Source organism: Streptomyces sp. NPDC048603, assembly GCF_043199475.1.
GTDB lineage: Bacteria > Actinomycetota > Actinomycetes > Streptomycetales > Streptomycetaceae > Streptomyces.
The window spans coordinates 57,488-168,991 of sequence record NZ_JBICVY010000015.1 but is presented as its reverse complement, the minus strand read 5'-3'; the positions used below and the strand labels follow the sequence as shown (position 1 = coordinate 168,991).

The 111,504-nt window shown below is 72.9% G+C and carries 107 protein-coding genes, 1 pseudogene and 1 riboswitch (2 of these 109 only partly in view); of the genes and pseudogenes, 36 read left to right on the top strand and 72 right to left on the bottom strand.

What is annotated here, in order from left to right; translation table 11 throughout:
• Positions 1 to 888, bottom strand: partial view of a HEAT repeat domain-containing protein gene (locus ACGFQ9_RS32020; RefSeq protein WP_393578700.1) — the 5' portion only. It extends 534 nt beyond the left edge of the window; the window shows 888 of its 1,422 coding nt (coding positions 1-888); the start codon lies at positions 886 to 888; the stop codon falls past the left edge of the window.
• Between the two features lie 324 nt (positions 889 to 1,212).
• Positions 1,213 to 1,626, bottom strand: coding sequence for an ankyrin repeat domain-containing protein (locus ACGFQ9_RS32015; RefSeq protein WP_393578699.1), 414 nt, complete (start codon positions 1,624 to 1,626; stop codon positions 1,213 to 1,215).
• Between the two features lie 230 nt (positions 1,627 to 1,856).
• Here ACGFQ9_RS32015 and ACGFQ9_RS32010 point away from each other — a divergent pair, with 230 nt between their 5' ends.
• Together ACGFQ9_RS32010 and ACGFQ9_RS32005 are read left to right on the top strand one after the other, a co-directional pair.
• Positions 1,857 to 2,051, top strand: coding sequence for a hypothetical protein (locus ACGFQ9_RS32010; RefSeq protein WP_030031218.1), 195 nt, complete (start codon positions 1,857 to 1,859; stop codon positions 2,049 to 2,051).
• 29 nt (positions 2,052 to 2,080) lie between these two features.
• A complete protein-coding gene (locus tag ACGFQ9_RS32005) occupies positions 2,081 to 3,691 on the top strand; it encodes a hypothetical protein (RefSeq protein ID WP_393578698.1) in 1,611 nt (536 codons plus the stop codon).
• A 536-nt stretch (positions 3,692 to 4,227) separates the two neighbouring features.
• On the opposite strand, the gene ACGFQ9_RS32000 is transcribed toward ACGFQ9_RS32005, so the two are convergent.
• Complete coding sequence (locus ACGFQ9_RS32000) at positions 4,228 to 5,730, bottom strand: PLP-dependent aminotransferase family protein (protein ID WP_393578697.1); 1,503 nt, start codon at positions 5,728 to 5,730, stop codon at positions 4,228 to 4,230.
• A gap of 303 nt (positions 5,731 to 6,033) precedes the next feature.
• Here ACGFQ9_RS32000 and ACGFQ9_RS31995 point away from each other — a divergent pair, with 303 nt between their 5' ends.
• The 3 genes from ACGFQ9_RS31995 to ACGFQ9_RS31985 all read left to right on the top strand — a co-directional run bounded on the left by ACGFQ9_RS31995 (position 6,034) and on the right by ACGFQ9_RS31985 (position 8,835).
• Positions 6,034 to 6,804 carry a glycerophosphodiester phosphodiesterase gene (locus ACGFQ9_RS31995; protein ID WP_393578695.1) on the top strand — a complete coding sequence of 257 codons (771 nt, stop codon included), beginning with the start codon at positions 6,034 to 6,036 and terminating at the stop codon, positions 6,802 to 6,804.
• Positions 6,805 to 6,833: 29 nt separating this feature from the next.
• A complete protein-coding gene (locus ACGFQ9_RS31990) occupies positions 6,834 to 8,192 on the top strand; it encodes an MFS transporter (protein WP_393578693.1) in 1,359 nt (452 codons plus the stop codon).
• A gap of 268 nt (positions 8,193 to 8,460) precedes the next feature.
• Entirely contained in the window at positions 8,461 to 8,835 is a 375-nt protein-coding gene (locus ACGFQ9_RS31985; RefSeq protein ID WP_003959706.1) for an RNA polymerase-binding protein RbpA, read from the top strand.
• Between the two features lie 80 nt (positions 8,836 to 8,915).
• Here ACGFQ9_RS31985 and fxsA read toward each other — a convergent pair whose 3' ends face one another.
• The 3 genes from fxsA to ACGFQ9_RS31970 all read right to left on the bottom strand — a co-directional run bounded on the left by fxsA (position 8,916) and on the right by ACGFQ9_RS31970 (position 12,112).
• A complete protein-coding gene (gene fxsA / locus ACGFQ9_RS31980) occupies positions 8,916 to 9,488 on the bottom strand; it encodes an FxsA family membrane protein (protein WP_393578691.1) in 573 nt (190 codons plus the stop codon).
• 87 nt (positions 9,489 to 9,575) lie between these two features.
• Positions 9,576 to 10,361 (bottom strand): polyprenol monophosphomannose synthase, encoded by a 786-nt coding sequence (locus ACGFQ9_RS31975; RefSeq protein ID WP_393578689.1) that lies wholly within the window; start codon positions 10,359 to 10,361, stop codon positions 9,576 to 9,578.
• 95 nt (positions 10,362 to 10,456) lie between these two features.
• Positions 10,457 to 12,112 (bottom strand): amidohydrolase, encoded by a 1,656-nt coding sequence (locus tag ACGFQ9_RS31970; protein WP_393578687.1) that lies wholly within the window; start codon positions 12,110 to 12,112, stop codon positions 10,457 to 10,459.
• Between the two features lie 343 nt (positions 12,113 to 12,455).
• Between ACGFQ9_RS31970 and ACGFQ9_RS31965 the strand changes: the two genes are divergently transcribed.
• Complete coding sequence (locus tag ACGFQ9_RS31965) at positions 12,456 to 12,620, top strand: hypothetical protein (protein WP_393578685.1); 165 nt, start codon at positions 12,456 to 12,458, stop codon at positions 12,618 to 12,620.
• Positions 12,621 to 12,628: 8 nt separating this feature from the next.
• Here the strand turns inward: ACGFQ9_RS31965 and ACGFQ9_RS31960 are convergent, their stop codons facing one another.
• Positions 12,629 to 13,069, bottom strand: coding sequence for an Lrp/AsnC family transcriptional regulator (locus tag ACGFQ9_RS31960; protein ID WP_393578742.1), 441 nt, complete (start codon positions 13,067 to 13,069; stop codon positions 12,629 to 12,631).
• Between the two features lie 213 nt (positions 13,070 to 13,282).
• Here ACGFQ9_RS31960 and ACGFQ9_RS31955 point away from each other — a divergent pair, with 213 nt between their 5' ends.
• A complete protein-coding gene (locus tag ACGFQ9_RS31955) occupies positions 13,283 to 13,714 on the top strand; it encodes a hypothetical protein (RefSeq protein ID WP_393578684.1) in 432 nt (143 codons plus the stop codon).
• A gap of 118 nt (positions 13,715 to 13,832) precedes the next feature.
• On the opposite strand, the gene ACGFQ9_RS31950 is transcribed toward ACGFQ9_RS31955, so the two are convergent.
• Both ACGFQ9_RS31950 and ACGFQ9_RS31945 read right to left on the bottom strand, forming a co-directional pair.
• Complete coding sequence (locus ACGFQ9_RS31950; protein WP_393578682.1) at positions 13,833 to 14,930, bottom strand: phosphotransferase family protein; 1,098 nt, start codon at positions 14,928 to 14,930, stop codon at positions 13,833 to 13,835.
• A 45-nt stretch (positions 14,931 to 14,975) separates the two neighbouring features.
• Entirely contained in the window at positions 14,976 to 16,112 is a 1,137-nt protein-coding gene (locus ACGFQ9_RS31945; protein ID WP_393578680.1) for a hypothetical protein, read from the bottom strand.
• 367 nt (positions 16,113 to 16,479) lie between these two features.
• On the opposite strand from ACGFQ9_RS31945, the gene ACGFQ9_RS31940 reads away from it, so the two are divergent.
• On the top strand, positions 16,480 to 16,695 hold the full coding sequence (locus ACGFQ9_RS31940; protein WP_393578678.1) for a hypothetical protein: 216 nt from the start codon (positions 16,480 to 16,482) through the stop codon (positions 16,693 to 16,695).
• Between the two features lie 158 nt (positions 16,696 to 16,853).
• Here ACGFQ9_RS31940 and ACGFQ9_RS31935 read toward each other — a convergent pair whose 3' ends face one another.
• Positions 16,854 to 17,102 carry a hypothetical protein gene (locus ACGFQ9_RS31935; RefSeq protein WP_393578676.1) on the bottom strand — a complete coding sequence of 83 codons (249 nt, stop codon included), beginning with the start codon at positions 17,100 to 17,102 and terminating at the stop codon, positions 16,854 to 16,856.
• Between the two features lie 212 nt (positions 17,103 to 17,314).
• Here ACGFQ9_RS31935 and ACGFQ9_RS31930 point away from each other — a divergent pair, with 212 nt between their 5' ends.
• The 3 genes and pseudogenes from ACGFQ9_RS31930 (at position 17,315) to ACGFQ9_RS31920 (ending at position 18,750) form a co-directional block, all read left to right on the top strand.
• Complete coding sequence (locus ACGFQ9_RS31930) at positions 17,315 to 18,070, top strand: hypothetical protein (protein WP_393578675.1); 756 nt, start codon at positions 17,315 to 17,317, stop codon at positions 18,068 to 18,070.
• A gap of 67 nt (positions 18,071 to 18,137) precedes the next feature.
• A pseudogene (locus tag ACGFQ9_RS31925) lies at positions 18,138 to 18,536 on the top strand (RICIN domain-containing protein); the annotation flags it as partial.
• 58 nt (positions 18,537 to 18,594) lie between these two features.
• On the top strand, positions 18,595 to 18,750 hold the full coding sequence (locus tag ACGFQ9_RS31920; protein ID WP_393578673.1) for a hypothetical protein: 156 nt from the start codon (positions 18,595 to 18,597) through the stop codon (positions 18,748 to 18,750).
• Positions 18,751 to 18,779: 29 nt separating this feature from the next.
• Here ACGFQ9_RS31920 and ACGFQ9_RS31915 read toward each other — a convergent pair whose 3' ends face one another.
• The 5 genes from ACGFQ9_RS31915 to ACGFQ9_RS31895 form a co-directional block, all read right to left on the bottom strand.
• The gene (locus tag ACGFQ9_RS31915) at positions 18,780 to 19,952 is read right to left on the bottom strand and encodes an acyl-CoA dehydrogenase family protein (RefSeq protein ID WP_393578671.1); all 1,173 of its coding nucleotides are present in this window, start codon (positions 19,950 to 19,952) and stop codon (positions 18,780 to 18,782) included.
• A gap of 254 nt (positions 19,953 to 20,206) precedes the next feature.
• On the bottom strand, positions 20,207 to 20,971 hold the full coding sequence (locus ACGFQ9_RS31910; protein ID WP_393578669.1) for a TetR/AcrR family transcriptional regulator: 765 nt from the start codon (positions 20,969 to 20,971) through the stop codon (positions 20,207 to 20,209).
• Positions 20,972 to 21,093: 122 nt separating this feature from the next.
• Positions 21,094 to 21,243 (bottom strand): SCO1431 family membrane protein, encoded by a 150-nt coding sequence (locus ACGFQ9_RS31905; RefSeq protein ID WP_393578668.1) that lies wholly within the window; start codon positions 21,241 to 21,243, stop codon positions 21,094 to 21,096.
• 199 nt (positions 21,244 to 21,442) lie between these two features.
• Complete coding sequence (locus ACGFQ9_RS31900) at positions 21,443 to 21,868, bottom strand: SPW repeat protein (RefSeq protein ID WP_393578667.1); 426 nt, start codon at positions 21,866 to 21,868, stop codon at positions 21,443 to 21,445.
• 113 nt (positions 21,869 to 21,981) lie between these two features.
• On the bottom strand, positions 21,982 to 23,376 hold the full coding sequence (locus tag ACGFQ9_RS31895; protein WP_393578665.1) for a peptidase C39 family protein: 1,395 nt from the start codon (positions 23,374 to 23,376) through the stop codon (positions 21,982 to 21,984).
• Between the two features lie 291 nt (positions 23,377 to 23,667).
• On the opposite strand from ACGFQ9_RS31895, the gene ACGFQ9_RS31890 reads away from it, so the two are divergent.
• On the top strand, positions 23,668 to 24,306 hold the full coding sequence (locus ACGFQ9_RS31890; RefSeq protein ID WP_393578663.1) for a uridine kinase: 639 nt from the start codon (positions 23,668 to 23,670) through the stop codon (positions 24,304 to 24,306).
• 346 nt (positions 24,307 to 24,652) lie between these two features.
• The gene (locus ACGFQ9_RS31885; RefSeq protein WP_393578661.1) at positions 24,653 to 26,584 is read left to right on the top strand and encodes an AAA family ATPase; all 1,932 of its coding nucleotides are present in this window, start codon (positions 24,653 to 24,655) and stop codon (positions 26,582 to 26,584) included.
• A gap of 309 nt (positions 26,585 to 26,893) precedes the next feature.
• Here ACGFQ9_RS31885 and ACGFQ9_RS31880 read toward each other — a convergent pair whose 3' ends face one another.
• Entirely contained in the window at positions 26,894 to 29,272 is a 2,379-nt protein-coding gene (locus ACGFQ9_RS31880; RefSeq protein WP_393578660.1) for an ABC transporter permease, read from the bottom strand.
• The gene (locus ACGFQ9_RS31875) at positions 29,269 to 29,973 is read right to left on the bottom strand and encodes an ABC transporter ATP-binding protein (protein ID WP_393578658.1); all 705 of its coding nucleotides are present in this window, start codon (positions 29,971 to 29,973) and stop codon (positions 29,269 to 29,271) included. Before ACGFQ9_RS31875 ends, ACGFQ9_RS31880 begins: the two co-directional genes overlap by 4 nt.
• 200 nt (positions 29,974 to 30,173) lie before the next feature.
• Between ACGFQ9_RS31875 and ACGFQ9_RS31870 the strand changes: the two genes are divergently transcribed.
• From ACGFQ9_RS31870 to ACGFQ9_RS31860, 3 genes are all read left to right on the top strand, one after another.
• Positions 30,174 to 31,499: a sensor histidine kinase gene (locus tag ACGFQ9_RS31870; RefSeq protein WP_393578657.1), complete on the top strand. Its 1,326-nt coding sequence runs from the start codon at positions 30,174 to 30,176 to the stop codon at positions 31,497 to 31,499.
• Positions 31,496 to 32,206: a response regulator gene (locus ACGFQ9_RS31865; protein WP_393578655.1), complete on the top strand. Its 711-nt coding sequence runs from the start codon at positions 31,496 to 31,498 to the stop codon at positions 32,204 to 32,206. The genes ACGFQ9_RS31870 and ACGFQ9_RS31865 overlap by 4 nt, the downstream gene beginning before the upstream one ends.
• Before the next feature lie 168 nt (positions 32,207 to 32,374).
• Positions 32,375 to 32,596 (top strand): hypothetical protein, encoded by a 222-nt coding sequence (locus tag ACGFQ9_RS31860; RefSeq protein WP_393578653.1) that lies wholly within the window; start codon positions 32,375 to 32,377, stop codon positions 32,594 to 32,596.
• A gap of 86 nt (positions 32,597 to 32,682) precedes the next feature.
• Here the strand turns inward: ACGFQ9_RS31860 and ACGFQ9_RS31855 are convergent, their stop codons facing one another.
• From ACGFQ9_RS31855 to ribD, 10 genes are all read right to left on the bottom strand, one after another.
• Positions 32,683 to 33,735, bottom strand: a complete 1,053-nt coding sequence (locus ACGFQ9_RS31855) for a hemolysin family protein (protein ID WP_393578652.1) — start codon at positions 33,733 to 33,735, stop codon at positions 32,683 to 32,685.
• On the bottom strand, positions 33,732 to 35,207 hold the full coding sequence (locus tag ACGFQ9_RS31850) for a hemolysin family protein (protein ID WP_393578650.1): 1,476 nt from the start codon (positions 35,205 to 35,207) through the stop codon (positions 33,732 to 33,734). The genes ACGFQ9_RS31855 and ACGFQ9_RS31850 overlap by 4 nt, the downstream gene beginning before the upstream one ends.
• Before the next feature lie 252 nt (positions 35,208 to 35,459).
• Positions 35,460 to 35,933 (bottom strand): PH domain-containing protein, encoded by a 474-nt coding sequence (locus ACGFQ9_RS31845; protein ID WP_393578649.1) that lies wholly within the window; start codon positions 35,931 to 35,933, stop codon positions 35,460 to 35,462.
• Positions 35,933 to 36,781, bottom strand: coding sequence for an ATP phosphoribosyltransferase (gene hisG / locus ACGFQ9_RS31840; RefSeq protein WP_393578647.1), 849 nt, complete (start codon positions 36,779 to 36,781; stop codon positions 35,933 to 35,935). Before hisG ends, ACGFQ9_RS31845 begins: the two co-directional genes overlap by 1 nt.
• An 81-nt stretch (positions 36,782 to 36,862) precedes the next feature.
• Positions 36,863 to 37,132, bottom strand: a complete 270-nt coding sequence (locus tag ACGFQ9_RS31835) for a phosphoribosyl-ATP diphosphatase (RefSeq protein WP_393578645.1) — start codon at positions 37,130 to 37,132, stop codon at positions 36,863 to 36,865.
• Positions 37,133 to 37,167: 35 nt separating this feature from the next.
• Positions 37,168 to 37,653: a 6,7-dimethyl-8-ribityllumazine synthase gene (ribH, locus tag ACGFQ9_RS31830; protein ID WP_365113712.1), complete on the bottom strand. Its 486-nt coding sequence runs from the start codon at positions 37,651 to 37,653 to the stop codon at positions 37,168 to 37,170.
• A gap of 77 nt (positions 37,654 to 37,730) precedes the next feature.
• Positions 37,731 to 39,008, bottom strand: coding sequence for a bifunctional 3,4-dihydroxy-2-butanone-4-phosphate synthase/GTP cyclohydrolase II (locus ACGFQ9_RS31825; protein WP_393578643.1), 1,278 nt, complete (start codon positions 39,006 to 39,008; stop codon positions 37,731 to 37,733).
• Entirely contained in the window at positions 39,005 to 39,658 is a 654-nt protein-coding gene (locus tag ACGFQ9_RS31820; RefSeq protein WP_393578641.1) for a nicotinamide riboside transporter PnuC, read from the bottom strand. Before ACGFQ9_RS31820 ends, ACGFQ9_RS31825 begins: the two co-directional genes overlap by 4 nt.
• On the bottom strand, positions 39,655 to 40,266 hold the full coding sequence (locus tag ACGFQ9_RS31815) for a riboflavin synthase (RefSeq protein WP_393578639.1): 612 nt from the start codon (positions 40,264 to 40,266) through the stop codon (positions 39,655 to 39,657). Before ACGFQ9_RS31815 ends, ACGFQ9_RS31820 begins: the two co-directional genes overlap by 4 nt.
• Position 40,267: 1 nt before the next feature.
• Positions 40,268 to 41,416 carry a bifunctional diaminohydroxyphosphoribosylaminopyrimidine deaminase/5-amino-6-(5-phosphoribosylamino)uracil reductase RibD gene (gene ribD / locus ACGFQ9_RS31810; RefSeq protein WP_393578637.1) on the bottom strand — a complete coding sequence of 383 codons (1,149 nt, stop codon included), beginning with the start codon at positions 41,414 to 41,416 and terminating at the stop codon, positions 40,268 to 40,270.
• Positions 41,417 to 41,594: 178 nt separating this feature from the next.
• A riboswitch (FMN riboswitch) is annotated at positions 41,595 to 41,724 on the bottom strand.
• A 724-nt stretch (positions 41,725 to 42,448) separates the two neighbouring features.
• Between ribD and ACGFQ9_RS31805 the strand changes: the two genes are divergently transcribed.
• From ACGFQ9_RS31805 to ACGFQ9_RS31795, 3 genes are read left to right on the top strand one after another with little or no spacing between them, the layout of a single operon-like run.
• A complete protein-coding gene (locus ACGFQ9_RS31805; RefSeq protein WP_393578636.1) occupies positions 42,449 to 44,797 on the top strand; it encodes a chitinase C-terminal domain-containing protein in 2,349 nt (782 codons plus the stop codon).
• Positions 44,798 to 44,818: 21 nt separating this feature from the next.
• Positions 44,819 to 45,775, top strand: coding sequence for an RNA polymerase sigma-70 factor (locus tag ACGFQ9_RS31800; RefSeq protein ID WP_393578634.1), 957 nt, complete (start codon positions 44,819 to 44,821; stop codon positions 45,773 to 45,775).
• A 34-nt stretch (positions 45,776 to 45,809) separates the two neighbouring features.
• Complete coding sequence (locus tag ACGFQ9_RS31795; RefSeq protein ID WP_393578632.1) at positions 45,810 to 46,556, top strand: SDR family oxidoreductase; 747 nt, start codon at positions 45,810 to 45,812, stop codon at positions 46,554 to 46,556.
• Between the two features lie 174 nt (positions 46,557 to 46,730).
• Here the strand turns inward: ACGFQ9_RS31795 and ACGFQ9_RS31790 are convergent, their stop codons facing one another.
• On the bottom strand, positions 46,731 to 47,375 hold the full coding sequence (locus ACGFQ9_RS31790; protein WP_393578630.1) for a hypothetical protein: 645 nt from the start codon (positions 47,373 to 47,375) through the stop codon (positions 46,731 to 46,733).
• 145 nt (positions 47,376 to 47,520) lie between these two features.
• A complete protein-coding gene (locus tag ACGFQ9_RS31785) occupies positions 47,521 to 48,696 on the bottom strand; it encodes an ROK family transcriptional regulator (protein WP_393578628.1) in 1,176 nt (391 codons plus the stop codon).
• A gap of 64 nt (positions 48,697 to 48,760) precedes the next feature.
• On the opposite strand from ACGFQ9_RS31785, the gene ACGFQ9_RS31780 reads away from it, so the two are divergent.
• Positions 48,761 to 49,984: an MFS transporter gene (locus ACGFQ9_RS31780; protein WP_393578626.1), complete on the top strand. Its 1,224-nt coding sequence runs from the start codon at positions 48,761 to 48,763 to the stop codon at positions 49,982 to 49,984.
• Positions 49,985 to 50,086: 102 nt separating this feature from the next.
• On the top strand, positions 50,087 to 51,475 hold the full coding sequence (locus ACGFQ9_RS31775) for a uracil-xanthine permease family protein (protein ID WP_393578624.1): 1,389 nt from the start codon (positions 50,087 to 50,089) through the stop codon (positions 51,473 to 51,475).
• A gap of 239 nt (positions 51,476 to 51,714) precedes the next feature.
• Here ACGFQ9_RS31775 and ACGFQ9_RS31770 read toward each other — a convergent pair whose 3' ends face one another.
• Entirely contained in the window at positions 51,715 to 52,614 is a 900-nt protein-coding gene (locus ACGFQ9_RS31770; protein WP_393578623.1) for an aminoglycoside phosphotransferase family protein, read from the bottom strand.
• A 264-nt stretch (positions 52,615 to 52,878) separates the two neighbouring features.
• Here ACGFQ9_RS31770 and ACGFQ9_RS31765 point away from each other — a divergent pair, with 264 nt between their 5' ends.
• A complete protein-coding gene (locus ACGFQ9_RS31765) occupies positions 52,879 to 53,580 on the top strand; it encodes a DUF5995 family protein (RefSeq protein ID WP_393578621.1) in 702 nt (233 codons plus the stop codon).
• A gap of 174 nt (positions 53,581 to 53,754) precedes the next feature.
• On the opposite strand, the gene ACGFQ9_RS31760 is transcribed toward ACGFQ9_RS31765, so the two are convergent.
• The 4 genes from ACGFQ9_RS31760 to ACGFQ9_RS31745 all read right to left on the bottom strand — a co-directional run bounded on the left by ACGFQ9_RS31760 (position 53,755) and on the right by ACGFQ9_RS31745 (position 59,313).
• Positions 53,755 to 55,461, bottom strand: coding sequence for a flavin monoamine oxidase family protein (locus ACGFQ9_RS31760; RefSeq protein WP_393578619.1), 1,707 nt, complete (start codon positions 55,459 to 55,461; stop codon positions 53,755 to 53,757).
• Positions 55,462 to 55,562: 101 nt separating this feature from the next.
• Entirely contained in the window at positions 55,563 to 56,369 is an 807-nt protein-coding gene (locus ACGFQ9_RS31755) for a carbon-nitrogen hydrolase family protein (RefSeq protein WP_393578617.1), read from the bottom strand.
• 1,014 nt (positions 56,370 to 57,383) lie between these two features.
• Positions 57,384 to 57,839 (bottom strand): Lrp/AsnC family transcriptional regulator, encoded by a 456-nt coding sequence (locus tag ACGFQ9_RS31750; RefSeq protein ID WP_030027017.1) that lies wholly within the window; start codon positions 57,837 to 57,839, stop codon positions 57,384 to 57,386.
• Between the two features lie 10 nt (positions 57,840 to 57,849).
• On the bottom strand, positions 57,850 to 59,313 hold the full coding sequence (locus ACGFQ9_RS31745; RefSeq protein ID WP_393578616.1) for an amino acid permease: 1,464 nt from the start codon (positions 59,311 to 59,313) through the stop codon (positions 57,850 to 57,852).
• Positions 59,314 to 59,793: 480 nt separating this feature from the next.
• On the opposite strand from ACGFQ9_RS31745, the gene ACGFQ9_RS31740 reads away from it, so the two are divergent.
• The 8 genes from ACGFQ9_RS31740 to ACGFQ9_RS31705 all read left to right on the top strand — a co-directional run bounded on the left by ACGFQ9_RS31740 (position 59,794) and on the right by ACGFQ9_RS31705 (position 69,706).
• Complete coding sequence (locus ACGFQ9_RS31740; protein ID WP_393578615.1) at positions 59,794 to 59,979, top strand: SDR family oxidoreductase; 186 nt, start codon at positions 59,794 to 59,796, stop codon at positions 59,977 to 59,979.
• Positions 59,976 to 60,980: a GDSL-type esterase/lipase family protein gene (locus tag ACGFQ9_RS31735; RefSeq protein WP_393578614.1), complete on the top strand. Its 1,005-nt coding sequence runs from the start codon at positions 59,976 to 59,978 to the stop codon at positions 60,978 to 60,980. The genes ACGFQ9_RS31740 and ACGFQ9_RS31735 overlap by 4 nt, the downstream gene beginning before the upstream one ends.
• A 113-nt stretch (positions 60,981 to 61,093) precedes the next feature.
• Positions 61,094 to 62,020, top strand: a complete 927-nt coding sequence (locus tag ACGFQ9_RS31730; protein WP_393578613.1) for an SCO0930 family lipoprotein — start codon at positions 61,094 to 61,096, stop codon at positions 62,018 to 62,020.
• A 66-nt stretch (positions 62,021 to 62,086) separates the two neighbouring features.
• Positions 62,087 to 63,025: a LytR/AlgR family response regulator transcription factor gene (locus ACGFQ9_RS31725; RefSeq protein ID WP_393578612.1), complete on the top strand. Its 939-nt coding sequence runs from the start codon at positions 62,087 to 62,089 to the stop codon at positions 63,023 to 63,025.
• A gap of 330 nt (positions 63,026 to 63,355) precedes the next feature.
• Positions 63,356 to 63,631: a hypothetical protein gene (locus ACGFQ9_RS31720; RefSeq protein WP_393578610.1), complete on the top strand. Its 276-nt coding sequence runs from the start codon at positions 63,356 to 63,358 to the stop codon at positions 63,629 to 63,631.
• A 108-nt stretch (positions 63,632 to 63,739) separates the two neighbouring features.
• Positions 63,740 to 65,551, top strand: coding sequence for a cation acetate symporter (locus ACGFQ9_RS31715; RefSeq protein WP_393578608.1), 1,812 nt, complete (start codon positions 63,740 to 63,742; stop codon positions 65,549 to 65,551).
• Entirely contained in the window at positions 65,548 to 66,753 is a 1,206-nt protein-coding gene (locus tag ACGFQ9_RS31710; protein WP_393578607.1) for a histidine kinase, read from the top strand. The genes ACGFQ9_RS31715 and ACGFQ9_RS31710 overlap by 4 nt, the downstream gene beginning before the upstream one ends.
• 187 nt (positions 66,754 to 66,940) lie before the next feature.
• On the top strand, positions 66,941 to 69,706 hold the full coding sequence (locus ACGFQ9_RS31705; RefSeq protein ID WP_393578605.1) for an ATP-binding protein: 2,766 nt from the start codon (positions 66,941 to 66,943) through the stop codon (positions 69,704 to 69,706).
• On the opposite strand, the gene ACGFQ9_RS31700 is transcribed toward ACGFQ9_RS31705, so the two are convergent.
• From ACGFQ9_RS31700 to ACGFQ9_RS31560, 29 genes are all read right to left on the bottom strand, one after another.
• Complete coding sequence (locus ACGFQ9_RS31700) at positions 69,631 to 70,221, bottom strand: sigma-70 family RNA polymerase sigma factor (RefSeq protein ID WP_393578603.1); 591 nt, start codon at positions 70,219 to 70,221, stop codon at positions 69,631 to 69,633. The genes ACGFQ9_RS31705 and ACGFQ9_RS31700 overlap by 76 nt on opposite strands.
• 442 nt (positions 70,222 to 70,663) lie before the next feature.
• A complete protein-coding gene (locus ACGFQ9_RS31695) occupies positions 70,664 to 72,115 on the bottom strand; it encodes a GuaB1 family IMP dehydrogenase-related protein (RefSeq protein ID WP_393578740.1) in 1,452 nt (483 codons plus the stop codon).
• Between the two features lie 152 nt (positions 72,116 to 72,267).
• A complete protein-coding gene (locus tag ACGFQ9_RS31690; RefSeq protein ID WP_393578602.1) occupies positions 72,268 to 73,431 on the bottom strand; it encodes an XdhC family protein in 1,164 nt (387 codons plus the stop codon).
• A gap of 22 nt (positions 73,432 to 73,453) precedes the next feature.
• On the bottom strand, positions 73,454 to 74,761 hold the full coding sequence (locus tag ACGFQ9_RS31685) for an IS701 family transposase (RefSeq protein WP_393578601.1): 1,308 nt from the start codon (positions 74,759 to 74,761) through the stop codon (positions 73,454 to 73,456).
• Between the two features lie 74 nt (positions 74,762 to 74,835).
• Complete coding sequence (locus tag ACGFQ9_RS31680; RefSeq protein WP_393578600.1) at positions 74,836 to 75,480, bottom strand: TMEM175 family protein; 645 nt, start codon at positions 75,478 to 75,480, stop codon at positions 74,836 to 74,838.
• An 84-nt stretch (positions 75,481 to 75,564) separates the two neighbouring features.
• Entirely contained in the window at positions 75,565 to 75,903 is a 339-nt protein-coding gene (locus tag ACGFQ9_RS31675) for a nuclear transport factor 2 family protein (protein WP_393578598.1), read from the bottom strand.
• 100 nt (positions 75,904 to 76,003) lie between these two features.
• Positions 76,004 to 77,449 carry an ATP-binding protein gene (locus tag ACGFQ9_RS31670; RefSeq protein ID WP_393578597.1) on the bottom strand — a complete coding sequence of 482 codons (1,446 nt, stop codon included), beginning with the start codon at positions 77,447 to 77,449 and terminating at the stop codon, positions 76,004 to 76,006.
• Entirely contained in the window at positions 77,446 to 78,684 is a 1,239-nt protein-coding gene (locus ACGFQ9_RS31665; protein ID WP_393578596.1) for an MFS transporter, read from the bottom strand. The genes ACGFQ9_RS31670 and ACGFQ9_RS31665 overlap by 4 nt, the downstream gene beginning before the upstream one ends.
• A gap of 95 nt (positions 78,685 to 78,779) precedes the next feature.
• A complete protein-coding gene (locus tag ACGFQ9_RS31660; RefSeq protein ID WP_393578595.1) occupies positions 78,780 to 79,607 on the bottom strand; it encodes an FAD binding domain-containing protein in 828 nt (275 codons plus the stop codon).
• A complete protein-coding gene (locus ACGFQ9_RS31655) occupies positions 79,604 to 82,006 on the bottom strand; it encodes a xanthine dehydrogenase family protein molybdopterin-binding subunit (RefSeq protein WP_393578594.1) in 2,403 nt (800 codons plus the stop codon). Before ACGFQ9_RS31655 ends, ACGFQ9_RS31660 begins: the two co-directional genes overlap by 4 nt.
• Before the next feature lie 3 nt (positions 82,007 to 82,009).
• Complete coding sequence (locus ACGFQ9_RS31650) at positions 82,010 to 82,507, bottom strand: (2Fe-2S)-binding protein (RefSeq protein WP_393578592.1); 498 nt, start codon at positions 82,505 to 82,507, stop codon at positions 82,010 to 82,012.
• Complete coding sequence (locus tag ACGFQ9_RS31645; RefSeq protein WP_393578591.1) at positions 82,492 to 83,106, bottom strand: NADPH-dependent F420 reductase; 615 nt, start codon at positions 83,104 to 83,106, stop codon at positions 82,492 to 82,494. Before ACGFQ9_RS31645 ends, ACGFQ9_RS31650 begins: the two co-directional genes overlap by 16 nt.
• A gap of 24 nt (positions 83,107 to 83,130) precedes the next feature.
• Complete coding sequence (locus ACGFQ9_RS31640) at positions 83,131 to 84,615, bottom strand: aldehyde dehydrogenase family protein (RefSeq protein ID WP_393578589.1); 1,485 nt, start codon at positions 84,613 to 84,615, stop codon at positions 83,131 to 83,133.
• Positions 84,616 to 84,665: 50 nt separating this feature from the next.
• Entirely contained in the window at positions 84,666 to 85,406 is a 741-nt protein-coding gene (locus ACGFQ9_RS31635) for a type 1 glutamine amidotransferase domain-containing protein (RefSeq protein WP_393578587.1), read from the bottom strand.
• Positions 85,407 to 85,480: 74 nt separating this feature from the next.
• Complete coding sequence (locus ACGFQ9_RS31630; protein WP_393578586.1) at positions 85,481 to 86,239, bottom strand: AAA family ATPase; 759 nt, start codon at positions 86,237 to 86,239, stop codon at positions 85,481 to 85,483.
• Positions 86,239 to 87,504: a PP2C family protein-serine/threonine phosphatase gene (locus tag ACGFQ9_RS31625; RefSeq protein WP_393578584.1), complete on the bottom strand. Its 1,266-nt coding sequence runs from the start codon at positions 87,502 to 87,504 to the stop codon at positions 86,239 to 86,241. The genes ACGFQ9_RS31630 and ACGFQ9_RS31625 overlap by 1 nt, the downstream gene beginning before the upstream one ends.
• Positions 87,486 to 87,971 carry an ATP-binding protein gene (locus tag ACGFQ9_RS31620; protein ID WP_393578583.1) on the bottom strand — a complete coding sequence of 162 codons (486 nt, stop codon included), beginning with the start codon at positions 87,969 to 87,971 and terminating at the stop codon, positions 87,486 to 87,488. Before ACGFQ9_RS31620 ends, ACGFQ9_RS31625 begins: the two co-directional genes overlap by 19 nt.
• A complete protein-coding gene (locus ACGFQ9_RS31615) occupies positions 87,964 to 88,275 on the bottom strand; it encodes an STAS domain-containing protein (RefSeq protein ID WP_393578581.1) in 312 nt (103 codons plus the stop codon). Before ACGFQ9_RS31615 ends, ACGFQ9_RS31620 begins: the two co-directional genes overlap by 8 nt.
• Position 88,276: 1 nt before the next feature.
• Complete coding sequence (gene glgX / locus ACGFQ9_RS31610) at positions 88,277 to 90,409, bottom strand: glycogen debranching protein GlgX (RefSeq protein WP_393578580.1); 2,133 nt, start codon at positions 90,407 to 90,409, stop codon at positions 88,277 to 88,279.
• Positions 90,406 to 90,777 (bottom strand): STAS domain-containing protein, encoded by a 372-nt coding sequence (locus ACGFQ9_RS31605; protein ID WP_393578579.1) that lies wholly within the window; start codon positions 90,775 to 90,777, stop codon positions 90,406 to 90,408. Before ACGFQ9_RS31605 ends, glgX begins: the two co-directional genes overlap by 4 nt.
• A 34-nt stretch (positions 90,778 to 90,811) precedes the next feature.
• Positions 90,812 to 92,626, bottom strand: coding sequence for an AGE family epimerase/isomerase (locus ACGFQ9_RS31600; protein WP_393578577.1), 1,815 nt, complete (start codon positions 92,624 to 92,626; stop codon positions 90,812 to 90,814).
• Positions 92,619 to 93,053 (bottom strand): VOC family protein, encoded by a 435-nt coding sequence (locus ACGFQ9_RS31595; protein ID WP_393578575.1) that lies wholly within the window; start codon positions 93,051 to 93,053, stop codon positions 92,619 to 92,621. Before ACGFQ9_RS31595 ends, ACGFQ9_RS31600 begins: the two co-directional genes overlap by 8 nt.
• A complete protein-coding gene (locus ACGFQ9_RS31590) occupies positions 93,053 to 93,667 on the bottom strand; it encodes a DJ-1/PfpI family protein (protein ID WP_393578574.1) in 615 nt (204 codons plus the stop codon). The genes ACGFQ9_RS31595 and ACGFQ9_RS31590 overlap by 1 nt, the downstream gene beginning before the upstream one ends.
• Positions 93,660 to 95,264: a GMC family oxidoreductase gene (locus ACGFQ9_RS31585; RefSeq protein ID WP_393578572.1), complete on the bottom strand. Its 1,605-nt coding sequence runs from the start codon at positions 95,262 to 95,264 to the stop codon at positions 93,660 to 93,662. Before ACGFQ9_RS31585 ends, ACGFQ9_RS31590 begins: the two co-directional genes overlap by 8 nt.
• A 12-nt stretch (positions 95,265 to 95,276) precedes the next feature.
• On the bottom strand, positions 95,277 to 95,678 hold the full coding sequence (locus tag ACGFQ9_RS31580; RefSeq protein ID WP_393578570.1) for a nuclear transport factor 2 family protein: 402 nt from the start codon (positions 95,676 to 95,678) through the stop codon (positions 95,277 to 95,279).
• A 10-nt stretch (positions 95,679 to 95,688) separates the two neighbouring features.
• The gene (locus ACGFQ9_RS31575; RefSeq protein WP_393578568.1) at positions 95,689 to 96,144 is read right to left on the bottom strand and encodes a nuclear transport factor 2 family protein; all 456 of its coding nucleotides are present in this window, start codon (positions 96,142 to 96,144) and stop codon (positions 95,689 to 95,691) included.
• 14 nt (positions 96,145 to 96,158) lie between these two features.
• The gene (locus ACGFQ9_RS31570; protein ID WP_393578566.1) at positions 96,159 to 96,596 is read right to left on the bottom strand and encodes a nuclear transport factor 2 family protein; all 438 of its coding nucleotides are present in this window, start codon (positions 96,594 to 96,596) and stop codon (positions 96,159 to 96,161) included.
• Between the two features lie 25 nt (positions 96,597 to 96,621).
• The gene (locus ACGFQ9_RS31565; protein ID WP_393578565.1) at positions 96,622 to 98,277 is read right to left on the bottom strand and encodes a thiamine pyrophosphate-binding protein; all 1,656 of its coding nucleotides are present in this window, start codon (positions 98,275 to 98,277) and stop codon (positions 96,622 to 96,624) included.
• Positions 98,278 to 98,296: 19 nt separating this feature from the next.
• Positions 98,297 to 99,121 carry a type 1 glutamine amidotransferase domain-containing protein gene (locus tag ACGFQ9_RS31560; RefSeq protein WP_393578563.1) on the bottom strand — a complete coding sequence of 275 codons (825 nt, stop codon included), beginning with the start codon at positions 99,119 to 99,121 and terminating at the stop codon, positions 98,297 to 98,299.
• Positions 99,122 to 99,344: 223 nt separating this feature from the next.
• Between ACGFQ9_RS31560 and ACGFQ9_RS31555 the strand changes: the two genes are divergently transcribed.
• From ACGFQ9_RS31555 to ACGFQ9_RS31535, 5 genes are all read left to right on the top strand, one after another.
• Positions 99,345 to 99,635 (top strand): UBP-type zinc finger domain-containing protein, encoded by a 291-nt coding sequence (locus ACGFQ9_RS31555; protein ID WP_393578561.1) that lies wholly within the window; start codon positions 99,345 to 99,347, stop codon positions 99,633 to 99,635.
• A 155-nt stretch (positions 99,636 to 99,790) separates the two neighbouring features.
• Entirely contained in the window at positions 99,791 to 101,425 is a 1,635-nt protein-coding gene (locus ACGFQ9_RS31550; RefSeq protein ID WP_393578738.1) for an FAD-dependent oxidoreductase, read from the top strand.
• A gap of 70 nt (positions 101,426 to 101,495) precedes the next feature.
• Entirely contained in the window at positions 101,496 to 102,038 is a 543-nt protein-coding gene (locus tag ACGFQ9_RS31545; protein ID WP_393578559.1) for a hypothetical protein, read from the top strand.
• Positions 102,039 to 102,125: 87 nt separating this feature from the next.
• On the top strand, positions 102,126 to 102,455 hold the full coding sequence (locus ACGFQ9_RS31540) for a putative quinol monooxygenase (protein ID WP_393578557.1): 330 nt from the start codon (positions 102,126 to 102,128) through the stop codon (positions 102,453 to 102,455).
• A complete protein-coding gene (locus ACGFQ9_RS31535) occupies positions 102,452 to 102,922 on the top strand; it encodes a group II truncated hemoglobin (RefSeq protein ID WP_393578555.1) in 471 nt (156 codons plus the stop codon). Before ACGFQ9_RS31540 ends, ACGFQ9_RS31535 begins: the two co-directional genes overlap by 4 nt.
• Positions 102,923 to 103,001: 79 nt before the next feature.
• Here the strand turns inward: ACGFQ9_RS31535 and ACGFQ9_RS31530 are convergent, their stop codons facing one another.
• The 7 genes from ACGFQ9_RS31530 to fmt form a co-directional block, all read right to left on the bottom strand.
• On the bottom strand, positions 103,002 to 104,321 hold the full coding sequence (locus tag ACGFQ9_RS31530; RefSeq protein WP_393578554.1) for a PQQ-binding-like beta-propeller repeat protein: 1,320 nt from the start codon (positions 104,319 to 104,321) through the stop codon (positions 103,002 to 103,004).
• Between the two features lie 96 nt (positions 104,322 to 104,417).
• Positions 104,418 to 104,792, bottom strand: a complete 375-nt coding sequence (locus ACGFQ9_RS31525; RefSeq protein WP_393578553.1) for a barstar family protein — start codon at positions 104,790 to 104,792, stop codon at positions 104,418 to 104,420.
• On the bottom strand, positions 104,789 to 105,229 hold the full coding sequence (locus tag ACGFQ9_RS31520) for a ribonuclease domain-containing protein (protein ID WP_393578552.1): 441 nt from the start codon (positions 105,227 to 105,229) through the stop codon (positions 104,789 to 104,791). Before ACGFQ9_RS31520 ends, ACGFQ9_RS31525 begins: the two co-directional genes overlap by 4 nt.
• A 115-nt stretch (positions 105,230 to 105,344) precedes the next feature.
• Positions 105,345 to 106,391: a sugar-binding transcriptional regulator gene (locus ACGFQ9_RS31515; protein ID WP_393578551.1), complete on the bottom strand. Its 1,047-nt coding sequence runs from the start codon at positions 106,389 to 106,391 to the stop codon at positions 105,345 to 105,347.
• Positions 106,392 to 106,502: 111 nt separating this feature from the next.
• The gene (gene rpe / locus ACGFQ9_RS31510) at positions 106,503 to 107,189 is read right to left on the bottom strand and encodes a ribulose-phosphate 3-epimerase (RefSeq protein ID WP_393578549.1); all 687 of its coding nucleotides are present in this window, start codon (positions 107,187 to 107,189) and stop codon (positions 106,503 to 106,505) included.
• 129 nt (positions 107,190 to 107,318) lie between these two features.
• Complete coding sequence (locus ACGFQ9_RS31505) at positions 107,319 to 108,764, bottom strand: RsmB/NOP family class I SAM-dependent RNA methyltransferase (RefSeq protein WP_393578547.1); 1,446 nt, start codon at positions 108,762 to 108,764, stop codon at positions 107,319 to 107,321.
• 92 nt (positions 108,765 to 108,856) lie between these two features.
• Positions 108,857 to 109,786 carry a methionyl-tRNA formyltransferase gene (gene fmt / locus ACGFQ9_RS31500; RefSeq protein WP_393578545.1) on the bottom strand — a complete coding sequence of 310 codons (930 nt, stop codon included), beginning with the start codon at positions 109,784 to 109,786 and terminating at the stop codon, positions 108,857 to 108,859.
• Between the two features lie 359 nt (positions 109,787 to 110,145).
• On the opposite strand from fmt, the gene ACGFQ9_RS31495 reads away from it, so the two are divergent.
• On the top strand, positions 110,146 to 110,670 hold the full coding sequence (locus tag ACGFQ9_RS31495; protein WP_393578544.1) for a hypothetical protein: 525 nt from the start codon (positions 110,146 to 110,148) through the stop codon (positions 110,668 to 110,670).
• Between the two features lie 370 nt (positions 110,671 to 111,040).
• On the opposite strand, the gene ACGFQ9_RS31490 is transcribed toward ACGFQ9_RS31495, so the two are convergent.
• Together ACGFQ9_RS31490 and ACGFQ9_RS31485 are read right to left on the bottom strand one after the other, a co-directional pair.
• Positions 111,041 to 111,412 (bottom strand): CU044_2847 family protein, encoded by a 372-nt coding sequence (locus ACGFQ9_RS31490; RefSeq protein ID WP_393578542.1) that lies wholly within the window; start codon positions 111,410 to 111,412, stop codon positions 111,041 to 111,043.
• Positions 111,405 to 111,504: the final stretch of a trypsin-like peptidase domain-containing protein gene (locus ACGFQ9_RS31485; RefSeq protein WP_393578540.1), read on the bottom strand. Its footprint extends 3,503 nt past the window's final position; 100 of the gene's 3,603 nt are visible here — the last part of the coding sequence; its start codon lies off the right edge, out of view; its stop codon occupies positions 111,405 to 111,407. Before ACGFQ9_RS31485 ends, ACGFQ9_RS31490 begins: the two co-directional genes overlap by 8 nt.

Genomic DNA, 111,504 nt, shown 5'->3' with positions numbered 1-111,504 from the left:
GTCGTCGGCGGCTTCGATGAGGTCGAGGACGGCCGGGTTCTCCGGCTCGGCCAGGACCAGGTGGTGCAGGGCGGTGGCCCGGGCGGCTTCGCCGGCTGCGCCGGCGGCCGCGGCGAGGATGCGGGGGCGGTCCTCGGGGGTGGCCACGGCGGCCAGGCAGCGCGCGGCCGGTACGTGCAGGGGGGTGCCGCGGCGCAGGCCGTCGGCGGCCCAGTCGAACACGGCCTGCACGCTCCAGCCGGGGCGCGGGCCGTTCGCGGTCATCTGGCGCTGCCAGCGGGAGAAGGAGCCCTGCTCGCGGGCGGCGCGCAGCCGGGCACGGTGCTCGGGCAGCGCTTCCCACAGGCTCCACGGGCGCGGTTCGTACGCGTCGCGGACGGCGGCGGCCAGCCGCGCCTCGCCCTCGGGCGTGGCGGGGAAACGGGACAGCACCGGTCCGGCGAGGGTGCGCAGGCCGGCGTCGTCGTCGCGCAGGGCGAGCTCGTCCAGGGCCCAGGCCCAGTTCGCCCCGTGGGCGGCGTAGCGGCGCAGCAGCATCAGCGCGTCGTCGCGGCCGTACGAGGCGAGGTGGCCCAGGACGGAGAGGGCGAGCCCGGTGCGGGCCTCCGTCTGGTCCTGCGGCAGGTCCTCGGCGAAGAGGTCGTCGGTGCAGAAGAGGTGGCTCTCGATCTCGCCGAGCGGGCCGTCGAGGTCCAGGTAGAGCCTGGCGTAGTACAGCGAGCGGTTCTCGACCTGCCAGTCCTGGCGCGGGTCGTGCAGCACACACTGGTTCAGCGCCGCGAGGGCTTCCGCCCGGGGGGCGGCGAGTGCGTGCAGCGTGCCGTCGCCACGGCCCCGCTGGAGGAGCCCGAGCAGGGTACCGCTCGGAGCTATGACTGGTTCGAACATGGGAATGGCCTCAAATCAAGCTGGGGACGCAACCGGGAATCGGGATTCACAGAGCCGCGTAACAGCATGTGAGGGCGTCCGCCGTCTTGTTCCGCTCGATGTAGACCATTGTCTTCTCTCTTTCGTCGGTGACCGGAGCTCCCCCCGTACCCCGTATCTCGGGGCTCTCTCCTGATCCGACGCCATGATGGCCCAGCCGGTTTGTGTGCCGCGACCACATTTACGGCCGCCGTGACCAACCCGGGATCAAGTCGCGATCAGGTCCGAGCCCGGAACGGGCCATCAGCGGGCCGTTACCGGCCCGTCACCCCCCGAAAAAGCGGACTACTCGGCTCCGAAGAGCTTGAGCAGGTCGGCCTTGCCGAACATGCGGGCCGTGTCGACGGCGGAAGGGGTGCCGGCGGCCGGGTCCGCTCCGGCGTCGAGCAGGGCCCTGATGACGGCTTCCTGGCCCTTGAACACGGCTCCGGCGAGCGGGGTCTGGCCGCGGTCGTTGGCCCGGTCGGCCTCGGCGCCGCGCTCCAGGAGGGCCGCGACGGTATCGGCGTGGCCGTGGTAGGCGGCGAGCATGACGAGGGTGTCGCCGCGGTCGTTGGTCAGGTTCGCCGGGGCGCCCGCGTCGAGGTAGGCGACCAGGGTGGCGGTGTCGCCCTGCCGGGCCATGTCGAAGATCTTGGTCGCCAGCTCGATGACGTCCTCGTCCGGGGCGCCCGGGACGTTTTCGGGGGTCTCGCTCATGCTGCCGTACCGCCTTTCACCTGCGTCGTCCGTTCGGATGATGCGCCAGCTTACTGGCCGTAACCACCCGTGCGGGGGCCCGGGTCCGATGCGCCGCTCCGGTTCGTCCGGGCAAGTGAAAAATCCGGCAATTCACCCGGATGCACCTGTTGTCGCATTGATACTTCCTGTGAGGTAGGGGGAACTGATGGTGACTGTCCCCACCGTCCACTCCACCGGGAGAACCTGCCATGGTCCTTTCCATCTCGGGCGTCGTCCTGCTCGGCATCATCTGCTTCCTCTTCTTCAAGAAGGACGGGATGAAGCTGACCCACGCCTTCGTCTGCTCCCTCTTCGGCTTCTTCCTCGCGGGCTCCGCGATCGCGCCGAGCATCACCGCGAGTACGGCGAGCCTCGCCAGCCTGCTCGGCGGCATCAAGCTCTGACCGGCCCCGCCCCACTCCAGGAGACGCCCGTGGCCAGGCGCCCACTTCCCCGCATCCTCCAGCACGGCAACGCGTCGCTGGCCCGGGGCCGCGATCTCGCGAGAACCGCTGCCGACAACGCCACGGACGTCCTCCATCCGCTCCTCGTCATCGGGCGCGGGCTGCGCGTACTGGCCGCCACCGGGCGGCGCAAGTGGTCCGACACCCCCAAGGACAAGCGCGGTCCCGCGCTGTTCTTCGGCGCGGCCTGCGTGCTGGTGCTGGCGCTGATGCCGTACGGACCACTGCTCTCGCTGATCGCGCTGATGGGGGCGGCCGCCTGGCAGGGGCGCGACCGCACCCCGGCCGGCACCGGGCCGGGCGAGGCCGAGGCGGAGCGGCTCGGTTCGCTGTACGAGGCCCTGGTCCCGTACTTCTCCATCCCTGAGGACCCCGCTCCGCTGTTCGCCCACGGCAGCGGCTGGGACAAGGTCTTCAGCGGGTACGAGTTCGATGCCGCGGGCCGGCTCACCCGGCTCCGGATCCGCTACCCCGCGTACTTCACCGACGGCGAGTCCGACTCCCGGGCCCGGATCGAGGCCCTGCTGCACGCGAAGTCCGGTCGGGGCCGCGAGTACCTCTTCGACTGGGACGAGGAGGGCAACACCCTCGACCTCAGCGTGCTCCCGCCGCTGCCGGCCGGCATCGCCGCGCAGCGGTTCGTCACCTCCCCCGGGGAGACCGTGCTCGGCTTCACCGACGCCGGCGGCGTGCAGCGGACGCTGCCGGTGCTGGACGGGGCGGAGATGCGGGACGTGCCGCCGGTGATCTGGCGCACGGGTCCGCGGGCGACCGAACCGCACCTGCTGGCCGTGGGCCAGCCGGGCAGCGGTACGTCGACCCTGCTGCGGTCGATCGCGCTGCAGGCGCTGCACCACGGGGCGGGCGTGCTGATCGTGGAGGGCGGGGGAAGCGGGGAGTACACCTGTCTGACCGGCCGGGCCGGCGTGCTGGCGGTGGAGTGCGGGCCGGGCGGGGCCCGGGCGACCCTGGAGTGGGTCGCGCACGAGACCGAGCGGCGGCTGATCGCCACGAACCGGGCGCGGCAGGCGGGGCGGCCGGCGCCGGAGGACACCCGGCGGCCGCTGTGGCTGCTGCTGGACCGGCCGAGCGTGCTGGGGCACCTGGCGGCTGCCTCTGCGGCGGAGGGCGACGGGCGGGGTGATCCGTTCGCGCTGCTGCAGGTGCCGTTGCGGCACGGGCGGTCGGTGAACGTCACGGTGGTGGTGGCCGAGCACTTCGACCAGCTGGAGCTGCTGAGTGAGGCCGTGTGGGCGCACACCCGGGCCCGGGTGGTGCTGGGGGCGGCCTCGATCCCGCAGATCACGGGAGTGCTGGGGCTGCCGCCGCACACGACGCCGACGGTGGAGGTGCCGGCCGGGCGCGGGTACGCGCGGCTGGGGGCGGGGCCGGTGCACCGGCTCCAGGTGCCGGTGACGCCGGACCCGTACGACGACGGGGTGGCGGGGGCGGCGCGGGACGCGGTGCTGGGGCTGCTCCCGGAGCGGTGCCCCGGCGGGGGCGGCACCGTCACGAAGTCCCTGGCGGGTCCGCCGGCTCAGGCGCCGGCCCCCGCCGACGCCGCGGCCGAAGCGCCGTAGCCCTCCCGGGCGGGGCGACCACCCCGCAGCCGACGCGGCTCCGCCGAGGCCTGGGCGCCGCCTCCGCCGAAGGTGCGGGCGCGGCCCCGCCGAAGGTGTGGGCGCGGCTCCGCGAAAGGTGTGGGCAGGCGTTCCGCAGGGCGATGGGGGTCCCCCCTGCTCGAGCGAAGCCGAGAGCTTGGGGGAGGGTGGGCACACCGGAACGCCGCTCCGCAGGCAACGCTCCTGCCCCGCCGAAGCCTTGGCCCGGCTCGGCCGTAGCCGCTGCCCCCGGGCCCGGGCGGTGGCTTGGCCGCCCCCGGCTCCGCCCGGATGGGGGGCCGACCCCGTGTGCGGGGTCGGGGTGCGGGGACACGCTGCGCGTCCGGCGCGGGCCGGTGTGCCGTGTGCCCACCCGTGCCGCCCTGCGGCACGCCTGCCCACACGGCGCGGTACGGCCCGCCTGCCCACACGGCGGTGGCTGCGTGGCCGTCCCGCCGGCCACGGCCGGGGCAACGGCACGCCCGCCCACACGGCGGCGTGGGCGGAGCGGGGGGTCAGGCGACGAAGGCGCGGGAGGGTTCGAATGTGCCCGTGGGAGCTCCGGTGGCGACCAGACGGGCGGCGGCCGCGAGACGGACGGCCGCTTCTTCGGCCACCGGGCCGCCCACGGTGAAGGGCAGCCGGACATAGCCCTCGAAGGCGCCGTCCACGCCGAAGCGCGGCCCGGAAGGGACCCGGACGCCGACGCGTTCGCCCGCCTCGGCCAGCCGGGAGCCGGACAGGCCGCCCGCCCGGGCCCACAGGGTGAGGCCGCCCCGGGGGACGGAGAACTCCCAGTCCGGGAGCTCGCGGCGGACCGCCGCCACCAGGGCGTCGCGGTTCTCGCGGGCCTGGGCGCGGCGCAGCTCCACCGCCTCCGTCCAGCCTCCGGTCCGCATCAGCCAGTTCACCGCCAGCTGCTCCAGCACCGGCGTGCCCAGGTCGGCGTACGCGCGGGCCGCGACCAGGCTGCGGATGACGTCGGGCGCGGCCCGCACCCAGCCGATCCGCATGCCCGCCCAGAAGGCCTTACTGGCCGAGCCGACCGTGATCACCGTGCTGCCCGCACGGTCGAAGGAGCACATCGGCCGCGGCATCTCCGGGCCGGGGTCGAGCTGGAGCTCCGCCATCGTCTCGTCGGCGATCAGGACCGTGCCGGCCGACTTCGCCGCGTCCACCATCGCGCGGCGCTGCTCGTCCGTCGCCAGCGCGCCCGTCGGGTTGTGGAAGTCCGCGACCACGTAGGCCAGGCGCGGCGCGGCGTCCCGGAGCACCTGCCGCCAGGTCGGCAGGTCCCAGCCGGCCAGCCCGTCGGACATGGCGACCGGCACCAGCCGGACCCCGGCCTCCCGCATCAGCTGGAGGATGTTGGCATACGAAGGGGACTCGACGGCGATCCGTTCGCCGCGCCCCGCGAAGAGGTGACAGATCGCGTCGATCGCGCCCATCGCGCCCGTGGTGACCATGATCTGTTCCGGCATGGTCGGTATGCCGCGCTCGGTGTAGCGGTCGGCGAGCATCCGCCGCAGGGCCGGCAGCCCGGCCGGGTAGTCCCCGTGGGTGTGGGCGTACGGCGGGAGTTCCTCCAGCGCGCCCTGGACCGCCCGGGTCAGCCACGGTTCGGGGGCCGGCAGGGCGGCGCAGCCGAGGTCGATCATCGACCCGAGGGCCTCGGGCGGCAGCGGTTCCAGACCGCGGGCGGGCAGCGGGTTGCCGGCCGGTACGGAGGTCCAGCTGCCGGCGCCGCGCCGGGACTCCAGGAAGCCCTCGGTGCGCAGCGCTTCGTACGCGGCGGCGACGGTGGTCCGGGACAGGGCGAGGGAGACGGCGAGCTCGCGTTCGGCGGGCAGCCGGGCGGCGACCGGAACCCGGCCCTCCAGGACCAGCAGGCGGATGCCGTCGGCCAGCGCACGGTAGGCGGGCGGCTTCTTGGCGCCCGGTACGGCGGGCCGCGGCTGCTGCGAGGTGATCAGCCGGGCGAGCTGGGTCGCGCCCACGGCGGAGGTCCACTGAGCCATGCTGTCCGGTCCACCTTCTCGGATTGGCCATGTCCGGCCGGGGTCCGGCCGGTAATTGGATTGGTCCTGCGGTGACCAGACTCGCACGGGCCGGTCCGCGCGCACCAGCCGCCCGGCCGCCGAATCGCTTTCGGCGGCAGGAGCCGCACCGGGCGGGAGCCGCACCGGACGGACTCTGCCGGGCCCCTCCCGAGCCCTCCCGAGCCCGCCCGACCCCGTCCCGACCCCGCCCGGCCCCCTCCCGAACCCCACCCGTCCCCGCCATGTCACCGGGATGCCGTTCCCGGGGTGCATACTGCGGCCGTGACGCACGTACGCCTCCTCCATCCGTATCTGGACCATCCGGCTCCCATTCCGTTCGCGCACCGCGGCGGGGCGGCGGACGGCCTGGAGAACACCGCAGCCGCCTTCCGGCGCGCCGCCGAAGCGGGCTACCGGTACTTCGAGACCGATGTGCACGCCACGCAGGACGGGAAGCTGGTGGCGTTCCACGACGCGACCCTGGACCGGGTGACCGACGGCACGGGCCGGATCTCCCGGCTGCCCTGGGCCCGGGTGCGGGAGGCCAGGGTGGGGGGAAGCGAGCCGCTGCCGCTGTTCGAGGACCTCCTCGACGAGTTCCCGGACGCCCGCTGGAACATCGACATCAAGGACGAGTCCGCCCTGCACCCGCTGGTGAACCTGATCGCCCGCCGCGCGCTGTGGGACCGGGTCTGCGTGGGCTCGTTCTCGGAGCGCCGGGTGGCCCGGGCGCACCGGCTGGCCGGCCCGCGCCTGGCCACCTCGTACGGCGTGGCGGGGGTCGTCGGCCTGCGGCTGCGCTCGTACGCGATCCCGGCCGCGCTGCGCGTGGGCGCGGTGGCGGCGCAGGTGCCGGAGAGCCAGGGCGGCATCCGCGTGGTGGACGGGCGGTTCGTGCGAACGGCGCACGAACGCGGCCTGCAGGTACACGTGTGGACCGTGAACGAACCGCAACGCATGGAGGCTCTGCTCGACCTGGGCGTCGATGGCATCATGACGGACCGGATCGACATCCTGCGCACGGTCCTGGACCGGCGCGGGGCCTGGGCGTAGGCCCGCACAGAGCACAAAGGGGGCCGGAAGTGAGCGCGCAGACCACCGACGAGGCGGCCGACGAGGCCGGCAGAGCCGAGCGCGTACGCGAGCAGCGCGGCTGGTACTTCTACGACTTCGCCTGCTCCGTCTATTCGACGAGCGTGCTCACGGTGTTCCTCGGGCCGTATCTGACGGCCGTGGCCAAGGAGGCCGCGGACGCCGAGGGGTTCGTGCACCCGCTGGGCATCCCGGTGCGGGCGGGTTCCTTCTTCGCCTACTCGGTGTCCGTGTCGGTGATCGTGGCGGTGCTGCTGATGCCGCTGGTCGGGGCGCTGGCCGACCGTACGGGCCGGAAGAAGCCGCTGCTGGCGGCGGCCGCGTACACGGGGGCGGCGGCGACGGCCGGGATGTTCCTGCTGGGCGGCGACCGCTATCTGCTGGGCGGTCTGCTGCTGGTCGTGGCCAACGCCTCGCTGGCCGTCTCGATGGTGCTGTACAACGCCTATCTGCCGCAGATCGCGGAGCCGGACGAGCGGGACGCGGTCTCGTCCCGGGGCTGGGCCTTCGGCTACACCTCGGGCGCTTTCGTCCTCATCCTGAACCTGGTGCTGTTCCAGGGGCACGAGTCCTTCGGGCTGTCCGAGGGGACGGCGGTCCGGATCTGCCTGGCCTCGGCGGGCGTGTGGTGGGGCGCGTTCGCGATCATCCCGCTGCGGCGGCTGCGCGACCGGGCGGTGGTCCGCGACCCGGGGGCCGCCGCCGTCGGCACCGGCTGGAAGCAGCTGGTGGCCACCCTCAAGGACATGCGCCGGCACCCGCTGACCCTGTCGTTCCTGCTCGCGTACCTGATCTACAACGACGGCGTGCAGACGGTCATCTCCCAGGCGTCGGTCTACGGCTCCGAGGAACTGGAGCTGGAGCAGTCCACCCTGATCGTGGCCGTGCTGCTGGTCCAGGTCCTGGCGGTGGCGGGGGCGCTGGGCATGGGGCGGCTGGCCCTCCGCTTCGGGGCCAAGCGCACGATCCTCGGGTCGCTCGCCGCGTGGACCGTGACCCTGGCCGCCGGATACTTCCTGCCGGCCCGGACCCCGCTGTGGTTCTTCGTGCTGGCCTCGGCGATCGGTCTGGTCCTGGGCGGCAGCCAGGCGCTGTCCCGCTCGCTGTTCTCGCACCTGGTGCCGCGCGGCAAGGAGGCCGAGTACTTCTCCGCGTACGAGATCAGCGACCGCGGGGTGTCCTGGATCGGGCCGCTGGTGTTCGGCCTGACCTACCAGCTGACCGGGAGCTACCGCGATGCGATCATCTCGCTGGTGATCTTCTTCGCACTCGGCTTCGTCCTGCTGGCCCGGGTGCCGGTCCGCCGGGCGGTGGAAGCGGCGGGAAATCCCGTTCCGTCCCGGATCTGACGTACGGATTTAGACGTCAAACTAAAAGGGCGGTAGTGTACGCCTTTGGCCTGCCAGGCGGACCGTTACTGCGTGTTGAAGAAGTGAAGACGTTGGGTGACATCTGCTGCCAGATGTGACAAAACGGGCATTGGTGGGTACAACAAGGGGCGGCACGACGGGCGACGCATCACCCGGAGCGGGAATCTATACCGCCGACCGGACGTTGACCGGATGACGACGACAGCGACACCTGTCCTGTGGGCGACAAGCCCGGGAGGCACGATTCATGAGTGAGCGAGCTCTCCGCGGTACGCGCCTCGTGGTTACCAGCTACGAGACGGACCGCGGCATCGATCTGGCCCCGCGCCAGGCGGTGGAGTACGCATGCCAGAACGGACATCGATTTGAGATGCCGTTCTCGGTTGAGGCGGAGATTCCGCCGGAGTGGGAGTGCAAGGCGTGCGGCGCCCAGGCACTCCTGGTGGACGGGGACGGGCCCGAAGAGAAGAAGGGCAAGCCCGCGCGAACGCACTGGGACATGCTCATGGAGCGGCGCACCCGCGAGGAGCTCGAGGAGGTGCTGGCCGAACGGCTGGCCGTCCTGCGCTCCGGGGCCATGAACATTGCCGTGCATCCGCGGGACAGCCGGAAGTCCGCGTAACGCACAAAGCCCGTGGGGCCCCTCACCTTCCCAGGTGCGGGGCCCCACGGGCTTTGTCATGCCCTCAGATCGGCCGAGCGTCAGGGCGTCAGCGGCGGGCGGTTCGGGTCCGGGGCCGGCGGGGTGTCCTCGCGGACGACCTCGCCCTGGACGACCTTGCCGTCGGGGTAGTGGATACGGGTCTGCCGGTAGGCGTCGCCGAAGGAGCCGGCCGGGGCCGCGGCGACCTTCTTCTCCAGCATCCGCTCGAAGCGGCGGCCCACCACGGCACGCACCGGCGGGAGCAACAGCAGCAGGCCGGCCACGTCGGACAGCAGGCCCGGCAGGATCAGCAGCAGGCCCGCCAGCATCGTCATGCCGTTGCCCGACCCCTTGCCGGAGCCGGCGGCGGGTGCCGCGGGCGGCTGACCGGCCTGTGCCTGCTGGAACGTGGACTGCAGGTTCTTGAACGCCCGCCGTCCGGCCCGCTTGATGACCACCACGCCCAGCACCAGTCCGGCCGCGAGCAGCGCCACCACCGCCGGCCCGCCGATCCAGTCGGCCACCACCCCGAGCAGCCAGATCTCGAGGACCAGCCAGGCGGCGATGGCCAGCGGGAGGAAGGTACGGGGGCGCGCCGGGCGCCGTCGGGCCGTCGAAGCGGGGGTCGTCATACCCCAAGTGTGCCAAGTGCCCCGTAAACCCGCCGTCGGCCCGGAGAACGGTCCGACCCCTACGGGTCCCGTCCGGCTCCCGCTTCGTCAGCCCCGGCCGCCGCGCGGGCCCGTGCCCGGAATGCCCAGCTTGGCCGCGCGGGTGGACAGGCCCCAGGTGGTGACCCGCCACAGGGCCTCGACCACGATGTCCTTGCTCATCTTGCTGTCGCCGAACTCACGCTCGACGAAAGTGATCGGGACCTCCACCACGTGGAAGCCCTTCCGCACGGCCCGCCGGGCCAGGTCGACCTGGAAGCAGTAGCCGGCCGAGGCGACCTCGTCCAGGCCCAGCCCTTCGAGCGTCTCCCGCCGGAAGGCCCGGTAGCCGCCCGTCACGTCGCGGATCGGCACGTCCAGCATCAGCCGGGAGTACGTCGACCCGCCCCGCGAGAGGAACTCGCGGTGCCTGGGCCAGTTCACCACCCGGCCGCCCGGCACCCAGCGGGAGCCGAGCACCAGGTCCGCGCCCTTGAGCGCGGTCAGCAGCCGGGGCAGTTCCTCGGGCTGGTGGGAGCCGTCGGCGTCCATCTCCACCAGCACGCCGTAGCCGTGCTCCAGGCCCCAGGCGAAGCCGGCCAGGTAGGCCGCGCCGAGGCCTTCCTTGCCCTTCCGGTGCAGCACGTGGACGTGGTCGTCCTCCGCGGCCAGCTCGTCGGCCAGCTTGCCGGTGCCGTCGGGGCTGTTGTCGTCGGCGACCAGCACGTGCGCGTCCGGCACCGCCGCGCGCACCCGGGAGACGATCGGCCCGATGTTCTCCGCCTCGTTGTAGGTCGGAATGATCACCAGAGCCGTACCGAGCGGCCCGTACCGCCGCTCCCCGCCGTCGCTCACTGATTCCCCTTAGGTACCTCGTGCGTCCTGCCGTACCCACTCTAAAGGGGTGTCCGGCGGATCCGGGCCGGATCCGCCGGAGACCTCCCCCGGGATCAGTCCCGGTCGCGCACGAAGACCTCGTGGCCGCCGACCACCGTCGCCAGGCACACCGGAAGGTCCTCCCCGGGAGTCAGGTCGGGCAGCCCCGGGGTGCCGGACCGGGGGTCGGTGGACCAGCGGGCCACCCGGTCGTCCGGGGCCTGGACGACCAGCTCGGAAGTCCGCCACACCGCGTAGTCGGCGGGTGCGCCCGGCACCAGCACGCCCGCGTCGTCCCGGCCGAGGGCCCGCCAGCCGCCCCGGGTGTGCGCGGTGAAGGCGGCCCGGACGGAGATCCGGTGCTCGGGCGTGCGGTGGAAGGCCGCGGCCCGGACCGTGCCCCACGGGTCGAGGTCGGTGACCGGTGCGTCCGAGCCGAAGGCCAGCGGCACGCCCGCCTTGAGCATCGCGGCGAAGGGGTTGAGCGTGCGGGCACGCTCCGCACCCAGCCGGTCTGCGTACATGCCGTCCTCGCCGCCCCAGTTCGCGTCGAAGGCGGGCTGGACGGAGGCGGTGAGACCCAGCTCGGCGAAGGCCGCGATGGTCTCCGGGGTCATCATCTCGGCGTGCTCCACCCGGTGCCGGGCCGCGCGGATCCGGGCCAGGCCCACCTTCTCGGCGGCGGCCCGGACCCCTTCGACCACGGAACCGATCGCGGCGTCCCCGATGGCGTGGAAGCCGGCCTGCAGCCCGGCCTCGGTGCAGGCGGCGACGTGGTCCGCGACGGCCGACGCGTCCAGGTACCCGGTGCCGGTGTGGGCGGCGTCGGCGTACGGGGCGTGCAGGCAGGCGGTGTGCGACCCGAGGGCGCCGTCCACGAACAGGTCCCCGGCCGCTCCGACGGCTCCGAGCCGGCGGGCCAGCTCCAGGTCCCGGTCGGCCCAGTAGCCGAACACCCGCGGCCCCGGCTCCGCTCCGGCGAGGGCCAGCAGGCCGGTGAAGTCCTCGGGGGACGAGATCTCCGGCCCGCCGCACTCGTGGACGGATCCGATGCCCAGGGAGGCGGCGTGCCGGAGCGCGGTGCGCTGCGCCTCCTCCCGCTGCGCGGGGGTGACCGCGGCGAAGGCGGCCGCGCGGACGGCGTGGTGGGCATCCCGGGTCAGCGGCTCGCCCTCGCGGAAGCCGGCGGTCCCGCGGATCCCGGTGACCTGGTCGAGCAGGGTGGTGGTGACCACCGCGGAGTGCACGTCGATCCGGCTCAGGTACAGGGGGCGTCCGCCGGTCGCGCGGTCCAGCTCCTCCCGGTGCGGGGCGCGCCGCTCGGGCCAGCGGGCGGCGTCCCAGCCGTGGCCGAGGAGCACCCGGTCCGCGGGCCGCCGCTCGGCGTGGGCCCGTACGAGGTCCAGGGCCTCGGTGAGCGAGGCGGCCCGGGTCAGGTCCAGCCCGGTCAGGGCGAGGCCGGCGGAGGTGGTGTGCACGTGCGCGTCGGTGAAAGCGGGGGTGACGAGTGCGCCGTCGAGGTCGACGACCTCGTCGACGCCCTGGGCGAAGGCGTCGGCTGCGCCTTCGGAGCCGACCCACGCGATGTGGCCGCGCTCGACGACCATCGCGGTGGCGAAGGGGTCGGCGGGGCTGTGGACGTCACCGCCGCGCAGCAGCACGGTTCGGGTGGCCGGGGCCGGGGCGGTGGCGGGGTCGTGGTCGTTGTGCGGGGTCGCGCCAGAGGTCATGGGGACCAGTCTCCCCCCTGGCGGACACCCGATCGGCGCGGGGTCGGCCGGAGTGGCCGGGTGTGCGGGCCGGTGCCGGGCGGGGAGCCCGGCGCCATGAAACCAGCCGAAGCGGGCCGTGGTCGGCCCGCCGGACGTCCGCGGCCCGCGCGAGGTGCGGGTGGACGGGTGACCGTCGGGCGCGCCTGGTCGCTGCGGGAGCGGCGGCGGCTGGTCCGGTCGGGGTTCCCCGGGAGATGGACCCCGCGTCCGATCCGGCGATCTCCTGGTTCGCCGGCTGCGTTACGACAGCAGTCTCATCGATGTGACGAGGAAGCCGCGCCACGTCCTGACGATCCGCTGTGTGAACAGTGAGGTGGGCGAAGACATGAACGTGATCGTCTCCCCCGTGGACGGGGCGGTCAGGGTCGCCTGGGAGCCCGGGCCCGAGGACCGCATCGACCTGGTGGACCAGGGCAGCGGCATCGCCACCGTCCCGTTCGCCCAGCTGCTGAACCAGCTGGGCTGAGCCGGTTGCTAGACCTTCGGCGGGCGGGACTCGTACGGCGTGGACAGGACGACGGTGGTGCGGGTCGAGACGCCCGCGAGGGCGCGCAGGCGGCCGAGGAGGTCTTCCAGCTCCAGCGGGGTGGCCACGCGGACCTTGAGGATGTAGTTCTCGTCGCCGGCGACGCTGTGGCACGCCTCGATCTCCGGGACGCCGGCCAGGCGGTCGGCGATGTCGTCCGGGGCCGAGGGGTCGAACGGTTTGACCGAGATGAAGGCGGTCAGGGGCAGCCCGACGGCCTCGGGGTCGACGACTGCCGCGTACCCGCGGATGACGCCGCGCTGTTCCAGGCGGCGTACTCGCTGGTGGACCGCCGACGTGGACAGGCCCGTGGCCTTGCCCAGGTCCGTGTAGCTCATCCGCCCGTCCCGCACGAGCAGATCCACGATCTGGCGGTCCAACTCCTCCATTGCGCTCATAGCCGCACAACCTAAGCCCCGTGGGCGGTCCAAGCCCAGTACCGTCTCACCGCACGTGGCACCTGCGGCAGGCATGTGACGAATGCCACAGGGGTATGCACCCCTCCGCGGGGGTGTCGTGGTTACTCGTGCGGCATGGCGGGAAGTGTTTGCCGTGGCCGAGGCCGAATGCCCGCCCGGCCCACCCAAGGGGGAGTAAGAACCATGTCCAACACCAAGCGCACCGGCCGTAGCGAGCCGGAGCCATTCGAACCGCTCGACACCGAGGACGACGACTGCCTCGACGAGGCCGAGCCGTTCGAGATCCGCCACGCGACCTGCCCCGACTGCGGCCAGTCGATCGCCCTCGTCGCCGACGAGGAGCACCTGCCGCAGCACGCGCTCTGCCTGTCCCCGTGGAACCCGTTCGGGCTCACCGTCTGTGCCGGTACGGGCCGCGCGGTCGCCGAGGCGCTGCCGGCCATCGGCGCCGTGGAGCTCCAGGAGCCCGCTCCCGTCACGGTGCTGACGCTCCCTCAGGGGCTTGACTGGCGGACGCAGCCGTTCTCGCACGTGGGCGGTCCCGGCTCGCGTCCGGTCCGGCTGGTGGCGGAGCCCGCGCCGCAGGTGCGCCAGGCGCACGCCCAGGCGGCCTGACGGCCGTCGCGGCCCCGAAGGGGCCGGCGGGCCGGGTTTCCGACGCCCTGACAGCCGGGCGCGCCGCTGCCGACGTCTGTCCCGGGGGTCCGCGCCGGCCCTTCGGGGGCCTTCACCCCTACCAGTAGGTGCCCTGCACCATGGCGGCCAGGCTGCCGTGGTGCAGGATCAGGCCGTCCGGGTCCGCCGGGACCTCGACCTCACCGAAGTGGGCCTGCCGGTAGGCGATCCGCAGCATCACGATCCCGTGCCGCAGTGCCGCGTACAGGGTGTGGAACTCCATGTCGCGCGGGATGTGCCCGGTCAGTTCCGCGTACCTGCGCTCCAGGTCCTCGCGGCGCAGGAAGCCGGGCAGGCCGGGCTGGCCGAAGCCGACGGTGAGGTCCTGGAAGAAGCGGTGGAGGTAGACCGTCCAGCCGAGGTCGACCTCGCGCGGGGCGCAGGCGGCCATCTCCCAGTCCAGGACGGCGACCGGCCGGAATCCGTCGTTCTCGTAGATCACGTTGCCGATGCGGGCGTCGCCCCAGTTGAGGACGGGGTCGCCCTCGTCGGCGGGCCAGAGTTCCTCCAGCCGGTCGAAGGCGGATTCCAGGAGCGGTGACCGGGCGAGGTCCCGTACCACCCACTCGTAGTAGGCGCGCTGGGCGCCGACGTGGCGGCGGAGCGGGCTGCCGGGGGTGTCGGGGAGGAGGAACTCGGCCTCCTTGGCCGGGAACTGGTCGTGCAGGCGGGCGAGCAGCGAGATGCTCTCCTCCTGGAGCTCTGCGCGCTGGGCGTCGGTGGCGGAGTGCAGCCAGTTGCCCTCGTAGGTGTAGGGCATGACGTCCGGCGGGACCCGCCCCTCGGCCCTGGCCATCACGAAGAAGGGCGCGCCGAGCGGGGCGTGGTCCTCCTCCAGCCATTGCACGCGCGGCACGGGGAGGTCCGTGTGCCGGGCCACCAGGCTCATCACCCGGTGCTGGCGGGGCATGTCGTAAGTCGGGAAGACGGAATACGCCGCCGGGTCCGCGGCCAGCCGCAGGGCGCAGGCGCGCACCGGGGTGCCGGGATGCTCTATGTCGAAGAGCAGGGTCTCGCTGGACATGCCGTTGGAGCCGGGGACGGAGATGCCGGTGACCGTCGCGCCGGGGAGCTTGTGGTCCAGCCAGGCGGTGAGGCGGCGGCCGAGTTCTTCGGGGTCCCGGGTGGAGGTGCGGGGTCGTGGTGCCGTTGCCATGCTGCCCCTATCTCTGGGTTCTCTGGGAGGTGTGCGGCGTGCCGGTCAGGGGGCGACGGAGCCGAAGTCGGCGAACCCGCTGGGGTCGTGGCGGCCGAAACTGCCGTGCTCGAAGATGCCGTGGCCGGTCCGTCCGTCGAGGGTGAAGCGGGCGGAGTGGTCGGTCACGCCGTACGCGGCCATCGGGTGGGCCGCCGGGTCGGAGAGGTCGTAGACGCGGCGGTCGGTCCAGCCGCGGCCCTGCCAGCTGCCGTGCTGCCAGTCGCCGGCGGGCGGGTAGCCCGCGCCGACGGCGAGCGGCGAGGAGTTCAGGATCTCGACGCCCAGTTCGAGGGGCTTGCGGGAGGCCGGGTCGGTGAGGTGGATGACGGCGCGTTCCGGGTGGCGGGTACCGCTGCGGTAGGCGATGTCGGCGTGGGGCCAGCCCAGCTGGACGTCGTGGCGGCCCGCGCTCTCGGGGAACACCTGGAGGGCTTCGTTGAGGGTGCGGTGTCCGTCGGCGTCCTCCTGGGTGATGACCATGAGGAAGCGGTCCTCGAAGCGGACGGGGATCCAGAGCCAGTGGAAGCCCTCGGTGCGGTGTTCCTCGGCGGCGCGTCCGCCGTCCTCGCCGGGGATGGGGCGCACGCCCCAGCTGCGGTCGCGGGTGCCGGTCCACTCCCCCGGGGTCAGCCGGAACTCCTCGCCCCCGGCGCGGATGGTGCCGGTGACGTTCCCGGCCTGGACGAACCTGCGGCCCTCCAGCATCAGGCGGTCGCCGCGCCGCTGGACGTGGTGGGGTTCCCAGACGGCCGGGAACTCGGCGGTCCAGGTGATGTCGAAGGAGAGTCCGTCGGGGTCGGCGGGGTCGGGGTCGCAGTGCAGGCCGAGCTGCCGGAGCGGGGTGTCCACGGTGATCCGGAGCGGGCCGACGGAGAGGTTCATCCGGTCGTCGGTGAGGGCGTCGGAGGTGCGGACGGCGAGGAGCTCGTCGCCGGTCCGGAGGGTGGCGTAGGCGTCGATCACCCCGGTGTTGGGGTAGACGCCGAGGCCGAGGATGAGGACGGCGCGGCCGGCGTGGTCGAAGACGTGGAAGATGCAGCGGTCGTAGGCGTTCCGGTCGCCGGAGACGACGTGCTTCATGGAGAGCGGGGCCTGGTGGACGGGGTATTCGTCCAGGGCGATGGGGCGGTCCGCGGGCATGGCAAACCTCCTGGGCGCGGGGGCGGCTCGGCGATATGACGGTACGTCAGAAAGCCTGTGTGCGGCCAGACTCGTGTCACTTGCTGACACTTCGGCACGCCACGCCACCCTCACCTCCGGGCGGGCAGGCACACCAGCCGCCCACCCGCCCGCCCGGCACCGCGCCCGGACCGCGCCCCGGCGGTCGGTGCGCTCCGGCGCCCGCCTCCCCGCCGACCCCCGTGCGGCGGGGAGGCCCCGAACAGATGCGCCCCGTGACCCCCGGCGCACGCCCCGCGTTGGCCCATGCATGACCATGCTCGATGCTTCAACGGGAAGACGGCGGCACGGGACGCCTCCGCCCTACGAAGAAACGGTTCAGCAGACCTTGCCCGCGAAGGACGCGGGCGGGCGGGGCACGCAGCCCGCGCCCGCACCTCCGTCCCGGTCGGCCACGCCGCCCCCGGCCGACCCGCCGATCTACCGGGACCTGGTCGTCCGCTGGGCCGACGAGGGCCGGACGGTGCCGGGGTACCGGGACCCGGAGTGGGCCCGTGTCGCCACGGCGCCCGTCTGGCCCAGCGGTCCGCTGTTCGACGACTAGGCCCTGTCCTCCGGAACAGGCGGAAGTACCGCCGGCCTCGTGCGTCAGTTCGCCGTGCCGCACTTCCAGCCGCCGAAGCCCGGCCACACACAGGCCGACATGTACTGGTCGGGGCCGTCCCACATGTACGGGGACTGAGCACCGCCGCTCGTCGGCCCCTACACGTAACTGTTGGTCCGCCGGCTCCACAGCGCGCACAGGCAACCACCGCTGTTCACCTTGGGGTTGACCGCCATGTACTCGTGGCCGCTCTGGAGGATCACCTTCTGGACGGCCTGGCACTGCGCACTGGCCGTGATCCACTCCTCCCCGGTCTTCGCGCTCGCCGTGGTCGCCGTACCGGCCAGCAGCGCCGTGGTCAGCAGTCCCACGGCCGCACCGGTCCGGAAGATCCTGCTCGGTTTCATGGCTTCCTCGTCCTTCCGTCGGAAACGCGTGCGACACGGCCCCGGACCGCCCATGAGGCGTGAATCCGCCTCGTGCCGGACCGGCCGCACCGGTTGGCTCACGCCGGCCCGGCCCGCCGTTGACCGGACCGGCCGGAGGCAAGAGGCGCAGCCCGGAGCGGGACCACGGAGCGGACAACGGGGATTGTCCGCGGACAACGGGGAGGATCAGGGTGAAGCCATGCCGCCCTCAGGGGGCGCTCAGGGGAGCGACGGACGAGGCGAACGCACTCGCCGGTCTTCCGCGCGAGTTGACGAACGGGGTGACGGTCCGGGAGCCGGCGGAGCGGTACGGGGGCGGCCGGACCCTCTGGAGCGAATACCGCTCGGGCACCCGGATCGTGCCGCTGGGCCGGCTCAACGCCGTCATCCGGGACCGGTTGCGCGACGCTCGCGGACGGGAGGCGATGCTGCGCCGGGCCCGGCGGCTGCACGACCAGGCCCTGACCGCGGAGGCCCGGGTCCGGCCCGCGCCGGAGCGGGGCGAGGCGTTGCGGCGCACGGAGGCGGACCTCGCCGAGTCGGGCCGGCTGGTGGAGAGCCTGCTCGCGATCATCGCGATGCTGCTGCGGCAGCGGGCCGCTCCCCCGCTCGCGCCGCCACCGGCCGCCGCGGATCCCGGGCCGTTGGACAGCGCGTACGACCGGCTGGGCGCAGCGTGGGCGCTGCGGGAGGCGGCACGGGAGGCGTACGGGCGGGCGGTGGCCGAGGCGGAGGCCGCCGGCGGGGACCGGACCGGCCGGCGCCGATGTGTGCCTGGCCCTGGTACGGGTGGGCAGTGCGCTGGAGGACCAGCGGGAGCAGGTGCTCCGCCTGTGGGAACGGATGCGGTCACCGTCGGCCGGGGACCCCTGGGAGACCCCCGGTGCCTCCGGGGCGTTCGGGGCCCGGGACGCCTGGTACGCCATGGGGGCATCGGGCGTCGGTGAGGCACTGGAGGGGGTGGCACCTGCTGGTTGAGAAGTGCGCATGAGGTCGGTTTAGCTCGATCGTGTGATGGTCGGCTTTCGGGCTTGTGGTGCGCCGGCCTGCCCCACGGGTTCCGCGCCCGTGTCGCCGCAGCCGCCGGCCGCGCCGCCCCCGGCCCCGGCCCCGCTGCCGGACACCGGCCCGGGGACGGGCACGAGCAGTCCGCCGCCGGCCGGGCCGACGGCACCGTCCCCGGTTCCCGCGGGATGGCTGCGGTTCTCCAATGCCGCCGGCCGGCTGTGCCTCGGCAGCCCGGACGGCAGCACCCTGCCCGCCGAGCCCATGGTCCAGGCGGGCTGCGGTGCCGGAGCCGAACAGTCCTGGCAGCTCACCGCCGAGGGCCCGGGCCACGACGGAACCCTGTACTCGGTCCGCAACCGGCACAGCGGGATGTGCCTGTCCGTCGACGCGGCCGACACCGCGGAGACCGCCGCGGTCACCCCAGTACCTGTGCGGCGACGAGTCCGGTCTCTTCCCCGACCAGGTGTGGACCCTCCGCTACCGTCCCGCCCACGCCGCCTGGCAGCTGGTGAACCGCAACAGCGGCAAGCGCGCCGCGATGCGGGTGGCCGCCCGCGCCAAGGAGCCGGCGCTTCAGCTGGGGTGCGCCGACGATCCGTGGATGCTCTGGCGGATCTGAGGCCCGGGCGGGCCGGCCGGTGGCGAGGGTCAGCGCGTCTCGGGGCCGGCCAGGTGGCGGGCGATGACCATCCGCTGGATCTGGTTCGTGCCCTCGACGATCTGCAGGACCTTGGCCTCGCGCATCAGCCGCTCGACCGGGAAGTCCTGGGTGTAGCCGTAGCCGCCGAGGACCTGGACGGCGTCCGTGGTCACCGCCATGGCCGCGTCGGTGCAGAACAGCTTGGCCATCGCCGCCTCGCGGGAGAACGGCTTGCCCGCGTCCCGCAGCCGGGCCGCGGCCAGGTACAGCGCCCGTCCGGCCTCGATGCGGGTGGCCATGTCGGCCAGCATGAAGCGCAGGCCCTGGAAGTCGGCGATCGGGCGGCCGAACTGCTTGCGGTCCAGGGCGTAGCCGAGCGCCTCGTCCAGAGCTGCCTGGGCGACGCCGATCGCGCAGGCGGCGATGCCGAGGCGGCCGGCGTCGAGGGCGGCCAGTGCGATGGAGAAGCCCTGCCCCTCCTCGCCGATACGCCGGCTGTCCGGTACGCGCACCCCGTCGAAGTGCAGCTGGGCGGTGGGCGAGCCCTTCATGCCCATCTTCTTCTCGGGGACGGCCGCCGAGAGGCCCTCCGCGTCCCCGGGCACCAGGAAGGCCGTGATGCCCTTCGGTCCCTCTCCGCCGGTGCGGGCGAGCACGGTGTAGAAGTCGGCGATGCCGCCGTGGGTGATCCATGCCTTGGTGCCGGTGATCACCCAGCCGTCGCCGTCGCGCACCGCCTTGGTGGTCAGGGAGGCCGCGTCGGACCCGGAGGAGGGCTCGGAGAGGCAGTAGGCGCCGAGCAGGCCGCCGCCCAGCATGGCGGGCAGGTGTGCGGTCTGCTGCTCCTTGGTGCCGAAGCCGGCGAGCCCGTGGCAGGCGAGGGAGTGCACGCTGACGCCGAGGCCGACGGTGAGCCGGGCCGCGGCCAGCTCCTCCAGGACCTGGAGGTAGACCTCGTACGGCTGGTCGCCGCCGCCGAACTCGCCGCCGTACGGCAGGCCCAGCAGGCCCGAGTCGGAAAGGAGCCGGAAGACCTCGCGGGGGAAGTGGCCGGCCTCTTCCTGCTCGGCGGCCGACGGACGGATCTCACGTGCGGCGATCTCCCGCACGAGTGCGAGGAGGTCCCGGGACTCCTCGGTGGGCAGCTGACGGTCCACCGGCTGCGGGGCGCGGTCGGTCATGGCGACACTCTCCTCCCTGATCGGGCACGGCGGCGGCGCGTCAGGTGTGGGACGCGGCGCCGGGTTCGGTGCTGGCGGCAGCCTGCGCTGCCCCTCCCGGATCACGGTAGGGGCTGACCAGCGGCTGCGGCGGGTCGAGTATGCACGATGAGGGGCTTCGCGTCACGGCCGGAAGATCAGCGGAGTGCGGCGACGGACCGCCCGTCGAGCCGTACTCGAGGGCGGCGGCCGTCGCCGGGCGGGGGTTCTGCGGGCTACTCCGCGGGCGGCAGGGTGAACGGGATGGAGTCCGCCAGCGGTTCCGGCGCGGGAGGCGGCGCCGGACATTCGGGGACGAACTCTGCGATGACCGTGAGCACGGCCCTGAGCTGGCGTACGAGCATGGAGGCGAGCAGGGCCCGGCCGGGCCGGTCCGGATGGTCCGGACAGTGTGGAATGTCCGGATGCTGCGGGCCGTCGGCCGGTGCCGCGGGGGTGGGCGTCCCCGGGCGGGCCCGGTCGGATGGGCCGATCCAGTCGAGCGTGGCCGCCTCCACACCGGACATCCAGCCGATCAGGCCGAGCCGGGCCAGCACGGGGATCTCCCGGCGCCCGTACGCGCCCTCCGCGATGGTGGCGATCAGCTCCTCGCGGACGGTGTCGCGGATGGCGAGCACTTCCGCGTCCGAGCCGACCCCGCCGGTGACGATGGTCCGGTAGGCCGCCTGGTGCTGCTCGGCGTAGCGGAGGTACCCGTCGATGGTGCGGCGGACCCGCTCGGCACCGGGCAGGTCCGTGTCACCGCCGGCACGGGCGACCAGTTCGGCGAGCGAGTCCTCGACGATGGCCAGGTAGTAGCCGCGCTTGCTCGTGAAGTAGTAGTAGATCAACCCCTTGGCGACGCCGGCCTGTTTGGCGAGGTCGTCCATGGAGACCGCGTCGTACGCGGTGTCGGCGAACAACTTGCGTCCGAGCGCCAGGAGTTCGGCCCTGCGGACCTGCGAGCGCACGGTTGTTCCCCGTTGTTGACTATTGTTCAAATTCGGACCTAGCCTCGAACTGCCAAAAAGATGCCCGAAAGTATCGCACCCGTCCGGCGGCGTGCGGGGGCCCGGAGGCGCGGTCGGCAGACGGCAGGCGGCGGTCCGCAGGCGTACGGGGGCTAGAGCCAGCCGACCTGGGTCACGAACATGGCCACGACGACCACCAGGGCCCAGCCGCAGATGTTCTCCAGCCACTTGGACCCGTCCCCGGGGCCGCCGGTGCGGGCGCGGTTCAGGACTCGGGACAGGGCGGCGGTGTTCGCAGTCATGGGCGGTCTCGCATCGGTTCGGCGGGCAGGTGGACGGTCACTCCCCCCGGACCTCAGTCCAATGTGCCAGCGGAAGGGGCCCCGGCGGTAGAGACGTTGCTCACTGCCGCAGGGGCCCCCGTGTTCCGATGGGCCGGTACGGGGCCGGATCGGGCCTGGTCAGGCGCGGTCCGGCCCGGTCGGGCCGGGCACGGGCCGGTCAGCCGGCTCGCTCCCGTCCCGCCATGGCCACCATGGCCAGGCCGAGGCAGAGGGCGACGGCACCGGTGATCACGTTGCTCATCACGGAGCGGGTGGTGTCCATCTCACCCGCGATCGCCCACGGCGCGATGACGGTCCACGCGCCCAGGGCGACCGCCGTCCAGGCCATCGCGTGGGTGCGCTCGTAGGCGGAGCCGAGCCCGCTCATGCAGACGCAGAACGCGAGACCCGCGATCAGGTTGTTGACGGCCAGCGGGCCGAGGCCGCTGAACCCGGCGATCCACGGCGAGGCCGCCAGGTACAGGCCCGTGATCAGGGCCAGTGTCTCCACGGCCTGCGCACGGGGGGTGGTGGTCACCCGCTCGAACCGGGAGCGCATCTCGGCGAGGTCGGGGTGGTGTTCGATTCTGGGTTGGGTGGTCATGGCGGGCCGCCTCCTAGAGACGTGTTCGCTGCCCTTTATGTCCAGCTTATGCCCGATTGCATGCCTGGTCATGCGCCTGGTCAGTACCTCGTCGTGCCCGATGTCGCGGACGCTCACATCAGGCCGAGCGACCGCAGTACGGGTTGCCGGCTCAAGGCCGGCGCGGTGGGGCGGTAGACGTAGCAGACGCCGCCCGTACCGCTCCTGACCTTGCCCTTCGCGTCGTACCGCTTGGTGCGGAGCCAGATGTTCTCCCATTCGCGCCGCCGGTAGACGCGGCGGACGGCGGCGTTGTCGGCCGAGTTGGGGTCGTTGGCGATCACGTCCCCGGCGTCGGTGAAGCCGATCACGGTCATCAGGTGCCCGGCCGTGCCGTAGCCCGCCCCGGTCAGCTCCCCCTCCCTGAAGGACTGGGAGGTGATGACCGGGATCCCGGCGCGGATCAGGTCCTCCAGCTCGGTGAGGCCGGTCAGCCGGGTGACCACGCCGGCCAGGCCGGGGTAGGTGCCGGCGTAGGCGGCGTTGAACGGCCAGTTCCCACAGCCCTTGTAGGCGTGGTCGTACGTGGACCTGGCCGCGTGGCAGACCTGCGGGTCGGCGTAGGAGCGGTCGACCCAGGCGAGGTCGGCGGCGGCGGGCTTGCGGCCCCAGTACTCGATGATCATCTGGGAGGAGGTGGGGCTGCACCAGGCCTCGCCGCCGTTGTCGTACTGGGGGTACCGGCCGGCGTGGACCTCCTGGGAGTAGCGCGGGACGTCCAGCTCGTGGGCCGGGCCGGGGGTGGAGGCGGGGACGGTGAACCGGTCGGGCACGTCGGAGGCCATCGCTCCGGCGAGGGTGACCCGGGGGGAGGCGAGGGAACCCGGGCGGCGGTAGAGGGTCAGGCGGAGCTGCCAGTCGCGCAGGCGGACGCCCTTGGCCTTCTGCGGGTCGTCGATGGAGAGGGTGTCCGTCCAGACGGTGGACCGGCCGTCGGTCTGACCGTCGACGGAGGTGCGGCGGATGTCGGTGTCGCGGGCGGCCCAGCAGCCCATCACGTACCAGGGGGTGCTGGTGCCGTCGGTGTAGGTGCCGCGCAGCTCGATGCGGATCCAGGTGCCGGCGGGGGTGCGGGCGTTCCACGAGGCGATGACCTCGGTGGCGGGGACGGTGGAGCGGTGCACGGGGGAGGTCCAGGTGGCGTACTCCCAGACGCTCTTCCGGTTGGTGTGGGGGTCGGTGTACTCGGTGCGGCCGTGGGGGGTGAGGAAGGTGAGGCCGGGGTGGGGGGTGGCCACGGTGTTCTCGTGGGTGCCGGCACTCCAGTGGGCCTGGCTGTGCCAGAAGAGGTTGTCGACGGTGGGGGCCGTCGCCGCCGCCACTTCGGCGTCCGCCGGCTCCGGATGTTCCGGGTGCTCCGGGGACCCCGGGGTCTCCGGACGCTCGGCGGCCGAGGCGGCGCTTCCGGAGCCGGCGGCCGCGGCCAGGGCTGCGGCCAGCAGGGTGCGGCGCGGGGTGAGGTCGGTCATGGGTACCCCCTGGTGGGACGAGCGACGGCTCGGCCCAGCGTCCCAGCTCATGGCCCCTCTGGGCCAGGGCCCGGCCGTGCGTGTCGCGCCCCGGCGGGCCTCGGCTGCGCTCCGCCACGGCTTCGCCGGCACCGGGCCGGCCGGGCGGCGTTCCGGTGCACCCGCCTCCCCTGGACTTCGTCCGGAGGGACCCCCGCCCCCGAGCTCCCGGCTCCGCTCGGGCCGGGGACCCATCGCCCTGCGGAACGCCCGCCCACACCGGGGTCGAGCGCGGTGCGTATCGTGGGGCGCGTGTGGAGTGAGCTGGGGTTCGAGGCGTTCGCGCGGGAGCTGCGCGGGGTGGCGCCGTCCGCGGGGCCCGTGCGGCTCATCGGGATCGACGGGCATGCCGGCTCCGGCAAGAGCACCTTCGCCGGGCGGCTGGCCGCGGCGCTCGGCGGGGACGTGCCCGTGCTGCACCTGGACGACATCGCCAGCCACGAGGAGCTCTTCGAGTGGACCGGGCGGCTGCGCCGGCAGGTGCTGGACCCGATCGCCGCCGGCCGGGCCGCGCACTGGCAGCCGTACGACTGGGTCGAGCGCCGCTTCGGGCCGGCCCGGGTCCTGGAGCCCGCTCCGCTGGTGCTGATCGAAGGCGTGGGTGCGGGCCGGCGGGAACTGCGGCCGCACCTGGCGCGGCTGCTGTGGATGGAGACCCCGCGCGAGCACTCCTGGGGGCGCGGCCGTGCGCGGGACGGGAGCGAACTCGCGAGCTTCTGGGACGGATGGGAGCGCGCGGAGCTCGCGCACTTCGCGGATGATCCTTCGCGCCCCTTCGCGGACACCCTGGTACGCCAGTGCACTACGGGATACGAGTGGACTTCCGGGGAGGGAGCGACGGCGGGAACCCCTCGTTCCGTCACCGAGAGTGACGACCTCCCCCGCGCCTGAAGCACCCCGGAATTCCGCTTCCGCCGGCCTTCCCACACCCGCTTGACCTGGGTGCCGAACCGGCCTTACGTTCTCAATACGCGGTCCCTCGCGGCCGCCGCGGACACGAAGCCCCCGGTTGTTCCCCCGTGATCGGGGGCTTCGTTCTGCCCGCTCCCCCTCCCCCCTCCTTCACCCTGAGTCACCACGCTCCCCGCGCGGCCCACTCGATCAGTGCGCGCAGCGCACTGCGTAAGGCGGACGGCCGAAGGTACGATGCCACCCTGAATTCATCCACGCCGGAACAACTCGCTTGTACGAGGCGGTCGTTCCCGCGTGCCACGGGGGCAGGCTTGTGGGGGACGTGATGGACTTCGGCACGCAGGGCAGCGGCCGCGCGCCCGCCCCGGCCGAACTCGCCTGGCTGCGAGGGGTGGACGCCTGCACGATGGGCGCCTACCCGCAGGCCGAGGACGAGTTCCGGGCGGCCGTACGACTCGATCCCACCATGGCGGACGCCTGGCTGGGACTGCACGCGCTGCGGGTGGACACCACCAACGCACTGCTGCGGATGTACACCCACCGGGACCGGTTCGGGGAGCAGCGGACCCGCCACCGGCGGACGCTGAACTCCTGGTACTGGCTCGGCTGGTGGGTGCAGCCGGTGCTGGAGAGCCGGCGCGACCTGCTGCTGGCGCACGCCTCGCACTGGCTGGACGGCCGCCATGTGCCGGAGCTGGACCAGGCGTTGGCGGCGCTGCCACCGGTGGACACCGATCTCCAGGTCCGCTTCCTGCACGCCTGCCGGGCGTATCTGGTGAAGGACTGGGAGCAGTTGGTCCGGCACACCGAGCCCCTGGTGGACGATCCGCTGCTGGGCATCGAGGCGGGCCTGTTCGGCGGGATGGCCCGGGTCCGGCTGGAGATGTACGGGCAGGCGGAGCCGATGCTGTCCGCGGCGCTGATGCGGTGCCGCAGCGAGCAGCCGCAGCGCAAGGAGCTGCGCTACTGGCTGGCGCGGGCGCACGAGGGGACGGGGCGCAGCGCGGCCGCGCTGCCGCTGTACCGGGCCGTGCACCGGGTGGACCCGGCGTTCATGGACACGGCGGCCCGGCTGACGGCCATCGCGGAGTCCGACGGTCTGGAGGGGTACGACCTGTCGCCGGTCGGGGGTGACTTCGCGGCGGTCGCGCTGGGCGGCGGAGCCGCGGTGGACGGCCCGTCGGCGGATCCGGACGCCTTGCTCGGCGGGGAGCCGCTCGAACCCCGGTACCCGGGCGCGGGTCCGGGAACCGCCGGCGGCGCCGGGGTGCCGCCGCCGGGTACGGGCCGGGCGGACGGCGTACGGCGGAAGGCACCGGTGCCGCAGCAGCCCGTGCCGGCCGGGCTGCCGGCCGGTCCGCCGGATCCGGAGCTGCTCGCGCAGGCACTGGCCGAGCTGGAGCGGATGGTGGGCCTGGAGCCGGTGAAGCGGCAGGTCAAGGCGCTGTCGGCGCAGCTGCACATGGCCCGGCTGCGGGCCGGGCAGGGATTACCCGTGCAGCCCCCGAAGCGGCACTTCGTCTTCTCCGGGCCCTCGGGGACGGGCAAGACCACGGTGGCACGGATCCTGGGCCGGGTGTTCTACGCACTGGGACTGCTGGGCGGGGACCATCTGGTGGAGGCCCAGCGGGCCGACCTGGTCGGCGAGTTCCTGGGGCAGACCGCGGTGAAGGCGAACGAGCTGATCGACTCGGCGATCGGCGGGGTGCTGTTCGTCGACGAGGCGTACAGCCTGTCGAACTCGGGCTACAGCAAGGGCGACGCGTACGGGGACGAGGCGCTGCAGGTCCTGCTGAAACGGGCGGAGGACAACCGGGACCACCTGGTGGTGATCCTGGCGGGGTACCCGGCGGGGATGGACCGGCTGCTGGCGGCGAACCCCGGGCTGTCCTCCCGTTTCACCACCCGGGTGGACTTCCCCAGCTACCGTCCGGCGGAGCTGACGGCGATCGGCGAGGTACTGGCCGGTGCCGACGGGGACGGCTGGGACGAGGAGGCGCTGGAAGAACTCAGGAGCATCAGCGCGCACGTGGTGGAGCAGGGATGGATCGACGAGCTGGGCAACGGCCGGTTCCTGCGGACGCTGTACGAGAAGAGCTGCGCCTACCGGGACCTGCGGCTGGCGGGCTACGCCGGGACGCCGTCGCGGGAGGACCTGGCGACGCTGCGGCTGCCGGACCTGATGCAGGCGTACGGCGAGGTCCTGTCCGGGCGGGGGCCGGCGGATCGGGGGCGGCCGGAACAGCCGCCGCTGTAGGCGGGGTGGGTCGGGCTGAGCCGCCTGGGCTGAGCCGCCTCCGCCTGGGCTGAGCCTTTTGGGCAGGCTGCGGTCGGCCCCGTGGGCGGGCCGGGGTGCGGGGGGCTGCGCGCACCCGCGCGGGACCGGGGTGCCGTGTGCCCACCTCCCCCAGACTCCGTCCGGGGGGACCCCCACCCCCAAGCTCTCGACTCCGCTCGAGCAGGTGGGGGTACCCCCGGCGAAGCCAGGGGGAGCACCCCCATCGCCCTGCGGCACGATTGCCCACACGGCGGCCGGGGGCGGCACGGATTGTCGCGCGGCGGCCGGCTACTCCGTGCGGAGGGTGCGGGTGGTGGCTGTTCGGGCGGCCCAGGTCGCCGGGAGCAGTGCGCCCGCCACCGCGATCAGCACCCCGGCCGGCGCCAGCAGGGCCAGCAGGGCCGGGTCGTACACGTCGATGTCCGCGGGCGGGAGGGTGGTGCCGACCGCACGGCCCATGGCCGGCATCACCCAGTGGTGCAGGGCCACCCCCAGCGGCACTCCGATGGCACCGGCCACCAGACCGGTCGCGGTCACCGAGGTGAGGACCTGGGTGACGGTCTGCCCGGGGGTCATGCCCAGGGCCTTGAACACGCCGAGGTCGCGGACCCGGTCCCGGGTGTCCAGCACCACGGTGTTGAGCACGCCCAGCCCGGCCACGGCGACCAGCAGCAGCGTGAGCATGCCGGTCAGTGCCTGCATGGCCCGGATCACGCTCGACTTGCCGCTCCCGGTGACCTCCGCCCAGGCTCCCAGTGGTTCCAGAGCGGCGTTCAGTTCCCGGGCGTAGCGGGCCGGGTCGGTGCCGGGGGTGACCCACACGCTGAAGTCGCTCGGCAGCGAGCGGGTGCCCAGTCCGGCGACGGAGGCCAGGTCGGCGCGCAGGGTCATGCCCTTGCCGCCGAGGTCGAAGACCTCGCCGGCGATCCGGAGCCTGACAGTGCGCCCCTGTTCCGACAGGGTGACCGTGTCGCCCACCCGTACGCCGGCGGCGCGCAGGAAGCGCGTGGGTGCCACGGCCTCGCCGGGGGCGTCGAACCAGCGGCCGGAGACCATGGTGTGCCGGCCGGCGGAGGCGTCCCCCTCGTAGGCCACCAGCGGGGCACCGCCCGTCAGCCCCGCCACCGCGACCTGGGTGACGGCGGTCCGGTACGAGGAGCCGGTGTCCGGGCGGGCCGCGATCGCCCTGGCCACCGCGGCCGGGTCGGCAGGCTCGGGCGGCGGGTCGATGCCGATCCGGCTCTCGTCGGGCCGGGCCAGCGTACGTACGGTGACGTCACCGCTGCGGTCCGGGTCCCCGTCGGTCCGGACCGCGATCAGTGTGCTGCCCAGGCCCACCGCGAAGGTCACCGCCAGGACTCCGAAGGCGACGGCCGCGGCCGTGCTCGCCGCGCGGGCCGGGCGGGCGAAGGGGCCGGCCAGGCCGAGGCTGACCGGGCGCGGCACGGGCAGCCTGCCCAGCAGGCTCCGGATCCGGTTTCCGTGTCCGCCCGCGGCGGCGGCCCGGCCGGCCGTGCCGATCGCCTGCGCGGTGCTCAGCCGGGCCGCCCGCAGCGCGGGGCCGGAGGCGGTGGCCGCCACCAACAGCAGGGCACCGGCCGCCACCACGAGGTCCGCCCAGAGGGGGATCGGCACCGCGGGCGTCGCGTACGCCTCCGCCACCTCCGCCATCACCGGTACGGCGAGCAGGTTGCCCAGGACCACGCCGAGCGCGGCTCCCGCGGCGGCCGGGATCAGTGCCTGGCCGAGGTAGGCGCGCGCCACCTGCGCCGGGGTGAAGCCGAGGGACTTCAGGATGCCGATCCTCCGGGTCGCCGCGCTCACCGCTCCGCTGACCACGATGCCGATCACGAGGACGGACATGGCCAGGCCCAGCAGGGCGAAGGCGGTGACGAAGGGGACGAAGGCCCCCGTGTTCTCCTGTGCGGCCTGGCGGACGTCGAGATGGGACTGGGTACCGGCGAGTGCCCGCTCCGGCAGGGCGGCGGCGATCCGGTCGCGGGCGGCCGCCACCTCGGCGGCGGTCGTGGCGCGGGTGAGGCGGTAGAGCATCTGCCGGTCCGGCCGTCCTCCGGCCAGGGCGGTCAGCTGGTCCGGTACGACCCAGGCGTCGGCGCTGCGGCCCACCGAGGTGCCGATGCCGACCACCGTGAGGGTGGTGCCGCCGGCCGTCAGGCGGGTGCCGGGCCGGGTGCCCGGCTGCCGGGAGGCCGCCGCCACCACGATCTCGCCGGGGGCCGCCGCCCACCGTCCCTCCACCAGTCCGATCCGGTCCACCGGGCCGTCGGCGGAGGAGCGGCCGGCCACCGTCAGCGGGGGCGGTTCGAAGCCGGGCGGGGTGGCGAGCGAGGAGGCGAAGCGTACGGAGGCGAGGGGGTACGGGCCCGACGCGGCCCGGACGCCGGGCAGTCGGGTGGTCGCCTCCAGCTGTGCCGCGGTGGTCGCGGTGCCGTCGAACTGCACGGTCAGGTGCGCACCCTGCTGTCGGGCGAAGGCCCGGTCGAAGGGTGCGCCGGAGGCCACGAGCAGCCCGAGGGCCAGTACCGAGGAGGCCACCGAGAGCAGGACCGTCAGGACGATCACCGCGGTCTGGACGCGCCGCCGTCCGACGCCTGCCCGTACCACCCCGCCGAGGGGGCCGTAGGGGCGTGACAGCCGCCCGGTCACCGGGTCACCGCCGGGAAGTCCCGGGCCACGCGCCCGTCGACGAGTTCCACGGTCCGGGTGGCCAGGGACTCGGCCAGGGACAGGTCGTGGGTGACCAGGACGAGCGTCTGCCCGTCCGCGTTCAGCCCGCGCAGCAGGTCACGTACCTCCGCGCCGGAGACGCTGTCCAGGGCACCGGTCGGCTCGTCGGCGATCAGCAGCGGCGGACGGTTCATCAGCGCGCGGGCCACCGCCACGCGTTGGCGTTCGCCGCCGGAGAGCCGGCCCGGGCGGGCGCGGGCGTGCCGTTCGATGCCGAGGCGGGCGAGGAGTTCGGCGGCCCGGGCGGCGGCGCGGACCCGGGGCATGCCGGACAGCTGGGCGGGCAGCAGCACGTTCTCGGTGACGGTGAGGTCGTCGAGCAGGTTGAAGAACTGGAAGACCATCCCGATGCGGGACCGGCGGTACTTGGCGGACGCCGTCTCGCCCAGCCGGTCCACCCGGACCCCGTCGACGGTCACGCTGCCCGAGGTCGGCCGGTCGAGTCCGGCGATCAGGTTGAGCAGGGTCGACTTGCCGCTGCCGGAGGGGCCGAGTACGGCGAGCGCCTCTCCGGCCCGGACCCGCAGGGTCAGTCCGGCCAGCGCGTCCGGGCCGTGGCCGTACGCCTTGGTCACCTCGCGCACGTCGATGAGCGGGTCGTCGTTCCGGGGCTCGTTCACTGTTCCTCCCTTGCTCGGCCTGTGTCCGGGACCCGACGCTAGGAGCGGCCGTGCCGGGGGCGCGTCGCCCCCGGTGGGGAAGATCCGTACCGTGTCCGGTTGAGGCCCGCGGGTGTCATCCGCGCGATGTAGGCCTGAGGTGGAGGGCGTTGCCCCTCACGACTGATCCGCTGCGGGCCGGACGCGGGCACACTGATCCGATGAGCCCAAGAGAGGCAGTCGTCCGCTGGGTCCGGGACCGGGGTGCCGGGATCCGGGCCGCTCTCGGCGTGCCGCCGCCGTCGACGCGCTGGTCCTGGGCGGCCGACGGGCTGATCGCCCTGGCGTTGGCGGCGGGTACCGTCCTCGGCGACCTCAACCGGTCGTACGTCGACGTCAACCCGCCGCCGCACGATCTCCCGGTACCGCCCCCGGTGCCGCGCCCCGGACAACGCGGCTCACCCCCCTCGGAGTGGCAGCCCGCGCCGGCCGTCGAGCACACCCTGCCTCCCGTGGAGCACTGGGAACTGGTGGTCGCCGTCCTGACCGCGCTGCCGCTGGTGCTGCGCCGTCGCTTCCCACTCGGCGTCTACTGGGCGGTGACGGTCGCGACGCTGCTGCTGCACCGGGGCTCCGTCTCGGCCGACGCCACCACCTTCACCTTCGCCTCCGGTCTGATCGCGGCGTACAGCGCGGCGGTACACAGCCCGCACCGCAAGGCCGTCGCGGTCTCGCTGCTCACCGGGGTGGTGCTGCACGCCGTCTTCCCGCTGGTCCCCGAGGTGGACCAGGCCCTGGTCCCGGTGCTGGTGCTGCTCCCGGTGGCGCTCGCCGCGCACGGCGTCCACATCTGGAGGCAGCGGGCGCGGGCGATGGAGGAGGAACAACGGGCGGCGCTGCGGCGGGCCGTGGACCAGGAGCGGTCGCGGATCGCCAGGGAGCTCCACGACGTGGTCACCCACAACGTGAGCATGATGACGATCCAGGCGGGCGCGGCACGCAAGGTCCTGGACACGGAGCCCGGGCAGGCACGGGAGGCGATGCTGGCGGTGGAGGCGGCCGGCCGGTCGGCGATGTCGGAGCTGCGCCACGTGATGGGGCTGCTCACCATGACGGCCGGCGGCCCCGACCCGGCCGCCGGGGCGGACCTGGCCCCGCAGCCGGGACTGGACCGGCTGGAGGAGCTGGCCGACCGGGTCCGGGGCACCGGCGTTCCGGTCGGGCTGACGGTGCGGGGCACCCCGGTCGGGCTGCCCGCGGGGGTGGACCTGGCGGCCTACCGGGTGGTGCAGGAAGGGCTGACCAACGCGGTGAAGCACGCCGAGGGGGCGAGCGTGTCGGTGTCGGTGGAGTACGCGCCCGGAGAGCTGCGGGTGGAGGTCACGGATGCCGGTGGCCGGCCCCGGTCGGCCCGCGGCAGGGGCGGCGGGCACGGCCTGGCCGGACTCCGGGAACGGCTCGCGGTGTACGGCGGTACGCTGCACGCGGGCGGGCGCCCCGGCGGGGGCTTCCGGGTCCGTGCGGTGATTCCGGTGGAGGGGGCGTGAGCGGGACCGTGACCGAAACCGTTCCGGAGGCGCCCCGAGTGGTGATCGTCGACGATCAGGCGCTGGTGCGCACCGGGTTCCGGATGATCCTCACGGCCGACGGGATCGAGGTGGTCGGGGAGGCACCCGACGGCGACTCCGCGGTGGACACGGTCCGCCGGACCCGGCCGGACGTGGTCCTGATGGACATCCGGATGCCGGGCACCGACGGGCTGGAGGCTACGCGCCGCATCCTGCGGGACGGCGGGCCGGCGCCCCGGATCGTCATCCTCACCACCTACGACCTCGACCGGTACGTGTACGCCGCGCTGAGCGCGGGCGCCAGCGGGTTCCTGCTGAAGGACGTGACCCCCGAGCACCTGGCCGCCGCCGTCCGCCTGGTGCGCTCCGGGGACGCCCTGCTGGCCCCGGCCATCACCCGTCGGCTGGTGGAGCGCTTCGCCTCGGCCGGCGACCGGACGGCGTCCCTCCACCGTGATCTGTCCGCCCTCACCCCGCGCGAGCTGGAGGTGCTGGAAGCCCTCGCGCGCGGGCTGAGCAACGCCGAGCTGGCCGGCCGCCTCCACCTCGGCGAGGCCACGGTCAAGACGCACGTCGCCCGGATCCTCGCCAAGCTCCGGCTCCGCGACCGGGCCCAGGCGGTGATCGCCGCCTACGAGACGGGCCTGGTCACCCCGGCCGGCCGTGGGGACGGGGACCCTGCCTGAGACGCGCTCCCGGCGGGCGTACTCCGCGGGCCGTCGGCCTCCGTTGGGCCGTAGGGCCGTTGGGCCGTAGGGCCGTTGGGCCATACGGACGCCGGGTGGGTGTCCGGGTGCGGGGGTGGTGGAAGGGACCAGGCGATGCCGCCCGACCCCCGACCAGGAGGAAGACCTATGGACACCGACCCCGTGACGCGGTTCCTCCACGCCCTGAGCCCGGCGAGCCGGGAGGAGGCCGAGGGGCTGCCGCGCGAGGAGCAGGAGCGGATGGCCCAGGCGTGGGAGGGCTATCTCCGGGACGACACCAGCCTGCTGACCGTGGACGAGATCGACCCGCCCATGTCGGAGCACGACGCGGCCGAGCACGTGATGAGGGACCGCTCCGGCGGGGCGTGATCCGGCAGGGCATGATCCGGCGGGGTGTGAACCCCGCCGGGCCTGCCCCCTCGTGGGCTCCCGGGCCCCGCCCGGCCGCCGCCGTGCTACGGGCGGGCGGCCGGGACGCGGTGGACCCGGTGGGCGGGGTCACGGACCTCGCCGACCAGCGTCTCCAGTACGTCCTCCAGCGCGACCAGGCCCAGGATCCGCCCGCTCTGGTCGGCGACCTGCGCCAGATGCGTGGCGGAGCGGCGCATCACGGTCAGTACGTCGTCCAGCGGCAGGGTCGCCGACAGGGTGGGCATGCGCCGCCAGACCCGCTGCGGTACGGCCCGTTCCCGTTCCTCCAGGTCGAGGATGTCCTTGACGTGGACGTAGCCCATGAAGGCGCCGGTGTGTGAGCGGACCGGGAAGCGCGAATAGCCGGTGCGGACGGTGAGCTGCTCGATCTGCCGGGGCGTGGCCGACGGGCCGACGGTGACCAGGCGGTCGCGGGCCAGCAGGACGTCGGTGACCGGGCGGCTGCCCAGTTCCAGGGCGTCCTCCAGCCGCTGCTGCTCGACCGGTTCCAGCAGTCCGGCCTGGCGGGAGTCCTCCACCAGCCGGCCCAGCTGGGAGCTGTCGTAGACGGCCTCGACCTCGTCCTTGGGCTCCACCTTGAACAGGCGGAGCACGAAGTGCGCGCAGGCGCCGAGGGCCGTGGTGACCGGCCCGCAGAGGCGGGCGAAGGCGACCAGGCCGGGGCTGAACCAGAGCGCGGTCTTCTCGGGTGCGGCCATCGCGAGGTTCTTGGGGACCATCTCGCCGATGACCAGGTGGAGGAAGACCACCGCGGCGAGCGCGACGGCGTAGCCGAGGGGGTGGATCAGGCCGTGCGGGACGTGGGCGGCGTGGAAGGCCGGCTCCAGCAGGCGGGCCACCGTCGGTTCGGCGACCGCGCCCAGAGTGAGGGAGCAGATGGTGATGCCGAACTGGGCGGCCGCCATCATGCGGGGCAGGTTCTCCAGGCCGTGGAGGACCTGCCGGGCCCGCTTGGAGGTCGCGGCGAGCGGTTCGATCTGGCTGCGGCGGACCGAGACCAGGGCGAACTCCGCGCCGACGAAGAACCCGTTGGCGAGCACGAGGAGCAGGGCGAAGACGAGTTGCAGCGCGTTCACCGGACGACCGCCCCCGCCTCGGCGGGTCGGTCCGCGGCGGTGCCGCCGGGGACCAGGGCGGGCATCCGGTCCGGCCCGGCGACGGCGCTGACGCCGAAGGGCGCCGGGGCCACGAGGGGTCCGGAAACGGTGCCGCCACCGGTACCGGGGCCGGGGATCGCGGCCGGCAGGACGCGGACCAGCCGGACCCGTTCGGCCCGGTTGCGTCCGACCTGGCGGACCGAGAGCTTCCAGCCGGGCAGTTCCGCCCGGTCGCCCGGGGCCGGGATGCGGCCCAGCAGGTCCGCGACCAGTCCGGCCACGGTCTCGTACGGGCCTTCCGGCACCTCCATGCCTATCCGGCGCAGGGTGTGCACGCGGCAGCTGCCGTCCGCGTCCCAGGAGGGGCGGCCGTCCTCGGCGGGTACGGAGGCCAGTTCGGGCCCCGCTTCGGCGTGGTCGTGCTCGTCGCGTACCTCGCCGACGAGTTCCTCGACGATGTCCTCCAGGGTGACCACCCCGGCGGTGCCGCCGTACTCGTCCACGACCACGGCCATCGGCTGCTCGCTGCGGAGCAGTTCCAGCAGCGGTTGCACGGGCAGGGTGCCCGGGACCAGCAGCGGCGGTACGGAGATCAGGGCCACGCCGGTCCGGGAGCGTTCCGGTTCGCGCACGGCGAGGGCGTCCTTGAGGTGCACCACGCCGGTGATCTCGTCGATCCGGTCGCGGTACACCGGGAAGCGGGACAGGCCGGTGGCCCGGGTCAGGTTGAGCACGTCGGCGGCGGTGGCCGTGACCTGGAGGGCGCTGACCTTCACCCGGGGGGTCATCACGTGCTGCGCGGTGAGCTCGCCGAGCGAGAGGGTGCGCACGAACAGGTCCGCGGTGTCCTGTTCGAGGGCACCGGCCTGGGCCGAATGGCGGACCAGGGAGACCAGTTCGCCGGGGGTGCGGGCGGAGGCCAGTTCCTCGGCGGGTTCGACGCCGAGCGCCCGGACGAGCCGGTTGGCGACGGCGTTCAGGCCGGCGATGACCGGGCGGAGGAGGCGGGAGAACAGCTGCTGCGGGCCGGCCACGAACCGGGCGACCTGGAGCGGCCGGGAGACCGCCCAGTTCTTCGGGACGAGTTCACCGACCACCATCTGCACGGCGGAGGCCAGCAGCATGCCGATGACCACGGCGATGCCGGGGACGGCTGCGCGGGGCAGGCCGGTGGCGGCGATCGGGCCGGAGAGCAGTGCGGCGAGGGCCGGCTGGGCGAGCATGCCGACCACCAGGGAGGTGATCGTGATGCCGAGCTGGGTGCCGGAGAGCTGGAAGGACAGCTCGCGGAGCGCCTCGACGACCGTTCGGGCGCGCCGGTCGCCTTCGGCGGCGGCGCGTTCGGCCTCCGGCTTCTCGACGGTGACCAGGCCGAATTCGGCAGCCACGAAGAAACCGTTGGCGAGGATGAGGACGAAGGCCGCCCCGAGCAGGAGTAGCGGGATGGTCATGATGCCGCCGCCTCCTCCGGGGAGAGGGCGGCGCGGGTACTACCGGACGATCCGTCCATTGCTGGAGGGAGTCACTCCTTGAGTCGCAGGTGCCCACGGGCCTGGTCGGAACCGGGGCCGGTGGCGGGGCGCGGGTGTGCGCCCCGCCACCAGAGTAGTAGTTGAGATCCTTCCCGCAATGGGGACGCCCGCCGGGCACCCCGGCGTCACCCGGTGCGTCGGCGGGACGTCACCCGGTGCGTCGGCTGCGGGTCAGCCCTCGTGCGTGCCGGTGCCGCGGGTCTCGGCGAGGGTGCGCAGGGCCCGGGCGTCGGCGATGGCCTGCTGCCTGGCGATGCCGGGCTGGATGCCGAGGGCGGGCAGGCTGGTGCCGTCGCTGAGGTCGAGGAACACCCAGGGGTCGCCCGGCCGGAGGTTGACGCGGAGGATCTGGGCCCAGGCGAGGCGGCGCTTGCTGGTGAGGTTCACCACCGTCACGCCTTCCTCGTCGGCGACCACCTTGGGCCGGGAGAGCAGCACCAGGACCGAGGTGAGCAGCGCCGCCGTGAAGACGAAGCTGATCCGCTCCCCGGCGGAAAGCCGTTCCAGGAGCAGGGCGATCGCCGTGATGGTGGCGAACATCGCCGTGCCTATGGTGAGCAGGACGATCCGGGTGCGGGTGGGCCGGAAGGTGACCGGGAGGGCCGGCAGGTCGGTGCCCGGGCCCGTGCTCGTGTGCGCGGCCATCAGAGGCGGCAGGCGTGGATCGAGGTGGTCAGGATCGCGCGGGCGCCGAGCTCGTACAGGTCGTCCATGATCCGCTGGGCGTCCTTGGCGGGGACCATCGCGCGGACGGCGACCCAGCCCTCGTTGTGCAGCGGGGAGACGGTCGGCGACTCCAGGCCCGGGGTGAGGGCGACGGCGCGCTCCAGGTGCTCGGCGCGGCAGTCGTAGTCCATCATCACGTACGAACGGGCCACCAGGACGCCCTGGAGGCGGCGCAGGAACTGCTGGACCTGCGCGTGGTCGGCGTCGGCGCCGTTGCGCCGGATGACGACGGCCTCGGACTTGAGGATCGGCTCGCCGATGACCTGCAGGCCGGCGTTGCGCAGGCTGGTGCCGGTCTCGACCACGTCCGCGATGATCTCGGCGACGCCGAGCTGGATGGCGGTCTCGACGGCGCCGTCCAGGTGGACGACGGAGGCGTCGATGCCCTGGTCCGCGAGGTGCTTGGCGACGATTCCCTCGTACGAGGTCGCGATCGTCATGCCGTGGAAGTCCTCCGGGCCCTTCGCGGTGCCGGGGCGGGTGGCGTAGCGGAAGGTGGAACGGCCGAAGTTCAGCGGGAGGATCTCCTCCGCGTTGGCTCCGGAGTCCAGCAGCAGGTCGCGGCCGGTGATGCCGATGTCGAGCTTGCCGGACGCGACGTAGATCGCGATGTCCTTGGGGCGCAGGTAGAAGAACTCGACCTCGTTCTCGGGGTCGACGGTGACGAGTTCCTTGGACTCCTTGCGCTGCCGGTAACCGGCCTCATGGAGCATCTCCGACGCAGGTCCGGAGAGTGAACCCTTGTTGGGGACGGCGATGCGCAGCATGAGGACGGTTCCTTTGTTCGCGTAAGTGTGGTGCTGTGCGGAGCGGGGGGGGTGAGGGGTGGGCCGGTCGGCTCAGAGGTACTAGAGGTACTTGTAGACGTCGTCGAGGGAGATCTCGCGCGCGACCATCATCACCTGGACGTGGTACAGCAGCTGCGAGATCTCCTCGGCGGCGGCTTCCTTGCTCTCGTATTCGGCGGCCATCCAGACCTCGGCGGCCTCCTCGACGACCTTCTTGCCGATGGCATGGACGCCCTTGCCGACCAGCTCTGCGGTGCGGGAGGTGCCGGGGTCGCCGTCGGCCTTGGCCTGGAGCTCGGCGAAGAGCTCCTCGAATGTCTTGTTCGCCATGATGGTCCTCAGAATACGGGTTCCCCCGCCGCGACTCAGCGCCAGGGTTCGCTGACCGTCCGCAGGGTCATCGCGGTGGAGACGGCGGCGGTGACCGCTTCATGCCCCTTGTCCTCGTTCGACCCCTCGAGCCCGGCGCGGTCCAGCGCCTGCTCGTCGTTGTCGCAGGTCAGAACGCCGAAGCCGACGGGGACTCCGGTCTCGACCGACACCTGTACCAGGCCCTGGGTGACGCCCTGGCACACGTAGTCGAAGTGGGGGGTGCCGCCGCGGATGACCACTCCGAGGGCGACGATGGCATCGTAACCGCGACCGGCGAGTACCTTCGCCACCACCGGGAGCTCGAAGCTGCCGGGGACCCGGAGCAGGGTGGGCTCGTCGATGCCGAGCTCGTGCAGGGCGCGCAGGGCGCCGTCCACGAGGCCGTCCATGACCTTCTCGTGCCACTGCGCCGCGATGACCGCGACCCGCAGGTCGCCGCAGTTCTTCACGCTGAGTTCGGGTGCGCCCTTGCCGCTCACTGTTCCTGCTCTCCTCGGTGCTGGTACTGGTGCTGACTGGTGCTGGTGCTGACTGGTGCTCGTGCTGCTGCCCGGGGCTACTGGTTGCCGCAGGCGGACGCGGGCACGGCCGCGTCCAGCCAGGGCAGGTCGTGGCCCATCCGGTCCCGCTTGGTGCGCAGGTACCGCAGATTGTGCTCGCCCGCCGGGGTGGGCATGGCCTCGCGGCCGGTCACCACGATGCCGTGGCCGACCAGGGCCGCGGACTTGTCGGGGTTGTTCGTCATCAGCCGTACGCTGCGGACACCCAGATCGGTGAGCATCTGGGCGCCGGCCCCGTAGTCGCGGGCGTCGGCGGGCAGGCCGAGTTCGAGGTTGGCGTCCAGGGTGTCGCGGCCCCGCTCCTGGAGCTCGTACGCGCGGAGCTTGGACACCAGGCCGATGCCCCGGCCCTCGTGGCCGCGGAGGTAGACCACGACGCCGCGGCCGGCCTCCCGGATGCGCTCCATGGACGCATGCAGCTGGGGGCCGCAGTCGCAGCGCAGGGAGTGGAAGATGTCGCCGGTCAGGCATTCGGAGTGCATCCGGACCAGGACGTCCTCGCCGTCGCCGATCTCGCCGTGCACCAGGGCCACGTGCTCGACGCCGTCCACGGTGGAGCGGTAGCCGAAGGCGGTGTACTCGCCGAAGGAGGTCGGCAGGTGCACCTCGGCCTCGCGGCGCACGGTGGGTTCGGCGGAGCGCCGGTAGGCGACCAGGTCCTCGATGGAGATGATCGTCAGGCCGTGCTTGCGGGCGAACGGGATCAGCTCGGGCAGGCGGAGCATGACGCCGTCCTCGCCGGCGATCTCCACGATGGCGCCGACCGGGCGCAGGCCCGCGAGGCGGGCGAGGTCGACCGCGGCCTCGGTGTGGCCGTTGCGGACCAGGACGCCGCCCGGCTTGGCCCGGAGCGGGAAGATGTGGCCCGGCCGGACGAAGTCGGACGCCTCGGAGGTGCCGCTCGCCAGCAGGCGCAGGGTGGTGGCACGGTCGGCGGCGGAGATGCCGGTGGAGACGCCGTGGTCGGCGGTGGCGTCGACGGAGACGGTGAAGGCGGTCTTCATCGACTCGGTGTTGTTCTGCACCATCTGAGGGAGGTCGAGGCGCTCCAGCTCCGGGCCCTCCATGGGGGCGCAGATCAGACCGCGGCACTCGCTCATCATGAAGGCGACGATCTCCGGGGTGATCATCTCGGCGGCGACGACGAGGTCGCCCTCGTTCTCCCGGTTCTCGTCGTCCACGACGACGACCGGGCGGCCGGCCGCGATGTCCCGGATGGCCTGCTCGATGGGGTCGAGCACGAAGAACTCGTCGGTGGTCATGCCGTTGCTCATGCCGTTGCTCCTTCGAGGGCCGGGGCGGTTTGGGTACGGGAACGCAGCCACCAGTCGCGCATGCCCCACAGGACGAGCGCGCCGTAGATCACGTAGACGAAGCCGGAGAAGGCGTAGCCGTTGGCGAAGTTGAGGGGGACGCCGACCAGGTCGACCAGGAGCCAGGCGAACCAGAACTCGACCATGCCGCGGGACTGGGCGTACATGGCGACGATGGTGCCGACGAAGATGTAGGCGTCGGGCCACGGGTCCCAGGACATCCACGGGTAGGCCTTGAACAGCAGGGCGACGGCCACGGTGCCGGCCGCCGCGGCGGCGAGGAGCACCCCGCGCTCGGTCCAGCTGGCGAACCGGACGGCGATGCTGCCGTCCTGGGCCTGCTGCCGGCCGCGGTTCCACTGCCAGAAGCCCAGGGCGGCGACGACCATGACGACGACCTGCTTGCCGGCGCTGCCGGAGAGGTGGCCGGCGGCGAAGGCCGCGAACAGGATCAGGCCGGAGGCGAACTGGGCGGGCCAGGTCCATATGGAGCGGCGCCAGCCCAGCGCGAGGGCGACCAGGCCGATCGTGTTGCCGATCATGTCGGACCACTTGATGTGCTGGTCGAAGGCGGTGAACGCCTCGGAGTTCAGCCAGTCGAGGGCGCTCACTGACCCGCTCCCTGCGCGCCCTTGTCGCCGAGCAGCCGCTCGACGTACTTGGCGAGGACGTCGACCTCCAGGTTGACCGGGTCGCCGGGCTGCTTGATGCCCAGGGTGGTCAGCGCGAGCGTGGTCGGGATGAGGCTGACGGTGAAGTAGTCGGCGGCGGCCTCGACCACGGTGAGGCTGACGCCGTCGACGGTGATGGAGCCCTTCTCGACCACGTACCGCGAAAGGGCCGCGGGCAGCGAGACCTTGACGATCTCCCAGTTCTCGGAGGGGGTGCGGGAGAGGATCTCGCCGGTGCCGTCCACGTGGCCCTGGACCAGGTGTCCGCCGAGCCGGCCGCCGAGGGCCATGGGGCGTTCCAGGTTGACCCGGGAGCCCTTGGCCAGCGCGCCGAGGCTGGAACGGTCCAGGGTCTCGCGCATCACGTCGGCGGTGAACTCGCCGTCGGCGGTCTCCACCACCGTCAGGCAGACGCCGTTGACGGCGATGGAGTCGCCGTGCTTGGCGCCCTCGGTCACGACGGGGCCGCGCAGGCGGAAGCGGGAGGCGTCCTCCAGCTGCTCGACCTCGGTGACCTCACCCAGTTCTTCGACGATTCCGGTGAACACTTCAGTGCTCCTTGGTGGCGGTGGTGGGGACGGCGGTGATCCGGAGGTCGGGGCCCATGCGGACGGCCTCCGTGATGTCCAGGCGCAGGGCCTGGGAGATGTTCGTGACTCCGGCGTCGGCGAGGGCCGCGGGGCCCGCGCCGAGGAGTGCCGGGGCGATGTATCCGATGACCCGGTCGACGGCCGCGCCTTCGAGGAAGGCGCCCGCGAGGGCGGGTCCGCCTTCCAGGAGGAGGGAGCGGACGCCCCGGTCGTGCAGGTGGGCGAGAAGGTCGTGCACGGCGATGCGGCCGTCGTGCAGGGGCAGCCGGAGCAGGTCCAGGCCGCCCGGCAGGTGGCGGGTGTCGGCGTCCTCCCCCACGACGAGCAGGGTGGGCGCGGCGTCGTCGAGGATGCGGGCCGCCGGGAGTACGCCGGCGCGGGTGTCGAGTGCGATGCGCAGGGGCTGGGTGGCGCCCTCGATGCCGCGGACGGCCAGGTGCGGGTCGTCCGCGCGGAGGGTCCCGCCGCCGACCAGGACGGCGTCGGCCTCGGCGCGCAGCCGGTGCACGTCGGCGCGGGACTCGGCCGAGGTGATCCAGCGGCTGGAGCCGTCGGCGGCGGCGCTGCGGCCGTCGAGAGTGGCGGCGTACTTCCAGGTGACGTACGGCCGGCCCAGGCGTACGGAGGTGAGCCAGGGCGTGTTGCCCGCCTCGGCCTCGGCCCGGAGGACCTCGCCGGTGGTCTCGACGCCGGCCGCGCGGAGGGTGGCGACGCCGCCCGCCGCCTGGGGGTTCGGGTCGGGAACGGCGTAGACGACGCGGGTGATGCCGGCGTCGATCAGGGCTTGGGCGCAGGGGCCGGTGCGGCCCGTGTGGTTGCAGGGTTCGAGGGTGACGTAGGCGGTGCCGCCGCGGGCGGCCCCGCCGGCCGCGCGCAGGGCGTGGACCTCGGCGTGCGGGCCGCCGGCGCGCTGGTGCCAGCCTTCGCCGACGACGGTGCCGGCGGGGTCGGTGATGACGCAGCCGACGACGGGGTTGGGGCTGGTGGAGCCGAGGCCGAGGGCCGCGAGCTCGACGGCGCGCCGCATGGCACGGGCGTCCGCCTCGTGTGCGGTGTCCGCGTCGGTTTTCGCGTCGGCGTGGTGCGCCACCGGGTCCTCCTGCCTCATCGGGCACGGACTCCGGGGCTGTCGTACGAAGAGACGACAGAGCAAACGGGACAAGCGCACACGGGGACGCCGAGGCCGATGAACGGTTCGTTCGTCCGTCCGCGCCCTGCCCGTGGAACCACGGGTACGGGTGCGGGTACGGCGAACCGCCGACGGCGGCGTACCGGTGACTGGCCCGCCGCGCACTGCCTCCCATCCGGACTTTAACCGTCGGTCCAGGAATTTCACCTGGTCAACCGGCCGCTGGCTGCGGACGGGTCGCGGACTATACCGCCGGTTCGGAATTACACCGACCCCGGAGTGCGCTGCTACTGGTACTCCTGCCAGTGTGCCACGGCTGATCCACGGCCATGCGGGTGAAATCGTGTGGCCTGGCTCACAGCACGACGCGAGCGCCGCGCGCGGCAGCGCTCCCGCCGCGCAGCCCCGCCGTGTGGGCAGGCGTGCCGTGCGGGCAGGCGTGCCGTTCACGCCACCGCGTGGGCAGGCGTGCCGTTCACGCCGCCGTGTGGGCAGGCGTGCCGCAGGGCGGCACGGGTGGGCACACGGCACACCGGCCCGCGCCGGACGCGCAGCGTGTCCCCGCACCCCGACCCCGCACACGGCGTCGGAACCCCTCCGGGCGGAGCACCGCTCCCGGGCGGCGCCGGGGCCAGCGGAGCCCCGCCCGGGCCCGGGGCAGCGGCTGCGGCTGCGGCCGGGCCCGGCCATCGCTTCGGTGGGGCGGGAGCGTTGCCTGCGGAGCGGCGTTCCGGTGTGCCCACCCTCCCCCAAGCTCTCGACTTCGCTCGAGCAGGGGGGACCCCCATCGCCCTGCGGAACGCCTGCCCACACCTTCCGCGGAGCCGGGCCGGGCCCCTTGAGGGGCGCTTTCGCTTTGGTCCAGACCTATTGACGGGGTGGTCTAGTCCTCTTAATGTCTGCTTCACATTCCCAGGGAGACAGCCCGTCAGATGTGCGCACATCACGGGCAATTCGCCTTACCCCCACGCACGTTGTGTCCTGCCACACCTCCCCTCCCCAGGAGGCACGATGCCGTCCCCCTCCCCCACACGCACGAGAGCGATGCTGCTCGCATCCGGCGCGGCCGTCGCCGGACTGCTGGTCGGCGGTCTCTCGGCCGGCGTCTCCCACGCCGCCGAGCACGAGTCCTGTCGCCCGGACGGGCTGTACAAGACGCCCGGCGTCGACGTCCCGTACTGCTCGGTCTACGACACCGAGGGCCGCGAGAAGATGGGCGCCGACCACCAGCGGCGCGTCATCGGCTACTTCACCGGCTGGCGTACCGGGAAGAACGGCCAGCCCGCATACCTGGTCAACAACGTCCCGTGGGACAAGGTCACCCACATCAACTACGCGTTCGCGCACGTCGGCGGTGACAACAAGATCTCCGTGGGCGCCGACGGCCCGGCGAACGAGGCCACCGGGATGACCTGGCCGGGCGTCGCCGGGGCCGAGATGGACCCCGCACTCCCCTACAAGGGCCACTTCAACCTGCTCAACAAGTACAAGAAGCAGCATCCCGATGTGAAGACCCTGATCTCCGTCGGCGGCTGGGCCGAGACCGGCGGCTACTTCGGCGCCGACGGCAAGCGCGTCAACTCCGGCGGCTTCTACAGCATGGCCACCAACGCGGACGGCTCGGTCAACCAGGCCGGCATCGACACCTTCGCCGACTCCGCCGTCGCCTTCATCAAGAAGTACGGGTTCAACGGCGTCGACATCGACTACGAGTACCCGACCACGATGAAGGACGCGGGCAACCCGCTGGACTGGCAGATCGCCAACGCCCGCCGGGCAGGCCTGGTCAAGGGCTACGACGCCCTGATGAAGTCCCTGCGCCAGAAGCTGGACACGGCCGGCGCCGCCGACGGCAAGCACTACATGCTGACCGTCGCCGCCCCCTCCTCCGGCTACCTGCTGCGCGGCATGGAAACGTTCCAGATGCAGCGGTACCTGGACTACGTCAACATCATGTCCTACGACCTGCACGGCGCCTGGAACGAGTACGTCGGCCCGAACGCCTCCCTCTTCGACGACGGCAAGGACGGCGAGCTCGCCGCCGCCGGGGTCTACGGCTCCCAGCAGTACGGCGGCATCGGCTACCTCAACACGGACTGGGCGTACCACTACTTCCGCGGTTCCATGCCGGCCGGCCGGATCAACATCGGCCTGCCGTACTACACCCGCGGCCACAAGAACGTGCAGGGCGGCACCGACGGCCTGTGGGGCAAGGCGGCGGCCACGAGCTGCCCGGCCGGCTCGGGCCTGACCAAATGCGGTGACGGCGCGGTCGGCATCGACAACCTGTGGCACGACAAGGACGACAACGGCAACGAGTCCCCGGCGGGCTCGAACCCGATGTGGCACGCCAAGAACCTGGAGAAGGGGATCGTCGGCGACTACGTCACCCAGTACGGCTTCCCCGCGAACACCACGCTGACCGGGACCTACGCCCGCAAGTACGACTCGACCCTGGTCGCGCCGTGGCTGTGGAACGCGCAGAAGAAGGTCTTCCTGTCCACCGAGGACGAACAGTCGGTGGCGGCCAAGGCCGACTACGTGGTCGACCGCGGCATCGGCGGCACCATGGTGTGGGAGATGGCGGGCGACTACGCCTGGAACGCCGCCAAGGGCCAGTACGAGATGGGCTCCACCCTCACCTCGCTGATGTACGACAAGTTCAAGGCGGCGACCCCGTACGGGGCGAAGAAGGCCGGCGCCACCGCGCTCCCGAACCGGGCCGTGGACGTGAAGACGGAGTTCACCGAGTTCAAGCTCGGTGACTCGAACTACCCGATCACCCCGAAGATCAAGATCACCAACAACACGGGGACCACGCTGCCCGGCGGCACCGAGTTCCAGTTCGACTACTCGACCTCGGCCCCGGACAACGCCTCCGACCAGTCCGGCTTCGGTACGAAGGTGATCAGCAGTGGCCACACCGGGAACAACGTCGGCGGGCTGAAGGGCGACTTCCACCGGGTCTCGCTGAAGCTGCCGGCCTGGCAGTCGCTGGCCCCGGGCGCCTCTGTCGACCTGGCCTTCAACTACTACCTGCCGGTGTCCACCCCCTCCAACTGGACGGTGAACATCTCCGGTACGACGTACGCCCTGGCCGGAGACCTGGCGCGCGGCACCACCGTGGTGGAGCCGGGCGGCGGCGGCACCACCCCGCCGACCACTCCGCCCACCACGCCTCCGACCACCCCGCCGGGCGGCACCTGCACCAACCCGGCGTACGTGGCGGGCCAGACCTACACGGGCGGCACCGTGGTCTCGCACAAGGGCCACAACTGGAAGGCGCAGTGGTGGACGCAGAACGAGGAGCCCGGCACCACCGGTGAATGGGGTGTCTGGAAGGACCAGGGAGCCTGCTGAGCCCGTCGGCGGTCAGGTGACGTGAACGAGGGCCCGGCGGCCGGTGTCCGCCGGGCCCTCTGCCATGCTCCGGACGTGATGAACACCCTTGATTCGACAACCGTGTTCGAGGAGCAGCGGGGCCGGATGTTCGGCATCGCCTACCGGATGCTGGGTTCCGCCACCGAAGCCGAGGACGTCGTCCAGGACGCCTGGCTGCGCTGGAGCGCGGACGACCGTGCCGACGTGGTGCACCCGGGTGCCTGGCTGGCGAAGACGGTCACCCGTCTCTGCCTGAACCAGCTGGACTCGGCCCGGGTCCGCCGCGAGGAGTACGTCGGCCCCTGGCTCCCGGAGCCCGTGTACACCGGCGACGGCGCGCTGGGGCCCCTGGAGTCGGCCGAGCAGCGGGACGGGGTGTCGCTCGCCCTGCTGGTGCTGCTGGAACAGCTCACCCCGACCGAGCGGGCGGTCTACGTGCTCCGCGAGGCCTTCGGGTACGGCCACCGGGAGCTCGCGGAACTGCTGGAGCTCTCGGAGGCCAACTGCCGGCAGCTGTACCGGCGGGCCGCCGGGCGGGTGGCCGCTCCCCGGCCGCGCTTCGAGCCCGACCCGGAGGAGTGGCACAGTCTGGTCTCCGGCTTCATGGCGGCCGCGCAGCAGGGGGATCTGGCCGGGCTGGAGCGGCTGCTCGCCGCGGACGTGGTGTTCGTGTCGGACGGCGGCGGCGTGGTCAGCGCGGCACGCAGGCCGGTACTGGGCCGCGACAACGTGGCCCGCCTCCTCCTCGGGCTCTTCGACAAGTACGCCGCGGGGGTCCCGGTCCGCGTCGTCGAGGTCAACGGGGTGCTCTCGCTGTCCCTCGAGAACACCGCCGTGGTCCAGTTCGAATTCGAGAACGGGCTGGTCACGGGGATGCGGAACATCCTGAACCCGGAGAAGCTGAAGTTCTTCCAGGAGCAGCTGTCACATTCCGGCGGGCCGTCCGGTCAGAGCTGACGACCGCGAAGGGCACACGGAAGGCAGGCACACCATGACCACCATCGTCGTCACCGGAGGCACCGGCACCCTCGGCAGGCCGCTCGTGCGGCGGCTGCGGGAGTCGGGCCACGAGGTCCGGGTGCTGAGCCGGAGCTCCGCCGACTACCCGGTGGACCTGCTCCAGGGCACCGGCCTGGACGCGGCGCTGGCCGGTGCGGAGGTGGTGGTGCACTGCGCGAGCAACCCCAGGGGCGGGGACGAGAAGGCGGCGGCCCGCCTGGTCGCGGCGGCCCGCACGGCGGGGGTGCGCCACCTGGTCTACATCTCGATCGTGGGCGTGGACCGGGTCCCGCTGCCGTACTACAAGGCGAAGTACGCGGTCGAGCGGATGCTGGAGGAGTCGGGGCTGGGCTGGACCGTGCTCCGCACGACCCAGTTCCACGACCTGGTCCTGGGCTACTTCCGGGCGATGGCCAAGCTGCCGGTGCTGCTGGTCCCGGCGGGGGTGGCGGACCAGCCCATCGAGGTGGAGGAGGTCGCCGCCCGGCTGGCGGAGCTGGCGGTCGCCCCGCCCGCCGGGCGGGTGGCGGACATGGGAGGGCCGGAGACGCACGTCATGACGGACCTGGCCCACGTCTACCTGCGGGCCGCGGGCCGGCGCCGGCCGGTGCTGGGCGTACGGCTGCCGGGGAAGACCTTCGCGGCGTTCCGCCGGGGCGGCCACCTGACCCCGTCCCACGCGGTCGGCAAGGGCCGCTTCACGGAGTTCCTGGACCGGCAGGGCATCCACGCGGCCTGACCGGCCGGGCGGCCGGGCCCGCCGGACCGGGACGGGGGTCCGGCCCGGCGGGCCGACTGCCGACTGCCGACTGCCGACTGCCGACTGCCGACTGCCGACTGCCGACTGCCGACTGCCGATCATCGTCTGCCTGCTGCCCCGAGGAGGGCCTCGTCCGGCGGGAGCCGGGCACCGTCAGGCGGCGGGCTCGCCGGCCAGAGCGCGGTGGGCCACCGCCCCCAGCATCGCCTGCCGGATGATCCCGCCGAAGGGCCGGGCCAGCAGGTACCAGTAGGGGGCGAACACCCGCCGGGTCCGCGCGTCGAACGCGACGACCCGGGTCTCGGTGCGGAGCAGGGCGCCGCGCGGGTGGGCGGTGACCCGGAAGTCGATCGCGGCCTTGAGGTGGCCGGGGGTGCGGAACTCCCGGAAGTCCTCGGGGCCGCCGAGCGGCACGAAGGGCGCCGCGGGCTTCCACCACTGGCCGGCCGCGCCTGACACGGTCTCCTCCCCCGCCCGCTCAGCAAGCGGCACGAACCGTACGGCCATGGCCTCCCGCAGGGTCCGCGGCTGCCCGGCGTCAGCCGTCCCACCGGCGACGGACGATGCCCGACCGCCCGGTGCGACCCCGGCTCCGGCGGCCTTGGCCCGCCGGCCGCGCCGGACTGCCACCGCCAGCCGGGTGGGCAGGGTGCGCATGCCCATCAGCACCGCGGCGGCCGGTACATCCGCCGGGGTGAGGCCGTCGAGCGCCCGCCAGACGGCCTCGGGCGAGGCGGGCACCACCAGGGTGTGCACCTCGCGGAAGTCCCAGCGGTCCAACACCTCGTCGATCAGCATGAGTTACCCCTCGTCGCCGTAACCGCCGCGCCGCGCAGTGCCCAGCGTGTCACGCCCCGGCCGGCCGCCCTGGACCGGGCGGGCCGAACAGCACCTCCCGGGCGCCATCACCGGCGGCCGGGCACGGGAGTGAGGCCGACGAGCCTCAGCGGGGCTCCCCTTCCGGCCCCGGAGGGCCGAACAGCACCTGCTGGGCGGCGTCTCGGGCCGCCAGGCGGGCGCCGGAGAGCACGGCCCCGCCTCCGAGGGTGGAGGCGCGGACGGATGTGGGGACCGGGGTGAGGGCGGCGAGCCGGGCCGCGACCCGGTCGGCCAGGGCGGGGCCGCCGGCCCGGCCGAGTTCGCCGCCCAGGATGACGCAGCCGGGGTCGAGCACGGCGGCGACCGCGGCCGCGCCGAGGGCGAGCCGTTCCGCGAGGGCGTCGAGGAAGGCCGGGCCGGCCGCGCCCGCCACCGCCTCCTCCGGACTGCCGGTGAAGCCGTGCCCGGCCGCCAGGTCGACGACGGCGGCCCGGCCCGCCAGGGCGTGGAAGCCGCCCCCGCAGTCCGTGGCGGAGGGCAGGCCGGCCGTCCCCGGCACCGGCAGGAAGCCGATCTCGCCGGCGCCGCCGGAGGCACCCCGGCGCAGCCGGCCGTCCAGGACCACGGCCGCGCCGACCCCGGCGCCCAGCCACAGCAGCACGAACGAGCCGAGGTCGCGGGCGGCGCCCAGGCGCTGTTCGGCCACGGCCGCCAGGTTGGTCTCGTTCTCCACCAGGACCCGGGCGGGCAGTTCGCGCTGGAGCAGGCCGACCAGGTCCCGGTGCCAGGCGGGCAGCCCGGTGCTGTCGCGGAGTTCGCCGGTGCCGGGGGCGACCAGGCCGGGTGCGCCGATCATCACGGTGTGCAGGGTGTCGGCCCCGGCCTCCCGGGTGGCACGGCGCAGCGCCGCGACCGCGTCGGCGGGTGCCGCGACCGGGAGCGCGGTCTCGGCCAGGGGGTTGCCGAGCAGGTCGGTGACCACGGCGGTGGCGCTGTCCGTGCGGACGTCCAGGGCCGCGAGGTGGGCGCGGCGGGAGACGATTCCGTAGAGCTTGGCGTTGGGGCCGCGGCGCTGTTCGCCGGACTCCCCCACGACCTCGATCAGCCCGGCGCCGGTGAGCCGTTCGACGAGGTCGGCGACGGAGGGGCGGGACAGGCCGGTCCTGGTCTTGAGCTGGCCGGCCGTCAGGGGGCCCTCGTCCTGGAGGAGATGCAGGGCCAGCCGGTCGTTGATCGCCCGGGCGGTGCTCGGGGACGCGGGGGAGGCGGCGGGCGTGGCAGGGGGGCGGGCAGCAGTCACTCGCTCATCCTAAGGAGCCGGAAAACAATTTTTATCAGGCAGGCTTCCTGATAATTTACCGCGCATGACGCCAACGACCGGGGAAACCGACCTCACGCCGCGGCGGCTGCGCCGCGCCCGCCGCTCCGTGGCCGCCGTCTTCTGTGTGCACGGCGCCGTCACCGGCAGCCTGGCCACCCGCATCCCGTGGATCCAGGAGCACACCGGGCTCGGCGCCGGCAGCCTGGGGCTGGCCCTGGCCTTCCCGGCGATCGGCGCCGCACTCGCGATGCCGCTCGCCGGGCGGGTCAACCACCGGCTCGGTGCCCGCACCGCGCTGCGCGTGCTGCTGGTGCTGTGGACCCTGTCGCTGACCCTGCCGAGCCTGGCCCCCGGCCTGCTCGCGCTCTGCGCGGCCCTGCTGTTCTACGGCGCCACCGCCGGGATGTCGGACGTGGCCATGAACGCGCTGGGCGTGGAGACCGAGAACCGGCTGGGCCGCTCGATCATGTCCTCGCTGCACGGGATGTGGAGCGTGGGCGCGCTGCTCGGCGCCGCGGCCGGGACGCTCGCCGCGCACGCCGGCACCGATGCCCGGCTGCACCACCTGGTCGCCGCCCTGCTGCTGACGGCGGCCGGGCTGGTCGCCGTACGCGGAGTGCTGGACCTGCGCAGCGCGGCGGACGAGGAGGCTCCGCCGCACTTCGCGCTGCCGCCGAGGTCGGCCCTGCTGATCGGGGCGGTGGGCTTCTGTGCGGTGTTCGCCGAGGGGGCGAGCCTGGACTGGTCGGCGGTCTACCTGCGGGACGTGCTGGACGCGGACGCGGGACTGGCGGCCGCCTCGACGACGGCGTTCGCGCTGACCATGGCGGTGGCACGGCTGGCCGGGGACCGGGTGGTGGACCGGTTCGGCGCGGTGCGCACGGTCCGGGCGGGCGGGGCACTGGCCGGGGCCGGGGGGCTGCTGGTGGTGCTCGTACGGCATCCCGCGGGCGCGCTGGCCGGGTTCGGGCTGCTGGGGCTGGGCATCGCGGTGGTGGTCCCGCTGGCCTTCGCGGCGGCGGGCCGCAGCGGTCCGGCTCCGGCGCAGGCGATCGCCGGGGTCGCGACGATCACGTACACGGCGGGGCTGATCGCGCCGTCGGCGATCGGGGCGGTGGCCGACGCGAGCTCGCTGGTGGTGTCGTTCACGCTGGTGACGGCGCTGGCGTTCGCGCTGGTGCCCGGGGCCCGGGTGCTGCGACCGCGGAAGGCCGGTTCCGGCACCACGTCGGCGGAACAGGACGAACCGTCAGCAATCCAGCCGTAAACTGACCGCCGGCCGTGGCGCCGACCGTGCTGCGGCGGCGGGAGGGCGGCCCTCCCGTCCTTCCCACTCACCGGCCGGCGAAACGGCGGAACGGAGCAGCACATGGGCCTCGGCGTGCGCTGGACCCTGCACGGCGACGGGCGGACCCCCGCCCCCGGAGCCGTCGTACGGCCCGACGAGCGGCTCTCGTGGCCGCGTACCGCCGGGCTCGGCGCGCAGCACGTGGTGGCCATGTTCGGCGCGAGCTTCGTCGCGCCGGTGCTGATGGGCCTGGACCCGAACCTGGCCATCATGATGTCCGGCATCGCGACGATGGTCTTCCTGCTCGCGACCCGCGGCAGGATCCCTTCCTACCTGGGCTGTTCGCTGTCCTTCGTGGGGGTCGCGGCCGCGATCCGGGCGAGCGGAGGGGACAGCGCGGTGGTCACCGGCGCGGTGTTCACGGTGGGCGCGGCGCTCTTCCTGGCCGGCCTGGCCGTGCAGCGGTTCGGGGCCCGGATCATCCACGCCGCGATGCCTCCGGTGGTCACCGGCGCGGTGGTGATGCTGATCGGCTTCAACCTGGCGCCGGTGACGGCCTCGACGTACTGGCCCCAGGACCAGTGGACGGCGCTGCTGGTGATGCTGTTCACCGGGCTGGCGGTGGTCTGCCTGCGGGGCTTCTGGTCACGGATCGCGATCTTCCTCGGGCTGCTCTTCGGATACGGCATCTCCTGGGTCTTCGACCGTGTCTTCGGGATGATCCACTCCCCCGCGGGCGGTACGGAGGCGGTGGACCACTGGCGGCTGGACCTGTCGGGGGTGGGCGAGGCGGACTGGATCGGCCTCCCTTCCCTCCACACCCCGGTCTTCGAGTGGTCGGCGGTCCTGGTCGCGCTGCCCGTGGTGATCGCGCTGGTGGCGGAGAACGCCGGCCATGTGAAGGCGGTGGGCGAGATGACGGGGGACGCCCTGGACGACAGGCTGGGCACGGCGATCGCGGCGGACGGCGCGGCCTCGATGCTGTCCACGGCCGTGGGCGGCCCGCCGAACACCACCTACTCCGAGAACATCGGGGTGATGGCGGCCACCCGGGTGTACTCGACCGCCGCGTACTGGGCGGCCGCCTGCTTCGCGCTCCTCTTCGGCCTGTGCCCGAAGTTCGGCGCGGTGGTGGCGGCGATCCCGGGCGGGGTGCTCGGCGGCATCACGGTCATCCTCTACGGAATGATCGGCCTGCTCGGCGCGCAGATCTGGATCAACGGCGGTGTGGACCTGCGCAATCCCCTCAACCTGGTGCCGGCCGCGGCGGGCATCATCATCGGCGTGGGCAACGTCAGCCTGGAGTTCACCGAGAACTTCCAGCTGAGCGGGATCGCGCTCGGCACGATCGTGGTCATCACCGGCTACCACGCACTGCGCTTCTTCGCCCCGGCCCACCTCAGGGAGCAGGAGCCCCTGCTGGATGAGGGCACCTCGGCCTACGACGAGGAGCGGCTCGGCGGCGAGTGACCTGAGTCAGAGATCCGTCGCGGGTCGGGTACGAGTCGTCCGGGTCCGAAGGTTCCCCGGTCCGGAAGCAACGAACGTTCAACTGCGGGAGCAGTCCGCAGGACGGTCGGCGATGTGACGCTCGCAGATCGCCCGGTACGCCGGGAAGCGCAGGGCGCCTGGTTCATGACGGCTACCCCGCAACGATCCGGAAGAGCCGGCCTGGGGGCTCCTCCGGGCCGCTCGCCCGCACCGGCTGCTCAGCCGATCAGAGCCTCGGTGATCTGCCGGGTGGTCTGCGCGGCAACCCGCGGGTTGTCCGCGGCGTAGGAGGTGTAGGCGTTCAGACCGGTGGCCAGCGCCCAGCCGCGGCCGCGGGCCCAGGTGGCGTCGTCCACGCCGAGCGCGGCCCGGAAGACGGCCCGGCTGCCGGCCGACATCAGGGTGAACGCGATCGTCAGGTCGCAGGCCGGGTCGCCGATGCCGAGCCCGCCGAAGTCGATGACCGCGCTGAGGCGGCCGTCGACGGTCAGCAGGTTGCCGGTGTGGAAGTCGCCGTGGAACCACACCGGAGAGCGGTCCCATCCCGGTGCGCCGAGCGCCGTGTCCCAGAGGCCGGCCATGGCCGCCCGGTCGAACACGCCGCCGACCTCGGCGATGGCGGCGCGCGTCGCGCGGTCCCGGTCGGCCAGTGACCCGGCGGTGAGTTCACTGCGCGCGCCCCCGACGGGGAAGTCCTCGGGTACGAACTGCTGGAGGGCGGTCAGGAACTCCGCCAGTTCGGCCGCTGCCCGGGACGAGCCGGCCAGTGCCTCGGCACTGGCAGCCTCGCCGTCCAGCCATCGGGAGACCGCCCACGGCCACGGATAGCCCGCGCCGGGATCACCCACGCCCACCGGCACGGGGATGGCCAGGGGCAGGTGCGGGGCGAGCCGGGGCAGCCACTCGGCCTCCTTCTCGGCCTGCCCGATGGCCCCGGCGTGGCGGGGCAGCCGGACGGACAGTTCCTCGCCCAGCCGGTAGATCACATGGTCCGAGCCGGCCGGGTCGAGCAGCCTGAGCGGCAGGTCGGCCCATTGCGGGAACTGCGCATCGACCAGACGTCTGGCGAGTGCGGCATCGATCACGGGGAAGGGATCGCGGGTCCTCCCGGTTGCCAAGAGCAGCTCCTGCGGCCGGCCCGCTCCGTCCGGCGGGCAGTCAGGAACCATCACAGTGCTTCGCGGGCTCTTCTGTCGATCGTTTTTCCCCGCTCACATGACCGGGCCGGGCGGCCAGGACCCGGGACTCCGACCGCCGTTCGCCCAAACCGGCGAAGATTGCGGCCGGTTCGCGCGGTACCGCGATGCGACCTGGCAACCTGCCGGGCAAGGGGCCGGCGTGCTGCGCCGTACACGACTCCGGGGACGGTTCGGGAGGGGACGATGGAAGCGGTACTCGCGCGGATGCACGAACTGGACCGGGCGCTGCCCGCCCACGACGGCGTGGCGGTGTTCAACCGGGTCTATCTGACGGTCACCGAAACCCTGCACGGCCGGATCGGGGGCGGGGACTTCCCGGACCGGCGCCGGGCCGGGGACCTGACCGTGCGGTTCGCCCGGCGCTATCTCGCAGCGGTGGAGTCCGCGGCCGAGGGCGGTCGGAGTCCGGCCTGCTGGCGGCCGCTGTTCCAGTACCGGCGGCACCCCGGAGTGCGTCCGCTGCAGTACGCGCTGGCGGGGATCAACGCGCACATCGGGCATGACCTGGCGCTGGCGGTGGTGGACACCTGCCGGGCGCTGGGCCTGCGCCCGGTGGACCTGGAGGGTGACTTCGACCGGGTCGGGGACACCCTGATCGCCCTGGAGGAGCGGATCCGCGAGGACCTGATGCCCGGCCCGGACCTGCTGGAGGTCGCGGACCCGGTCACCCACCTCCTCGGCTCGTGGAGCCTGCAGCGGGCCCGCGACGGCGCCTGGGCGGCGGCCCGCCTGCTGTGGACCCTGCGCCGGACACCCGACCTGGCCGAGGAGTTCACCGAGTCCCTGGACTCCGGCGTCGGCCTGGTGGGCCGCTGCCTGCTGACCCCGCTGGCCGTCCCCCACCCGCGTCTCCCCGCCCGGGCGGCCGTGGCCTGGCGCGGGTGACCGGCTTCGAGACCCGCCGGCGATCGGACGGGATCCGGCGCCGGACCGGGCGGTGAACCCGGCGCATGAGAACGGGCCGTCACCGCGCTCAGGGGAGTGGCGCGGTGACGGCCCGGGTTCACGGGGACCGTCCGGGAAGGACGGTCCGTGAGGGATCCGCCGGATCCGGGAGGGTCAGTCCTCGGGGAGTTCGACCGGGGCGATCTCGTCGTAGACGTCGCCCGGGCCCGGGTTCGAGGCGTCGGTGGAGCCGCCCAGGTGGTGCATGACGCCCCACACGGCGTTCAGCGCCGTCTGGATCGCGCCCTCGGCCCAGCCGGCCGTCCAGGAGATGTCGTCGCCGGCGAGGAAGATGCCCCGCTTGTCCTCCGGCAGGCTGTCCTGCATGAAGTGCGTGAACAGGCGGCGCTGGTAGCGGTAGTGGCCGGGCAGGTTCGCCTTGAACGCGCCCATGAAGTAGGGCTCGTTCTCCCAGGAGACCGTCACCGGGTTGCCGATGATGTGGCGGCGGATGTCGACCTTCGGGTAGATCTCGCCGAGGGACTTCAGCATGACCTCCATCCGCTCGTTCGCGGACAGCGGCAGCCACTTCAGGCTGTCGTCGCACCAGGTGTACGACAGGCAGATGACGGCCGGCTGGTCCGGGCCGTTGTCCAGCAGGTAGGTGCCGCGGGTCATCCGGTCGGTGAGCGTCATCGACATGACGTCGCGGCCGGTCTCCTCGTCCTTGTCCAGCCAGAACGGCCGGTCCACCGGGATGAAGAGCTTGCTGGACTCCATGTAGTGGGTGCGCTCGATCGCCGTCCAGTGGTCGATCGGGAACAGCGAGTCGTCGCACTGGATCTTCGACAGCAGCATCCAGGACTGCGCGGTGAAGATCGCGGCGCGGTAGGTGCGGATGTCGCCGGAGGCGTCGGTGACGGTGATCCGGTTGCCGGCGGTGCGGTGCAGACGGGTCACGGCCGGGCGCGGGGCGCCGTCGTGGAGGGAGGCCAGCGAGGTGCCCTGCGCCCAGTGGACGATCTTCTCCGGCTCGCGCTCCCACAGGCGCAGCGGCAGCTGCTGGGAGCCGCCGACGATGCCGCGGTGGTGGTCGTCCGCCTCGGTGTAGACGACGCGGAGGATCTCCAGGATGGAGTTCGGGAAGTCGGTGTCCCAGCCGCCGGTTCCGAAGCCGACCTGGCCGAAGATCTCGCGGTGGCGGAAGGACTTGAACGACTCGGAGTCGCAGAGGAAGCCGTAGAAGGTCTGGTTGTCGAGCTTCTCGACGAGCTTGGCCCAGATCTCGCGGATGCGCGGGACGTCGCGCTCGCGCATGGCCTGGTTCATGTCGGAGAAGTCCGCGCCCTCTTCCAGGCACGCGTTCCACGCGGCGGCGACGTCGCGGTAGACCTGCGGGAGGTCGGCGATGGTCTCGGCGTAGTGGGACTCGCCCTTGAGGTCGACGACCGTGGAGGGGGTGGCCTCGGCGAGCGGGTTCGGGAAGGGCTGCGTCTGCAGGCCGACCAGGTCGATGTAGTGCTGGAGCGCCGTGGAGGAGGGCGGGAAGCGCATGGCGCCCATCTCCGCGGTGAGGCCCTCGGCCTCCGGGCCCTCGAAGCCGACGGTGCGGAGCCGGCCGCCGATCTGGTCGGCCTCGTAGACGACGGGCTTGAGGCCCATCTTCATCAGCTCGTAGGCGGAGACGATGCCGGAGAGGCCGCCGCCGATGATCGCGACCTCGGTGCCGAGCTCGGTCGCCGGTATCTGGCCCAGGCCCGCGGGGTGGGCGAGGAAGTCGTCGTAGGCGTACGGGAAGTCCGGGCCGAACATGGTGATCGGCGGCATCGGCGGCTGTCCGTCGCTGTGCGGGACGGCGGTGGTGGGCACCGTGGACGTCATGGGGTACGTCTCCTTGCGGGCAGGGCTCAGGGGGTGGAGCGGGGGCGGGGCGGGGGCGCGGGGCGCCGGGCGCGGGGAGCGGGGCGCCGGCGCTGGGTGGGTCAGATCAGGGAGGCGTACAGGCCGGGACGGCGGTCGCGCAGGTACGGGTTGTTCTCCCGGGAGGCGGCGAGGCGCTCGGGGTCGACCTCTCCGAACACCATCTCCTCGCCGCGGCCGGCGCGGGTCCGGGTGGTGCCGTCGGGGCTCGCCAGGCAGCTGAGGCCGACGAACTCGAACTCGCCTTCCGGGCCTGTGCGGTTGACGTACGCGATGTACATCTGGTTCTCGAAGGCCCGGACGGGGACCAGCTGCTCGGCGACGAACTGGAACGGGTGCATCTGGGCGGTGGGCACCAGGAGGAGGTCGGTGCCGGCGAGCGCGTGGGCGCGGACGTTCTCGGGGAACTCCACGTCGTAGCAGATCATGATGCCGATGCGGAGGCCCGCGTAGTCCGCCTGGACGACCGGGGTGTCGCCGGGGGTGAAGGCGTCCTGCTCGAAGCAGCCGAAGAGGTGGGTCTTGCGGTAGTTCGCGAGCGGGGTGCCGTCGGGGCCGATCAGCTGGGCCGAGTTGTAGACGGTGCCGGTCGCGGCGTCCTTCTCCGGGTAGCCGTAGAGGACGGCCAGGCCGTGGCGGCGGGCGGTCTCGCCGATGGCGCGGGCGGACATGCCGTCCGCCTGCTCGGCGAGGCGCGCGATCTCCTCGACCTCCAGGGCGTAGCCGGTGAGGAACATCTCGGAGGTCACGAGGAGCCCGGCCCCCGCCTGTGCGGCGCGCTCGGCCGCCTCGTCGAGCGCCTTCAGGTTCTCGGCGACGTCGCCGAGCCGGCCGGAGCTCTGAAGGAGGGCGGTGCGCAGCGGGGGCATGGGCGTACCTCTGTGGAAGGTGGGGTGGGTGGGATGCGGTGCTATGACCGTACGTTTTGCCGTCCGGCGGGTACAAGGCGCGACCGTTGCGTGCCGATGAGCGATTCGTTGCGCGTTTTGGCGGTGCCGCGGCGATTCGTTGCGCGGGCTGTCCGTCCGGCCCGGTCTCTGCGGGGTGCTGCCCCGGCCCTGCCCCTGGTGGGTCGGCTTCCGGCCGGGCGGCGATTCGTTGCGCACTCCCCCGGTCCGGCCCGGGCTTGCACGATAACCCGCGCGGGGCTCTGCGGGGGCCGTGCCGGCGCCGGCCGACGGTACGTCGCTCCGACCGGCGGTGCGGGTCGGGCCCCGGCCCGGGTGGTGCCCGTCCTGAGCTCCAGCCCGGCGGTGCGGGACTGCGGTCCCAGGGCCCGCCGGGTGCCCGTGCGGGGCTTCGGCCCGGCGGTGCGGGGCTGCGCTGCGGCGCTGCCGCCCCGGGCTCGGCGGGGCTCCGTGCGGAGGCTCCGGCCCGGCGGCCGGCCGCTCGGGCTGCGGGCCCGGCCGGCTCTGCGTGCCCAGGCGGCCTTCGCGGGGCGATGTCCCCACCCCGCCCCCTTCCCGAAACCGGGGCTCCGCCCCGGACCCCGCGCCCCGGGGCGGGCAGGCCGTGCCGGGCCTGCGGACCGGCTGTGGCTGGTCGCGCAGTTCCCCGCGCCCCTGGGCAGCACACCATCGGCCGGCTACGGCCGGCGACCGGGATCCCGGGGCGGAGCCCGGGAGGGGCGCGAGCGTAGCTCCATGGCGGCCCGGGCGGAGCCCCACCGGGGTCCGGGGCGCAGGCCCGAGGGGGTCCGGGGCGAGGGGCGGGGCGGGGTGGGGGCAGGCTCCGCTCAGCGGGAACCGGTGGGGAGGTGCCCCGGGGCGCCCGGGGGCCGGCAGTCCGGCGGGGGCGGGGCTTCGCCCCGGCAACCCCGGGCCGGGGCGGGGTGAGCCCCGGGAGGATTCCGCGGGGGCACGCCGGGGCCCGGGGCCCGGGGGTTATGCCGGGGCGCCGGAGGTGAAGCGGCGGAGGAGGGGGGACAGGACCAGGACCGACTTGGTGCGTTCCACGAACGGCTCGCCCGCGATCCGCTCCAGCACCCGCTCGAAGTGCCGCATGTCGGAGGCGAAGATCTGGACGAGGGCGTCCGCGTCGCCCGTGACGGTCGACGCGGACACCACCTCGGGGTACCGCTCCAGGCCGCGCCGGATGTCGTCCGGCGAGGTGTTGTGCCGACAGTAGATCTCGATGAAGCCCTCGGTCTCCCAGCCCATCGCGGCCGGGTCCACCCGGACCGTGAAGCCGGTGATGGCACCTTCGGCCCGGAGCCTGTCCACGCGCCGCTTCACGGCGGGCGCGGACAGGCCGACCTCGGAGCCGATGTCCGCGTAGGAGCGGCGGGCGTCCTCGGCGAGGGCGTGCACGATGCGTTCGTCGAGATCGTTCAGTCGCACGGGGGGTGGGTCACTTCTCTGTCGGTACCTCGGCCGCGGCCACCGCCAGGGTGGAGCGGCGCATTCCGTAGAAGAAGTAGATCACGAGTCCGACCACCATCCAGCCACCGAAGGCGATCCAGGTCGGCATCGGCAGCTCCCACATCAGGTAGCCACAGAAGGCGAAGCCGAGGATCGGGGTGACCGGGAACAGGGCGACCCTGAAGGTGCGCGGCATGTCCGGGCGGGTGTAGCGGAGGATGACCACGGCCACGTTGACCAGCGCGAAGGCGAAGAGGGTGCCGATGCTGGTGGCGTTGGCGAGCTCGTCCAGCGGGATGAACGCGCCCAGTGCGCCGCAGAACAGGCAGACGATGATCGTGTTGGCGCGCGGGGTGCCGGTCTTCTCGTCGACCCTGGCGAAGACCTTGGGGATCAGGCCGTCGCGGGACATCGCGAAGAGCACGCGGGTCTGGCCGTAGAGGACGGCGAAGACGACGCTGGCGATGGCGATCACGGCGCCGGCCGCGAGGACCACGCTCCAGAAGCTGTGGCCGGTGACGTCCTCCATGATCTGCGCGAGCGCGGCCTCGCTGCCCTCGAACTTCTGCCACGGCATGGCGCCGACGGCGACGAAGGCGACCAGGCAGTACAGGCCGGTGACGATCAGCAGCGAGAGCATGATCGCGCGGGGCAGGTCCTTCTTGGGGTTCTTCGCCTCCTCGCCGGCCGTGGAGGCGGCGTCGAAGCCGATGTAGGAGAAGAACAGCATGGAGGCGGCGGTGCTGATGGCGGTGATGCCGAGCGGGGCCAGCGGGGTGTAGTTGCCGGCCTTGATGCCCATGAAGCCGATCACGCAGAACAGCACCAGGGTGACGATCTTGACGCCGACCATGATCGAGTTGACCCGGGCGCTCTCCTTGGCGCCGCGCAGCAGGAAGACCATGCAGAGCAGGACCACGACCAGGGCCGGCATGTTGATGTAGCCGCCCTCGCCCATCGGCGCGGAGAAGGTCTCGGGAATGGTGATCCCGATGGTGCCGTCGAGCAGCTCGTTGAGGTACTCGCCCCAGCCGACGGCCACGGCCGCCACCGAGACGCCGTACTCCAGGACCAGGCACCAGCCGCAGATCCAGGCGATGAACTCGCCCATGGTGGCGTACGAGTACGAGTACGAGGAGCCGGAGACCGGGATGGAGCCGGCCAGCTCGGCGTAGGACAGCGCCGAGAAGAGGGCGGTCAGGCCCGCGAGGATGAAGGCGATCCAGACGGCCGGACCGGCCACCGGGGTGGCCGCGCCGAGGACGACGAAGATGCCGGTGCCCAGGGTGGCACCGATGCTGATCATGGTCAGCTGCCACATGGTGAGGGAGCGCTTGAGCGCACCGCCCTCGCCCTGGCCGGCCTCTTCGACGAGGCGCTCGACCGGCTTGCGGCGGAGCAGCGGATTGACAGGCCGCGCGGTGAGCGGTGGCGCCTGGCCGTGGTCCAGCACGAGGGGACTCCTTCTGACACTGCGGATCGGGGGTTACGGCGTCGACCGCAGCGAGTCCGAGCAGGAGCACAGGACCTGGACAGGTGTGCAGGGCGGACAGCCGGGGAGGCGGTCGCGCCACTCCACGTACGGGGAGTGAGCCTAGGGGGTGAGGGTTCCCGCCCGTAATGCACCATCCTTGCAGATTCGCGCACGATCGTTGCGCGGATCCGTCCGGGATGGTCGTTCGTTGCACGCGGACGTTCGATCAGTGCGCCGGTCACCCTGAGCAACCTTTCTTGACACTTCGTCAGATTTGCCGCAGCGTGCCCTCCCATGGACCTGGACGCGCTCCATGGGATCGACGCGCCGGAGCCCCGGCACGGAGCTCGTCCGGCCGGCCGACCGGAGGGGCCTCCGTGCCGTGCGGGCGGTCCCGGCCGACCGGCGCCCCGCTGCACGCCGCCTACGGCGCCCCCAAGGCGGGCCCCTGTCTCGCCGGTGGGCTCCGCCGCGGTGGAACCGGGCCCGCGCGGGGTACGGGTCAACGCGGTGGCGCCGGGCCTGGTACGGACCCCGCGGGCCGTCGCCCTGCCCGGTGCGGCAGGACGGCGGCGCAACGCGGAGAACGCTCCGTCCGGCCGGGTCGCGGAGACCAGGGACACGACGATCGGAGGCGCCGAGTGACCCACGGCGAAGGGTGGCTGGATCCGGGACCGTACCTGCGCGGGGTGGCCTGGCTGGACGGGGAGCGGCCGGTCCGCGCCGACCCGGCCGACACCATGCGGCTGCCCTGGGACACCGGGGAGCGGGCCACCCTGCCCATCGGCGTACGGCTGGAGTTCGGCGCGGACACGGCGCACGCCGTGGAGATCCGCTACCGGGCGACCGTCCCCGGCCCGACGGACGCGCTGCGCGACCTCGCGCACGGGTTCGCGCTGTGGAACCGGGACGGGCTGCTGGACGAGGTGTTCACCGAGCCGGCCGCCGAGGCCGTCGTACGCATCGGCCTGCCGCCGGGCCGCGGGCCCTACACCGTCCACCCGCCGGAGGGCCAGGCCCCGCGGCTGCTCGCCCTGCGCGGGATAGGCGGCCCGCTCGCCCCGGGGCCCGCCGCCCCGCGCTGGGTGGTGCACGGCGACTCGATCACCGAGGGCTGGTGGTCCACCCGGCCCGCGCACGGCTGGCCCGCGGTGGCCGGGCGGACCCTGGGCTGGGACACCGTCAACCTCGGCTACGCGGGCGCCGCGCGCGGCGAACTCGCCACCGCGCAACAGCTCGCCGGCCTGCCGGCCGACGTGCTCACCCTCGCCTTCGGCACCAACTGCTGGTCGCGGGTGCCGTATTCGGCCCCGCTGCTGTACGAGACCACCCGCGCCTTCCTGGACCTGGTCCGGTGGGGACATCCGAGCACCCCGCTGCTGCTGGTCTCGCCGGTGCTGCGGCCGGACGCCGAACGCGTGCCCAACCAACTGGGCGCCACCCTGGGCGCGTTGCGGGACGCGATGGAACGGGCGGTGAGGGACCGGATCGCGGCCGGCGACGGCCGGCTGGCCCTGCTGCCCGGGCGGGACCTGCTGGGCCCCGAGCACCTGGCCGACGGTCTGCACCCGAACGACGCCGGACACGAGATCCTGGGCCTGTCTGTGGCCACGGCCCTGCGGCGGTCCGGGTTCAGCCCGGGGTGAGTGAACCTCCCCACACCGGCACCCGTGAACAGATCCGGTCCGGCGGGGCGTGTTGTCCACACAGTTGCCCGCCCCCTGCGGCGGCGACACGGACACACGTGGGAGAGATCAACATGGGGACGAAGCGCGGAACTTCCCTGGCGGCCGTCGCTCTGGCCGTCGTCCTGGCGGCGACGGCATGCGGCACCAAGGAGGACAAGGCCGGCGCGTCCAACGCGGCCGCGGCCGGAGCCGCGGCACCGGCCCAGGCGTCCGCCTCGGCACCTGCCGCGAGCGGCAAGGCGGGACCCGCCGGCGAGCTGAAGACCGTGCAGAACGAGACGATCGGCGCCCTGCTGACCGACAGCGCCGGTTTCACCCTCTACCGCTTCGACCCGGACACGGCGAAGCCCCCGAAGGCCACCTGCGAGGGCGACTGCGCCAAGGCGTGGCCCCCGGTCCCGGCGGGCGACGTGAAGGCCGCCCAGGGCCAGGACCCGTCGCTGATCGGCGAGGTCGTGCGCGGCGACGGCAGCAAGCAGCTGACGGTCGGCGGCTGGCCGGCCTACCGCTTCGCCAAGGACGCCGCGCCGGGTGACACCAAGGGACAGGGCGTCGGCGGGACCTGGTTCGCGCTCGCGGCCGACGGCAAGAAGGCCTCGAAGGCGCCGGCCGGGGGCGGCGGGACCGTGCCGGCCGGCCAGCCGGGGCTGTCGGTCCGCAAGGACCCCAAGCTGGGCGACCACATCATCGACAAGAACGGCATGACGGTCTACCGGTTCAAGCCGGACACGGCGTGGCCGATGGTCTCCAAGTGCACCGGTGACTGCCTGGCGAAGTGGCCGGTGGTCGCGCCGGTGGACAAGGCCGACACCAAGGGCATCACCGACCGCAACTACCTCGTACTGGACCGGCCGGACGGCAAGAAGCAGCAGACGGTGGACTGCTGGCCGGTCTACACCTTCGCCGGGGACAAGAAGCCCGGCGACACCAACGGGCAGGGCGTCGGCGGCACCTGGTACGCGGTGTCCCCCGAGGGCAAGCTCATCACGGTCAAGTGAACGGTCGGGCAGGGAGCGCGGCGGCTTCCCTGTCGGTCCGGCGGAGCGCTCCCTAGACTCCGTGGCATGGTGCGCGTACTGGCGGTCGACGACGAGAAGCCGCTCCTTGAGGAGCTGCTGTACCTGCTGCGGTCGGACCCGCGGGTGCACAGTGCCGAGGGGGCCTCGGACGCCACGGAGGCGCTGCGCCGGATCACCCGGGCGCTGGAGTCCGGGCCGGACGGCCCGGACGGCATCGACGCCGTGTTCCTGGACATCCACATGGCGGGGCTGACCGGGCTGGACATCGCCCGGCTGCTGGCCGGGTTCGCCCGGCCGCCACTGGTGGTGTTCGTGACCGCCCACGAGGGGTTCGCGGTGCAGGCTTTCGATCTGAAGGCGGTGGACTACGTCCTCAAGCCGGTCCGCCCGGAGCGGCTCGCGGAGGCGGTGCGCCGGGTCCGCGACCAGTTGGGACGGGTCCCCGATCCGGCCGGGGCGCCCGCGCCGGCGGTGCCCGTGCCCCCGGCACCCGTGCCGCCCTTGCCCGTGCCGCCGCGGGTCCCCCCGCAGGTGGCGGCGCGGGGACCTGCCCCGATGCCGGAGCAGGTCCCGGCACCGGGGCAGGGGATACGCGGCGGGGTGGCCTTCCGCCCGGGGGCCGGCCCCGAGGCCGTCGTCCCGGAGCGGACGCCGGAGCAGATCGCGGTCGAACTGGGCGGGGTGACCCGCTTCGTGGCGATCGCCGACATCGCGTACGTCGAGGCACAGGGGGACTACGCCCGGCTGTACACGGACGAGGGCAGCCACCTGGTGCGCATCCCGCTGTCCACCCTGGAGGAGCGGTGGGCCGCGCGCGGGTTCGTCCGCATCCACCGGCGGCACCTGGTGGCGCTGGGCCGGATCGACGAGCTGCGGCTGGACGCGGGCACCACCAGCGTCCGGGTGGGCTCGGCGGAACTGCAGGTCAGCCGGCGGCACGCCCGGGAGCTGCGGGACCTGCTGATGCGTCAGGCGACGGGCTGAGGAACGGCCCGGCACGGGGCGGGCGGGCACGGCACGGGATGGGCCGGCCCGGACCGGCACGGACCGGCCCGGGCGGACACGGACCGGGCCGGCGCCGCGGGCCGTACCAGGGCACCGCCCGTCGCGGGAACCGGCCGGCCGTACGCGGAAACCCGCCGCGGGCATGCGCCGGACGGCCGGTGCGCCGCTCGGCGCAGCCGGGGACCGTTCGTCGCGCGCGCGGGGGCGTACGGCGCTCCGCCGGACCGTCGGCCGTACCCGGACCGCCGATCCGGCCGCCGCCCGCCCGGCCGCCCGTATCGTGGATCCGCCGGGCGCGGGAGGAGCGATATGTCCGAAATCCAGGCGCTGCTCGACGAACTGGCGGCACTGCCCCGGACCGGTCCGGCCGGACCGGCTGAGGCCGAGGCCCTGGTGGCCCGCCTCCGCAGCGCGGCCGCCCGGTGGGCCGAGGTGCTGTACGAGGCGGACGGAGCGGCCCGCCTGCACCTTCCGCCGCGGGCCGAGGCGGCCCTGCGGCTGGCCTTCCGCCGGGCCGAGGAGTCGTACGTGGAGCTGGAGATCGCCCTCCGCGACTGCGCGGAGAACCGGGACGCCGTCGGATAGCGCCCCGGCCCGGCGGCTCTCCGGCGCCCCTGACGTGGCCTGGCAGCCGCTGTTGCGCGTACCGGCGGCTGCGTAGACTCCGGGCGTCCCCTGCCCGAAGGATCGCCGGTGAATCAGACGTACGCGCTGACCGCTGTCACCGTCGTCGTCCTCGCCACCGTCCTGGTCGGCGCGCTGGGACTGCGGATCTCCCGGACCACCTCCGACTTCTACGTCGCCTCCCGCACCGTCGGGCCGCGCCTGAACGCGGCGGCGATCAGCGGCGAGTACCTGTCGGCCGCCTCCTTCCTCGGGGTGGCCGGGCTGGTACTGCTGCAGGGGCCGGAGATGCTCTGGTACCCGGTGGGCTACACGGCCGGCTACCTGGTGCTGCTGGTCCTGGTCGCGGCGCCGCTGCGCCGCTCCGGCGCCTACACGCTGCCCGACTTCGCCGAGGCCCGGCTGGAGTCGCAGGCGGTGCGCCGGATCGCGGTGCTGTTCGTGATCGGGGTCGGCTGGCTGTACCTGCTGCCGCAGCTGCAGGGCGCCGGGCTGACGCTGGCGATCCTGACCGGCGCCCCGCACTGGGCGGGCGGGCTGGTCGTGGCCGTCGTCGTGACCGCCGCGGTGGCCGCCGGGGGGATGCGCAGCATCACCTTCGTCCAGGCGTTCCAGTACTGGCTGAAGCTGACCGCCCTGCTGGTCCCCGCCTTCTTCCTGGTGGCGGCCTGGGCCGGGGACGGGGCGCCGCGCGCCTCGTTCGACGCCGGGGCGGTGTTCCGCGAGCACACCGACGTACGGATCGCCGAGGACGTGCGGGTCTCGCTCGACGCGCCGCTGACCCTCGGGGTGACCGGCGAGGTGGACGGCCGGCGGTACGACCGGCAGCCGGTGACCCTGGGCACCGGGCAGCACAACGTGCGGGCGGGCGCCCATCTGGTGTTCCTGCCGGACACTCCGGTGCCGGACACCCGGTCCGAGGTGGGCATGGGGGTGTCCAGCTGGTCCGAGCCGCTGTCCGGGGACCGGGCCGAGCTGCGGCTGTACGCCACGTACGGGCTGATCCTCGCCACGTTCCTCGGCACGATGGGGCTGCCCCATGTGGCGGTCCGCTTCTACACCAGCCCGAACGGGCGGGCCGCCCGGCGCACCACGCTGACCGTGCTCGGGCTGGTCGGCGCGTTCTACCTGCTGCCGCCGGTGTACGGGGCGCTCAGCCGGATCTACGCCCCCGAACTCGCGCTGACCGGGGACGCGGACGCGGCCGTGCTGGTGCTCCCGGAGCGGATGCTGGGCGGGCCGGCGGGCGATCTGCTGGGGGCGCTGCTGGCGGGCGGGGCGTTCGCGGCGTTCCTGTCGACGGCCTCGGGGCTGACCATGGCGGTGGCGGGGGTGCTGCACCAGGACGTGCTGCCGGCCTCCCCCGCCGCGGGGATGCGGAGCTTCAGGTTCGCGGTGGTGGTGGCGATGCTGGTGCCGCTGGGCGGCAGCCTGGCCGCCACGGACGTGCCGGTGGCGGACGCGGTGGGGCTGGCGTTCGCAGTGTCGGCGTCCTCGTTCTGCCCGCTGCTGGTGCTGGGCATCTGGTGGCGCGGGCTGACCCCGCCGGGGGCGGTGGCCGGGCTGGTGACCGGTGGCGGGGCGGCGCTGACCGCGGTGCTGGCCACCCGGGCGGGGCTGGTGCGGCCGGGCTGGGTGCACGCGCTGCTGGCGTGGCCGGCCGTCTGGTCGGTGCCGCTCGGCTTCGTGACGATGATCGTGGTCTCGCTGGCCACGCGCCGCCGGATACCCCCGGGGACGGCGGCCGTCCTGGCCCGGCTGCACCTGCCGGAGGACGTGGCTGTCCAGCCGGGGGCGGGGCGGGCGGGAAGCGGGCGGGCGGCACCGGGACGGCCGGGAACGCGGCGGACGGCACCGGGACGGGCGGGAGGGGAACGATGACCGCGGTCACGGTCGCCGCGCTGTGCGCGGCGAGCACGCTGCTGCTCGGCACCGGATACGTCCTGGGCCGGTGGCGGGCGGGCCGCGCCGGACGGGCCGGCCTGGAGCTCGGCACTCCGGTGGAGCGGGCCACCTTCCACACCCTGCACACGGCCTCGCTGGCCGCTCCCCCGCTGCGCGCCGGACTCACCGAGGACACGGCCCGCAAGGCCGCCCGGCGGCTGCGCTCGCTGCTGGGCACGGAGGCGCTCTGTCTGACGGACCGCGAGTCGGTGCTGGCCTGGGACGGGCCGGGGGCCGACCACCACGAGCGGCGGGCGATGCAGCGGGTGCTGCAGATGCTGGACTCGGGGCGCAGTGCCAGTGTGCGGACCGAGTGCCAGCGGCCGGACTGTCCGCTGAAGTGGGCCGTGGTCGCCCCGCTGACCGGCGAGGACGGGATCGTGGGCGCGCTGGTGGCGTACGGGTCGCGGGAGTCGGCGGTGCTGGTGCGGGCGGCCACGGAGGTGGCGCGCTGGGTGTCCGTGCAGCTGGAGCTGTCGGAGCTGGACCGGTCGCGGACCCGGCTGATGGAGGCGGAGATCAAGGCGCTGCGCGCGCAGATCTCGCCGCACTTCATCTTCAACTCCCTCGCCGCGATCGCCTCGTTCGTACGGACCGATCCGGAGCGGGCGCGGGACCTGCTGCTGGAGTTCGCAGACTTCACCCGCTACTCGTTCCGCCGGCACGGCGAGTTCACCACGCTCGCCGAGGAGCTGCGGTCGATCGAGCAGTATCTGGCGCTGGCCGGTGCCCGGTTCGGGGAACGGCTGAAGGTGACCCTCCAGGTGGCCCCGGAGGTGCTGCCGGTGGCGCTGCCCTTCCTGTGCCTGCAGCCGCTCGTGGAGAACGCGGTCAAGCACGGGCTGGAGGACTCCACCCAGGAGTGCCGGATCACCATCGCGGCCCGGGACGCGGGCTCCGAGGCGGTGCTGACCATCGAGGACAACGGGGTGGGGATGGACCCGGCGGTGCTCCGCCGCATCCTGGCCGGCGAACGGCCCGGCTCGGCCTCGGGCATCGGCCTGCCGAACGTGGACGAGCGGATGCGGCAGGTCTACGGCGACGAGTACGGCCTGGTCATCGAGACCGGTGTGGGGGCCGGCATGAAGATCACCGTCCGGATCCCCAAGTACCGGGCCGGAGTGCACTCCCAGCGGTAGCGCACGCCGGGGACGACCGGACCGTACCGGACGATCGAAGGGGACGGCGTCCCGGTGCGAGGCGCGGGTCGAGCGGGGCGCATTGTGCCCCGCGGAACGGCTTGAACCGGTCCGGGCGCGGGGACGTGAGAAGTACAGGGGTCCACCTGCCCTGGGCGATGGCCATCGAGTAGGGGAGAGCACCGGCGTGCGGGTCGGGCGTGATCAACACCTTCGTGCGGTACGGGAATCGGTGCGCGGCGCGGCGGAGGGCGGCGGAGCCTGCCTGATCGTCGAGGGCGAGCCGGGATCCGGGCGGACCTCACTTGCCTCGGAGCTGGTGGCGGAGGCCGGGAGGCTGGGCTGCGCGGTACGGTCCGGGGCGGCCGCGGGGCCGCCGGACGGGCCGCCGCTGCAGGCCGCGCTGGACTGCCTGTACCCGGACGGGAGCGACCGGTCGGCGGCGGACGCCCGGGCGGCCGCGGGCCTGCTGCTCCGCGACACCGTGCCCCGCTGGGCGGCGCTGCCCGCTGCCCTCGACGCCCTGGTCGCGGACGTGGAGCGGTGGTGCGCCGAGGGGCCGCTGGTGCTGGTCCTGGACGACCTGCACACCGCCGACCGGGCGACGCTGCAGCTGTGGCAGCGGCTCGCTCGCACGGCGGCGGGCAGCCGGCTGCCGCTGCTGCTGGCCGCCACCCGCTGCCGGGTGCCGCGCCGGCCCGAGGCGGACCTGCTGTGCGCCGCGCTCGGCCGGCTCGGTGCCCGCACGCTCCGCCTGGAGCCACTGGACGATCAGGAGACGGCCCGCGCGGTGCGGGAGCAGCTGGGCGCCCCGCCGGGGCCCCGGCTGCGCGAGGCGGCCCGGCTGTCCGGGGGGAACCCGCGGTGGCTGCGGGAGCTGTTGCGGCACTGGTCCGCGCGGGGGGTGCTGACCGTCGACGACCTGACCGCCGAACTCGCCTGCCCGGTGGAGGAGTTACCCGAACCTCCGGGTTCGGTGGTGCACCGCCTCCGCGGCCGCCTCGGACCCGATCCGTACACGACGCTCCGTCATGCCGCCCTGCTGGGCGCGGAGTTCACCGCGCGCGAGCTGGCGCTCGTACGCGGCACGCCGGTGGGAGAGCTGCTCGCCGGACTGGAGGAACCCTTCGCCGCGGAACTGCTCGACGGGACCGGGGAGGGCCTGCGGTTCCGGCACCCGGTGGTCCGGCAGGCCCTGTACGCCGACGTGCCGGGGGCGTTGCGGGCCGCACTGCACCAGGACGCCGCGGGGGCCCTGGCCCGGGCCGGACAGCCGCCCGCCCGGGTCGCCGCGCAGCTGCTGGGCGGCGGCGCGCTGGAGCCGTGGGCGCTCCGCTGGCTGGCGGACCACGGACCGGCCGTGGTCGCCGCCGCCCCCGGGCCCGGAACCGAGCTGCTGGAGCGGGCCATCGCGCAGACCCGTACGTCCGGCCCCGCGGACCGGGAGGGCCACGCGGCGGAGCGCGCCGGCGTCCGCGCCGGGGCCGGGTGGCCGGACCCGGCGGCCCCGGCCGGGGCGGCGGACGCCACGGACCCGGCCGACCCGGCCGACCCGCTGGTCCTGGAGGAGCACCTCGCGGACGCCGCGCTGCTGCTGCGCAGGCCCGGGGCGGTGGAACGGCTGGCGCTGCTCCGGGACCGGGCCCGGCACCCGGACCGGCGGGCCGGGCTGGCCGTCCGGCTGGTCGCGGCGCTGACCGACGGCGGTGACCCGGCAGCGGCCCTGGTGGTGGCGGAGGGCGCGCTGGACGAGGACTTCCCCTGCGCGGCGACCCGGCTGCGGCTGGAGGCCCGGGTCGCGGAGTTCCGCTTCCACCTCGGCCACTGGGACGCGGCGCTGACCGCCTGCGCCCGGGCGGAGCCGCTGTGGCCCGCGGACCCCTGGCTGCCGGTGACCCTGCACGGGCTGCGGGCGCTGCTCCTGGGGCACCGGGACGAGCGGGCCGCGGCGGAGGCCGAGCTGGCCCGGGCGGAGGCCGCCTGGGCCCGGGCGGAGGCCGCCTGGGCCCGGGCGGAGGCCGCCTGGGCCCGGGCGGAGGCCGCCTGGGCCCGGATGGAGGCCGAGCGGGCACGCTCCGGCACGGACCGGGCGCCGGAGGGGGACCGGTGGCCGCGGGAGTCGGGGTCCGGCCGGACCTGGCCGGCGTACACCCTGCTGGCGCGCTCGCTGCTGGCCGAGCGGGACGGCCTGATCACCGTGGCCCTCGACGCGTTGCGGCCCGCGCTGTCCGAGCCGTGCGGCGGATCCGGCGGGGCGGAGGAGGAAGCCGGGGCGTTCGGCGACGAACGGCCCTGGGTGCTCTCCGAGATCGTGCGGCTGGCCCTGGAGGCCGGGGAGCCGCACACGGCACGGGCGGCGGTGGCGGCCTGCGTCGGGATCGCCCGGGACTGCCCGGACCGGCCCGGGACCGCCATGGCCCTGCTGCGCGGGCGCGGCCTGTTCGGACAGGACCCGCGGCTGCTGGCGCAGGCGGCGGCGCACGGAGCGGACGAGGCCCGCCCGCTCCGGCGGGGCCAGATCCTGGAGGACCTCGCGGTGGCCCAGGCCTGGCACGGCGACCTCGCCGGCGCGCGGGCGTCGCTGGCCCGGGCGGCGGCCGCGTACGAGGAACCGGGCGCGCACTGGGACCTCGTACGGGCCGAGGCGCGGCTGCGCCGGCTCGGGGTGCGCCGGAGCAGCCGTGGCGCCCGCCGCCGGCCGGCCAGCGGCTGGGACGCGCTGACCCCGGCCGAGCTGAAGGTGGCTCTGCTCGTCGCGGAGGGCCGGTCCAATCCGGAGATCGCGTCCGCGCTGTTCCTGTCCCGCCGGACGGTGCAGACCCATGTGTCGCACATCCTGGGCAAACTGCAGGTGCGGTCGCGGGCCCTGGTGGCCGCTCAGGCGGCGGGCCGGGCGCAGGCCGGGACCGGTCCGGCGGACCGGAACGGCGTGACCGGCCCGGTCGGCCCGTAGCCGGGGAGGACGTCCCGCAGGGCGCGCAGGGCGTAGTGCGTACGGGACTTGACGGTGCCGCAGGGAATGCCGAGGGCCTGGCCGGCCTCGGCCACGGAGGCCCCGCGGAAGTAGATCTGCACCAGTACCTCGCGGTGGTCCCGGCTGAGCCGGCGCAGCGCGTCCCGTACGTCGAGGACGGCCACGGAGGTGTCCGTGCCGTCGTCGGCGTGCCGGGAGTGCTCCAGCGCGTCGGGGCCTACCTCGGACGGCCGCACCAGGCGGGCCCGGCGGGCGTCGATGGCCAGCCGGCGGGCGACGGTGAACAGCCACGGCCGCATGGACTCGTGCGCGCTCTCCAGTGCCTCCGGGTGCCGCCAGGCACGGACGAGGGTCTCCTGCACGAGGTCCTCGGCGCGCTGCCGGTCGCCATAGGTCAGCCCCAGCAGGAATCCGTAGAGGGCCTTGCCGTGTTCGCGCTGGAGGCGGGCGAGGGCGTGCTCGTCGGTGCGGCGCGTGGGGGTGTGGGTCGTCACCGGGTCACTCCTCCGGACGTCGGCGGGGGTCGATGTCCAGAGCGTGGCGGAGCAGGTGCACCGGGTGATCCGCCAAGTGGCGGATAACTGCGAGGGCACGGCCGGACGGGCGAGCGGCTCCCCGGCGCGCGACGGCCGGTACGACAACCGGTCGGGCGGCACCCCACTGGTTCACCACGGAACCCCAAAGTCCACCCCAAGGCCGCAGGCGGCACCGCTGCGCAGCTCACACCACCGTGTGGGCAGGCGTGCCGCAGGGCGGCACGGGTGGGCACACGGCACACCGGCCCGCGCCGGACGCGCAGCGTGTCCCCAGCCCCGACCCCGCTCAAGCGCCGTACCCGCCCCCCGAAACGCACCAAGGGCCCCGGCGCACCCCCCTGGGAGGGGAGACGCACCGGGGCCCCGGCGACACAGCCCGGCAGAACCCGAGCGGAGCGGACTAGCTCCAGCTGGCGTGCAGCGGCTTGCCCTCCGCGTACCCCGCCGCCGACTGGATGCCGACCACCGCACGCTCCTCGAACTCCGCCAGCGACCCCGCGCCCGCGTAGGTGCAGGAGGAGCGGACGCCCGCGATGATCGAGTCGATCAGGTCCTCGACGCCCGGCCGGGCCGGGTCGAGGAACATCCGCGAGGTCGAGATGCCCTCCTCGAACAGCCCCTTGCGGGCCCGGTCGTAGGACGACTCCTCGCTGGTGCGGTTCTGCACGGCGCGCGCGGAGGCCATGCCGAAGGACTCCTTGTACCAGCGGCCGTCGGCGGTCTGCTGCAGGTCGCCCGGGGACTCGTAGGTGCCCGCGAACCAGGAGCCGATCATCACGTTGGACGCGCCGGCGGCCAGCGCCATGGCGACGTCGCGCGGGTGACGGACACCGCCGTCGGCCCACACGTGCTTGCCGTACTTCTTCGCCTCGGCGGCGCACTCCAGCACCGCGGAGAACTGCGGCCGGCCGACACCGGTCATCATGCGGGTGGTGCACATGGCGCCGGGGCCCACACCGACCTTGATGATGTCCGCGCCGGCCTCGATGAGGTCGCGCACGCCCTCGGCGGCGACGATGTTGCCCGCGACGATCGGGACCTTCGGGTCGAGCGCCCGGACGGCCTTGATCGCGCTGATCATCGACTCCTGGTGGCCGTGCGCGGTGTCGATCACGAGCGTGTCCACGCCCGCGTCGAGCAGCTGCTTGGCCTTGCCCACGTAGTCGCCGTTGATGCCGACGGCGGCGGCGATCCGCAGGCCGCCCTTGGCGTCCACGGCCGGGGTGTACAGGGTGGCGCGGAGCGCGCCCTTGCGGGTCAGGATGCCGACGAGCCGGCCGTCCTTGTCGACCGCCGGGGCCAGCTTGCGGTGGCCGGCGTCGAGGGTGGTGAACGCCTCGCGGGGGTCGATGTCGGCGTCGATGAGCAGCAGCTCCTTCGACATGACCTCGGAGAGCTGGGTGAAGCGGTCCACGCCGGTCAGGTCGTGCTCGGTGATCACGCCGACCGGGCGGTTGTCGGCGTCCACGACGACGCCGGCGCCGTGGGCCCGCTTGGGCAGCAGGGCCAGCGCGTCGGCCACGGTCTGGGTGGGCGCCAGGGTGATCGGGGTGTCGAGCACGTGGTGGCGGGTCTTCACCCAGGAGATCACGTCGGTGACGACGTCGATCGGGATGTCCTGGGGAATGACCACCATGCCGCCGCGGCGGGCCACGGTCTCGGCCATGCGGCGGCCTGCGATGGCGGTCATGTTGGCCACGACGAGGGGGATGGTCGTCCCGGTGCCGTCGGGCGAGGAGAGGTCGACGCCCTGGCGGGAACCCACCGCGGAGCGGCTCGGCACCATGAATACGTCGTCGTACGTGAGGTCGTACGGCGGCTTCAGGTCATTGAGGAAACGCACGTGCTCTATCCCAGTCGTTCGTTGGTGACCCTCGGACAGGGCAGCCGAGGAAAACGCACGTACTTCATTCTCCCATGTCCTGGGGTTTACGCGGCCCCAGCCGATCCTCCGACACATTTCGGGCCGGTTGGTGTCTTCCTACGTCGCGAGGGGGCCGGGGCCTAGGGGACCAGGGGCGCGGCGGGCAGGGCCGACGGGAACCTGTCCCGGTGGATCGGCTCCCGGCCGCCGGTCAGCGGGGCCGCCGTTGCCGCGTGCCGGACGGCGGTGAACTCCGCGGCGATGGACAGGGCGGTCTCCTCGGGGGTGCCGGCCCCCAGGTCCAGGCCGATGGGTGAGCGCAGCCTGGCCAGGTCGGCCGCGGCCACCCCTTCGGCGGCCAGCCGGGCGGTGCGTTCGGCGTGGGTGCGCCGGGAGCCCATGGCGCCGACGTAGCCGAGCGGCAGCCGCAGCGCCCCGGCCAGGAGGGGTACGTCGAACTTGGCGTCGTGGGTGAGGACGCAGACGGCGGTACGGGCGTCCAGCCGGCCGGCGTCCCATTCGGCGGCCAGGTGGCGGTGCGGCCAGTCCACGACCACTTCGTCGGCGTGCGGGAAGCGGTCCCGGGTGGCGAACACCGGCCTGGCGTCGCAGACGGTGACGCGGTGCCCGAGGAAGGTCCCGATCCGGGCCAGCGCCGCGGCGAAGTCGATGGCCCCGTAGACGAGCAGGCGGGGCGGTTCGGCGGCCGATTCCACCAGGAGGGTGAGCGGGCGGCCGCACAGACCGCCCTCGGTGCCCAGCTCGGTGGTGCCGGTACGGCCGGCCAGCAGCAGGTCCCGGACCCGGTGGGCGGCGGCCCGGTCCAGGCCCGGCCCGCCGCCGAGGCCGCCCTCGTAGGAGCCGTCGGGCCGGACGGCCAGGGCCCGGCCGAACTGTTCGGGAGGCCCGGAGACCACCCGGGCCAGCGCCGCCCGGCCGCCGCCGGCGGTGGCCCGCAGCACCGAGCCGATCACGGGCCGCACCGGGTCCAGGCTGCGGACCGGGGTGACCAGCACGTCGAGGACCCCGCCGCAGGTCAGCCCGACCGCGAAGGCGTCGTCGTCGCTGTAGCCGAAGCGGTGTACCCCGCCCTCGCCGGAGGCGATGGCTTCCAGGCACAGCTCGTGCACGGCCGATTCCACGCAGCCCCCGGAGATGCTGCCGAGGGCGGTGCCGCGGTCGTCGACGGCGAGGGTGGCTCCGGGTCCGCGCGGTGCGCTGCCGCTCACGGAAACCACGGTGGCGAGCGCGAACTGGCGTTCGGCCGCGCACCAGGCATGCAGTTCCTCTGCTATGTCCAGCATGGGTGTGTCCGGCTCCGGCGGGTCAGCGGATGTACTCGCGGCGGACCTGGCCGGGGATGAGCGGCCGGGGCGGCGGTACCGGGCGGGTGCTTCCGGGGTACGGCGCCCGCGCGCCGCCGGCCGGGCCGACGGTCCCGGTCGCGGGGCCCGGCGGCCGGTGCGGCCTGCCGTGGCTGCGGGCGCCGAGCAGCATGGCGGCGTGGGCGACGCTGGCGAGGGTGACGTGGTGGTGCCAGCCGCGGAAGGAACGGCCCTCGAAGTCGCGGATGCCCACCGGTTCGCAGACCTCCGCGAAGTCGAGGGCCACCCGGTCGGTGAGTTTGGCGAGCAGGAACAGCTGGGCCAGCGGACGGTCGCCGATGTTGGTGATCCAGAACTCGGTGGGCATCAGCCCGGCCTCGGTCCAGGCGCCGACCAGGAGCAGCGGTACCGGCGGGCCGGGGGCGGGCCGGTCCTCGGCGGTGGCGGTCAGGATGCCGGCGGAGGTGAGCAGGGTGACCGCGCCCTCGGTCCGGCCGTGCCGGGTCCATTCGACGACCCGGCGCTGGGAGCGGAGGGAGTCGATGAGTTCCCGGGCGGGGGCGGTGTGGGGGCCGGGCTTGTGGCGTCCGGCGCCGCCGAAGGAGACCGGCACCGAGCCGTCCACCTTGAGTACGAAGGGGATGTCCTGCTGGCCGAGGGCCTCCACGCAGTACGGGAGTTCGGCGTTGCCGACCTCCATCACCACGGGCCTGCGCTGGAGTTGCCAGCTCGCGGCCATCCGCAGGACGGCCTGTACGGCGTCCTGCGCGGGGCTGAGGGAGCGCGCGGTGTCGGGTATGCCGGCGCGGCGGCGGCGCAGCAGTTCGCTGGTCCAGGGCCCGGGGAGGGTGAGGGTCCATTCGACCGGGAAGCTGGCCTCGCTGGAGGCCAGCCAGATGCCGCCGGCCTGCTGGCAGTTGGCGGTGCGGCCGAGCTGGGGCACGAACTGGCGGCCTACGCCGACGGAGCGGTCCCCGGCCTTCTCTATGACCATGGGCTGCACCACCCAGGCCAGCGGGCGCTGGGCGGTGCGTTCGAGGTGCCGCGCCAGGGACCGGCGTACCGGGGTCCAGTCCCACGGGGATTTGCTGATGAACTGCTGGAGGCTCTGTTCCACCGAACTGGCCCCGGTGCCGGCGATGTTCCGGATGGTCTTCTTGCCGGTGGTGTGCACGAGGCCGTTCAGATAAACGCGGGCCCAGTTTCGCTGGTCCCGCCGGGGTAAGGATTCGAAGAACAGAGATATCAGGACGTCGATCAATTCGGAGATTTCCTTTGCGGATTCCTCCGGCAGGACTGCGCGCGCCATCTGCTGCCTCCCCCGCGACCAGCTAGATCCAATACCCTACTTGACCGGCAAGAACGGCCCGTAGGCCCCGGCGGCTACTTCCTGAGGTCGCTGGCAGATTCGAGCCGCTCCTCCTCTACCACGAGGGGGATCGGGATCTGGTTCGCCGCATAGTAGATGGCGATCAGGAAGTGTGCGGCGAGTGCGACGGGAGCGGAGAAGAAGGACAGCAGGACGGTCACGGGGTAGGCGATGGCCCCGAGGCCGAAGCGCATTCGCGTGGCGCGCGCGCCGTCCTTGTCCACGTGGTCGTGGAAGAGGTGTCCGACCTTGGTCACGTACCACCAGAAGGCGATGAAGGCCAGGGCGTAGACGACCGTCCAGGAGCTGTAGAGGATCGCGGCGATGCGGGCCGCGTCGTCGTCCTTGAGGTGTTCGGCGAGGACCGAGGTGGTCCACGGGATCACCGAAACCACCATCAGGACGAGGAGGTTGAGGAACAGCAGGGGGCGGTCGACCCTCCGCAGGTGCCCGAAGATGGTGTGGTGGTTCACCCACATCACACCGACGATGAGGAAACTCACGACGTACGCCGCGTAATGCGGCCATTGTTCCCATAATCCGTGCCAGAGGCCGGAACCGTGTTCCTCGGGAACCTTGATCTCCAGGACGAGAATCGTGATGACAATCGCGAATACGCCGTCACTGAATGCCTCGACGCGGCCGGTTTCCTTGTCCATGGCCTCCCCTTTGCCGTGAGTTTGGATGCCAGCGGGGAGGGCGCTGCGCCACCCTCCCCGCGTACGCTACCCGGATATGCCCGGTCAGCTGCCGAATCCGGCGGTCTGGCGCCAGATCCGGCCATCGCGGACGACCAGTGTCCCGAACGCGTGCTCAGGCTCTCCGTTGAGGTTCATGATCGCCCGGTAGAAGATCGTGTCCTCGGTCTCGATGTACTCCTGGAGTTCGACCAGGGTGGGCTTCAGAGTGAGATAGCCGGTGAAGGTCTCACGTACGGCGTCGATTCCCACCGATACGCCTTCGAATCGCAGGAGTACGGCGTCGTCGGTGTAGTTCTTCATCACCGCGTCGATGTCGAGCGCGGCGAGGGCGTCCATCTGACGGACGAACACCGGGTGCAGTTCGGAGATGTCGTAGGCCATGGGGCGACTCCGTTTCTCGGGTGGACCGGCGGGAGGCCGGCCGTTCGGGCGATCGTTCGGACGGTCGTTCAGGCGGCCGTTCGTCCGGCCGTTCGGACCGTCAGCCGACGGGCAGGCGGACGGTCATGCGCGTCTCCCCCGGCCGGGAGCGCGCCGTGAGGGACCCGCGGTGGCGCTGGGTGACGATCCGGTAGCTCAGGTGCAGCCCCAGGCCGGTGCCCTTCCCCACGTCCTTGGTGGTGTAGAAGGGCTCGAAGATGCGGGGCAGGGAGTCTTCGGGGATGCCGCGGCCGGTGTCGGTGATCTCGACGACCATGCAGTCGCCCTCCGCACGGACACGCAGCGTGAGCACGCCGGCGCCCTCCATCGCCTCCGCGGCGTTGTCGACCAGGTTGGTCCACACCTGGTTCAGCTCGCTCGGATATCCGGTCATCTCCGGAAGGTCCGGCTCGTAGGCGCGCACGACGCTGATCCCCGCGAGCTTGGAACGGAGCACCACCAGGGTGTTCTCCAGCCCGTCGGTGACCGCGAAGCGCTGCTCGGGAGCCCGGTCGAGATTGGCGTAATCCCGGGTGGCCGCGACCAGCTGGGAGATCCGCGGTCCGGCCGCGCACAGCTCCGCGGCGAGCGCCCGGGTCTCCAGCAGGGCGGCCAGGTGGTCCAGGGCGGCGGGCAGCGCGGTTCCGCCCACCCCCTCCAGCCGGGACCGCAGCCAGTCGAGCTCCAGGCCCAGGTCCGCCACCCCGGCGCCGAGCAGTCCGGGCCGCTCCGCGCCCGCGTCCTCGGCCCAGTCGGTGATGTCCTCCTCGGCGTCGGCCTGGGCGAGCGGATCGGTGGCGGCGGGCGGCGGGACCTTGTCCAGCTCCTCGGCGAGCCGGTCGAGGACACCGCGTTCGCCGCCGGCCGCCGCCGCACCCCAGGCGTACGCGGTACGGGTGAGCCGTTCCAAGGCGGGCCCGAGCTCCTGGGCGGCGCGGGCCACCGCCGCCGCCGGGTTGTTGAGCTCGTGGGCGAGTCCGGCGGCGAGCGTGCCCAGGGCCTCCACGGTGGCCCGTTTCCGGGCCTGCACCTCGGAGGACTTGATGCGCCAGGCCAGGACGGGGATCAGCACGGCGGCCACTCCGTGGCACCGGGTCAGCATCTCGAAGAAGACCGGCTTCGAGTACGCCACCACCGTGGTCGCCGGCCCGCTGGCGGCGGCCGTGGCGACGTAGTGGCCGTCGGTCAGCAGCGGCAGTTCACCGGTGAACCGGTGCGCGGCGGTGGGTTTCCCGTCGTGCTCCTCGGCGGCCCCGCCCTCGGTGGAGTGCCGGGTGAGCACCTCCTCCCGGCCGTCCACCACCTTGGTGACCAGCAGCCCGCCGGAGAGCAGCACGTGGAAGGCGTCGGCCTCGTCGCCGTCGCGGAAGAGCACGTCGCCGTCGGCCAGCACCCGCGGATCGGACACCGAGACCAGCCAGTCCAGCTGGTCCCCGGTGAGCCCGGCGAAGATCTCCAGCCCGTGCAGGGCGCTCCGCAGGTCCTCCGGTGCCGTTCCGCCGCTCATGCCGTGCTCCCCTCTGCCCGGGTACGGGCGGCCAGCCGGAGTGTCGCCAGCAGCGCGACCGCGCACACGGCGGCCACGGCCGCCATGAAGCCGACGGAGGTGCGCTGCAGTCCGTGGACGTTGGTGAGCAGCCCGGCCAGCACCGCCGGGACGCTCATCGCCAGGTAGGCGAAGACGTAGACGGCCGCGGTGAGTTCGCCCCGGTGCTCGGGTTCGGCGAGCGCGCTCAGGGCCCGGAAGGAGCCCAGGAAGGCGGCTCCCCAGCCGCTGCCCAGCACGGCGGTGGCGATCAGGAACACCGGGGCCGAGCCGAGTCCGAGGGCGAGGAGCACCAGCGCCAGGCCGGCCAGCAGGCCGGTCAGCCCGAGCACGGCGGTGCGCAGTGCCGGGGTGCCGCCGAGCAGCAGCTGGGCGGCGGTGGCCGCGCCGGCCAGCAGGGCCACGGTGGCCCCGCCGACCAGGTAGTTGGTGCTCTCCAGCAGGGAGAGCACCAGGTGCGGGCCGAGCGAGAGGTAGAAGCCGCCGACCGACCAGACCGCGACGATGGTCAGGACGAGGACGGCGAACCGGCGCCGGGCCCGGGCGGGCACCCGGATGCGGTGGGGTGTGATGCGGAGTCGCCCGCCGGTCCGGTGCACCGCTCCGGGTGCGCTCTCCGGCATCCGGGCCACCCCGGCCAGGCACAGCGCGAAGGCGCCGATCAGCAGCAGGTAGCTGAGGGCGGTCGGGGCGGGCCCGTACTGGACGAGCAGTCCGGCGCCGATGCCGCCCAGGCCGATGCCCACGGTGGGTCCGGCGCTGTTGACCTGGGCGCCGAGCGCGGGCCTGGACCGGGGGGCCAGTTCCAGCAGGGCGGCGCCCATCGCGCCGGTGGCCAGGCCCACGGCGAGGCCCTGCACGGCCCGGGCGGCGAGCAGCCAGCCCAGTCCCTGGGCCGCGGCGAACAGGCCCATGGATCCGATGGCCAGGACCAGGCCGGCGGCCAGGACGGGCCGCCGGCCGAGGGTGTCGGAGAGCGAGCCGAAGAGCAGCAGTCCGGCCAGCACGGTCACCGCGTAGAGGGCGAAGACCACGGTGATCATGCCGGAGGAGAGGTCCCACCGTTCCTGGTAGAGCACGTAGAGGGCGGAGGGTACGGAGGAGGACAGCATCAGCAGGACGAGCACCGCGCCGACGACCCGGAAGCCCGGGCGTCTGGGTTCGGCGCCGGTCGCACCCGGAGCGGACGGTTGCACGGTAACCCCTGTGGTCGGCGTGCTCGTTGTCGGTTTCGCGGTGTTGCCTGCCACGTGCTGTCACTCCCCCGTGGACCCGCGGTCGGTGCGGGCGGTCAGGACGGGGCGGCCTGGGCCCGCGCGAGCGCGCGGGCGGTCAGGACGCCGGCGAGATGGCCGAGGTATTCGGCCGAGGTGCCGCGCCCGGGCACGAACAGCTCCCGGGGTTCGGCGCGGAAGGCCGCGAGGACGGCCTCGGTGGTGTACGCGGTGCCGGCCAGCCGGGACTCGACCTCCGGCAGCCGCTGCGGGCGCGCGGTGGCGCCCGTGACGGCGATGCGGGGGCCGCCGGGGGTGATCCGGACCGCCACCGCGCACAGCGGGTAGCGGGTGGCGCGGTCGGCGGTCTTCTCGAAGGCGGCGGCCGGGCCGGGGGCGGGCACCAGCAGGGCGGTGACCACGGTGGCCGGCGGCGGCCCGGAGGCGGCGAAATCCTCGGCGGTGACGGTTCTGCGGCCGCCGGGACCGGCGAGTTCCACCCGGGCGTCGGCGGCGAGGGCGGCGACCGGCAGGTCGGTGGGGCGTCCGGCGGCCGAGAGGTTGCCTCCGGCCGTGCCCATGTTGCGTACCTGCGGGTCGCCGTTGGCACGGGCCGCGGCCGCCAGTTCGGGTGCTCCGGCCAGGACCAGCGGATGCGCGGCGAGTTCGGCCAGGGTGGTGGCGGCGCCGATCCGCAGGGCCCCGTCCGGGGTCCTGCCGATGCCGCGCAGCTCCTCCAGCCGGCGTACGTCGACCAGCATGCGGGCGGTGGTGGTGCCGTTGCCCAGGTCGGGCAGCAGGCTCTGGCCGCCGGCCAGCACCCGGGCACCGGGGTGGCCGCCGAGCAGGACGAGCGCCTCGTCCAGTCCCGCGGGCCGGACGTAGTCGAAGTCGGCGAGGATCACCGGTCTCCACCTCCCTGGCCCTGAAGGGCCCGCCATACCTTTTCCGGGGTGACCGGCATGTCGATGTGGGTGACGCCCAGGTCGGACAGGGCGTCGACCACCGCGTTGACCACGGCGGCGGCGGGCGGCACGGTGGCGATCTCGCCGGCGCCCTTGGCGCCGAGCGGGTTGTGCGGGCTCGGCGTGACCGTCTTGTCCAGGGTGAAGAAGGGCGCGTCGGCGGCCCTGGGCAGGGCGTACCGGGTGAGGTCGGAGGTGAGCAGCCGGCCGTCCGCGTCGTATTCGGCGGCCTCCATCAGGGCCTGGCCCAGCCCGTGCAGGATGGAGCCCTCGATCTGCCCGTGGACGATCTTCGGGTTGCCGATGTTCCCCGCGTCGTCGACGGCCGTGTAGGCGACCACCTCGGTCTCGCCGGTGAGTTCGTCGACCTCGACGACCGCGACATGGCTGCCGAAGGGGTAGTTGAAGTCCGGCGGGTCGAAGTGCGTGGTCTCGTCGAGGGCCGGCTCGATCTCCGGCGGGAGGCCCCAGCCGTACCACATGGACATGGCGAGTTCGGCGAAGGTCTTGGTGTTCTCCGGGTTGCCGTCCTCGTAGACCTTGCCGCCCTCGTAGACCACCTTCTCCTCGGGGATGCCCAGGAACACGGCACCGGCCTTCACCAGCTTGCTCTTGATCTTCCGGGCGGTGAGGGCGACGGCCGGGGCGGCCATGCTGTAGGAACGGCTGCCGTAGGTGCCCTGGCCGTAGGGGGCCTTGAGGGTGTCGCCCTGGTACACGTTGACGGTGGCCGGGTCGATGCCCAGCTCGGCGGCCGCCACCTGCGCGAACACGGTGCCGTGGCTCTGGCCGGTGGAGGCCGAGCCGACCATGACGGTGACCTCTCCGGTGGGGTGGACCCGGATGTTGGCGCTCTCCCAGGTACCGCCGAGCATGCCCTCCTGGGACATCCGGGTGGACGGGCCCACGCCGCAGATCGCGACGTAGGTGGCCAGGCCGACGCCGAGCCGCTTGCCGCGGGCGCGCGCCTCGGCCTTGCGGGCCGGCATGTCGGCGTATCCGGCGAGTTCCAGGGCCTTGTCGAAGTTCTCCCGGTAGTTGCCCGAGTCGTAGGTCCAGCCGAGCCCGTTGTCGTACGGGAACTTCTCGGCCGGCACCAGGTTCCTGCGGCGGACCTCCGCCGGGTCCATGCCGATCTCGGCCGCGTACCGGTCGACCAGGCGTTCCATCAGGAAGGCGGCCTCGGCCCGGCCGCTGCCGCGCTGGGCGCCGAGCGGCACGGTGTTGGTGAAGGCCGCGTACACCTCGCAGAAGGCCGCGTCGAAGTCGTACATGCCGCTGATGGAGCGGCCCATCAGGGCGGTGGCGACACCGGGGCCGATGGTGGACGGGTACGCGCCGAGGTTGGCGTAGCTGGTGCAGCGCACGGCGGTCATCCGGCCGTCGCGGGTGCCGGCGAGGGTGACGTGCTGGCGGTGGTCGCGGCCCTGCACGGTGGAGTTCATCAGGCCGGTGCGGGTGTCCACCCACTTCACCGGGCGGCCCAGCGCCTTGGACAGCAGCAGGACCAGCGCCATGTCGGGGTAGAGGTAGCCCTTGGTGCCGAAGCTGCCGCCGACGGTCGGGGCGATCACCCGGAGCTTGTTGAAGGGGATGCCGAGGACCAGGGCGGAGAGCAGGAAGCGGTGGTTGTGCGGGCCCTGGGTGGAGGCGTAGAGCGTGTACTCGCCGGTCACCGGGTTGTAGTCGCCGACGGCGCCGCGCGGCTCGATGGGGCTGTTGATGGTCCGCTGGTTGACCAGGTCCAGCTCCACCGTGACTTCCGCCCCGGCGATGGCGGCGTCGGTGGCCTCCTTGTCGCCGCAGGTCCAGTAGGCGTTGAGGTTGCCGGGCACGGCCTCGTGGAGCTGCGGGGCGCCCTCGGCGAGCGCGTGGTCGGCGCGGGTGACCACGGGCAGCGGCTCGTAGTCCACGGAGATGGCGGCGAGCGCGGCGGCTGCCTGCTTCGGGGTCTCGGCGACGACCACGGCGATCGCGTCGCCGACGTGCCGGACGGTGTCGCCGGTCAGGACCGGTCGGGCGCCGGGGAGTCCGTACGGGTGCGGCGGGAAATGGCTCTCCACGCCGCCGGGGATCCAGATGCAGGGCAGCGGCATGACGTCCGCGAAGTCGGCGGCGGTGGCCACCTTCAGCACGCCGGGCATCTGCTCGGCGGCCTTGGTCTGGATGGAGAGGATCCTGGCGTGGGCGACGGTGCTGCCCAGGATGGCCATGTGGGCCGTGCCGGGCAGGTTGATGTCCGCGACGTACGTGGCCTCGCCTCGCAGCAGCTGCGGGTCCTCACGGCTGTCCAGCGGTGCGCCGAGTACGCCGGCGCTCTCCCCCGTCGGTGCGGTCATGGCTCATGCCTCCTGTCTCGGGGCGGTCCGCGCGGCGCAGGCGCGCTGCACCCCGCGCACGACGCTGTGGTAGCCGGTGCAGCGGCACAGGTTGCCGGTGAGCCACTCGCGGATCTCGGGTTCGGTGGGGTCCTCGGTCTCCGGGCCCGCGGTCCGGTCGACGAGTTCGCCGAGCGCCATCACCATGCCGGGGGTGCAGAACCCGCACTGGGTGCCGTGTTCCTGGCGCAGGGCCTCCTGCAGACCGTTGAGTTCACCGCCCCGCTCGGTGACGCCCTCGATGGTGGTGATCTCGGATCCGGCCGCGGCGGCGGTGAGGATCAGGCAGCTCTTGACGGACGCCCCGTCCAGCCGGACCACGCAGGTGCCGCACTGTCCGGTGTCGCAGCCGACCTTGGTGCCGGTGAGCCCGAGCCCCTCACGCAGCCGTTCGACGAGTAACTCGTTGGCTTCGGCGGCGAATTCGCGGGTCAGTCCGTTGACGTTCAGCGAGATGTCCATGCGGTTGCCTGCGCTTCCGTGAGCGGCCGGTTGAAGAGCGGCCCGCCGGGCTGCTGGAGAATTCCACCGGAGTGCAGCGGGCCGGTGTCGACTGCGGCGAATCCGAGATCGGTGATAATTCCGGCGACGGTTTTCTTCGCTTCCGCGTCGTCGCCCGCCGTGTAGTGGGCGAGCCGTTCGCCGGATTCCCGCCCGGCGACGGCAAGTGTTTCAAAATGCATGGTGTTGAGCGATTTCACCAGCCGCGCACCGGGATACCAGTCGGCGACGAATTCGCTGGAGCCGCGCCCGCCGAGATCGCGGGGTTCGCCCTGGCCGCCGAACGCGTTCGTCGCGTCCACGAGCACCTTGCCTTCGACCGCGTCCGGCGGGAGCAGCCCCCGGACGCTGTCGAAGGGCACCATCAGCACCAGGAGGTCGGCCCGGCCGGCGGCCTCGGCGGGGGTCGCGGCGCGCGCCGCGGGACCCAGTTCGGCCAGCAGCGGGCCGATCGTGTGCGGTCCGCTCGCGTTGGCGAGGACCACCCGGTGGCCGGCGGCGACCAGGATGCGGGCCAGGACGGACCCGATCCGCCCGGTGCCGATGATGCCCGTGCTCATGCTCTCTCCTCAGTCGGGGCCGATTCAGTCCAGGCCGATCCAGACCGACTTGGTCTGGGTGTAGCTCTCCAGGGACTCGGGACCGCACTCGCGGCCGAAGCCGGACGCCTTGTAACCGCCGTAGGGCACCGAGGGGTCGTACTGGTTGTAGCAATTGACCCAGACCGTGCCGGCCTTGATCTGCGCCGCCACCCGGTGGGCCCGCCGCAGGTCCTTGGTGTGCACGCCGGCGGCGAGGCCGTACGCGCTGTCGTTGGCGATGCGTACGGCGTCCTCCTCCGTGTCGAACGGGATGATGGACAGGACCGGCCCGAAGATCTCCTCCTGGGCGATCCGCATGCCGTTGTCCACGCCCGTGAAGATCGTCGGCAGGAAGTACAGGCCCTCCGCGGAGGCGCCTTCGGGGGTCCAGCCCTCGCCGCCGACCCGGAGGTTCGCGCCCTCCTTCTGGCCGATCTCGATGTACGAGCTGACCTTCTCGAACTGGCCGCGGTGGGCCAGCGGCCCGAACAGGGTGGCCGGGTCGCGCGGGTCGCCGGGCTTGAGCGCGGCGGCCCGCCGGACCAGCCGTTCGACCAGTTCGTCGTGGATCGGGCGCTGCAGCAGCAGGCGGGAGCCGGCGGTGCAGATCTCGCCCTTGTTGTAGTAGATGCCGAAGAAGGCCAGTTCCTCGGCGGCGTCCAGGTCGGCGTCGGCGAAGACGATGTTGGCGGACTTGCCGCCGAGTTCCATCGTGACCTTCTTCAGGGTGCCGGCGGCCTTGCGGATGATGGACTGGCCGACGGCGGTGGAGCCGGTGAAGGCGATCTTGTCGATGCCGGGGTGGTCGGTGAGGGTCTCCCCCAGTTCCACGCCGGGACCGGTGACCACGTTCAGCACCCCGTCGGGGATCTCCGCCTCCTGGAACAGCTCGGCGATCTTGAGGGCGGTGAGCGGGGTGGCCGGCGAGGGCTTGTGCACGACCGTGTTGCCCGCGGCCAGGGCCGGGGCGATCTTCGTCATGGACAGCAGCAGCGGGAAGTTGAACGGGGTGATCGCGCAGACCACGCCGAGCGGTTCCCGCAGGGTGTACGCGAGCTGGCCGCCGGCCGGTGCCCGGGAGGAACCGTCGACCCGGGTCACCGCGCCGGCGTAGTAGTGCATGAGCTGGGCGGCCATCGGGGCGTCGACCGTGCTGGAGAACGCGAACGGCTTGCCCATGTCCATGGTCTCCAGCAGGGCGATCTCCTCGAGGTCCCGCTCGATGAGCTCCCCGACCCGGTTCAGCCGCAGCGCGCGCTCCTGGGCGGACAGTCTGCTCCAGGGGCCCGACTCGTACGCTTCCCTGGCCGCCGCCACGGCCGCGTCGGCGTCGGCGGATCCCGCCTGGGCCACCGGCACGATCTCCTGCCCGTCGACCGGGCTGATGTCGGGCTCGGTGCCGCCGCCTCTGGCCTCGACCCACTTGCCGCCGATGAACAGCTTGCCGGGATTGGCCAGGGGCTGGTCGCTGAGCACGCGCTTGGTCATGGCTGCCTTCCTCATTCTGCGGGCACGGTTCGCCCGGTCGGGGGTGCGGGCTAGCCCGCGGCGAGCTGCGTTAAGAAGGTCTCGGCGAGGGCCTTGGAGGAGTACGGGTTCTGGCCGGTGGTCAGCTTGCGGTCCACCACCACGTGCGAGTCCCAGATGGCTTCGGCCTTCTCGTAGCGGGCGCCGAGCCGGGTGAGCTCCACCTCGAGGATGAACGGGAGCCGGCCGGCCATGTTGGTGACCAGCTCCTCGCTGTGCGAGAAGGCGGTCATCCGGTAGCCCTCGAAGGGCCAGCAGCCCTCGCCGTCGCGGAGCGCGAGCAGGGAGGTGTGGCCGTGGCAGACGGTGGCCAGCGGCTTGTCCTGCGCGATGGCCCAGCGCAGCAGCTGGGCGAGCTCGTCCGACTTGGGCAGGTCGCCGATGGCGCCGTGTCCGCCGCTGATGTAGATGCCGTCGTAGCCGGCGATGTCCTTCTCGCCGAGGGACTCCAGGGCGATGGGGTTCTCCAGCTGCGGGGTGGACCCGATGACGCGGACGTACTCGGCCGCGTTGGCGGCGTCGTTGTCCTCGGAGCCCTGGGGGCGGACCCACTTGAGGAAGTCAGGGTCGATGCTGGTCTGGTCGACCGTGGGAGCCTGGCCCCCGATCGTCGCCACGTCGACGGAGTGCCCGGCGGCGCGGAAGATCGAGACGGGGACGACGAATTCCTCGGCCCAGAATCCCGAGGGATGCAGCTCCCCGTCCAGCAGATGGAGCGTGGCCTTTGCCGTCATGACGACGAGAATCTTCATGACCGTGATCTCCTTGTTCTGGATTCGCTGCCGATTCAACACGCCCTGTGTCAAAGGGCGTAAGGGGGATGACGTCAGGCACGCGATACTTCGTCACGTGCGTCCAGTGCGATGCCGAGCGCCGAGATGATGGTGCGGAATTCGGCGACCAGGGGATGGTCGGGATGGGCGTCGGCGAATATGCGTTCTCCGTACAGCGCGGCCATTTCCGGCACATAGGGAAGGATTCCGGCCAGGGGTGCGCCGTAGACCTCCTCCACGCGACGGGCGGCCAGTTCCCGGTCCATGCCGTCCGGGGCCATGCTCATCACCAGGGCCCGGCGGCAGGCCAGCCGTCCGGCCAGGGCGAGGGTCTCCTCGACCCCGGACAGGTCGATCCGGTCCGCCCGGGCCAGCAGCACCAGGACGTCGGCACTGGCCATGGCGGTCACCGACTCGTTGTTCAGGCCGGCGTGCGTGTCGAGCAGCAGCACGTCCAGGCCGTAGGTGTCGGCGAACCGGTCGAAGCCCTCGGGCAGCAGCCCCACGTCGTACCCGGTGGCCATGATCTCCCGCAGCGCGGTGGTGCCGTTGCGGGCGGGTACGACGAACAGCCCGGACCGGGCCACCGGCACGGCGGCGGCCTCGATCTCGCACCGGCCGAGCAGGTAGTCGGTGAGCGAACCGCCGCCCGGCGGGAGCCGGAACAGCAGGTCCAGGGTGGGCGACTGGATGTCGGTGTCCACCACGCCGACCCTGCGTCCGCCGGTGGCCAGCAGCAGCGCCAGGTTGGCCAGGACCGTGGACTTCCCGGTTCCGCCGCGGTGGGAGTGCACCACGATGGTCCGGGTCATCACGCCGCCTCCGGGTAGCCTGCCCGGCTTCCGTGCGGCCCCCGCGCCGCACGTGGCCGGTGCAGGGCCAGCATGGTGACGTCGTCGTGCTGTTCGGCGCTGCCGGTGTGCTCGCGCACCGCCGAGTCCATCCGGTCCAGCACGGCCTTGCCGCTGAGCGGCCGGCCGTCGCGTTCCGCGCAGAGCAGGTCGAGCATCCGCTCGTCGCCGAGGAAGCGTCCGTCCGGGCAGCGGGCCTCCGGCACCCCGTCGGTGAACACGAACAGCGTGTCACCGGGGTCGAGCTGGGCGTAGCCGAGGGTGTAGACGCAGTCGGGCAGGACGCCGACCGCGGGCCCGGTGACGTCGAGGGCGACCGGTGGACCGCCGTCGGCGCCGATGAGCAGCGGCGGGTTGTGGCCGCCGTTGATGTAGACCAGGCTGCCGGTGAGCGGGTCCAGGACGCCGAAGAACAGCGTCGCGAAGTACCCCTGCCGCAGGTGGTTGCGGGTGAGGTAGCCGTTGGTGGCGGTGACCGCGTTGAGCAGCGGGGTGGCCCCGACGACGGGGATCCGGCCGCCGGAACGGCCGGCCGCCACCAGGTGCTGCAGTCCGCTGTTCTCGGCGGTGTGCCGCAGCAGGGAGCGGATCAGCGCCATGAAGAGCGCCGCGCCGACCCCCTTGTCGCAGACGTCGGCGACGACCAGGGCGAGCCGGCGGCGGTGCACCAGCTCGAAGACGTCGTAGAAGTCGCCGGCCACCTGGCGGGCCGGGCGGAAGCGGACGTCGATCTCCCAGCCGTCGGGGACGGGGAGTGCCTCCGGGAGGAAGCCTGCCTGGATCTCCCGGCCGATCTCCAGCTCCTTCTCGTAGCTCATCAGCTCGGCCCGGGCGTCGGCCTCGCGCAGGGTGCGGCCGAGTTCGGCGCGTTCGGTGCAGCTGTGCAGCCGTGCCCCGACCAGGGCGGGCAGGAAGGGCGGCACGAGGTAGTCGTGGCCCAGTCGTACGTGTTCCTCCAGGGCGGCGAAGTCGTCCACCGTCCAGACCACCACGATGGGTGCCGTGTAGCGGCGGCGGAGCCGGCGGACGGCCGTGCGCACCGACTCCCCGGGCGCCCGGGCCGGGGCGAGGAGCACGTCGGCGGCGGGCAGTCCCTCCCGCGGGCCGGAGAGCAGTTCCTGCAGGGTCGCTTCGACCAGGGCCGCGTCCATGGTGCGGAGCGCGGCCAGCAGGCTCTCCGGTGGCGGAGGGTGGTCGGCCAGGATGATCACGGTGGTGGAGGGCATGGGTCCGTCCCCTCGGCCTTCACGGTCAGTGTGCTGATGTTCCGGCCGTCGTGCCGGACGTAGCTGAACTCGTCGACGCTGGTGAGGGCGAGGTGGATGCCGAGGCCGCCGATCCGGCGCTGCTCCGGGGGCAGTTCCGTGGCCGGCGGGAGGCAGCCGGCCACCGGGTCGAACTCCGGGGCGCTGTCCTCGACGGTGATCCTCGCCCGTCCGGGACCGGAGCGGCCACGGACGGTGATCCGTCCGTCGCCGCCCCGGTACCCGTGCATGACGATGTTGGTGGCGAGCTCGTCCACGGCCAGCCGCAGCCGGTAGGCGGCCCGCCGGTCCAGGCCGGCCCGTCCCGCCACCGCCTGCACGAAGGAGGCGATGGCGGCGAGCGAACCGAAGCTGGCCGGTACCTGCAGTTCACCGGCGGCGGGCTGGGTCAGCGGGGACCCCTTGCGCGGTGGGTGGTGCTCACTCATCGGAGAGGACGATGCTGCGGTCCAGCCCCGCCGTGCGGATGGTGCGGGCGACCGGCTCGATCGCGCCGACCACCTTGATGGTCACGTCGCCGGGGACCTTCTGCTGGGCGAAGACCAGCGAGCGCAGTCCGGCGCTGGCCAGGTAGCCGACGCCGGCCATCCGGATCTCGACGGTGGTGGTGCCGTGCCCGGCGGCCTTCTCGATGGTCTGGTGGAAGTCCGGGGCGGTGCTCGCGTCCAGCTCGCCCGTCAGCTCGATGACGGTGGTGTCGCCCTCGATGCTCAGGGACACGGAAAGCGGCATGTCAGTCTCCTTCGTTGGTACGGCCCACGAGGATCACCACTGAGCGCGGGCCGATGAGGTACTTGCCGGCGTTCTCCAGCTCGGTCTCCGTGCCCGGGGCCCGGATGTCGTCCGGGGCCTGCGCCCCGGTGTCGGCGAACAGGTGCCAGGTGCGGCCCCCGGGCAGGGCGGGCAGCTCCAGGTCGTGCGCCTCCCAGTGGGAGTTCATGGCGACGTAGACCACGTCGTCGTCCCCGGCTCCGCAGCGGGCCACCGCCAGCAGCCGGCTGTCCCCGGACCAGTCGGGCTGCCAGGCACTGGTGCCGTGCCAGCTGATGTCGGGCAGGCCCAGCTCCGAGCGGATGGCGCCGGTGGGGTGCTCGGTGGAGCGGAGCTCCCGGTGGTGCTTGCGGAAGGCGATCATCTGCCGGGTGAATTCGAGCAGTTCGGCGTTCTGCTCGACCTGGTCCCAGTCGAACCAGGAGAGTTCGTTGTCCTGGCAGTAGGTGTTGTTGTTGCCCTGCTGGGTGCGCCCGACCTCGTCGCCGGACAGGATCATCGGGATGCCCTGGCTGACGAGGAGGATGGCGAGGGCGTTCTTCATCTGCCGGAGCCGGAGCCGGTTGATCTCCGGGTCCTCGGTGGGGCCTTCGGCGCCGTGGTTCCAGCTGTTGTTGTCGTTGGCGCCGTCGTTGTTGCTCTCGCCGTTGGCCCCGTTGTGCTTGTCGTTGTACGAGACCAGGTCGGCGAGGGTGAACCCGTCGTGCGCGGTCAGGAAGTTGACCGAGGCGGCGGGTCCGCGGCCGGCGTAGAGGTCCGGCGAGCCGGCGATGCGGGTGGCGAGCTCCCCGACGACCCCGGTGTCGCCCTTGACGAAGCGGCGTACGGTGTCGCGGTACTTGCCGTTCCATTCGGCCCAGCGGCCGTACGCCGGGAAGTTGCCGACCTCGTAGAGCCCGGCCGCGTCCCAGGCCTCGGCGATGAGCTTGGTGTGCCGCAGGACGGGGTCGAAGGCGAGCAGTTCCAGCAGCGGCGGGTTGGGCAGCGGGGTGCCGTCCAGGGCCCGGCCGAGGATGGCCGCGAGGTCGAAGCGGAAGCCGTCGATGTGGTAGTCGGCGACCCAGTGGCGCAGGCAGTCCAGGACGTAGTTGCGGACCACGGGGTGGTTGCAGTTGACCGTGTTGCCGGTGCCGCTGAAGTTGAAGTAGTACCCCTCGGGCGTGAGCATGTAGTACGTGGAGTTGTCGAGGCCCTTGAAGCTGATGGTGGGGCCCTGCTCGTTGCCCTCGGCGGTGTGGTTGAAGACCACGTCGAGGATGACCTCGATGCCGGCCGCGTGCAGGTCCTTGATCAGCGTGCGGAACTCGTCGCCCTGCATGCCGTAGCGTCCGGTGGCCGCGTAGCCGGCCTTCGGGGCGAAGAAGGAGACGGTGTTGTAGCCCCAGTAGTCGTAGAGCTTCTCACCGGTCTCGGGGTTGCTGCGCGGGTTGTCGCTCTCGTCGAACTCGAACACGGGCAGCAGCTCGACGCAGTTCACCCCGAGTTCCTTCAGGTACGGGATCTTCTCCCGCAGGCCGGCGAAGGTGCCCGGGGCGGTGACCCCGGAGTTGGGGTGCCGGGTGAAGCCGCGGACGTGGGCCTCGTAGACGACGAGGTCCTCCGCGGGGATCCGCAGCGGGCTGTCGTCGCCCCAGTCGAAGTCCTGCAGGCAGACCCGGGACCGGTACTGGTAGCCGCGGCTGTAGTCGGGCGGTACGCCCCACACGTCACGGCCGGAGATCAGCCGGGCGTAGGGGTCGGAGAGGACCTGCCGGGCGTCGAAGCGGTGCCCGGAGGCCGGGTCGAAGGGACCGTCGGCGCGGTACCCGTACTCGATGTTCTCGTGGTCCAGGCCGAAGACCGTCATGGCGAAGACGCTGCCCATGCGGAATTCCTCGGGGAACTCCAGCTCGGCCATCGGCTCGGGTTCCCCGCGCTTGTAGATGACCAGGGTCATGGAGGTGGCCTGGTCGGAGAAGACGGAGAAGCTGACCCCGCCGGGGACCACGTTGGCCCCGAAGGGGAAGGGCTTGCCCGCGCGGACGCGGTACCCGCCCACTTCGTGGGTCGGGTACGCGTCCACGCGCAGTACCTGTTCGGTGCGCGTCTCGGTCATCGGCCGGCCCTGCCGGCGCCGGCCGTGGTCCCGGCCTTCCGCTTCGCCTCGGCCGCGGCGGCCTCGCCGGTCTCGAAGAAGTCCAGGAAGCCGGTGGCCGACATGACGAACCGGACTTCCTCGCTCACCCCGTACAGGGTGACGGCGACACCGGCGTGCTGGGCCTCGCGGTAGACCACGAGGAGGGTGCGCAGGCCGGCGCTGGAGACGTAGGTGACCGCCGTGAGGTCGATCTTCAGCGGCCGGCCCTCGCGGACCAGCGGCAGCAGGGTCTCCAGCAGCGCGCCGGAGGTCTCGCTGTTGATCTCACCGGTGGCGACGACGACGGTGCCCGTCTTGTTCCGGCGTTCCTTGACGTTGAGAGACATTGCATTCCCCTTTCTGCGGGGCCCCCGTTAGCCCCTACTTGGTCTCCGGCCGGAGCCGTACCTTGACCCGCACCCGGCTCTGGACATCGGGCAGCCGGACGGTGAGCGCCCCGGCGTCGAAGTCCGTCCACGGCTTGTCGTCGATCTCGACGGAGGCGATGGTCACCGAGCCCGCGGGCAGCAGGTCCGGCGAGACGCGCAGCACGCGGCCGGGCAGGTCGGTCGGGTCGGGCTTGAAGTGGAAGTCCATCTCCCGGCCGTTGATGAGCAGGTTGTTGTAGACGGCGGCGAGGTAGCACAGCTCCGCCGAGTGGTACATGGACATCGAGTGGCTGCCCTTGAGCCGCTCGGTGCCGAGCAGGTACGGCGTGCCGCTGGCGAGCACGTTGAAGTAGACGGCTCCCTCGTCGTGGTCGAGGAAGAAGGTGTTGTAGAAGGCCTCGGCCTGGCGGGCCTCCTTCTTGAAGTCCGCGCCGCCGAGGGTGCCGTGCAGGATGAGGTAGGCGAGGATCGCCTGCTCCTGCTGCCACCACGCCTTGCGGTCGTGCCAGGCGAAGCGGTACGACTCCTGGTCCCCGCTCTTCAGCCGCTCGACGACGTCGTACCAGCCGCCGCGCTGCAGGTCGCTGCCGACCTCCGGCATGATCTCGCCGATCTTCTTCGCGAGGTCGGAGTAGGCCGGCTTGGCCTTCAGCGCGTTCATCCGGAGCAGGTTCCAGGCGATCTTCAGGTTGTGGCCGACGACCGCGCGGTTCTGCTGCCAGCTGTGCGCGGTGTCGTGCGACCAGTCGCGGAAGAAGCGTTCCTGGACGAACGGGCTGTTCTTGTAGTCCGGGAACCGGTCGGCGATGGTGTCGAAGGTGTACTCCAGGAAGTCGGCGTAGCGCTGCTCCCCGGTCGCCAGGTACAGGTTGATCAGGTAGGCGGGCGCGTGGTCGCCGACCGAGTTCCAGTTCTTGCGCTCGGCGTTCTCGCCGAGGGACTCGTGGTCGGCGCTGAAGAGGATCGGGTCGATGTGCGAGTAGTAGCCGCCGAGTTCCTCGTCCTTGAAGAACTTGTCGAAGAGGCGGATGGTGGCGTCGGCGTCGTTCTTGATCCGGACGTCACCGGTGACCCGGTAGGTCTGGATCGGGCCGGCCAGCGCGTAGATCTGCTCGTACATCGGGATGGCGTCGTAGTCGTCGGAGAACTCCGAGGTGAACAGCTTCTTCTCGCTGTCCCCGTCGACGCTGATGCCGTGGTACCAGTAGACGACGTCTTCCTCGCTGTCCACGACCCGCATGTGCTTGCGCAGGTACTCGGTGCCGCGCTCGGCGACCTCCAGGTACTCGTCCTTGCCGGTCAGCAGGTAGGCGGAGGCCATGCCGTAGACCAGGCGGGAGATGGTGTCGGTCTCCTGGATGTGGCTGGCGGTCTTGTCGCCGCCGAGCCGGATCTCGGTGCGGTACTCGGTGAAGTCCACCGGTCCGTCGCCGAACTGCGCCTTGCGGTAGAAGGAGGCCAGGGACTCGATCTGCTTGACCCACCAGCCGGCTTCCTCGAAACGGTAGTCCTCGGCGCCGCGGCCCAGGAAGACCAGCCGCTTGGCGTCGAAGCGGCCGCCCTGCTCCGGGTAGTGGACGCCGTAGACGAACAGGAACCGGCCGGGCGAGAGCATCTCGTCGAGGTGCCCGGAGGCGTCGATGTAGGGCTCGTCCAGGTTGCGGACCAGTTCGGCGCTGGGGCCGGAGTCGATCGACACGTCGAACGGGCGGCCGTCGGCGGTGTGCAGCCGGAGTCGCCGGGTCTCCGAGTCGAAGTGGTCGATGTATCCGGCGATGGTGTCCGAGAAGGAGAAGCCTTCAGCCATGCTGTGCACCGTCCTTGTCGTGAGAGCTGTCGTCGTCCGTGTATCCCTGGCTGACCTCGACGATCACCCCGTCGGGGTCGCGGAGCCACACCGTCCGCCAGCCGCAGATGAAGTCGTCGAAGGCCAGGGGGCCGAGCGTCACGTCGGCCGCGTCCCCGATGGCGGCGAGGAAGGCGTCGACGCTGTCGGTCTGGAAGGCGAGGTGCCGGATCCGGCCGGGGGCCGGGGGTCCGTCGTTCTCCGCCTGCCGGGCCGGCTCGGCGCCGGCCGGGAAGAGCTCCAGGTACGCGTCCCCCTTGCGCAGGAAGACGATCTGCGAGTCGCCGAGGTCGACCACCCGGGCCCGGGCGAAGCCGAAGTACCGGGTGTAGAACTCCTCGGTGGTCTTCTGGTCGGTGCAGTTGAGGCCCACGTGCGACCAGCGCATCAGCCGGCCCCCCGGCCCCGCCCGGCCGCGATGAGCTCGATGATCCGGCGGGCGAAGAGGTGGTGGTGGGCTCCGGTGCGGCCGGTGACCAGGTCGCCGTCGACCACCACGTCCTCGTCGACGTACTCCCCGCCCATGTTGCGGACGTCGCCGATGAGGTTGTTGTGGCAGACCACCTTGCGGCCGCGGATCTTGCCGGGGATGGAGGAGGCCAGCCACATGCCGTGGCAGATGATCCCCTTGAGGACCGTCGGCTCCTCGAAGGCCCGGCGCAGCAGCTCGGTCGCGGGCGCCAGTACGTCCACGTCCTCGGTGTACCGGAGGCGGTCGGCGACCATGCCCGAGGGCACGATCAGCGCCGCGTACCGGCGCAGCTCCTCGTCGGACAGCCCCTCCAGGGAGCGGTCGGCGGTGAACGGCGCCCGGTACTCGTGGCCGGTGAAGGTGATGGAGTCGTTGCCCCACAGCCGGGTCAGGAAGTCGACCTCGGCGCCCTCCTCGGCGAACCGGCGCTGGTAGTAGAAGATCTCCGGCTCGTAGAAGTCGCTCTCGACCAGGACCGCGATCCGGGTCCCGGTGAGGGCGCCCTCGCGCAGCACCGCTCCGTCAGACACGGGAGACCCCCTTCATGAAGTCCGCCGCACGCTCGGCGATCATGGCGATGGCGGCGTGGCAGTTGCCGGACGGGACCGCGGGCATCACGCTCGCGTCGACGACCCGGAGCCCCCGGACGCCGTGCACCCGCAGCTGGGGGTCGACGACGGAGAGGTCGTCGATGCCCATGCGGCAGGAGCCGGACTGGTGGTGGTAGCTCTCCGACTTCTGCTTCACGAAGGCGCGAAGCTCGTCGTCGGTGACCGTGCCCGGGCCGGGCTGGAGCTCCTGCTTGTACCAGGGCGAGAAGGCGGAGGTCGCGAAGATCTCCCGGGCGAGTTTGACGCCCTGCACCATCCGCTCCAGGTCCCAGCGGTCGCCCAGGTAGTTCGGGTGGATCAGCGGGTGGGCCAGCGGATCGGCGCTCGCGAGCCGGATCCAGCCCCGGGAGACGGGCCGGACGACGCCCGGCAGGATGGACACCGTGTTGGGGTGGTCCTGGCCGACGATCACGTCGAAGGGCACGTGCACGAAGGCGATCTGCAGGTCGGGCGCGGGCAGACCCGGCTGTGAGGACAGGAAGAGAGCGCTCTCCGAGAGGTTCTGCGTCGGCGCCGGCAGCTCCTGGGTGACCTCGGCCATCAGGCCGGTCAGCACGTGGTTGTGGAAGTTCTCGCCGACGCCCGGGACCGCCGCGGTGACCGCGATGCCGTGTTCGGCGAGCTGCTCGGGGTGGCCTATGCCGGAGAGCAGCAGAAGCTTCGGCGACTCGATGGCTCCGGCCGCGACGATCACCTCGCGGCGGGCGCGCACGGTGTGCGTGCCGGGCTCGCCGGTGGTGCCTGCGGCGTCCTGGACGGTCCGCCCCGGGAAGTCGGCGGGCGGGGTGGTCTGTACGTACTCGGCGCCGGTGCAGGTGGTCCCGTCGAACAGCAGGCGGGTGGTCTGGGCGCCGGTGCGCAGGGTGAGGTTGGGCCGGGTCAGGGCCGGTTCCAGGTAGGAGGCCAGGGTGCCCTGGCGGCGGCCGTCGGCCACGTCGATGTGGTGCCAGCCGGTACCGAACAGGCCGCGGCGCGGGCCGTCGGTGTTGAAGTCGGCGATCTCCTGGTGGCCCAGTTCCACGGCGGCGTCGATGAACGCCCGGGACGCCGGGTTGGGGTCGTGCCGGCCCGCGTGGGTGATCCGCTGCGGGCCGCCGGTGCCGGTGGTGGCGGCGGTGACGTCCTCCTGGGACTCCAGCAGCGCGAAGTAGGGGAGCACGTCCTCGTACGCCCAGCCGGCCGCGCCCTGGTAGGCCCAGTTGTCGAAGTCCGAGGCGTGGCCCCGGATGTGCATCATGATGTAGAGGTTGCTGCTGCCGCCGGGGGCCTTGCCGCGGGGTTCGTACGTACGGCGGCCGTCCAGCCCGGGCTGCGGGACGCTGGTGTAGCCCCAGTCGACGGGCCCGCCGAGCAGCTTGTACCAGGACGAGGGGTCGTCCACCTCGGGCGGGATGCGGGAGCCGCCCGCCTCCAGGACCAGGACGGAGACGCCGGGGTCCTCGGAGAGCCGGTTGGCCAGGACGCTGCCGGCGGTGCCGGAGCCCACGATGACGTAGTCGTACTCAGCCGTTGTCACCGGACCGCCCCCTCAGTCCTGGCTCAGGACCTGGAAGGGGACCGTGTCGTGGTAGTTCGCCATGTAGGCGATCTTTCCGTCCACGATCCGGAAGTAGTTCATGACCTCGGCCTCGATGGCCTCGCCGGAGGCGCTGACGGCGCTCAGGTGGGAGACGGCCGCGGCCTGCACGCTGCCCGGCTGCTCCGAGCCGGCGCCGGGCCGGTCCACGATGAAGTGCACGGGCTTGTTCTGGAAGACCCGGTACATGGTCCCCATGCCCTTCATCATCGAGCGCAGGGTGTCTTGGCCCTCGATGTGTCCGGCCAGCTGCTCGTCCATGACCTGGTCGTCGGCGAACAGGTCGCACCAGCGGTCCCAGTCACCCGCGTTGGCGTACTCGTAGTACTTGGTGAGGATCTGTCGGGCGTCCATCGCTCTCCCCCTATCGGTCCCTGCGGATGCCGTCCGGGGCGAACGGCGCCCAGAACTGGCTGAACGCGCTCGCGGTGTCGCCGAACAGGCCGTCCCGGCCCTCGACGACCCGCCCGTCGCGCCAGCGCATGAAGTGGAAGACCTGGTAGTCCATCCGCTCGTACGGGGAGCCGGTCGCCTCCGCCGCGCCGGCCCGCAGGCCGGTGTTGCGGCAGACGTCGGCGGAACAGTCCTCACCGACGAGGATCGCCTCGATGTCCATGCGGAAGGTGCCGTCGGTGAGCTTGTGGGTCTGCCCCATCAGCTCCAGGAAGGCGTCCAGGCTCTCGTACCAGCCGGCCAGCGGGTGGTTGCCGGGGACCAGCCAGCGCAGGTCCTCGGAGTAGTACTCGAGGATCTTGGTCCGGTCGCCGGAGCCCAGCGCCCGGTAGGCGGCCTGCACCCGCTGCGGCGTCACTCGGGTCATCGTCGGCGCCCCTCTCAGAGCGAGCCCGAACCGGGCATCGGGGCCAGGTCGTTGACGGCGTACGCGGCGATCCGGGGGCCGGCCGGCCCGGCCACCACGGTCCAGGTCTGGTCGGCGTCGAAGCCGAGCCACTCGCTGCGGGCGGCCGGCGGGTCCCAGATCTTGGCCTGCCAGTTGACGAGCACCCGGACGGTGGCGCGCTTCCCGTCGGCCTCGATGACGGGTTCCACCTTGGTGACGGTGTGCACCTCGTCGAAGAACCGGGCGGTGACGGCCGCGTACCAGCGCCCGAAGCCCTCGTGGCCGAGGAAGGTGTCCTCGGGAACCTCGAACGCCAGGTCCTCGGTGATGAAGGCGAGCACCTGGTCCAGGGGTATGTGCCGGTCCAGGGCCACGTACCACTGCTCGGCGAAGCTGCGGATCGCGTCCTCGGTCAACCGCTCGGCGGGCATGTGTCCTCCGTTTCGTATGGGGGTGTCAGATCTGGATGTCGACGAGGAACGGCCCGGGGTGGCCGAGCATCCGGTTCACCGCGGCGACCGCCTCGTCCGGCTTCTCCACCCGCATGCCGCCGGCTCCCAGGGCGCGGGCCAGTCCGGCGAAGTCGATCTCCGGGTGGGACAGGTCGAAGGACCCGGGGAAGGCGTGCGCGGCGATGTCCCGCTCCCGCCAGTACTGCTCGATGTTGTCGTCGAGCAGCCGGTACTTGCGGTTGTTGCAGACCACGAACTTGGCGTCGATGCCGTGCCGGGCCGCGGTCCACAGCGCCTGGTAGGTGTACATCGAGCCGCCGTCGCCGGAGAACCCGACGACGAGCCGGTCCGGGCGGGCCAGTTTGGCCCCGACCGCGCCGGGGAAGCCGACGCCGAGCGAGCCGCCCCGGGTGAGGTGGTAGTCGCCGGGCCGCTCCGCCGGCAGGTGGGCGGTGACCAGCGGCGAGGTGGTGAGCGCCTCGTCGAAGACGATCAGGTCGCCGCCGGTCCGCTCGGCGAGGGTCTTCAGGAACACCGCCATCGGGCTGCCGTCGTCCGCCGCCGCGCGCGCGGCGCGTGCCCGCTCCCGGGTCCGGACGTCGATCCGGGCGGCCGCGGCGGCCCGGGCCTGCGGGGTGAGCCGCCGGTCCAGTACGGCGGCCAGCTCGCGCAGCGCGGACTTGGGGTCGGCGGCCAGGCCGAGGTCGACCGGGTGGTTCTTGGCGATCTCGTAGGTGTTCAGATCGATGTGGACGATCCGGGCGTCCTCCCGGAACGGGCTGACCAGCTCGGGGAACACCTCGGGGAAGACGTAGGTGCCGACGATCAGCACCGCGTCCGCGGCCCCGACGAGTTCCCTGCTGTGCGGGCCGAACATATGGCCGGTCTGGCCGCGCCGCAGCGGGTGCGAGGCCGGGATGTTGACCTCGGAGGAGTCGACCTCGTACACGTCGGCGCCCAGCAGCTCGGCGACGGCCACGAGTTCGTTCTGCGCGCCGGCGAGCGAGACCCCGTCGCCGACGAGCACCACGGGCCGCTGTGCGGACCCGAGCAGCTCCGCGGCCCGCCCCACCGAGGCCGGCGAGGGCGCGACGTCGGTGAGCGGCACCGTTGCCGGCACCACCGGCTCGGAGTTGAGCTCGTCGAGGACGTCCATGGGCAGGGCCACGAACACCGGTCCGCGGGGCGGGGTCAGTGCGATCTTCACCGCCCGCCGGATGGTGCGGAGCACCGAGTTCGGGTCGGTGACCCGGGTGGCGTACTTGGTGACCGGGCGGGCCATGGCCACCAGGTCGGCGGCCATCTGGGCGTCCATGGCGTCGTAGCGGACCCCGGCGTCGCCCGCGACCACCACCAGCGGGGTGTGGCCGCGGAGCGACTGGTAGAGCATGCCGATGCCGTTGCCCAGGCCCACACCGGAGTGCAGCTGGAGCAGGGCGGCACCGCCGGTGGCCCGGGCGTATCCGTCGGCGATGCCGGCGGCGACGGTCTCCTGGAGGGCGAGGATGTACTGGAAGTCCTCCGCCGCGTCGACCGCGTCGAGGAATCCCTGTTCCACCGTGCCGGGATTTCCGAACATCACATTCAGGCCGTCGGCCTTGAACTGCTCGATCAGCCTTTCCCGTCCGGGAGTGGGCGGCGTATTCGGCGTGGCTCCCATGACTTCCCTTTCCCCTCCGTTACCACCCGTACCGAGTGAGACCGTTCTCCAGGACTTCCACGATCTTCTGCCCCGTGAGATAGGAGTCGGGGGTCGAACGCCCGGTGACGAACGGGAAGTCCACGATCACCGAGACGGGCTTTCCGAAATTGCCGTGGTACGCCCCGCCCGGGCCGGTGGCGTCGCGCAGGATGTACTCCAGCGGGTACGGCGGCGGACCCATATTGAAATCGGTACCGAGGAATCCGGTGCCGTCCTTGTAGTCGTACTCCTTGCAGTGGCCGGTGACGTGCTTGCCCCAGATGATGCTCTTGCGGTCGTCCCAGTCGCGGGCGAAGGCCAGGCACGCGACGCCGTAGCACTCGGCGGCCACGACCTTGCCGGCCTTCTCGAAGGCCAGGATCAGGGCGTGCACGCGCTCGTTGTTGGCGAGGTCGGCGATGGGGCCGCTGCCGCCCACGATGAGGATCGCGTCGTACCCGTCGATGTCGGCGTCGAGTTTGTCGAGATCGCGGTGGTACTGCTCCAGCTTGCGCAGATAGCCCTCGTCGCTCGTGTACGGGCGCTCGGGCACCCATGCCTCGATGTCGAGCGGCGAGTCCAGCCGGCTCGACTGCTCGAACTCCCGGCCCAGCCGGGCGTTCTCCTCGGTGGTCACCGAGCGGCCCAGCGGCGGGTCGATGTAGTTCGCGTCGAGGCTCGGCGGAAGGGCGTGCGCGCGCTTTCCGGTCGGCGTGGCGAATACGACTTCGTAGCCCCGCTCGTCGAACTTCGAAACCGGGCCTATCAGCTCCTCGGCCCAGTAACCGTGTTCGGAGACAATGACCAGAATCTTTCTGCTCACGGATTCCTCCAAGCGCCGCCTGTTGTCCTTGGCGTCGTCCACACTGGTCGTGCAGAGGGCCTCCGTCAAAGCGCCCGTATGCGACTTCGTGAGGTAGAAAGCGAGGTGGCGGCGGCACCTCAGGAAGTCTCCGGCGACGTCATGAAGTCGGCTCCGGACTTCATGACATCGGCCGAATCACTGAACCGTCGCACGTGCCTGGTGATTATCTTCTCCACGAATCATGGACCACGGAAGGACGGGGCCGGTGGACAGCATCTGCACGCACATCGATCACATACGTCCGGTCAGGCCGGGCACCGAAGGGTGCGAGGAGTGCCTGGCCCTCGGCGACGGCTGGGTGCACCTGCGCATGTGCCTCAGCTGCGGGCACGTGGGGTGCTGCGACTCGTCGAAGAACCAGCACGCCACCAAGCACTACCGGACCACCGAGCACCCCATCGCCGCGTCCCACGAGCCGGGCGAGGACTGGGCCTGGTGCTACGCCGACAAGCTCATGCTGGAGCCGGCGTGAGCACGGCCCCGGACACCAAGGGCGGAGCCTCGGCAGCGGCGCCCTCCGCGCCCTCCGCCTCGTCCTCCGCCTCGTCCGCTGCCTCCGCCACATCCGCCGCGCCCACCGCGTCCACCGCGTCCACCGCGGAGAACCGCAAGCCGGTCATCCTGGCCGTGGACGACGACCCCCAGGTGCTGCGGGCCGTCCGCCGCGACCTGCGCAGCGCGTACGGCGACCGCTACCGGGTGCTGGGCGCCTCCTCGGCCGCGGACGCGCTGAAGATCCTGGACTCGCTGGACGAGCGCGGCCACGACCCGGCCCTGTTCCTGGTGGACCAGCGGATGCCGGACGTGACCGGCGTGGAGTTCCTGCTGGAGGCGGTCAGCCGGTTCCCCGACGCCCGCCGGGTGCTGCTGACGGCGTACGCGGAGACGGACGCGGCGATCACGGCGATCAACCGGGTCCGGCTGGACTACTACCTGCTCAAGCCGTGGGACCCGCCGCACGAGCGGCTCTTCCCGGTCCTGGACGACCTGCTGTCGGACTGGCTGGCCACCTACCGCCCCGCCTACGACGGGATCATCGTCGCGGGCCACCTGGTCTCCCCCGGCACCCACGCCGTACGGGACTTCTTCACCCGCAACGGACAGCCGTTCCGCTTCCTGAACGTGGAGCGGGACCCGGAGGCGCTGTCCCTGATCGCCGACCGCCCCGACGGCGCCCTGCCGCTGGTCCGCTTCCCGGACGGCACGCTGCTGTCCGCACCGGCCGACACCGACCTCGCCCGGCAGCTGGGCCTGTCCACCACCGCCTCCCGCCCTCACTACGAGTGCGTGATCGTCGGCGCGGGCCCGGCCGGCCTGGCGGCAGGCGTGTACGCCGCCTCCGAGGGCCTGTCGACGCTGATGCTGGACTCCCGCGCCCCGGGCGGCCAGGCGGGCACCTCCAGCCTGATCGAGAACTACCTGGGCTTCCCGTCCGGTCTCTCCGGCGGCGACCTGACCCGCCGGGCCACCATCCAGGCGTCCCGGTTCGGCGCGGAGATCCTGCACCCGGTGGAGGTGGTCTCGCTGACCCGGGACGACCCCGCGAAGATCCTCACCCTGGCGGACGGCACGGAGATCTCCGCCGAGACGGTGCTGCTGGCCACGGGTGTGGCGTACAACCGGCTGCCGGCCGCGGGCGCGGAGCGGTTCGAGGGCGCGGGCCTGTACTACGGCGCGGCCACCACGGAGAGTTCGGCCTGCATCTCCCAGCACGTGTTCATCGTCGGCGGCGCGAACTCGGCCGGCCAGGCCGCCGTGCACTTCGCCAAGTACGCGGCCCGGGTGACGATCCTCGTGCGGGCGGAGTCCCTGGACGCCAGCATGTCCCGCTACCTGATCGACGAGATCGAACGCATCCCCAACATCGAGGTCCGGGTCCGCACCACGGTGACCGAGCTGCACGGCGGCGAGCACCTGGAGCGCATCACCCTGCACGACGCGGCGGCCGGCACGGACAAGACCGTCGCCTGCCGGTTCATGTTCACCTTCATCGGAGCCCGGCCGCACACGGACTGGCTGGCCGGCGTGGTGGACCGGGACGACCACGGGTTCGTGCTGACCGGCTCCGACCTGATCTCCAACGGCGGCGAGCTGCCCGCCGAGTGGAGCCTGGAACGCGCCCCCTACCCGCTGGAGACCAGCGTCCCCGGGGTCTTCGCGGCGGGTGACGTACGGGCCCACTCCGTCAAGCGGGTGGCCTCGGGTGTCGGGGAGGGGGCGATGGCGGTCAACCTGATCCACCGCTACCGCTCGATGGGCTGAGAGCGAACACGGGCCGGCGGCCGCCGCGGAGGGTTGTGATCACGGGCACAACGGATGCAACGTTGATTACATGATTACAGCCGAGCAGCGAGAAGAACTCCGCGGCTGGTTCGCCGGCCGCCTTCCGGTGGACGTCTACGAGGAGCTCCTCGAGGTCGTGGTCGACCGAGAGGAGATCACCGTCGTCGGCCGCATCCCGGCGCACGAGTCGGTGGAGGCGTTCCGCGAGCGCACCCGCGAGCAGCGCATCGAGGTGGCCCGCGAGGCCGAACAGCTCTACCGCCGCAAGGTCGCCTGGGGCGTCCAGGCCGGTGAAGAGCGCGTCCTGTTCACCCATCTGGCCGTCCCGGTCATGACCCGGCTGCGGCAGTCCGAGCGCCAGGTGCTGGACCTCCTGGTCGCCGGCGGCGTGGCGCGCAGCCGGGCCGACGCCCTGGCCTGGTGCGTCCGCCTGGTCGGCCGCAACACCGGCTCCTGGCTCGCCGAGCTCCGCGACTCCCTGGACCAGGTCCAGCGGGTCCGCGCACAGGGCCCCGACGTGGCACCGGAGGCGGAGCGAGAGCAGAAGCCGGACGTATCGGACCCGGACTCCCAGAAGTCCGGACCCGAATGAGGGATCACTCGCCCGGGAAGCGTTGATCGGGAAGGGTTGGGCAGGTCGGCGGTACGCACCGCCGGCCGAACACAGGGAGACGACACCATGGCCACGACCGTCGAGTACATCCGCTACCGGATCGCGTTAGACGACCAGCCGGCGTTCGAGGACGCCTACCGGCGGGCCGCCGAATCGCTGGCAGCCGCGCCGGAGTGCATCGACTACGAGCTGACGCACTGCCAGGAAGAGCGCGAGCGGTACATCCTGCGCATCCGCTGGACCTCGGTGACGGACCACCTGGAGGGCTTCCGCAAGGGCGAGCACTTCCCGGCCTTCTTCGCCGCGGTCCGCCCGTTCTTCACCGCGATCGAGGAAATGCAGCACTACGAGCCGACGAAGGTCATCGGCACCGGAAAGGCCCCGGAACAGTCATGAGCAGCAGCACGCCCACGATCTACGAATGGATGGGCGGGGCCGAGGCGATGGACCGCCTCACCGAGGCCTTCTACGGCCACGCCCTCCAGGACGAGATCCTGGCCCCGGTGTTCGCGGGCATGGACGCGGAACACCCGCAGCACGTGGCGGTCTGGCTGTCCGAGGTGTTCGGCGGCCCGGCCGACTACACCGCCCGCCACGGCGGCCACCAGCACATGGCCACCAAGCACCTGGGCCGCGCCATCACCGAGAAGCAGCGCCGCCGCTGGGTCGACCTCCTCCTCGACACCGCCGACGAGGTGGGCCTGCCCACGGACCCGGAGTTCCGCGCGGTCTTCGTCTACTACATCGAGTGGGGCACCCGCATGGCCCTGATCTACTCCGGGGAGAACCCTCCCCCGGTGGACGCGGCCAAGATCCCCATCTGGGGCTGGGGCCAGACCCCGCCCTGGATCCCGAAGTCCTGACCCCGCCGGCGGGGCCGGCCCACCCGGACCGGCCCCGCCGGCGAGCACGGCCACACGCCGGTCCGGCGCTGCCGTCGGGTCACGAGCGTCTGTACGCCGTGTCACCGACGATGAGCCTGCCCTCGTGCTCGAAGGCCCTGCCCAGTGGATCCTCGCCGTAGTGGAAGCGGCGGACGTCGCGCTTCCTGCCGGTGGCGGCGTCGAGGAGGTACACGCGCACGGCCGGGAACAGCAGCATGTCCAGGCGTTCGCCGACCGCGGTCAGCCTCCCGTCCTGGAGTTGGAAGACCTGCACGTCGGAGTCGAGGTCGGTCTTCCACACCTGCCGGCCGGTGGCCAGGTCGAAGGCGATGGCGCTGTCCCGGTTGCCGACCTTCTTCACGTAGTGCCCGCCGAGGGCGTAGAGCCTGTTGTCGTCCACCGCCACGTACGAGCTGCTGAAGTCGATGGGCGGGTTGGGCCGTCCGTCCCTGCCGAAGGAATGGAAGGCGCTGACCTCGTCCACGACCAGCGGGTCGGCGGAGACGAGGAGCGCGCCGCCATCGCCCCACGTGGCCGGCTCACGGTCGCCGATCGGGGTGGACCACAGGAGCGCGCCGGTGGCCGGGTCGAAGGCCGCCGCGTGCAGTTCGGCATCCCGGTTGAACCGGTTCGGGATCGTGTTCGGTCCGTTCTTCGTGCCGCCGCAGGCGAGGACGGCGGCGACATGCCGCACGGCCGGCAGGGCATGGGCAGGGACGCAGTCGGTGGGAACGGCCGCCGTCCAGCGGGGCTTGCCGGTGCGTACGTCGACGGCCCGCAGTCCCTGGTGGGTGAGCACGGCGAGACCGCCGCCCACGGTCACCTGAGCACGCCTTTCGTCACTCAGGGTCTTCTCGCGGGGCGCGGCCGGGACCGGAGTGCGCCAGATCTCGCGGCCGCTCTTCATGTCGACCGCGGCGAGCGTGGTGCACAGCTGTCCCCTGGCCGAGGCGGGCCGGTTCTCGTCATCGCGCGTGACGACCATGACGGAACGGTCGACGTCGGCCCCGATGGCACAGGTCCTGGAGCGGCCCGGCGGCCGGTACTCCCAGACCTGTCTGCCGGTCCCGGCGTCGTGGCCGGTCGCCCCGGTGAGCCTGCTCCGCACCAGTGTGTCCCCGGCCAGCCAGGACCCGTCGCCGTCCGGCCAGACCGCGTTGCCCGGGACGGTGGCCTTGTCGTCCCCGGGGATCCGCCAGGCGATGTCCATCGAGTCGCCGGGGAAGCGGCCCGCGACGAGGACGCCCGCGACGGTGACGGCGCAGACCAGGGCCACGATCACACCGCCCCGGATCAGGTTGCGGCGGGTCCGTCCCCCGCGCGCGGACGCATCGCCGTCCGGCTCGTCGTCGTTCGGTCTCGCCGTGTCCGTGGCCATGTTCTCTGCTCCCCCCGGGCGTGACGCTGCCGGTCGGCAGACGGGGTCACGCGCTTCCCCCGGAGAGGTGATCATAGACACCCCGTTCCGAAACGATCAGTGAGCCCGCGCGGCGGCCACGACCACCTCCAGCGCCGACCCGCCCTCCGTCTCCCGCCAGTACGCGGCGGCCTCCTCCAGCACCTCCCGCAGGACCTCCCAGTCCCCCGGCCGCGCCCTGGCCAGACCCTCCCACCCCGTCACCGCCACCAGCCGCCCCGCGGCCTCCGGCAGCCACGACAGGTCCCTCAGGCAGTCCGCCAGCGCATCCCAGTTCCGGCCGAACCACGCCGGCAGGACGAAGGCCTCCGCGCACACGTCCATCAGCCGCGCCTTGGTCCGTACGCCGTCCAGGTCGAGCCGGACGACCGCCCAGCCCGCCTGTTCGGCGGCCGCGAGGGCAGGGGCGAGCGGATGCGGGTCCATGGTCATCGGAGAACCGCCTTGAAGGTGTCGTAGTGGTCGTCCGTGTAGTAGAGCTCCCCGCCCCCGCCGGTCACGATCCGCCGCGCGCCCCGGTCCCGCTCCCCCGGAGTCTTCACCGTGAACTCGTGGTAGTAACCGCGCTTCTGCTTCGGCAGCGCCTTCTCGAAGTTCCCGAAGACGGCCCCGTCCTGCCGGTACGGGTACGGCCCGCCCCGGTCGATGAGCGCCAGGGTGTCCCTGGCCTGCGGCGGCAGCCGGTCCGCCCGGACGGTCGGCATGCCCCTGGCCCAGTCGGGTGTGACGGCCGCGCTCGGCGCGGTCGCCGGAGCCGGGACACCGCCCCCGCAGCCGGCGGCCCCGCCCCACACGGCCAGACACAGGAACAGGGCCACCACGGCCCGGGGCAGCCGCCGGGGCCACCTGGGCACGTTCCGGAAGATCATGGCCCGATGCTGCCAAACATCCGATGCACCCGCGAATCACCCGAACCGGGCACGACCTGCCTCAGGGGGCGGCCGGATGCAGCGGCCCGGCCGGAGGCCGGGCCGTACACGCTTCCTACTGGTCGGGGTCGGCCCGCTCCAGCGCCGGCCGGAGCCCCGGCTCCGACTCCGTCAGCAGGTAGTCGGCGGCAGCGGTGTCCGTCACCAGGCTGGTCACCAGCCCCGACCGCAGCACCGCGCCGATCGCCGAGGCCTTCCGCAGTCCGCCCGCGATGGCCACGACCTCCGGGATCCGCCGCAGCCGGTCCGCCTCGACGGTGATGCACCGCTCGCCGAGGTCCCGGCCCACGCGCCGCCCCTGCGAGTCGAACAGGTGCGCCGACATCTCGGCGGCCACACCCAGCGAGGCGTAGTGCGCGCGCTCCTCGTCGGACAGCATGTCGTGCACGGTGGAGATGCCCGGCTCCCACGACCCGATCGACACGGCGGCCACGGTCACCTTGTCGAAGTATTCGAACGCCCGCGCGATCCCGGTCTGGCTGCGGAGCGCCGCCGCCGTCGCCGGGTCGGGCAGCAGCATCGGCGCGTAGATGGGGTGCGCGTCCCCGCCCGACACCTGGGCGGCACGGCGCACCGCCTCCACCGAGCCGCGCTCCGCCGTGCCGGCGTCGTAGACGCCGGTCAGCTGCACGACGGTGCACTGCGGGAGCCGGTGCAGGGCGGCGGCCATGTGAATGGTCGACCGTCCCCAGGCCAGGCCCAGCACATCACCCTCGTTGACCAGCTCACCGAGCAGGTCCGCGGCGACCGCACCGAGGTTCTCGGGGTCGGGTGCGTCGTCGGTCACCTCGGCGGGCGACTCGACGACCACGGCGTGCCGCAGCCCGTACCGGGCGCGCAGCGCGTCCGAGCGCTCCGCGTCCAGCTCGGCCGGCACCCGGATCTCGATCCGTACGAGATCCCGCTCGAGGGCGGTCTCCAGGACCCGGGCCACCTTGAAGCGGCTCACGCCGAACTCCTCGGCGATCTGGATCTTCGACTTGCCCTCGAGGTAGAAGCGGCGGGCCATGGCCGCCGCCTGCACCAGCTCCGCGGGTCCCATCCGCAGGGCTGACCGTCCCGCCGACATTGCAGACACCGCGTTCTCCTCCCTGCTGTTCACACTCTCGACTCGCCGTTCATCCTGTCAGATCCGGCGACGGTTGATCAGCCCGGACAGCAGGCGTTCACCGAGCTGTTCACCAACGATCGCCTCCGTTGTCCCTGTCGTGTCTCAGTGGTCGCAGGCCCACGGAGCGGCGGCGATCGCGGCACCCGCCTGCTCACGCAGGGTACGCACGGCCGCGGCCGGATCCACCGCCCCGTAGACCGCGCTGCCGGCCACGAACACGTCCGCACCGGCCTCGGCGCAACGTTCGATGGTGGACGCGGAGACCCCGCCGTCCACCTGGAGCCAGAGGTCCAGTCCGTGCTTGGCGATGAGCTCCCGGGTGCGGCGGATCTTCGGCAGCATCACGTCCAGAAACGGCTGCCCCCCGAACCCCGGCTCGACCGTCATGATCAGCACCATGTCGAGCTCGGGAAGGATGTCCTCGAACTGCTCGATGGGCGTGGCGGGCTTGAGCGCCATCGACGCCCGCGCCCCCTTGGCCCGGATCTCGCGCGCCAGCCGCACGGGCGCGCCGGCCGCCTCCGCGTGGAAGGTGATCGACCCGGCACCGGCCTCCACGTACTGGGGGGCCCAGCGGTCGGGATCCGCGATCATCAGATGCAGGTCCAGCGGGGTGTCCGTGGCACGGCTGAGCGACTCCACGATGGGCATGCCGAGCGTGAGGTTCGGGACGAAGTGGTTGTCCATGACGTCGACGTGCAGCCAGTCGGCCCCCTCCACCGCCTTCGCCTCATCGGCGAGTCGGGAGAAGTCCGCGGACAGGATGCTGGGATTGATCTGAACGGCCATGCCCCAAGCGTGCCATGCCGACGGCGCGTCTCAGCCACGACCCCGACAGCTAACCATTCCTTAACCGACCCTGCAAAACCCTTGACCCATCCTTCCGAACACCGGCGCAGCCGGCCCCGCTGCCGCCCCCTACGCCGTCCTTCGCAGCAGGGCCAGGTACATCGCGTCCGTGCCGTGCAGGTGCGGCCACAGCTGTACGTCCGGCCCGTCGCCCAGGGCCGGGACGCCCGGCATCAGGGGACGCGCGTCGATCAGTTCCGCCGCGACGGGGGCCGCGCCGCCCCGGCCCCGCAGCACGTCGTCCACGACGACGCGGGTCTCCGCCAGGTGCGGGGAGCAGGTCGCGTACCCGACCACGCCGCCCACCCGGACCGCGGAGAGGGCCTCCCGCAGCAGCGACCGCTGCAGCGGCGCGAAGCCTTCCAGGTCCTCCGGGCGGCGGCGCCAGCGCGCCTCCGGGCGGCGCCGCAGGGCGCCCAGCCCCGAGCACGGGACGTCCATCAGGATCCGGTCGAAGGAGCCCGGCTGCCAGGCCGGGCGGGTGCCGTCGGCGGTGATGACCTGGTACGGGCCGGGGTTCCCGGCCAGCGCCCGCTCCACCAGCCGCGCACGGTGCGGCTGCTTCTCCGAGGCCAGCAGGAACGCACCGCGTTCGGCCGCCAGCGCACCGAGCAGGGCCGCCTTGCCGCCGGGGCCGGCACAGCCGTCCAGCCAGCGCTCGTCGCGGCCTTCCAGCGGTGCGTTCGCCAGCGCGATGGCGACGAGCTGGCTGCCCTCGTCCTGGACGCCCGCCCGGCTTTCCCGCACCGCCTCCAGCGCGCCCGGCTCGCCGCCCTCGGCCAGCCGGACGGCGTAGGGCGACCAGCGGCCCGGCAGTGCGGACTCCTCGCCGACGGCGTCGAACAGCTCCTCGGTCGTGGCGCGGCCGGGGCGGGCCACCAGGGTGACCTCCGGCCGTTCGTTGTCGGCTTCCAGCAGGTCCTCGATGCCGGCCCGGCCACCGCCGAGGGAGTCCCACAGCGCGGAGACCACCCAGCGCGGGTGCGAGTGGACCACCGCGAGGTGGTCCTCGGCGTCCTTCTCGTACGGCGGGGCCACCTGCTCCAGCCAGCCGTCGAGGTCATGGGCGGCGATCTTGCGCAGCACCGCGTTCACGAACTTCGCGCGCCCGTCACCCAGGACCACCCGCGCCAGCTCGACGCTCGCCGACACCGCCGCGTGGGTCGGGATCCGGGTGCCGAGCAGCTGGTGCGCGCCGAGCGAAAGCACGTCGAGGACCGGCGGGTCCACCTCGCGCAGCGGCCGGTCGATGCAGGCGGCGATGATCGCGTCGTAGGTTCCCTGGCGGCGCAGGGTCCCGTAGACCAGCTCCGTCGCCAGCGCCGCGTCCCGCGCCTGGAAGTTCTCGTTCTGGCGTGCCTTGCGCAGCAGCGGCGGCAGCACCAGGTTCGCGTACGCGTCCCGCTCGTCGACGGCGCGCAGCGCCTCGAAGGCGAGGATGCGGACGGGGTCCTTCTTGGGACGGCGGTAGGGCTTGGCCTGCTTCTGGCCGCTGCGGCGAGGCTGCTCACTCACGAGAAAGGTGCTCCGGGATCAAAAAGGAGATTCAAGATAAAAAGGAGAATCGAGGCAAGAGGGGGATTCGCTCCCCCTCAGCCTACGTCCGCTCAGCCCACCCGCTCACCGGCGGCGATCCGTACCCCGCGGGCCCAGTCGGCGCCCTTCATCGGCTTCTTGCCCTGCGGCTGCACCCACAGCAGCTCCACGGCGTGCGAGCCCGTCCCGACCCAGACGTTGTTCTTGGCGACGGCGACCTCGCCGGGGGCGAGGTCGGTCCGCTCCGTGACCAGGCCCACCGAGACCAGCTTCAGCCGTTCCCCGCGGAAGACCGTCCACGCACCGGGTGCCGGGGTGCAGCCGCGCACCAGGCGGTCGACGCGGAGCGCCGGCGCCTTCCAGTCGATGTGGGCGTCCTCGACGGTGATCTTCGGGGCGAGGGAGATCCCGTCGCCGGGCTGGGGCACCGCGCGCAGGGTGCCGTCCTCGATGCCGTCCATGGTCGCGGCGAGCAGCCCGGCACCGGCGAAGGCCAGGCGGGTCAGCAGGTCGCCGCTGGTGTCGGTGGGGCGGATGTCCTCGGTCAGCACGCCGAAGACCGGGCCGGCGTCCAGCCCTTCCACGATCCGGAAGGTGGACGCTCCGGTGACCTCGTCCCCGGCCATGATCGAGTGCTGCACGGGGGCCGCTCCGCGCCAGGCGGGCAGCAGCGAGAAGTGCAGGTTGACCCAGCCGTGCAGGGGGATGTCCAGGGCGCTCTTGGGGAGGATCGCGCCGTAGGCCACGACCGGGCAGCAGTCCGGAGCGATCTCGCGGAGCCGCTGCTGGAACTCGGGGTCGCGGGGCTTGAGCGGCTTGAGGACCTCGATGCCGGCCTCCTCCGCCCGCTCGGCGACGGGGCTGGCGACCAGCCGCCGGCCGCGGCCGGCGGGTGCGTCGGGGCGGGTGACGACGGCGGCGACCTCGTGCCGCCCGGAGGCGATCAGGGCGTCCAGGGCGGGCACGGCGACCTCGGGGGTGCCTGCGAAGACGAGCTTCACTGGGGTCCTACCTCGTTTCTCGGCGACGGCTCGGCCGACGGCTCAGTCACGGCCCGGGGGTCACCGGGCCGCCGAACGTCCTCCGGCCCGGCGGTCGCCCGGCCGCGGAACGCCCCCGGGCACGGTCCCGGATCGGTCCCGGCCCGGCTTCGCGATCAGCAACGCCCCATCCTATGGGGCGGCCGGACAGGGGGCGTACGCACATACGCGCGCCTCTCGCATATGCCGACACGCCCCTGGTGCGTGACTTCCTCGCCGCATGACGCGTTGGTCAAAAGAGATTGACCAGTACGGGCCGCGTCCGGCAACGGCATGTGCGGCCCGATCCGCTCTTCAGCACCGGTTCGAGAGGCTTGTTCATGGCCGACCACGCCACCCACGACGCCCAAGCGCGGGCCAGTCTGCACCTCCTGGTGCGGGACATCGAGCGGGTCCGCCGGCAGGTGGATGCTCTGCGTACCCTCACCGCGCAGCTCGGCAACGTCTACCGCCCGCGCCGCTCCGGTCCCTCCACGGGCTTCGTCGTCTACGGGCGGGCGCCCGCGCCCACCGTCCGCCTCGCGCAGGAACTGCGGGACAGCGTCGAGACGCTGGTCACCGCCGCGGTCGACTTCGACCGCTCACTCGGCTTCTCGTGGGACGCGGTGGGTTCCGCGCTCGGAGTCACCAAGCAGGCGGTGCACCGGCGTTACGGGGCGCGCCGCGCGCAGGCCGCGGAGGCGGCCGAGCCGGTGGCCGAGGGCACGACCACCCGGACGATCGGCATGCCCACGGTCCCGGCGGCCCGTTCCGTCCCGCCGCAGCCACTGCGCGAGGAGACCTCCGCCGCCTCCGCCGCCTCCCCCGCCCGCCAGGGGGCGTTCCCCGGCCCCCGCAACGGCTGACCCCCATCCCGCGCCCGAATCGACGACGGCTGGGTCCCACGAGGGCCGAGCACCTCGCTCCACCGGCCGCCCGGCACCCGGACACCCCGGGTGCCGGGCGGCCGCGCTGTTCGGCGGCCGGCCGCCGTCACGCCGGAACACATCCGCGCCCCGCCCCGGCCCGGGGCCAGTCGGGTCCAGGCCGGTCCCAGGCGCCGACGTCACGCTGGAACACGTCCGCGCCGTGCCCAGGCCGGGGCCAGCCGGGGGCCCGGCCTGGGGGCGCGCCAAGCCGCGCACAGACAGCCGCCCGGACTCGCACCCAGACCCGTGCCCGGACCGCGCGTCGGAGTCGTGTCCGGTCCGTCCTCCGGTCCTGTCCGAGCGGCGGTCAGTCCGTCGCTGCTGTGGGCGCGTCCCCCGCCCCGGCCGCCGGGCCGCGCTCCCAGGTGAGCCGGACGACGAAGTTCCCCTCGGCCGCCGTCTTGGCGATGACCGCCCCCGCCTCGGCGTTGATCTTCACCCCGAGCTCCACCTCCACGCTGCTGGGCGGGCTGGGCAGCGTCGTCATCCGGTCCAGCAGCACCGCCGCCGCGGCCCGGACCTGGTCGAAGCTCTCGCTCAGGGTCCGGGCCGCGGTCCCGGCGACCTCCCCGGGCCGGGCGGCCCGCGAGATGCCGGAGCCCGACCGTTCCACCTCCATCAGCACCTGCTCGCCGCCGCTCTGCAGCGGCACCCCGATGAGCTGTGTTCCCTCAGCCACGCCGTCCCTTCCCCTCGTCACAGACCGCCCCCGGGTGGGCCCGGTGCGGCAACTTCCCGGCCACCGAGGCCGGAAGCGTCTCGTCGGCCAGA

Bases quoted from the DNA above. Each gene is read 5' to 3' on its own strand.
- ACGFQ9_RS32015 (WP_393578699.1), bottom strand. From the start codon at position 1,626: ATGAGCGAGACCCCCGAAAACGTCCCGGGCGCCCCGGACGAGGACGTC.
- ACGFQ9_RS32010 (WP_030031218.1), top strand. From the start codon at position 1,857: ATGGTCCTTTCCATCTCGGGCGTCGTCCTGCTCGGCATCATCTGCTTC.
- ACGFQ9_RS32000 (WP_393578697.1), bottom strand. From the start codon at position 5,730: ATGGCTCAGTGGACCTCCGCCGTGGGCGCGACCCAGCTCGCCCGGCTG.
- ACGFQ9_RS31985 (WP_003959706.1), top strand. From the start codon at position 8,461: ATGAGTGAGCGAGCTCTCCGCGGTACGCGCCTCGTGGTTACCAGCTAC.
- fxsA (WP_393578691.1), bottom strand. From the start codon at position 9,488: ATGACGACCCCCGCTTCGACGGCCCGACGGCGCCCGGCGCGCCCCCGT.
- ACGFQ9_RS31970 (WP_393578687.1), bottom strand. From the start codon at position 12,112: ATGACCTCTGGCGCGACCCCGCACAACGACCACGACCCCGCCACCGCC.
- ACGFQ9_RS31960 (WP_393578742.1), bottom strand. From the start codon at position 13,069: ATGGAGGAGTTGGACCGCCAGATCGTGGATCTGCTCGTGCGGGACGGG.
- ACGFQ9_RS31955 (WP_393578684.1), top strand. From the start codon at position 13,283: ATGTCCAACACCAAGCGCACCGGCCGTAGCGAGCCGGAGCCATTCGAA.
- ACGFQ9_RS31950 (WP_393578682.1), bottom strand. From the start codon at position 14,930: ATGGCAACGGCACCACGACCCCGCACCTCCACCCGGGACCCCGAAGAA.
- ACGFQ9_RS31945 (WP_393578680.1), bottom strand. From the start codon at position 16,112: ATGCCCGCGGACCGCCCCATCGCCCTGGACGAATACCCCGTCCACCAG.
- ACGFQ9_RS31935 (WP_393578676.1), bottom strand. From the start codon at position 17,102: ATGAAACCGAGCAGGATCTTCCGGACCGGTGCGGCCGTGGGACTGCTG.
- ACGFQ9_RS31915 (WP_393578671.1), bottom strand. From the start codon at position 19,952: ATGACCGACCGCGCCCCGCAGCCGGTGGACCGTCAGCTGCCCACCGAG.
- ACGFQ9_RS31905 (WP_393578668.1), bottom strand. From the start codon at position 21,243: ATGACTGCGAACACCGCCGCCCTGTCCCGAGTCCTGAACCGCGCCCGC.
- ACGFQ9_RS31900 (WP_393578667.1), bottom strand. From the start codon at position 21,868: ATGACCACCCAACCCAGAATCGAACACCACCCCGACCTCGCCGAGATG.
- ACGFQ9_RS31895 (WP_393578665.1), bottom strand. From the start codon at position 23,376: ATGACCGACCTCACCCCGCGCCGCACCCTGCTGGCCGCAGCCCTGGCC.
- ACGFQ9_RS31885 (WP_393578661.1), top strand. From the start codon at position 24,653: ATGGACTTCGGCACGCAGGGCAGCGGCCGCGCGCCCGCCCCGGCCGAA.
- ACGFQ9_RS31870 (WP_393578657.1), top strand. From the start codon at position 30,174: ATGAGCCCAAGAGAGGCAGTCGTCCGCTGGGTCCGGGACCGGGGTGCC.
- ACGFQ9_RS31860 (WP_393578653.1), top strand. From the start codon at position 32,375: ATGGACACCGACCCCGTGACGCGGTTCCTCCACGCCCTGAGCCCGGCG.
- ACGFQ9_RS31850 (WP_393578650.1), bottom strand. From the start codon at position 35,207: ATGACCATCCCGCTACTCCTGCTCGGGGCGGCCTTCGTCCTCATCCTC.
- ACGFQ9_RS31845 (WP_393578649.1), bottom strand. From the start codon at position 35,933: ATGGCCGCGCACACGAGCACGGGCCCGGGCACCGACCTGCCGGCCCTC.
- hisG (WP_393578647.1), bottom strand. From the start codon at position 36,781: ATGCTGCGCATCGCCGTCCCCAACAAGGGTTCACTCTCCGGACCTGCG.
- ACGFQ9_RS31835 (WP_393578645.1), bottom strand. From the start codon at position 37,132: ATGGCGAACAAGACATTCGAGGAGCTCTTCGCCGAGCTCCAGGCCAAG.
- ACGFQ9_RS31825 (WP_393578643.1), bottom strand. From the start codon at position 39,008: ATGAGCAACGGCATGACCACCGACGAGTTCTTCGTGCTCGACCCCATC.
- ribD (WP_393578637.1), bottom strand. From the start codon at position 41,416: ATGAGGCAGGAGGACCCGGTGGCGCACCACGCCGACGCGAAAACCGAC.
- ACGFQ9_RS31805 (WP_393578636.1), top strand. From the start codon at position 42,449: ATGCCGTCCCCCTCCCCCACACGCACGAGAGCGATGCTGCTCGCATCC.
- ACGFQ9_RS31795 (WP_393578632.1), top strand. From the start codon at position 45,810: ATGACCACCATCGTCGTCACCGGAGGCACCGGCACCCTCGGCAGGCCG.
- ACGFQ9_RS31790 (WP_393578630.1), bottom strand. From the start codon at position 47,375: ATGCTGATCGACGAGGTGTTGGACCGCTGGGACTTCCGCGAGGTGCAC.
- ACGFQ9_RS31780 (WP_393578626.1), top strand. From the start codon at position 48,761: ATGACGCCAACGACCGGGGAAACCGACCTCACGCCGCGGCGGCTGCGC.
- ACGFQ9_RS31775 (WP_393578624.1), top strand. From the start codon at position 50,087: ATGGGCCTCGGCGTGCGCTGGACCCTGCACGGCGACGGGCGGACCCCC.
- ACGFQ9_RS31765 (WP_393578621.1), top strand. From the start codon at position 52,879: ATGGAAGCGGTACTCGCGCGGATGCACGAACTGGACCGGGCGCTGCCC.
- ACGFQ9_RS31760 (WP_393578619.1), bottom strand. From the start codon at position 55,461: ATGACGTCCACGGTGCCCACCACCGCCGTCCCGCACAGCGACGGACAG.
- ACGFQ9_RS31755 (WP_393578617.1), bottom strand. From the start codon at position 56,369: ATGCCCCCGCTGCGCACCGCCCTCCTTCAGAGCTCCGGCCGGCTCGGC.
- ACGFQ9_RS31730 (WP_393578613.1), top strand. From the start codon at position 61,094: ATGGGGACGAAGCGCGGAACTTCCCTGGCGGCCGTCGCTCTGGCCGTC.
- ACGFQ9_RS31725 (WP_393578612.1), top strand. From the start codon at position 62,087: ATGGTGCGCGTACTGGCGGTCGACGACGAGAAGCCGCTCCTTGAGGAG.
- ACGFQ9_RS31720 (WP_393578610.1), top strand. From the start codon at position 63,356: ATGTCCGAAATCCAGGCGCTGCTCGACGAACTGGCGGCACTGCCCCGG.
- ACGFQ9_RS31710 (WP_393578607.1), top strand. From the start codon at position 65,548: ATGACCGCGGTCACGGTCGCCGCGCTGTGCGCGGCGAGCACGCTGCTG.
- ACGFQ9_RS31690 (WP_393578602.1), bottom strand. From the start codon at position 73,431: ATGCTGGACATAGCAGAGGAACTGCATGCCTGGTGCGCGGCCGAACGC.
- ACGFQ9_RS31685 (WP_393578601.1), bottom strand. From the start codon at position 74,761: ATGGCGCGCGCAGTCCTGCCGGAGGAATCCGCAAAGGAAATCTCCGAA.
- ACGFQ9_RS31680 (WP_393578600.1), bottom strand. From the start codon at position 75,480: ATGGACAAGGAAACCGGCCGCGTCGAGGCATTCAGTGACGGCGTATTC.
- ACGFQ9_RS31675 (WP_393578598.1), bottom strand. From the start codon at position 75,903: ATGGCCTACGACATCTCCGAACTGCACCCGGTGTTCGTCCGTCAGATG.
- ACGFQ9_RS31670 (WP_393578597.1), bottom strand. From the start codon at position 77,449: ATGAGCGGCGGAACGGCACCGGAGGACCTGCGGAGCGCCCTGCACGGG.
- ACGFQ9_RS31655 (WP_393578594.1), bottom strand. From the start codon at position 82,006: ATGACCGCACCGACGGGGGAGAGCGCCGGCGTACTCGGCGCACCGCTG.
- ACGFQ9_RS31650 (WP_393578592.1), bottom strand. From the start codon at position 82,507: ATGGACATCTCGCTGAACGTCAACGGACTGACCCGCGAATTCGCCGCC.
- ACGFQ9_RS31645 (WP_393578591.1), bottom strand. From the start codon at position 83,106: ATGAGCACGGGCATCATCGGCACCGGGCGGATCGGGTCCGTCCTGGCC.
- ACGFQ9_RS31640 (WP_393578589.1), bottom strand. From the start codon at position 84,615: ATGACCAAGCGCGTGCTCAGCGACCAGCCCCTGGCCAATCCCGGCAAG.
- ACGFQ9_RS31635 (WP_393578587.1), bottom strand. From the start codon at position 85,406: ATGAAGATTCTCGTCGTCATGACGGCAAAGGCCACGCTCCATCTGCTG.
- ACGFQ9_RS31630 (WP_393578586.1), bottom strand. From the start codon at position 86,239: ATGACCCGGACCATCGTGGTGCACTCCCACCGCGGCGGAACCGGGAAG.
- ACGFQ9_RS31625 (WP_393578584.1), bottom strand. From the start codon at position 87,504: ATGCCCTCCACCACCGTGATCATCCTGGCCGACCACCCTCCGCCACCG.
- ACGFQ9_RS31620 (WP_393578583.1), bottom strand. From the start codon at position 87,971: ATGAGTGAGCACCACCCACCGCGCAAGGGGTCCCCGCTGACCCAGCCC.
- ACGFQ9_RS31615 (WP_393578581.1), bottom strand. From the start codon at position 88,275: ATGCCGCTTTCCGTGTCCCTGAGCATCGAGGGCGACACCACCGTCATC.
- glgX (WP_393578580.1), bottom strand. From the start codon at position 90,409: ATGACCGAGACGCGCACCGAACAGGTACTGCGCGTGGACGCGTACCCG.
- ACGFQ9_RS31605 (WP_393578579.1), bottom strand. From the start codon at position 90,777: ATGTCTCTCAACGTCAAGGAACGCCGGAACAAGACGGGCACCGTCGTC.
- ACGFQ9_RS31600 (WP_393578577.1), bottom strand. From the start codon at position 92,626: ATGGCTGAAGGCTTCTCCTTCTCGGACACCATCGCCGGATACATCGAC.
- ACGFQ9_RS31595 (WP_393578575.1), bottom strand. From the start codon at position 93,053: ATGCGCTGGTCGCACGTGGGCCTCAACTGCACCGACCAGAAGACCACC.
- ACGFQ9_RS31580 (WP_393578570.1), bottom strand. From the start codon at position 95,678: ATGGACGCCCGACAGATCCTCACCAAGTACTACGAGTACGCCAACGCG.
- ACGFQ9_RS31575 (WP_393578568.1), bottom strand. From the start codon at position 96,144: ATGACCCGAGTGACGCCGCAGCGGGTGCAGGCCGCCTACCGGGCGCTG.
- ACGFQ9_RS31570 (WP_393578566.1), bottom strand. From the start codon at position 96,596: ATGCCCGCCGAGCGGTTGACCGAGGACGCGATCCGCAGCTTCGCCGAG.
- ACGFQ9_RS31565 (WP_393578565.1), bottom strand. From the start codon at position 98,277: ATGGGAGCCACGCCGAATACGCCGCCCACTCCCGGACGGGAAAGGCTG.
- ACGFQ9_RS31555 (WP_393578561.1), top strand. From the start codon at position 99,345: ATGGACCACGGAAGGACGGGGCCGGTGGACAGCATCTGCACGCACATC.
- ACGFQ9_RS31545 (WP_393578559.1), top strand. From the start codon at position 101,496: ATGATTACAGCCGAGCAGCGAGAAGAACTCCGCGGCTGGTTCGCCGGC.
- ACGFQ9_RS31540 (WP_393578557.1), top strand. From the start codon at position 102,126: ATGGCCACGACCGTCGAGTACATCCGCTACCGGATCGCGTTAGACGAC.
- ACGFQ9_RS31535 (WP_393578555.1), top strand. From the start codon at position 102,452: ATGAGCAGCAGCACGCCCACGATCTACGAATGGATGGGCGGGGCCGAG.
- ACGFQ9_RS31530 (WP_393578554.1), bottom strand. From the start codon at position 104,321: ATGGCCACGGACACGGCGAGACCGAACGACGACGAGCCGGACGGCGAT.
- ACGFQ9_RS31525 (WP_393578553.1), bottom strand. From the start codon at position 104,792: ATGACCATGGACCCGCATCCGCTCGCCCCTGCCCTCGCGGCCGCCGAA.
- ACGFQ9_RS31520 (WP_393578552.1), bottom strand. From the start codon at position 105,229: ATGATCTTCCGGAACGTGCCCAGGTGGCCCCGGCGGCTGCCCCGGGCC.
- rpe (WP_393578549.1), bottom strand. From the start codon at position 107,189: ATGGCCGTTCAGATCAATCCCAGCATCCTGTCCGCGGACTTCTCCCGA.
- ACGFQ9_RS31495 (WP_393578544.1), top strand. From the start codon at position 110,146: ATGGCCGACCACGCCACCCACGACGCCCAAGCGCGGGCCAGTCTGCAC.